This window comes from Kribbella sp. NPDC031520, assembly GCF_055580825.1.
In genome coordinates, this window is sequence record NZ_JBVIKS010000003.1 from 441,820 (window position 1) to 555,492 (window position 113,673).

General features: G+C 69.0%; 102 protein-coding genes (2 of these 102 cut by a window edge). 45 read left to right on the top strand and 57 right to left on the bottom strand.

Going from position 1 to position 113,673, the window contains the following annotated elements:
• The 3 genes in view from nirB to ACZ5BU_RS17535 are tightly spaced (each overlapping or abutting the next) and all read right to left on the bottom strand, a layout consistent with a single transcriptional unit that may run on beyond the window.
• Positions 1–2,142, bottom strand: partial view of a nitrite reductase large subunit NirB gene (gene nirB / locus ACZ5BU_RS17525; RefSeq protein ID WP_465700027.1) — the 5' portion only. The gene continues 1,692 nt to the left of window position 1, outside the view; 2,142 of the gene's 3,834 nt are visible here — the first part of the coding sequence; the start codon lies at positions 2,140–2,142; its stop codon lies off the left edge, out of view.
• A complete protein-coding gene (locus tag ACZ5BU_RS17530) occupies positions 2,139–4,259 on the bottom strand; it encodes a molybdopterin oxidoreductase family protein (RefSeq protein WP_465700029.1) in 2,121 nt (706 codons plus the stop codon). Before ACZ5BU_RS17530 ends, nirB begins: the two co-directional genes overlap by 4 nt.
• Positions 4,256–5,623, bottom strand: coding sequence for an MFS transporter (locus tag ACZ5BU_RS17535; protein WP_465700031.1), 1,368 nt, complete (start codon positions 5,621–5,623; stop codon positions 4,256–4,258). Before ACZ5BU_RS17535 ends, ACZ5BU_RS17530 begins: the two co-directional genes overlap by 4 nt.
• 148 nt (positions 5,624–5,771) lie before the next feature.
• Here ACZ5BU_RS17535 and ACZ5BU_RS17540 point away from each other — a divergent pair, with 148 nt between their 5' ends.
• Both ACZ5BU_RS17540 and ACZ5BU_RS17545 read left to right on the top strand, forming a co-directional pair.
• Positions 5,772–7,904, top strand: a complete 2,133-nt coding sequence (locus tag ACZ5BU_RS17540; RefSeq protein WP_465700033.1) for an MMPL family transporter — start codon at positions 5,772–5,774, stop codon at positions 7,902–7,904.
• Positions 7,905–8,552: 648 nt separating this feature from the next.
• A complete protein-coding gene (locus tag ACZ5BU_RS17545; protein WP_465700035.1) occupies positions 8,553–10,817 on the top strand; it encodes a 13E12 repeat family protein in 2,265 nt (754 codons plus the stop codon).
• Positions 10,818–10,903: 86 nt separating this feature from the next.
• Here ACZ5BU_RS17545 and ACZ5BU_RS17550 read toward each other — a convergent pair whose 3' ends face one another.
• Positions 10,904–13,966: a helix-turn-helix transcriptional regulator gene (locus tag ACZ5BU_RS17550; protein WP_465700037.1), complete on the bottom strand. Its 3,063-nt coding sequence runs from the start codon at positions 13,964–13,966 to the stop codon at positions 10,904–10,906.
• Between the two features lie 115 nt (positions 13,967–14,081).
• Between ACZ5BU_RS17550 and ACZ5BU_RS17555 the strand changes: the two genes are divergently transcribed.
• Positions 14,082–15,518, top strand: a complete 1,437-nt coding sequence (locus tag ACZ5BU_RS17555) for an Nramp family divalent metal transporter (RefSeq protein WP_465700039.1) — start codon at positions 14,082–14,084, stop codon at positions 15,516–15,518.
• Here the strand turns inward: ACZ5BU_RS17555 and ACZ5BU_RS17560 are convergent.
• Both ACZ5BU_RS17560 and ACZ5BU_RS17565 read right to left on the bottom strand, forming a co-directional pair.
• Positions 15,487–17,835 carry a helix-turn-helix domain-containing protein gene (locus ACZ5BU_RS17560; protein WP_465700041.1) on the bottom strand — a complete coding sequence of 783 codons (2,349 nt, stop codon included), beginning with the start codon at positions 17,833–17,835 and terminating at the stop codon, positions 15,487–15,489. The genes ACZ5BU_RS17555 and ACZ5BU_RS17560 overlap by 32 nt on opposite strands.
• A complete protein-coding gene (locus ACZ5BU_RS17565) occupies positions 17,828–18,757 on the bottom strand; it encodes an SMP-30/gluconolactonase/LRE family protein (protein WP_465700043.1) in 930 nt (309 codons plus the stop codon). Before ACZ5BU_RS17565 ends, ACZ5BU_RS17560 begins: the two co-directional genes overlap by 8 nt.
• Positions 18,758–18,864: 107 nt before the next feature.
• Here ACZ5BU_RS17565 and ACZ5BU_RS17570 point away from each other — a divergent pair, with 107 nt between their 5' ends.
• Positions 18,865–20,349 carry a three-helix bundle dimerization domain-containing protein gene (locus tag ACZ5BU_RS17570; protein ID WP_465700045.1) on the top strand — a complete coding sequence of 495 codons (1,485 nt, stop codon included), beginning with the start codon at positions 18,865–18,867 and terminating at the stop codon, positions 20,347–20,349.
• On the opposite strand, the gene ACZ5BU_RS17575 is transcribed toward ACZ5BU_RS17570, so the two are convergent.
• A complete protein-coding gene (locus tag ACZ5BU_RS17575) occupies positions 20,340–21,242 on the bottom strand; it encodes an SMP-30/gluconolactonase/LRE family protein (protein ID WP_465700047.1) in 903 nt (300 codons plus the stop codon). The genes ACZ5BU_RS17570 and ACZ5BU_RS17575 overlap by 10 nt on opposite strands.
• Before the next feature lie 61 nt (positions 21,243–21,303).
• Here ACZ5BU_RS17575 and ACZ5BU_RS17580 point away from each other — a divergent pair, with 61 nt between their 5' ends.
• Both ACZ5BU_RS17580 and ACZ5BU_RS17585 read left to right on the top strand, forming a co-directional pair.
• On the top strand, positions 21,304–21,753 hold the full coding sequence (locus ACZ5BU_RS17580; protein ID WP_465700049.1) for an Lrp/AsnC family transcriptional regulator: 450 nt from the start codon (positions 21,304–21,306) through the stop codon (positions 21,751–21,753).
• A 64-nt stretch (positions 21,754–21,817) separates the two neighbouring features.
• Positions 21,818–23,590 (top strand): acetyl/propionyl/methylcrotonyl-CoA carboxylase subunit alpha, encoded by a 1,773-nt coding sequence (locus ACZ5BU_RS17585; RefSeq protein ID WP_465700051.1) that lies wholly within the window; start codon positions 21,818–21,820, stop codon positions 23,588–23,590.
• On the opposite strand, the gene ACZ5BU_RS17590 is transcribed toward ACZ5BU_RS17585, so the two are convergent.
• Positions 23,580–24,254: a TetR/AcrR family transcriptional regulator gene (locus tag ACZ5BU_RS17590; RefSeq protein WP_465700053.1), complete on the bottom strand. Its 675-nt coding sequence runs from the start codon at positions 24,252–24,254 to the stop codon at positions 23,580–23,582. The two genes, ACZ5BU_RS17585 and ACZ5BU_RS17590, sit on opposite strands and share 11 nt — an antisense overlap.
• Before the next feature lie 72 nt (positions 24,255–24,326).
• Here ACZ5BU_RS17590 and ACZ5BU_RS17595 point away from each other — a divergent pair, with 72 nt between their 5' ends.
• The 3 genes from ACZ5BU_RS17595 (at position 24,327) to ACZ5BU_RS17605 (ending at position 28,684) form a co-directional block, all read left to right on the top strand.
• A complete protein-coding gene (locus ACZ5BU_RS17595) occupies positions 24,327–25,691 on the top strand; it encodes a serine hydrolase domain-containing protein (RefSeq protein WP_465700055.1) in 1,365 nt (454 codons plus the stop codon).
• A 214-nt stretch (positions 25,692–25,905) separates the two neighbouring features.
• On the top strand, positions 25,906–27,825 hold the full coding sequence (locus ACZ5BU_RS17600; protein WP_465700056.1) for a CASTOR/POLLUX-related putative ion channel: 1,920 nt from the start codon (positions 25,906–25,908) through the stop codon (positions 27,823–27,825).
• 13 nt (positions 27,826–27,838) lie between these two features.
• Positions 27,839–28,684, top strand: coding sequence for a peptidylprolyl isomerase (locus ACZ5BU_RS17605; protein WP_465700058.1), 846 nt, complete (start codon positions 27,839–27,841; stop codon positions 28,682–28,684).
• Here ACZ5BU_RS17605 and ACZ5BU_RS17610 read toward each other — a convergent pair.
• The 3 genes from ACZ5BU_RS17610 to ACZ5BU_RS17620 all read right to left on the bottom strand — a co-directional run bounded on the left by ACZ5BU_RS17610 (position 28,681) and on the right by ACZ5BU_RS17620 (position 32,476).
• The gene (locus tag ACZ5BU_RS17610) at positions 28,681–29,850 is read right to left on the bottom strand and encodes a glycoside hydrolase family 76 protein (RefSeq protein ID WP_465700060.1); all 1,170 of its coding nucleotides are present in this window, start codon (positions 29,848–29,850) and stop codon (positions 28,681–28,683) included. The genes ACZ5BU_RS17605 and ACZ5BU_RS17610 overlap by 4 nt on opposite strands.
• Positions 29,851–29,924: 74 nt before the next feature.
• Entirely contained in the window at positions 29,925–31,148 is a 1,224-nt protein-coding gene (locus tag ACZ5BU_RS17615; protein ID WP_465700062.1) for a SpoIID/LytB domain-containing protein, read from the bottom strand.
• A complete protein-coding gene (locus ACZ5BU_RS17620; protein WP_465700063.1) occupies positions 31,145–32,476 on the bottom strand; it encodes an N-acetylmuramoyl-L-alanine amidase in 1,332 nt (443 codons plus the stop codon). Before ACZ5BU_RS17620 ends, ACZ5BU_RS17615 begins: the two co-directional genes overlap by 4 nt.
• 233 nt (positions 32,477–32,709) lie before the next feature.
• Between ACZ5BU_RS17620 and ACZ5BU_RS17625 the strand changes: the two genes are divergently transcribed.
• Entirely contained in the window at positions 32,710–33,555 is an 846-nt protein-coding gene (locus ACZ5BU_RS17625; protein WP_465700065.1) for a hypothetical protein, read from the top strand.
• 60 nt (positions 33,556–33,615) lie between these two features.
• Here ACZ5BU_RS17625 and ACZ5BU_RS17630 read toward each other — a convergent pair whose 3' ends face one another.
• The 5 genes from ACZ5BU_RS17630 to ACZ5BU_RS17650 all read right to left on the bottom strand — a co-directional run bounded on the left by ACZ5BU_RS17630 (position 33,616) and on the right by ACZ5BU_RS17650 (position 37,578).
• Entirely contained in the window at positions 33,616–34,548 is a 933-nt protein-coding gene (locus ACZ5BU_RS17630) for a hypothetical protein (protein ID WP_465700067.1), read from the bottom strand.
• A gap of 86 nt (positions 34,549–34,634) precedes the next feature.
• Positions 34,635–35,300 carry a dihydrofolate reductase family protein gene (locus ACZ5BU_RS17635; RefSeq protein ID WP_465700068.1) on the bottom strand — a complete coding sequence of 222 codons (666 nt, stop codon included), beginning with the start codon at positions 35,298–35,300 and terminating at the stop codon, positions 34,635–34,637.
• Positions 35,300–35,788, bottom strand: a complete 489-nt coding sequence (locus tag ACZ5BU_RS17640) for an SRPBCC family protein (RefSeq protein WP_465700070.1) — start codon at positions 35,786–35,788, stop codon at positions 35,300–35,302. Before ACZ5BU_RS17640 ends, ACZ5BU_RS17635 begins: the two co-directional genes overlap by 1 nt.
• Complete coding sequence (locus tag ACZ5BU_RS17645; protein ID WP_465700072.1) at positions 35,789–36,130, bottom strand: ArsR/SmtB family transcription factor; 342 nt, start codon at positions 36,128–36,130, stop codon at positions 35,789–35,791.
• Positions 36,131–36,198: 68 nt separating this feature from the next.
• Positions 36,199–37,578: an NAD(P)H-quinone dehydrogenase gene (locus tag ACZ5BU_RS17650; protein WP_465700074.1), complete on the bottom strand. Its 1,380-nt coding sequence runs from the start codon at positions 37,576–37,578 to the stop codon at positions 36,199–36,201.
• A gap of 31 nt (positions 37,579–37,609) precedes the next feature.
• Between ACZ5BU_RS17650 and ACZ5BU_RS17655 the strand changes: the two genes are divergently transcribed.
• The gene (locus tag ACZ5BU_RS17655) at positions 37,610–38,071 is read left to right on the top strand and encodes a gamma-glutamylcyclotransferase (RefSeq protein WP_465700075.1); all 462 of its coding nucleotides are present in this window, start codon (positions 37,610–37,612) and stop codon (positions 38,069–38,071) included.
• A gap of 9 nt (positions 38,072–38,080) precedes the next feature.
• Complete coding sequence (locus tag ACZ5BU_RS17660) at positions 38,081–39,706, top strand: phospho-sugar mutase (RefSeq protein WP_465700077.1); 1,626 nt, start codon at positions 38,081–38,083, stop codon at positions 39,704–39,706.
• A gap of 30 nt (positions 39,707–39,736) precedes the next feature.
• Here ACZ5BU_RS17660 and ACZ5BU_RS17665 read toward each other — a convergent pair whose 3' ends face one another.
• From ACZ5BU_RS17665 to ACZ5BU_RS17680, 4 genes are all read right to left on the bottom strand, one after another.
• Positions 39,737–40,186 (bottom strand): hypothetical protein, encoded by a 450-nt coding sequence (locus tag ACZ5BU_RS17665; protein ID WP_465700079.1) that lies wholly within the window; start codon positions 40,184–40,186, stop codon positions 39,737–39,739.
• 158 nt (positions 40,187–40,344) lie between these two features.
• Positions 40,345–41,289: a neutral zinc metallopeptidase gene (locus ACZ5BU_RS17670; protein WP_465700081.1), complete on the bottom strand. Its 945-nt coding sequence runs from the start codon at positions 41,287–41,289 to the stop codon at positions 40,345–40,347.
• A 134-nt stretch (positions 41,290–41,423) separates the two neighbouring features.
• Entirely contained in the window at positions 41,424–42,320 is an 897-nt protein-coding gene (locus tag ACZ5BU_RS17675) for an alpha/beta hydrolase (protein WP_465700082.1), read from the bottom strand.
• A gap of 26 nt (positions 42,321–42,346) precedes the next feature.
• Positions 42,347–42,907, bottom strand: a complete 561-nt coding sequence (locus ACZ5BU_RS17680; protein WP_465700083.1) for a PH domain-containing protein — start codon at positions 42,905–42,907, stop codon at positions 42,347–42,349.
• 45 nt (positions 42,908–42,952) lie between these two features.
• Between ACZ5BU_RS17680 and deoC the strand changes: the two genes are divergently transcribed.
• From deoC to ACZ5BU_RS17700, 4 genes are read left to right on the top strand one after another with little or no spacing between them, the layout of a single operon-like run.
• Complete coding sequence (gene deoC, locus ACZ5BU_RS17685; RefSeq protein ID WP_465700085.1) at positions 42,953–43,921, top strand: deoxyribose-phosphate aldolase; 969 nt, start codon at positions 42,953–42,955, stop codon at positions 43,919–43,921.
• A 5-nt stretch (positions 43,922–43,926) separates the two neighbouring features.
• Complete coding sequence (locus ACZ5BU_RS17690) at positions 43,927–45,363, top strand: aldehyde dehydrogenase family protein (RefSeq protein ID WP_465700087.1); 1,437 nt, start codon at positions 43,927–43,929, stop codon at positions 45,361–45,363.
• A 19-nt stretch (positions 45,364–45,382) separates the two neighbouring features.
• Complete coding sequence (locus tag ACZ5BU_RS17695) at positions 45,383–46,228, top strand: aldehyde dehydrogenase family protein (protein WP_465700089.1); 846 nt, start codon at positions 45,383–45,385, stop codon at positions 46,226–46,228.
• Between the two features lie 3 nt (positions 46,229–46,231).
• Positions 46,232–47,245, top strand: a complete 1,014-nt coding sequence (locus tag ACZ5BU_RS17700; protein ID WP_465700091.1) for a S66 family peptidase — start codon at positions 46,232–46,234, stop codon at positions 47,243–47,245.
• On the opposite strand, the gene ACZ5BU_RS17705 is transcribed toward ACZ5BU_RS17700, so the two are convergent.
• Positions 47,239–47,835, bottom strand: coding sequence for a hypothetical protein (locus ACZ5BU_RS17705; RefSeq protein WP_465700093.1), 597 nt, complete (start codon positions 47,833–47,835; stop codon positions 47,239–47,241). The genes ACZ5BU_RS17700 and ACZ5BU_RS17705 overlap by 7 nt on opposite strands.
• A 17-nt stretch (positions 47,836–47,852) precedes the next feature.
• Entirely contained in the window at positions 47,853–48,863 is a 1,011-nt protein-coding gene (locus ACZ5BU_RS17710) for a serine/threonine-protein kinase (RefSeq protein WP_465700095.1), read from the bottom strand.
• A 41-nt stretch (positions 48,864–48,904) separates the two neighbouring features.
• Between ACZ5BU_RS17710 and ACZ5BU_RS17715 the strand changes: the two genes are divergently transcribed.
• Positions 48,905–49,444 (top strand): RNA polymerase sigma factor, encoded by a 540-nt coding sequence (locus ACZ5BU_RS17715; protein WP_465700096.1) that lies wholly within the window; start codon positions 48,905–48,907, stop codon positions 49,442–49,444.
• Positions 49,445–49,447: 3 nt separating this feature from the next.
• Here the strand turns inward: ACZ5BU_RS17715 and ACZ5BU_RS17720 are convergent, their stop codons facing one another.
• The gene (locus tag ACZ5BU_RS17720; protein ID WP_465700097.1) at positions 49,448–49,807 is read right to left on the bottom strand and encodes a hypothetical protein; all 360 of its coding nucleotides are present in this window, start codon (positions 49,805–49,807) and stop codon (positions 49,448–49,450) included.
• Positions 49,808–49,816: 9 nt separating this feature from the next.
• A complete protein-coding gene (locus ACZ5BU_RS17725) occupies positions 49,817–50,890 on the bottom strand; it encodes an FAD-dependent oxidoreductase (RefSeq protein ID WP_465700099.1) in 1,074 nt (357 codons plus the stop codon).
• Positions 50,891–50,919: 29 nt separating this feature from the next.
• On the opposite strand from ACZ5BU_RS17725, the gene ACZ5BU_RS17730 reads away from it, so the two are divergent.
• Positions 50,920–51,633, top strand: a complete 714-nt coding sequence (locus tag ACZ5BU_RS17730) for a TetR/AcrR family transcriptional regulator C-terminal domain-containing protein (protein ID WP_465700100.1) — start codon at positions 50,920–50,922, stop codon at positions 51,631–51,633.
• Here the strand turns inward: ACZ5BU_RS17730 and ACZ5BU_RS17735 are convergent.
• The gene (locus ACZ5BU_RS17735; RefSeq protein WP_465700101.1) at positions 51,630–52,505 is read right to left on the bottom strand and encodes a LysR family transcriptional regulator; all 876 of its coding nucleotides are present in this window, start codon (positions 52,503–52,505) and stop codon (positions 51,630–51,632) included. The genes ACZ5BU_RS17730 and ACZ5BU_RS17735 overlap by 4 nt on opposite strands.
• An 82-nt stretch (positions 52,506–52,587) precedes the next feature.
• Here ACZ5BU_RS17735 and ACZ5BU_RS17740 point away from each other — a divergent pair, with 82 nt between their 5' ends.
• The gene (locus ACZ5BU_RS17740; protein ID WP_465700102.1) at positions 52,588–52,845 is read left to right on the top strand and encodes a hypothetical protein; all 258 of its coding nucleotides are present in this window, start codon (positions 52,588–52,590) and stop codon (positions 52,843–52,845) included.
• Here the strand turns inward: ACZ5BU_RS17740 and ACZ5BU_RS17745 are convergent.
• Positions 52,829–53,326, bottom strand: coding sequence for a YkvA family protein (locus ACZ5BU_RS17745; RefSeq protein ID WP_465700104.1), 498 nt, complete (start codon positions 53,324–53,326; stop codon positions 52,829–52,831). The genes ACZ5BU_RS17740 and ACZ5BU_RS17745 overlap by 17 nt on opposite strands.
• A gap of 86 nt (positions 53,327–53,412) precedes the next feature.
• Here ACZ5BU_RS17745 and ACZ5BU_RS17750 point away from each other — a divergent pair, with 86 nt between their 5' ends.
• On the top strand, positions 53,413–53,835 hold the full coding sequence (locus ACZ5BU_RS17750; protein WP_465700105.1) for an SRPBCC family protein: 423 nt from the start codon (positions 53,413–53,415) through the stop codon (positions 53,833–53,835).
• The gene (locus ACZ5BU_RS17755) at positions 53,832–54,251 is read left to right on the top strand and encodes a MarR family winged helix-turn-helix transcriptional regulator (RefSeq protein ID WP_465700107.1); all 420 of its coding nucleotides are present in this window, start codon (positions 53,832–53,834) and stop codon (positions 54,249–54,251) included. The genes ACZ5BU_RS17750 and ACZ5BU_RS17755 overlap by 4 nt, the downstream gene beginning before the upstream one ends.
• Here ACZ5BU_RS17755 and ACZ5BU_RS17760 read toward each other — a convergent pair.
• From ACZ5BU_RS17760 to ACZ5BU_RS17780, 5 genes are read right to left on the bottom strand one after another with little or no spacing between them, the layout of a single operon-like run.
• Complete coding sequence (locus ACZ5BU_RS17760; RefSeq protein ID WP_465700108.1) at positions 54,248–55,765, bottom strand: FGGY family carbohydrate kinase; 1,518 nt, start codon at positions 55,763–55,765, stop codon at positions 54,248–54,250. The two genes, ACZ5BU_RS17755 and ACZ5BU_RS17760, sit on opposite strands and share 4 nt — an antisense overlap.
• Positions 55,766–55,775: 10 nt before the next feature.
• Positions 55,776–57,191: a mannitol dehydrogenase family protein gene (locus tag ACZ5BU_RS17765; RefSeq protein ID WP_465700109.1), complete on the bottom strand. Its 1,416-nt coding sequence runs from the start codon at positions 57,189–57,191 to the stop codon at positions 55,776–55,778.
• Between the two features lie 44 nt (positions 57,192–57,235).
• Positions 57,236–58,081 (bottom strand): carbohydrate ABC transporter permease, encoded by an 846-nt coding sequence (locus ACZ5BU_RS17770; RefSeq protein WP_465700111.1) that lies wholly within the window; start codon positions 58,079–58,081, stop codon positions 57,236–57,238.
• On the bottom strand, positions 58,078–59,040 hold the full coding sequence (locus ACZ5BU_RS17775) for a carbohydrate ABC transporter permease (protein ID WP_465700113.1): 963 nt from the start codon (positions 59,038–59,040) through the stop codon (positions 58,078–58,080). The genes ACZ5BU_RS17770 and ACZ5BU_RS17775 overlap by 4 nt, the downstream gene beginning before the upstream one ends.
• A gap of 5 nt (positions 59,041–59,045) precedes the next feature.
• Positions 59,046–60,413 (bottom strand): ABC transporter substrate-binding protein, encoded by a 1,368-nt coding sequence (locus ACZ5BU_RS17780; RefSeq protein WP_465700115.1) that lies wholly within the window; start codon positions 60,411–60,413, stop codon positions 59,046–59,048.
• 137 nt (positions 60,414–60,550) lie between these two features.
• On the opposite strand from ACZ5BU_RS17780, the gene ACZ5BU_RS17785 reads away from it, so the two are divergent.
• From ACZ5BU_RS17785 to ACZ5BU_RS17800, 4 genes are read left to right on the top strand one after another with little or no spacing between them, the layout of a single operon-like run.
• Positions 60,551–61,498 carry a sugar-binding transcriptional regulator gene (locus ACZ5BU_RS17785; protein ID WP_465700117.1) on the top strand — a complete coding sequence of 316 codons (948 nt, stop codon included), beginning with the start codon at positions 60,551–60,553 and terminating at the stop codon, positions 61,496–61,498.
• Between the two features lie 6 nt (positions 61,499–61,504).
• Positions 61,505–62,299: a phosphotransferase gene (locus ACZ5BU_RS17790; RefSeq protein ID WP_465700119.1), complete on the top strand. Its 795-nt coding sequence runs from the start codon at positions 61,505–61,507 to the stop codon at positions 62,297–62,299.
• A 55-nt stretch (positions 62,300–62,354) separates the two neighbouring features.
• Positions 62,355–62,939 (top strand): uridine kinase family protein, encoded by a 585-nt coding sequence (locus ACZ5BU_RS17795; RefSeq protein WP_465700120.1) that lies wholly within the window; start codon positions 62,355–62,357, stop codon positions 62,937–62,939.
• Positions 62,940–62,969: 30 nt separating this feature from the next.
• Positions 62,970–63,626, top strand: a complete 657-nt coding sequence (locus ACZ5BU_RS17800) for a hypothetical protein (protein WP_465700122.1) — start codon at positions 62,970–62,972, stop codon at positions 63,624–63,626.
• A gap of 5 nt (positions 63,627–63,631) precedes the next feature.
• Here the strand turns inward: ACZ5BU_RS17800 and ACZ5BU_RS17805 are convergent, their stop codons facing one another.
• The 6 genes from ACZ5BU_RS17805 to ACZ5BU_RS17830 all read right to left on the bottom strand — a co-directional run bounded on the left by ACZ5BU_RS17805 (position 63,632) and on the right by ACZ5BU_RS17830 (position 70,496).
• Positions 63,632–64,909, bottom strand: a complete 1,278-nt coding sequence (locus ACZ5BU_RS17805) for a thymidine phosphorylase (protein ID WP_465700124.1) — start codon at positions 64,907–64,909, stop codon at positions 63,632–63,634.
• Entirely contained in the window at positions 64,909–65,316 is a 408-nt protein-coding gene (locus tag ACZ5BU_RS17810; protein WP_465700126.1) for a cytidine deaminase, read from the bottom strand. Before ACZ5BU_RS17810 ends, ACZ5BU_RS17805 begins: the two co-directional genes overlap by 1 nt.
• Complete coding sequence (locus ACZ5BU_RS17815; protein ID WP_465700127.1) at positions 65,294–66,583, bottom strand: ABC transporter permease; 1,290 nt, start codon at positions 66,581–66,583, stop codon at positions 65,294–65,296. The genes ACZ5BU_RS17810 and ACZ5BU_RS17815 overlap by 23 nt, the downstream gene beginning before the upstream one ends.
• Entirely contained in the window at positions 66,580–67,776 is a 1,197-nt protein-coding gene (locus ACZ5BU_RS17820; protein WP_465700129.1) for an ABC transporter permease, read from the bottom strand. The genes ACZ5BU_RS17815 and ACZ5BU_RS17820 overlap by 4 nt, the downstream gene beginning before the upstream one ends.
• Positions 67,776–69,326 carry an ABC transporter ATP-binding protein gene (locus ACZ5BU_RS17825; RefSeq protein ID WP_465700131.1) on the bottom strand — a complete coding sequence of 517 codons (1,551 nt, stop codon included), beginning with the start codon at positions 69,324–69,326 and terminating at the stop codon, positions 67,776–67,778. Before ACZ5BU_RS17825 ends, ACZ5BU_RS17820 begins: the two co-directional genes overlap by 1 nt.
• A gap of 90 nt (positions 69,327–69,416) precedes the next feature.
• Complete coding sequence (locus ACZ5BU_RS17830) at positions 69,417–70,496, bottom strand: BMP family lipoprotein (protein WP_465700133.1); 1,080 nt, start codon at positions 70,494–70,496, stop codon at positions 69,417–69,419.
• Between the two features lie 280 nt (positions 70,497–70,776).
• Here ACZ5BU_RS17830 and ACZ5BU_RS17835 point away from each other — a divergent pair, with 280 nt between their 5' ends.
• Positions 70,777–71,958: an amidohydrolase gene (locus ACZ5BU_RS17835; RefSeq protein ID WP_465700135.1), complete on the top strand. Its 1,182-nt coding sequence runs from the start codon at positions 70,777–70,779 to the stop codon at positions 71,956–71,958.
• 15 nt (positions 71,959–71,973) lie between these two features.
• On the opposite strand, the gene ACZ5BU_RS17840 is transcribed toward ACZ5BU_RS17835, so the two are convergent.
• Positions 71,974–73,548: an acyl-CoA mutase large subunit family protein gene (locus ACZ5BU_RS17840; protein ID WP_465700137.1), complete on the bottom strand. Its 1,575-nt coding sequence runs from the start codon at positions 73,546–73,548 to the stop codon at positions 71,974–71,976.
• A 230-nt stretch (positions 73,549–73,778) separates the two neighbouring features.
• On the opposite strand from ACZ5BU_RS17840, the gene ACZ5BU_RS17845 reads away from it, so the two are divergent.
• The 3 genes from ACZ5BU_RS17845 (at position 73,779) to ACZ5BU_RS17855 (ending at position 79,266) form a co-directional block, all read left to right on the top strand.
• Complete coding sequence (locus ACZ5BU_RS17845) at positions 73,779–74,903, top strand: glycosyltransferase family 4 protein (protein WP_465700139.1); 1,125 nt, start codon at positions 73,779–73,781, stop codon at positions 74,901–74,903.
• Positions 74,900–76,108, top strand: coding sequence for a glycosyltransferase (locus tag ACZ5BU_RS17850; RefSeq protein ID WP_465700141.1), 1,209 nt, complete (start codon positions 74,900–74,902; stop codon positions 76,106–76,108). The genes ACZ5BU_RS17845 and ACZ5BU_RS17850 overlap by 4 nt, the downstream gene beginning before the upstream one ends.
• Before the next feature lie 137 nt (positions 76,109–76,245).
• Positions 76,246–79,266, top strand: coding sequence for a choice-of-anchor D domain-containing protein (locus ACZ5BU_RS17855; protein WP_465700143.1), 3,021 nt, complete (start codon positions 76,246–76,248; stop codon positions 79,264–79,266).
• 43 nt (positions 79,267–79,309) lie between these two features.
• Here ACZ5BU_RS17855 and ACZ5BU_RS17860 read toward each other — a convergent pair whose 3' ends face one another.
• Entirely contained in the window at positions 79,310–80,143 is an 834-nt protein-coding gene (locus ACZ5BU_RS17860; RefSeq protein ID WP_465700145.1) for an MBL fold metallo-hydrolase, read from the bottom strand.
• 187 nt (positions 80,144–80,330) lie between these two features.
• On the opposite strand from ACZ5BU_RS17860, the gene sdhC reads away from it, so the two are divergent.
• The 5 genes from sdhC (at position 80,331) to ACZ5BU_RS17885 (ending at position 84,834) form a co-directional block, all read left to right on the top strand.
• Positions 80,331–80,708 (top strand): succinate dehydrogenase, cytochrome b556 subunit, encoded by a 378-nt coding sequence (sdhC, locus tag ACZ5BU_RS17865; protein ID WP_465700147.1) that lies wholly within the window; start codon positions 80,331–80,333, stop codon positions 80,706–80,708.
• Position 80,709: 1 nt separating this feature from the next.
• On the top strand, positions 80,710–81,132 hold the full coding sequence (locus tag ACZ5BU_RS17870; protein ID WP_465700148.1) for a succinate dehydrogenase hydrophobic membrane anchor subunit: 423 nt from the start codon (positions 80,710–80,712) through the stop codon (positions 81,130–81,132).
• Positions 81,133–81,144: 12 nt separating this feature from the next.
• Positions 81,145–82,887, top strand: coding sequence for a succinate dehydrogenase flavoprotein subunit (gene sdhA, locus ACZ5BU_RS17875; protein WP_465700150.1), 1,743 nt, complete (start codon positions 81,145–81,147; stop codon positions 82,885–82,887).
• A complete protein-coding gene (locus tag ACZ5BU_RS17880) occupies positions 82,887–83,591 on the top strand; it encodes a succinate dehydrogenase iron-sulfur subunit (RefSeq protein WP_465700152.1) in 705 nt (234 codons plus the stop codon). The genes sdhA and ACZ5BU_RS17880 overlap by 1 nt, the downstream gene beginning before the upstream one ends.
• A 130-nt stretch (positions 83,592–83,721) precedes the next feature.
• Positions 83,722–84,834 (top strand): hypothetical protein, encoded by a 1,113-nt coding sequence (locus ACZ5BU_RS17885; protein WP_465700154.1) that lies wholly within the window; start codon positions 83,722–83,724, stop codon positions 84,832–84,834.
• On the opposite strand, the gene ACZ5BU_RS17890 is transcribed toward ACZ5BU_RS17885, so the two are convergent.
• The gene (locus ACZ5BU_RS17890) at positions 84,831–85,982 is read right to left on the bottom strand and encodes a CdaR family transcriptional regulator (protein ID WP_465700156.1); all 1,152 of its coding nucleotides are present in this window, start codon (positions 85,980–85,982) and stop codon (positions 84,831–84,833) included. The two genes, ACZ5BU_RS17885 and ACZ5BU_RS17890, sit on opposite strands and share 4 nt — an antisense overlap.
• Positions 85,983–86,106: 124 nt before the next feature.
• On the opposite strand from ACZ5BU_RS17890, the gene ACZ5BU_RS17895 reads away from it, so the two are divergent.
• The 4 genes from ACZ5BU_RS17895 to ACZ5BU_RS17910 are packed head-to-tail and all read left to right on the top strand — an operon-like array spanning position 86,107 to position 89,763.
• Positions 86,107–87,021, top strand: coding sequence for a substrate-binding periplasmic protein (locus tag ACZ5BU_RS17895; protein ID WP_465700158.1), 915 nt, complete (start codon positions 86,107–86,109; stop codon positions 87,019–87,021).
• A gap of 10 nt (positions 87,022–87,031) precedes the next feature.
• Positions 87,032–87,748 carry an amino acid ABC transporter permease gene (locus ACZ5BU_RS17900; protein ID WP_465700160.1) on the top strand — a complete coding sequence of 239 codons (717 nt, stop codon included), beginning with the start codon at positions 87,032–87,034 and terminating at the stop codon, positions 87,746–87,748.
• Positions 87,745–88,512 (top strand): amino acid ABC transporter ATP-binding protein, encoded by a 768-nt coding sequence (locus tag ACZ5BU_RS17905; protein WP_465700162.1) that lies wholly within the window; start codon positions 87,745–87,747, stop codon positions 88,510–88,512. Before ACZ5BU_RS17900 ends, ACZ5BU_RS17905 begins: the two co-directional genes overlap by 4 nt.
• A 3-nt stretch (positions 88,513–88,515) precedes the next feature.
• Positions 88,516–89,763 (top strand): NAD(P)/FAD-dependent oxidoreductase, encoded by a 1,248-nt coding sequence (locus ACZ5BU_RS17910; protein ID WP_465700164.1) that lies wholly within the window; start codon positions 88,516–88,518, stop codon positions 89,761–89,763.
• Here the strand turns inward: ACZ5BU_RS17910 and ACZ5BU_RS17915 are convergent.
• Positions 89,738–90,160: a DUF2000 family protein gene (locus tag ACZ5BU_RS17915; protein WP_465700166.1), complete on the bottom strand. Its 423-nt coding sequence runs from the start codon at positions 90,158–90,160 to the stop codon at positions 89,738–89,740. The two genes, ACZ5BU_RS17910 and ACZ5BU_RS17915, sit on opposite strands and share 26 nt — an antisense overlap.
• A gap of 127 nt (positions 90,161–90,287) precedes the next feature.
• Here ACZ5BU_RS17915 and ACZ5BU_RS17920 point away from each other — a divergent pair, with 127 nt between their 5' ends.
• On the top strand, positions 90,288–91,469 hold the full coding sequence (locus ACZ5BU_RS17920; RefSeq protein ID WP_465700168.1) for a hypothetical protein: 1,182 nt from the start codon (positions 90,288–90,290) through the stop codon (positions 91,467–91,469).
• Positions 91,470–91,478: 9 nt separating this feature from the next.
• On the opposite strand, the gene ACZ5BU_RS17925 is transcribed toward ACZ5BU_RS17920, so the two are convergent.
• Positions 91,479–92,306, bottom strand: a complete 828-nt coding sequence (locus ACZ5BU_RS17925; protein WP_465700170.1) for a M55 family metallopeptidase — start codon at positions 92,304–92,306, stop codon at positions 91,479–91,481.
• A gap of 23 nt (positions 92,307–92,329) precedes the next feature.
• Between ACZ5BU_RS17925 and ACZ5BU_RS17930 the strand changes: the two genes are divergently transcribed.
• Positions 92,330–93,133, top strand: a complete 804-nt coding sequence (locus ACZ5BU_RS17930) for a helix-turn-helix domain-containing protein (RefSeq protein WP_465700172.1) — start codon at positions 92,330–92,332, stop codon at positions 93,131–93,133.
• Here ACZ5BU_RS17930 and ACZ5BU_RS17935 read toward each other — a convergent pair.
• The 8 genes from ACZ5BU_RS17935 to ACZ5BU_RS17970 all read right to left on the bottom strand — a co-directional run bounded on the left by ACZ5BU_RS17935 (position 93,105) and on the right by ACZ5BU_RS17970 (position 102,804).
• Positions 93,105–93,335 carry an SCO4848 family membrane protein gene (locus ACZ5BU_RS17935; RefSeq protein ID WP_465700174.1) on the bottom strand — a complete coding sequence of 77 codons (231 nt, stop codon included), beginning with the start codon at positions 93,333–93,335 and terminating at the stop codon, positions 93,105–93,107. The genes ACZ5BU_RS17930 and ACZ5BU_RS17935 overlap by 29 nt on opposite strands.
• Entirely contained in the window at positions 93,336–96,098 is a 2,763-nt protein-coding gene (locus ACZ5BU_RS17940; RefSeq protein ID WP_465700176.1) for an AAA family ATPase, read from the bottom strand.
• A gap of 185 nt (positions 96,099–96,283) precedes the next feature.
• The gene (locus ACZ5BU_RS17945; protein ID WP_465700178.1) at positions 96,284–97,819 is read right to left on the bottom strand and encodes an amino acid permease; all 1,536 of its coding nucleotides are present in this window, start codon (positions 97,817–97,819) and stop codon (positions 96,284–96,286) included.
• 93 nt (positions 97,820–97,912) lie between these two features.
• Positions 97,913–98,632: a FadR/GntR family transcriptional regulator gene (locus ACZ5BU_RS17950; RefSeq protein WP_465700180.1), complete on the bottom strand. Its 720-nt coding sequence runs from the start codon at positions 98,630–98,632 to the stop codon at positions 97,913–97,915.
• A 9-nt stretch (positions 98,633–98,641) separates the two neighbouring features.
• A complete protein-coding gene (locus ACZ5BU_RS17955) occupies positions 98,642–99,418 on the bottom strand; it encodes a 3-oxoacyl-ACP reductase (RefSeq protein ID WP_465700182.1) in 777 nt (258 codons plus the stop codon).
• 2 nt (positions 99,419–99,420) lie between these two features.
• On the bottom strand, positions 99,421–100,767 hold the full coding sequence (locus tag ACZ5BU_RS17960; protein WP_465700184.1) for an aldehyde dehydrogenase family protein: 1,347 nt from the start codon (positions 100,765–100,767) through the stop codon (positions 99,421–99,423).
• Positions 100,764–101,471: a gamma-glutamyl-gamma-aminobutyrate hydrolase family protein gene (locus tag ACZ5BU_RS17965; RefSeq protein ID WP_465700186.1), complete on the bottom strand. Its 708-nt coding sequence runs from the start codon at positions 101,469–101,471 to the stop codon at positions 100,764–100,766. The genes ACZ5BU_RS17960 and ACZ5BU_RS17965 overlap by 4 nt, the downstream gene beginning before the upstream one ends.
• A complete protein-coding gene (locus ACZ5BU_RS17970; RefSeq protein ID WP_465700188.1) occupies positions 101,452–102,804 on the bottom strand; it encodes a glutamine synthetase family protein in 1,353 nt (450 codons plus the stop codon). The genes ACZ5BU_RS17965 and ACZ5BU_RS17970 overlap by 20 nt, the downstream gene beginning before the upstream one ends.
• A gap of 188 nt (positions 102,805–102,992) precedes the next feature.
• On the opposite strand from ACZ5BU_RS17970, the gene ACZ5BU_RS17975 reads away from it, so the two are divergent.
• From ACZ5BU_RS17975 to ACZ5BU_RS17985, 3 genes are all read left to right on the top strand, one after another.
• Positions 102,993–103,937, top strand: a complete 945-nt coding sequence (locus ACZ5BU_RS17975) for a zinc metalloprotease (RefSeq protein WP_465700189.1) — start codon at positions 102,993–102,995, stop codon at positions 103,935–103,937.
• 114 nt (positions 103,938–104,051) lie between these two features.
• Positions 104,052–105,206 carry an FG-GAP repeat domain-containing protein gene (locus tag ACZ5BU_RS17980; RefSeq protein ID WP_465700190.1) on the top strand — a complete coding sequence of 385 codons (1,155 nt, stop codon included), beginning with the start codon at positions 104,052–104,054 and terminating at the stop codon, positions 105,204–105,206.
• A 90-nt stretch (positions 105,207–105,296) separates the two neighbouring features.
• Positions 105,297–106,430, top strand: a complete 1,134-nt coding sequence (locus ACZ5BU_RS17985) for a D-alanyl-D-alanine carboxypeptidase family protein (RefSeq protein WP_465700192.1) — start codon at positions 105,297–105,299, stop codon at positions 106,428–106,430.
• A gap of 19 nt (positions 106,431–106,449) precedes the next feature.
• On the opposite strand, the gene ACZ5BU_RS17990 is transcribed toward ACZ5BU_RS17985, so the two are convergent.
• The 6 genes from ACZ5BU_RS17990 to ACZ5BU_RS18015 form a co-directional block, all read right to left on the bottom strand.
• Positions 106,450–107,502: a YihY/virulence factor BrkB family protein gene (locus ACZ5BU_RS17990; RefSeq protein ID WP_465700194.1), complete on the bottom strand. Its 1,053-nt coding sequence runs from the start codon at positions 107,500–107,502 to the stop codon at positions 106,450–106,452.
• Positions 107,503–107,530: 28 nt separating this feature from the next.
• Positions 107,531–108,043, bottom strand: coding sequence for a 2'-5' RNA ligase family protein (locus tag ACZ5BU_RS17995; RefSeq protein WP_465700196.1), 513 nt, complete (start codon positions 108,041–108,043; stop codon positions 107,531–107,533).
• Entirely contained in the window at positions 108,040–109,092 is a 1,053-nt protein-coding gene (gene trpS, locus ACZ5BU_RS18000) for a tryptophan--tRNA ligase (protein WP_465700198.1), read from the bottom strand. The genes ACZ5BU_RS17995 and trpS overlap by 4 nt, the downstream gene beginning before the upstream one ends.
• An 88-nt stretch (positions 109,093–109,180) precedes the next feature.
• Positions 109,181–109,585: a hypothetical protein gene (locus ACZ5BU_RS18005; protein ID WP_465700200.1), complete on the bottom strand. Its 405-nt coding sequence runs from the start codon at positions 109,583–109,585 to the stop codon at positions 109,181–109,183.
• A 55-nt stretch (positions 109,586–109,640) separates the two neighbouring features.
• Complete coding sequence (gene ngcE / locus ACZ5BU_RS18010) at positions 109,641–110,984, bottom strand: N-acetylglucosamine/diacetylchitobiose ABC transporter substrate-binding protein (RefSeq protein ID WP_465700201.1); 1,344 nt, start codon at positions 110,982–110,984, stop codon at positions 109,641–109,643.
• A gap of 21 nt (positions 110,985–111,005) precedes the next feature.
• Positions 111,006–111,788 (bottom strand): sugar isomerase domain-containing protein, encoded by a 783-nt coding sequence (locus ACZ5BU_RS18015; RefSeq protein ID WP_465700203.1) that lies wholly within the window; start codon positions 111,786–111,788, stop codon positions 111,006–111,008.
• A 172-nt stretch (positions 111,789–111,960) separates the two neighbouring features.
• Here ACZ5BU_RS18015 and ACZ5BU_RS18020 point away from each other — a divergent pair, with 172 nt between their 5' ends.
• A complete protein-coding gene (locus ACZ5BU_RS18020; RefSeq protein ID WP_465700204.1) occupies positions 111,961–112,938 on the top strand; it encodes an N-acetylglucosamine kinase in 978 nt (325 codons plus the stop codon).
• Here the strand turns inward: ACZ5BU_RS18020 and ACZ5BU_RS18025 are convergent.
• Positions 112,924–113,307 carry a YciI family protein gene (locus ACZ5BU_RS18025; protein WP_465700206.1) on the bottom strand — a complete coding sequence of 128 codons (384 nt, stop codon included), beginning with the start codon at positions 113,305–113,307 and terminating at the stop codon, positions 112,924–112,926. The two genes, ACZ5BU_RS18020 and ACZ5BU_RS18025, sit on opposite strands and share 15 nt — an antisense overlap.
• Before the next feature lie 96 nt (positions 113,308–113,403).
• Between ACZ5BU_RS18025 and ACZ5BU_RS18030 the strand changes: the two genes are divergently transcribed.
• Positions 113,404–113,673: the beginning of an alpha/beta fold hydrolase gene (locus tag ACZ5BU_RS18030; protein WP_465700208.1), read on the top strand. Its footprint extends 552 nt past the window's final position; 270 of the gene's 822 nt are visible here — the first part of the coding sequence; it begins with the start codon at positions 113,404–113,406; its stop codon lies off the right edge, out of view.

Below are 113,673 nucleotides of genomic sequence, written 5' to 3' on the forward strand. Positions count from 1 at the left end.
GATACAGGCAACTTCACCGATCGCCCACACGCCGGGCACCGAGGTCCGGCAGGCGTCGTCCACGACGACGCCGCCGCGCTCCCCGATCTCCAGCCCGGCCGCGCGGCCGAGCTCGTCGCGGGGACGGACGCCGGTCGCGAACACCACCACGTCGGCCGGCAGATCGGGGCCGTCGGCAACCGCCATCGCCCGCGCCGCGCCCTGGGTGGTCAGCTTCACCCGCTGGCAGGCGGTCTCCGTCAGGACCTCGACGTCGAGGCCCTCGATCAGCCGGGACAACGCGGCGCCGCCGCCCTCGTCCACCTGCAGCGGCATCAGCCGCGGCGCGAACTCGACCACCTTCGTCGCCGCACCCAACGCCTGGAGCGCACCGGCTGCTTCCAGACCGAGCAGGCCACCGCCGACGACCACACCGCTGACCTGGCGGCCCTCGCTCTTCAGCCGCTCCACGTACACGCGCAGCGCGGCCACGTCGTCCACCGTCCGGTAGACGAAACAGCCCTGGGCGTCGTTGTTCTTGACCGGCGGGACGAACGCCGACGAACCGGTCGCCAGGACGAGTTCGTCGTACGTCACCTGCTCGCCGCGGGACGTCGTGACGGTCTTCGCGGTGGTGTCGATCGCGGTGATCCGCACGCCCTTGCGGAGGTTCACCGCCGGGTCGTCCCACAGGTCCGGGTCGCCGAGCGCCAGGTCCTGCGGGTCGCGGCCGGAGAAGTAGCTCGTGAGCGCCACCCGGTCGTACGGGAGCCGCGGCTCCTCGGCGTACACGGTGATCCGGTAGTCGATGTTCGTGTCACGCTGCCGGAGCGCTTCGACCAGCCGGTGGGCGACCATTCCCCCGCCGACCACCACCACATGCTTGGCCTTGTTCAGCTCTGCCATCGTCGCCCTCCTGCTCGGGACTGGTTCGGTCTCGCCGCGCCGGAAGCGGTCGAGCAGTTCGCCGACGGCGCCGGTGCAACTCCCGCACCCGGTCGTCGCCCGCGTCGTGGCGGCGATGCCGTCGACACTGTCGGCACCACCACGCCAGGCCGCCTCGATCGCGACCCGCGTCACTCCGTTGCACCGACACACCGTCGGTACTTTCTTCTGCTGCCGGCCGTCTTCGGTTGCCTCCAGCAACCCGTCCGCCAGCACCGGCGTCCCGCGGTCCGCCAGCAGCACCAGCTCGGCCGCGACCTCCGGCGCTCCCACCGCCACCGCCGCACGCACCACGCCGTCCCGGAGAACAGCACGCACGTACCGCTGGTCGTCCTCCAGCCGGACAACTTCGCCGGCTTCGTCCTTGTCCCCCAGTACGAGTACGTCGAGGCCGCCCGCGGTCACCCGTACGACCTCGTAGTCGGGCACCTGGACCGGCTGTCCGGTGAGATGCTGGGCGAGCGCCTCCGCCTGCAACCACGCCGACTCGACGGTGCCGCCGACCCGCCCGTCGAGCTCCGCACAATCCCCGATCGCATGTACCCGCTGGTCGTCCACACTCGTGAACGTCCGATCGACGACGATGCCGGTCCGCACGGTCAGCCCGGTCGCGAGCTCGGTCCGCGGCCGTACTCCACAGGCGAGGACGACGAGATCGCCGTCCACGCGTTCGTAGGTGCTGTTGAGCAGTACGTCGACGCCGAGCCGTCGTACCGCGCGGGTCACTCGGCGCCCGGCCGACGCGCGAACGGTCTTGTCCAGCAGCGTCGCACCGTCATGTACGAGCGTGACGGCGACACCTCGTTCGCGCAGTGCGCAAGCCGTCTCGACGCCCAGCACGCCGCCGCCGAGTACGACGGCCCGCCGGGCAGCTCCCGCCGCCGCGACCACCGCATGCGCGTCATCCACGGACCGGAGCAGCAACCCACCCTCGGCCCCGACCGGCACCACCGGAGCGGCACCGGTCGCGAACACGAGATGGTCGTACGGGTACTCCCGGCCCTCAGCGTCCACAACGACCCGTCGCGCACGGTCCACCCGGGTCACGCGCGCCACCGGCTCGTTGCCGACAGCAACCTCTGCGCGGCCGGCGACGTACTCCGTCAACCGGCTCCGGTTGTACGACGGTTCGTCGCCGAGCACCGTCACGTCGTACGACGGCAACAGGTCGGCCAACCGCCGCCCGGCCATGCCGCCGCCGATGATCACGACTCTCATGCCGGCACCCCCGTCGCACCCAGTTCGGCCGCCGTGAGCTGCACCGCGCACGCCTTGAACTCGGGCATCCGCGACACCGGGTCGAGCGCGTCGTTCGTCAGCTCGTTGACTGCCTCCGCCCCACCGAAGTGGAACGGTACGAAGACGGTGTCCGGGCGTACGTCCGGCGTGATCCGGGCCGGCAGCACCATCGACCCGCGCGCGGTCCGCAACCGCACCGGGCGCCCGTCGCCGATCCCCAGCTGCGCCGCCACCCGCGGATGCACCTCCGCGTACACCTCCGGCTCGGCCGCCGCCAGCTCCGGCACCCGCCGCGTCTGCGCCCCGCTCTGGTAGTGCTGCATCAACCGGCCGGTCACCAGGTACAGCGGCGCCGCCCCGTTGAGGTCGTCCGCCACCGGCCGATGATCGACCGGTACGACGTGCGCGCGCCCGTCCGCGGTCGGAAACCCGTCCGCGAACAACCGCGGCGTCCCCGGATGCCCCTCGTGCGGAACCGGCCAGAACAGCTCCTCGCCGGCGTCCAGCCGCGCCCACGTGATCCCGGAGTAGTCGGCCTTCCCGCCCGCGCTCGCCCGGCGCAGCTCCTCGAACACCTCGGCCGGATCGGTCGGGAACCCCGGGACGCCGAGCCGCTCGGCGATCCCCGCGAACACCGCAAGATCGCTCCGCACCTCGCCCGGAGGCGCCACCGCGGCCCGCCGTCGCAGTACTCGGCCCTCGAGGGACGTCATCGTCCCGTCCTCCTCGGCCCACTGCGTCACGGGAAACACCACGTCCGCGAGCAGCGCGGTCTCGGACGGCACCACATCCGCAACCACCAGCAGGTCGAGCGCCGCCAACCGCTCCCGTACCGACGCAAGGTTCGGCGCCGACACCAGCAGGTTGCTCCCGTGCACGAACAGCGCCTTCGGACCGTCCGCCGTACCGAGCGAGTTGATCAGCTCGACCGCACTCTTCCCCGCCCGCGGCAACTCCTCCGCATCCACACCCCAGACGCCGGCCACAAAAGCTCGCGCCGCAGGGTCCTCGATGCTCCGATAGCCCGGCAGCTGATCCGCCTTCTGCCCGTGCTCGCGGCCGCCCTGCCCGTTGCCCTGCCCGGTGATACACCCGTACCCACTGCCCATCCGCCCGGGCAGCCCGAGCGCCAACGCGAGGTTGATACACGCCGTCACCGTGTCGGTGCCCTTGCTGTGCTGCTCCGCTCCGCGTCCGGTGAGGATGTACGCGCCGGCGCCACCATGTACGGGAGCAGCCGCCGCGAGTACCCGCGCCGCCCGCCGGATCGTCGCGGCGGGCACACCAGTTACCCGCTCCGCGCGCTCCGGCCACCAGGAGGCAGTCGAACGAATCAGCAAGTCAGGGTCATCGACCCGTTCACCCAGGAATGCCGTGTCGGCAAGGCCTTCCTGCAGTACGACGTGGGTCAGGGCCAGGAGCAGTGCCAGGTCCGTACCAGGAGTTGGCTGTAGGTGGATGCCGTTGTTGTCATCCGTGAGACCTGCGGTGGCGGAGTGACGCGGGTCGACGACCAGAAGTCCACCCGCGTCCCGTGCGCCCTGCAGATGCGCCACCGCCGGTGGCATCGTCTCCGCGAGGTTGCTTCCGACCAGCAGTACGGCGCCCGCACCGCCTAGATCGGCCAGCGGGAACGGCAGCCCGCGGTCGATCCCGAACGCGCGGTTCGTCGCGGCCGCCGCCGACGACATGCAGAACCGCCCGTTGTAGTCCACGTTCGCCGTCCGCAGCGCGACCCGCGCGAACTTCCCCAACGCATACGCTTTCTCGTTCGTCAGGCCACCGCCGCCGAACACCGCCACCGCGTCGTGACCGTACCCGTCCTGCAACGACTTGATCCGCGAAGCGACGAAGTCCAAAGCGGCGTCCCACGTCGTCTCCTCCAGTTCGCCCGCGGCGTTGCGGACGAGCGGCACGGTGAGCCGGTCCGGCACCGTGAGAACGTCGGGAGCCGTCCAGCCCTTGCGGCACAACCCACCCCTGTTGGTGGGGAAGTCCCGTGGCTGCACCTCCACTGCACCCGGTCGCGCGACCGGGTGCAGCGTGGTGGCGCACTGCAGAGCGCAGTACGGACAATGCGTCGGTGTAGCTGTCACACGTGCTCCCGGCTGAGCGGGCCACCCTTGCGCAGGTAGCAGAAGTACGTGACCGCGAGACACACCACGTAGAACCCGCAGAACACGTACAGCGCCGGGACCAGCGAGCCGAAGTGGCTCGTCGACATCGCGAAGCCCCGCGGTACCAGGAAGCCGCCGTACGCGCCGACCGCGGACGCGATGCCGATGCAGGCGGCCGCCTCACGCCGGGCGCGACCCGAGTCGTCCGGCGTGGTGAGCCGGAAGACCGCCGGAATCATCCGGTACGTCGATCCGTTCGCGATTCCGCTGGCCACGAACAGGACCAGGAAACTGCCCAGGAACGCCGGAAAGCTCTTCGCGTTGAGTGAGAAGATCGCGGAAATGATTCCGAGCCCCATCACCACGAACGAGCAGACGGTGACCCAGGCGCCGCCGACCCGGTCGGCCAGCTTGCCGCCGAACGGCCGGGAGACCGACCCGACGAGCGCACCGAGGAACGCGTAGTGCGCCGGGGTGACGCCCGCGAACGTGGTCTTGATCAGCAGCGGGAACGCCGCACCGAACCCGATGAACGACCCGAACGTACCGATGTAGAGGAACGAGATCACCCACGTGTGCGGACGCTTGGCGGCAGCGATCGAGGTCCGGAACGACGAGTTCGCGACCGAGAGGTTCGCCATCGCCTTCCAGGCCCAGAACGCGGCCAGCACGATCAGCGGCAGCCACATCAGGCCGGACCGGTTCAGCGTCAGCCCCGCACCGGCGACGATCACGATCGGCACCACGAGCTGGACGACCGCGACCCCGAGGTTCCCGCCGGCCGCGTTCACGCCGAGCGCGAACCCCTTTTCCTTCTCCGGGTAGAAGAAGGAGATGTTCGTCATGCTGCTGGCGAAGTTTCCGCCGCCGACGCCCGCGGTCGCCGCGACCAGGGCCATCAGCCAGAACGGGGTGTCCGGCTGCGTCATGAAGTACGACAGCCCGGCCGTCGGGATCAGCAGCAGCAGCGCGGAGAACGTGGTCCAGTTCCGCCCGCCGAACCGCGGTACGGCGAACGTGTACGGCAGCCGCAGCGTGGCGCCGACCAGGCTCGGCAGCGCGACCAGCCAGAACAGCTGGTCCGTGCTGTAGGTGAAGCCGGCCTTCGGCATCGACACCACGACGATGCTCCAGAGCTGCCACACCGAGAAGCCGAGGAACTCGGCGAAGATCGAGGGCCACAGGTTGCGCCGCGCGACCGCACGACCCTTCCCGGCCCAGAACGTGGCGTCCTCGGGATCCCAGACATCGATCCAGCGCCCGCGTCGGGGGGCCTCGACCGTGCCGACCGCGCCACTGCCTTCGCGGTTGGCGACAGTCGCTTGTCCTGCCTCGAGCGTCATCGCAAGTCTCCGATCATCCGACCTCATCGATTAGGCCTGGACGTTATGACCGGGGTGTTTCCGCGTAGTCATCTTGTTGTTACGCCGCCGAAACGGCTCCCGCACACCCTTCGCCGGGTACTGAGAGATCCCCGGTACTGTTCGCTGGGTGAACCGGTGGAAGTGGAGGGCGGGGATCGCCGCCGTACTGATCGTCTGGCTCGTGCTGGGCGCGATCGGCGGTCCGGCGGTCGGCAAGCTCAGTGAGGTCCAGCAGAACGACAACGCCAACTTCCTTCCGAAGAAGGCCGAATCCACGCTGGTCGCCAACGAGACCGCCAAGTTCGTCGACGCCAAGGCGCTCCCGTACTTCGTCCTGATCGAGCGTGACACCCCGATCACCGCTGCGGACCAGACCGCTCTGCAGGGATTCGTGGCCAAGATCCCGGCGCTGGACCTCGGCGACGGCAAGAAGCTCGGCGACTACCTGACCGCCCCGATCGGGACCGCGGTGCCGTCGGGCGACCACAAGGCGCTGCTGCTCACCGTGCAGACCGACAGCGACCGCGCGGACGAGGTCGTCGGCCAGGGCGAGACTGTTCTGTACGCCGTCGCGAAGGCGCTCCGGGCCGAGATCAAGCAGGACCTCACGCCGAGCGGCCTGCAGGTGTACGTCACCGGTCCGGGCGGCGTGTTCGCGGACTTCGTGGTCGCGTTCAGCGGGATCGACGGCATCCTGCTCGGCGTCGCGCTCGGGGTCGTGTTCGTGATCCTGCTGATCGTGTACCGCAGCCCGATCCTGCCCATCGCCGTACTGCTGACCGCGGTGTTCGGCCTCGCGCTCGCGGCGCTGGTCGTCTACCCGCTGGCGAAGCATGGTGTGCTGCAGCTCAACGGGCAGAGTCAGGGCATCCTGTTCATCCTCGTCGTCGGCGCCTCGACGGACTACGCGCTGCTGCTCGTCTCCCGTTACAAAGAGGAGCTGCACGACTACGACAGCAAGTTCCAGGCCATGCGGGTCGCGTGGCGGGCGGCGATCGAGCCGATCGCGGCCAGTGCGGCCACCGTCATCCTCGGCCTGCTCTGCCTGCTGCTGTCGAAGCTCGGTAGTACGAAGGGCCTCGGACCGGTCGGTGCGTTCGGCATCGCCGGTGCGTTCGTCGCGGCGATGACGTTCCTGCCCGCGATCCTGCTCGCGTTCGGGCGGCGGATCTTCTGGCCGTCGATCCCGCGCGTCGACCACGTGCACTCCCGCGACCAGGTCGGCGGGCGCCGGCTCTGGGGCCGCGTGTCCGGACTGGTCGGCCGGCGGGCGCGGCGGGTGTGGGCGATCACCGCGCTGGCGCTGCTCGCCTGCGCGGCGTTCCTGCCGACGTTCAAGGCCACCGGTACGTCGCAGGAGGACCTGTTCCTGAACAAGGTCGAGTCGGTCACCGGCCAGGAGCAGCTCGGCAAGCACTTCGACGCCGGCGCCGGTACGCCGGTGGAGATCCTCACCCCGGTGGCGCAGGCGGACCAGGTCGTACAGACCGCACTGAAGGTCGACGGTGTCGGCGCCGCCTCCGCCTCGGTCGCTCCCGGCGTACCGCCGAAGGTCGTCGACGGCAAGGTGCTGGTGCAGGCGACCCTGAAGATCCGGGCCGACTCGCCGGACGCGACGAAGGTGGTCAAGCACCTGCGGACCGAGCTGGACAAGGTCAGCCCGGACATCCTGGTCGGCGGCAACACCGCCATCAACCTCGACGTCCTGGACGCCGCGCAACGGGACCTTCGCGTCATCATCCCGACGATCCTCGCGGTGATCTTCGTCGTGCTGATGCTGCTGCTGCGTTCGGTGGTCGCCGCGGTCCTGCTGGTGATCGCCAACGTGCTCTCGTTCGGCGCGACCGTCGGTGTCAGCGCGCTGATGTTCAACCACGTCTTCAAGTTCCCGGGCGCGGATCCTGGCATCCCGTTGTACGCGTTCGTGTTCTTGGTTGCCCTGGGCATCGACTACTCGATCTTCCTGATGACGCGGGTCCGCGAGGAGTCGCGCGAACACGGGACCAGACCCGGCATCCTGGTCGGCCTCGCGGTCACCGGCGGTGTGATCACGTCCGCCGGCGTCGTCCTCGCCGCGACGTTCTCGGCGCTGGCGGTGCTGCCGATCCTGTTCCTGGTACAGATCGCGTTCATGGTCGCGTTCGGGGTACTGCTCGACACCACAGTCGTCCGCTCACTCCTGGTCCCGTCGCTGGCCCACGACCTCGGCAAGAAGGTCTGGTGGCCCAGCAAACTGGCCAAACAACAGCAAGCCCGCTGAGCCCGAACCCCTCCACAAACCCCAACCCCTACGACATACCCACCAGGCCCCGCGCGACGAACGTGCGGGGGCCGCACATGGGGTACGACGGCCCCCCGCCACCTACCTCCCGCACAGCCGCGCGCCGGACCCGGCCGCCACCGCCCACCCGTCCTCACCTGCCGCCTGACAATCCCCCACGGCGCAACTCACCCCCCACTCCGTACCACCCGCCTTCGGCCTCCCCAGCAACATGGCGACCGCGCCCCAACCCCGCCCGAACCCGCCATCGCCCAGCCCGCCCCCTGGCTCGCCCGCTCCAGCCCACCGGCCTCCATCAGTCCCCGACCGCCGACGCTGCAGCATTCCCGCGTCCCCGGCATCCCCACCGCCGCTTCCCGCTTCCCGCTTCCCGCTTCCCGCGCCAGCCTGCCATCCGCTCTGCGACAACCCGCCGAATCGTGGCGTCCGACCAACCCTGGACGCCGAGTCGTGGATAAAGGTTGTTCCAGGCAACCATTCCTCACGACTCACCGAGCCCCACCCGCCACGACGGGCGTATACCCGCTTTCCACCACACCGGTATGTGATGTTTCCCCTTGTGGACAAGACGATCCGCGCACGCACCCGAGTTGGCCACCCGCTACTCGATGACATAGAATCGAACACATGTTCGAGGAAGATCTGGATGTACTCTCCACCCGCGACCTGCTGGAGCGCGCCGCCGGCTGCCGCGAGCGAGCGAACCGGGCCGACGCCGACCTCCTCGAATGCGCCCACCTCTACGCCGACCGCCACCACCCCTCAACCCGCCAGACCCGCCCCGCCGGTCGTGGCAGCGACGGCCGCGAACGAGCCGTGATCCTGGGCGGCGACGGCTGCCCACCGATCACCGAATTCGCCGTCGCCGAATTCGCGGCCGTGATCGGAGTGTCTCCCGGCATCGGCCGCGACCTGCTCGCCGACGCCCTCTCCCTGCGCCACCGATTCCCCCTCACCTGGTCCCACGTCCGCTCCGGCCAAGCCACCCCCTGGAAAGCCCGCCAAATCGTCCGCGCCTGCCTCAAACTCGACCACGCAGGCGCCGACTACGTCGACCGCCGCGTCGCCGACTTGGTGGACACCGTCTCGCCCTACCGGCTAGACAAAATCATCCAAGCCGCCAAGATCCACACCGACCCCGAACAAGCCCGCAAAGACACCGCCGAGGCAGCCGACGACCGCGGCGTCTACGTCGGCCGAGGCGACAAACACGGCAACAAAACCATCTACGTGAAAGCTGCCGCCGCCGCCGTCAACCGACACGACGCAGCCATCGCCGAAATCGCCGAAGCCCTCAAACTCCTCGGCGACACCCGCCCACTACAACACCGCCGAGCCGAAGCCATCGACATCCTCCCCGACCCCGCCTTCACCCAAGAACTCCTCACCCAGGCCGCCCGAGCCGCCCGGACCACTCAGGCAGACCAAGCCGCAGAGACCACAGAAGGCGCACAGGGCGCACAGGGCGCACAGACCCGCCCGGCCGACCAGGCCGCCCCCGCCTACCAGCCCGATGACCTCGACCCGAGCCCCAACCACCCCAGCACGGGCCCTACCTCCAGCTCTGGCTCCAGCTCTGGCTCCAGCTCCGGCTCCAGCTCCGCCTCCAGCTCCGCCTCCCGCTCTGGCACCGCCTCTAGCACGGGCTCCGGCGTCACCGAACCCGCTCCCGACTCCCGCTCCGGCACTGGCTCCGACTCCGGCGCCAGCAAGGGCTCTGGCTCCGGGTGTGGGATCGGGAGTGTTGCTGGTTCCAGCTCGACCGGCGGCACCGGCGCCGGCGCCACGCCTGCGCTCCAATCCACGGAGGGCGGCGGTACCAGTCAGCGCGCCCAGGACGCCGGCAAGCCCGACAACTCCGGCAGCCCCGGCAGCCCCGGCAGCCCCGTCATCCCCGTCATCCCCGTCACCGCGGACACCGCGGACACCGCGGACAGCGCGGACAGCGCCGACCTGGCGTGCGCGTTCGACAGAGCTGATGAGTTGGAGCCGGCCGGCCCGCTCGAGGATCCCTGGTTAGAGGCGACCGGACCCGACGACCCCGACCCGCTAACGGATCCGTTCGACCGGCACACACGAACACAAGACCCGCACCCGCCCAGCGAACCCGACAACGGTTCGCCGATGGACGCTGCCGCGCTCCTGGCCCTCAACGCCCGCCTCGCCCAGATCAAGCAAGACGCCTACACCAACCCCAGCTACCCCACGCACCCGAACAACCTGAGTAATCCGAGTGGCCCCGAAGGCTTGAGCAACTCAGCTGGCTCGCGTCCGGGTAACGCCGAGATGCCGGCGCGCCGGACCAGCGGACAGGTCCGTCCAGGCAAGACCGAAGTCGTCGTCCACCTCACCGACCACACCCTGGCCACCGGCACCGGCGTCGTACGCGCCGAAAACATCGGCCCACTCCTGGCCACCCAACTCGCCGAACTCCTCGGCCACGGCCCCTACATCGTCAAACCCGTCATCGACCTCAACGACGCCATCAGCGTCAACGCCTACGAAATCCCCACCCGCATCCGCGAACGCGTCAAACTCATCCACCCCGTCGAACTCTTCCCCTACGGCACCCGCGAAACCACCAACACCATCGACCTGGATCACATCCAGCCCTACGACCCGCTCGGCCCACCCGGACAAACCAGCACCACCAACCTCGCCCCACTCGGCCGCTTCGGCCACCGAGTCAAAACCCACGCCCCCGGCTGGAAAGTCCACCGCATCGACCACAAGACCCTCGAATGGACCACACCCCACGGCTTCACCTTCCACGTCGACCCCGAAGGCACACACCGGATAGACCCCTCCACCGCACCGAACTCCGAGCAAGGATCGCCCAATGCCCGAGCACCGAAGTCCGTCCTTCCCGCCGAACGACCAGCGACCCCGTAGATGACAACATCACGACACCGAACGCCCGGACCCTGCAGCAGGCCCTCTTGAACAGCTGCTCGCGGTCGCCACACCAGTCGAGACGATCAGAGCTTCTTGAGCGAAGCCAGTTCCGTGCGGTTGGCGACACCCAGCTTCGTGTAGACGTGGGCGAGGTGGGTCTTCACCGTGCCTCGGCTCATGAAGAGGCGTTCGCCGATCTCCGGGTTGCTGAGGCCCTCCACGGCCAGCGCGATCACCTGCTCCTCGGTCGGGGTAAGGCTGGCCCAGCCGGAGGACGGGCGGCCGCGGGTTCCTCTGGTACGGCGGGCGTACGCGACGGCCTCGTCCAACGGGAGCGGCGGCTCGTCCGAGGCCGAGGCCGGCAGGTCGGGGTGGTCGGCCGGTGCCGCCAGGCCGAGTTCGGTGCGCGCGCGGGCGGCGGAGGCTGCCAGGCGGGCGGCGTCGGCGGGGCGGTTGGTGTGGATCGCCAGCAGGGCAAGGGATTCCAGGCTGTCGATAAGGTAGGTACGCAGACCGTGCTCGACGCGGATCGTCAGTGCCTCGTGCAGGAGCTCGGCGGCCTTGTCCGGTTGTACGGCGATCGCCGTACGGCCGAGCTGGTCGAGCGCGTCCGCGAGGATCCGCGGGAGGTTGTAGCGGCGCGCCAGGCCGGCGGCGCGTTCCAGCAGTTCGGTCGCGTCCTCGCCCAGTGCACGTTTGGCGGCGGCGACGGTCGGCAGCAGCATCGCGGGTACGAACGTCTCCGCGAGCTGGCTGTCCGGCGCGACGGCCGGGGCGAGCCACTCCACGACGGCGTCATACTCGCCCGTCCAGTAGGAGATCACGCTCATCACCTGGCCGAGATTCGGTACGACGGAACCGGTGGTCTCGGCGAGCTCCAGCAGCGGGCGCATCAACGCGAGGGCATCCTCGGTGCGGCCCACTCGTACGAGCACCGAGGCGAGCTGGGCGCGGGCGGAGCCGACGCGGTGGAAGTCGGCGAGCGGCTCGGCCGCTGCGAGGGCGCGTTCGGCGATCTCGACGGCCCTCCGCGGCTCACCGGTGGAGAGGAGGCTTTCGGACCACGTGGTCAGTACGGTCGACGCGATCCCGCGTTCACCGCTGGAGATCAGGCCGTCGGCGGCGCGGTCGATCAGCGGGCGGAGGTCGTCGTGGCGGTCCCAGAGTGACAGGAGTACGCATTGCAGGGCGACGTTGGCGTTCCGGGCCTGCTCGTTGCCGATGCCGTCGGCGAGACGGACGCCCTCCGCGGTCAGGTCCCACGCCTTCTGGAAGTCGGTGAAGAACTCGCCGACCGCTTTGAGCGCGAGGAACAGCGACTTCAGCCGATCGTCCCCTAGTTCGGTCGCGAGTTCGAGACCGCGGCCGGCCGCGTCGTACCCGAACGGGTCGACGGTGTCGGCGACGGTCGCGTACCCGTACAGCAAACGGGCCTGGAGCAACGTCCTGTCGTCGGGGGCGCGGTCGATCGCACGGCGGAGGTAGCCGATGCCCTCGTGGCCGGTCGCCTGCAGGTTCCACAGCCAGCGAAGCGCCGCGGCAAGGCGCCGGCCGCGGTTCGGATCGGGCGCGGACAGGCCGTGTTCGAGGGCGGCGCGGAAGTTCTCGCGATCGGGTTCGATCAGCGCACGCCAGGCGTCGCGATCCTTGTCCAGCAGGGGTTCGGCCGCCTCGGCTACCTCGAGGTAGTGGTCGAGGTGACGGTCCTGTACGGCGTCGTCCTCGGTCGCGCGGGTTGCGGCGTACTCGCGGACCGTCTCGAGCAGCCGGTACCGCCCGCCCTCCGCAACAACAAGCGATTTGTCGACAAGCCGCGCCAGGACTTCCAGTACGCCCGGTTGCTCCGTCACCGCCTGCACCGCGTCGAGCGCGAAGCCGCCGGCGAACACCGCCAGCCGCCGGAACACCTGCCGCTCGTCCTCGTCCAGCAGGTCGTAACTCCAGTCGATCGACGCGGCCAACGTCCGCTGCCGGGCGGCAACCCCCCGAACGTTCTTCGTCAACAGCCCGAACCGATCGCTCAACCCCGCTTCGATCTGCGCCGGCGTCAGCACCCGAGCCCAGGCAGCCGCCAGCTCCAACGCCAACGGAATCCCGTCCAACCGAGAACAGATCGACCGAACCGCATCCTCAGCATCTGTCGCCGCGCCCGAGCGTTCGAGGAAGAGGGCACGGGCTTCGTCGGGGGACAGTCCGGGAACTCGCCAGATCGACTCACCCGGAAGGTCCAACGGCTCGCGGCTGGTAGCCAGGACGGTGATCTCCGGGCAACCGGTGTGCAGGGCGACGACGAACTCGGCGACGCCGTCGATGATCTGCTCGCAGTTGTCGAGGCAGATCAGCGCTTGCTTGGTGCGGAGCTGACCGATGAGCAGGCGGTCGCCTGGTTCGACGAGCAGACCAATCGCGGCGGCGACGGCCTCGGGAAGCTGCGAGCTGTCGATGACGGCGAACAGGTCGACCCACCACACGCCGTCCGTCCACCGCTCGGTCAGCTGGGCGGCGGTCTGCGCCGCCAGCCGGGTCTTGCCACTACCACCCGGCCCGGTGAGTGTGACGAGCCGGCTGCCGGACAGTTGCGTACGCAATGCAGCGACCTGCGTCGCCCGCCCCACAAAACTGGTGAACATCACCGGCAGGTTGTTGGGCACCAGATCCAGCGACCGCAAGGGCGCACCGGTGGACGTGAGCTCGAAGATCCGCTCCGGCGAACCGAGATCCCGCAGACGATGGACCCCGAGATCAGCCAACCGCACGGGACCGTCGACCGGCTCGTCGCCAGGGCCTACCCGGCCGCGCCCGGCAACCTCCGCCTCCCCCGCGGTTGTTGCTGTTAGCAACGTTTGGCCGGGATTGGTGACGTCCAGCAGGTGATCTGCGTGGCGGGCAGCAGCGTCAGCTGTTGGTGCTGTGTGGAGGGCGATGCGGAGGAGATCGCCCGCCGGGACCCCGGCAGCCGTCGTGCGCAGAGTTTCGGCGGTGGTGATGGCCCCAGTGGCGGACGCGTACGCGATGGCCAGCGCCCCGCCGTCCCGGCGTACCAGCTCCTCGCCGGGGAGGTCGGCAACCAATCCGGCCAGGCGCGCGTACGCGGGTGCGCTCGCGGCGCCGGCGTACGACGCGGTCAGTACCGTCACCCCACCCATGCGCGACAGTCTGCCACTCGCCTGTTCGGGTCGCCGCTGTCGACCGTATCCACTACCCTCCGGAACCAGGGGGTCGACACGTCGTTCAATTCAATATGGTGAGGAGCCTATTAGAATGACGGACACCGCACCGACAGACCACGGACGATTCGCACTACCGACCAAGAACCTGCCTGCACCGCAGGTTCGCGACCTGCCCGATCCGCCCGCGAATACCTGGAAGATCATCGGTCCCGGCATGGTCGGCGCCGGGGTCGGGCTGGCGTCCGGCGAGTTCATCCTCTGGCCGTACATCTCCAGCCAGGTCGGCCTGGTGTTCCTCTGGGGCGCCGTCGTCGGCGTGGTCGTGCAGTGGTTCCTGAACATGGAGATCGAGCGGTACACGCTGGCCACTGGTGAGACAGCGTTGACCGGCTTCAACCGGTACGGGAAACACTGGGGCCTGTTCTTCGCGATCATGACGTACTTCGCCAACCTCTGGCCCGGCTGGGCGACCAGCTCCGCCAGCATGCTCACGTACTTGTTCGGCGCCGGTGATCCGCGCTGGATCGCGATCGTCATGCTGCTGGTGATCGGCGCGATCCTGACCTTCGCGCCGGTCGTCTACGTGATGCTGGAGCGGCTGATCGCGGTGAAGATCGCAGCGGTCGCGCTGCTCGTCGTCCTCGCGCTGGCGTTCGCGATCCGCGGGAAGACGTACAGCGCACTCGGCGACGCGGTCACGCGGCCGCAGTTCCCGGCCGAGCAGCTCGGGTTCGCGCTGGTGATGGGCGCGATCGCGTACGCCGGAGCGGGCGGCGGGCAGAACCTGGTGCAGAGCAACTGGATCCGCGACAAGGGCTTCGGGATGGGTGTGCACGTACCGCGGCTGACGTCCCCGGTCACCGGCGAGACCGAGGCTGACCCGACCGCCAACGGGTACACGTTCCCGCCCGACGAGAAGAACCTGGCCCGCTGGCGGCGCTGGTGGAAGTTCGCGAACATCGAGCAGGCCGCGACCTTCGTGGCGATCACCGTGGTGACGATCGCGTTCACGTCGATGCTCGCCCACGCCACGCTCTTCGGCAACGACGACGTGAAGAACAACATCGGCTTCCTGAAGATCGAGGGTACGACGCTGCAGACGCTGGTCGGCGGCTGGTTCGGCTACCTGTTCTGGGCGATCGGCGCGTTCTCGCTGTTCGCGGCGGCCGCGGGGATCGTCGACTACACGTCCCGGCTGGCGTCGGACATGATCAAGGCCCGCTACCTGCGGACGTCGAAGATCACCGAGTCCAAGCTGTACTTCTGGCTGGTCTGGGGACTGGTTGCCTTCGGCATCGTCGTCCTACTGGCCGGCCTCACCCAGCCGCTGGTACTGCTGATCATCTCCGCCTGCACCGCCGGCACGATGATGTTCGTCTACTCCGGCCTCCTGTGGTGGATGAACTCCCGGGCCCTCCCGGAGGCCATCCGCATCACCACCTGGCGTACCGCAGTCCTGGGCTTCTCGTTCCTGGCCTTCGGCTTCCTCGCCGTCTTCACCCTGATCGACCAACTGAAGAAGCTGTGAGCAACCCGCGAACCTCCTCGGCCTGCGGCAGGCCGTACCGGCGGTAAAGCTCCAACGCGAGCCGCCACTGCTCCTGAGCGGGCTCGGCCTCCCCGAGCCCGCTCAGCGCGTCACCCAGCAAATGCCTGATCCGCGCCTCGAATTCGCCGCTGTTGTTGCCGATCAACGTCAGCGCCTCTTCGAGATGCGCCCTCGCCGATCCGTACTCGGTCAGCTCGACCTCGACCCCGCCGAGGTCCCGGAGCAGTTCGGCCACCGAGAACTGGCTGCCGAAGCTCCTGCCGTCGGCTACGCCCGCCCGTAACCAGTCGCGCGCCTTCTCGAGCCGGTCGTCATTGCGATAGGCCTCACCGATGGATCCGCGCAGCCAGGGCAGGAACCGAGGCTTACCCGCGCGGACGAGCTGCGCAGCCTGGTCGAATTCGCGGTCCTGTTCGGCCGGCCGGCCGAGTCGGCCGGCGATGACCCCGAGGGTGAAGCGCGCCTCCCCTTCGGCATGTACGTCGGCCCTGCTGCGTGCGAGCTCCAGTCCGGCCTGCGCGTGTGCCGCGCTCTCGTCCAGCCGTTCCATGCGCGCCAGGAACTCGGCGAGGCCGACGTGGCTGTACATGTGCAGCCACGTGTATCCGGCGGCCGCAGACACCTCGATTGCGACCTCCATGTGCACGGCAGCCGTCTCGAAGTCCGACAGGACTGCGTAGTGCCGGGCCACGTTGTGTCTGATTCCGCCTTCCGCCTGAGCCGGTGCGCAGCCCGGATCGCGCCGCACCGCTGCCAGCGCCAGCTCCCACAGCTGCAGTCCCTCGGCGTGCCGAACGCGGTCGGTCCAGAACGGCCCCATGCCGACCGCCAGCCTGACAATCGTCGCCAGGTCGGCGTACGGTCCGGCCGTCAGCCGGCGGGCAGCAGCGAGAAGCCCGGCTGCCTCGGTGTCCAGCCAACTCATGACGTCCTCGTAGCCGAGGTCCTCGGTTCCGGTGAGCCAGCGTTCGTCGAACCATTCCTGTGACATCGGGTCGCCGAGCCCACGCAGGGTCCGGGCTCTCCAGGCCATCGCCACGTACAGGGCCATCACCCGGTCTCTGGCCGCGTCGCGTTCTGCTTCGGTGGCCGGGAGTTCCTGGACGTACGCGCGGACCAGGTCGTGGAACTGGTACCGCCGCGGTGCGGGTGACTCCAGCAGATGCAGGTCGACGAGCTGTTCCAGCCGGTCCTCGGTGTCGGCGACCGGGAGCTCGAGCAGCCGGGCGGCGACCCGGACGTCCAGCTCCTCCCCCTCGTACAGGCCGAGGCGCCGGAACGCCGCGACCGCGTCCAACTCGGTTGCCGAGGACAACGACATCTCGATGCTCGTCCGGACGTCGAGGGCCAGCTCGTCCAGGCGCCGGCGGCTGGTCGCCAGCCGCTCGGCGAAGGACGCCACGCTCCACGAGGGCCGGGCGGCGAGCCGGGCGCCTGCGATCCGGAGCGCCAGCGGGAGGCCGCCGCACAGCCGGACGATCATCCGCGCGCTGTCAGGGTCCGCCTCGATCCGCCCGTCGGCGGCGATCCGCGCCAGCAACGCGCGGGCGTCCGGATCGGGCAGCGTGTCCAGGGCGAGCCGCGTCGCGCCCGGCAGATTGGTCAGCATCCGGCGGCTGGTGATCAGAACCGCACAGGTCGATGCCCCAGGCAACAACGGGAGGACCTGCGACTCGTGCGCCGCGTTGTCGAGGAAGACGAACACCCGGCGGCCGGCCAGCGCCGAGCGGTACCGGGCTGCGAGTTCGTCGGCGTTCGAGGAGCCGGCCTGCACGCCCAGGCTGCTCAGCAGGCGGCCGAGCGCCTCCGCGGCGGTCATCGGTTCGCCGGGGCCGAAACCACGCAGGTTCAGGTACAACTGGCCGTCCGGGAACAGGCCGGCCACCCGATGCGCGACATGGACGCCGAGCGTGGTCTTGCCGACACCGCCCATTCCGGCGACGGCGGAAACCACCACGACGCCCTGCCTCGACTCACCGGCCGAGAACAACTTCTCGAGGTCCGCGATCTGCTCGTCCCGGCCGGAGAAGTCAGGTGGATCGTCCGGCAGCTGCTCAGGTACGGACTGGTTGGTTTGCGTTCGGCTGCCGGCAGCGACGAGCTCCGCGCGCTCGGTCTCCGTCAGCCCGAGGCCGTCCCCCAACAACTCGAGGGTCCGCGGCCGCGGGTGCCGGCGGCGGCCGGTCTCCAGGGTCTTGATCGCTTCGACGCTGACCCCGGACACCTCCGCCAGCCGTTCCTGCGACAGGCCGGCAGTACGCCGGAACTTCCGGAGTACGGATCCGAACTCAGACACGCGGGCCGTACGCCTCCGGGGTGCCGTTGGCGGTGGTGAAGAGGGAGTAGACGGAGGTGGTCGCGGTGAGGAACAGGCGGTTGCGTTTGGGGCCGCCCCAGGTGAGGTTGCTGACGGTTTCGGGGACGAGGAGTTTGCCCAGGAGGGTGCCGTCGGGGTGGTAGATGTGCACGCCGTCGGCGGCCGAGGCCCAGATCCGGCCCTGGGTGTCGAGGCGGATGCCGTCGAAGATGCCGTTGCCGCATTCGGCGAACAGGTCGCCGCCGGAGAGCTTGTCGCCGTCGACGGTGAACACCCGGATCGTGCCCTCTTCGGAGTCGGTGATGTAGAGCAACGACTCGTCGGGTGAGAACGCCAGGCCGTTCGGGCGGTTGAAGTCGTCGGCGACGCGGGTCAGCACGCCGTCCGGCGAGACGCGGTACACATGGCAGCCGCCGGTCTCGATCTCGCCCCGGTAGCCCTCGTAGTCGGAGTCGATGCCGTACGCCGGATCGGTGAACCACACCGATCCGTCGCGCTTGACGACGACGTCGTTCGGGCTGTTCAGCCGCTTGCCGTCGTACTCGTGGGCGAGCACGGTGATACCGCCGTGGTGCTCGGTCCGCGTGACCCGGCGGTTGCCGTGTTGGCAGCTGACGAGCCGGCCCTGGGTGTCACGCGTGTGCCCGTTGGTGTTGCCGGCCGGGTGCCGGAAGACGGAGACCTGGTACGACGTCTCGTCCCAGCGCAGGATGCGGTCGTTCGGGATGTCGCTCCAGAGCAGGTACCGGCCGGCCGGCGAGTACACCGGTCCCTCGAGCCAGCGGCCACCGGTCCACAACCGCTCGAGCCGGCTGTCCCCGCGGACGCCGGCGAACCGCTCGTCCAGCTTCTCCCAGACCGCCGGAGCGGACCCTGCCAACGGCTCGAGAATTCCGGTCATCACGTCTCCTCTGGTTGGACCTCTGGGACGGAAGGATATGCGTGGCGCCGCACACGGGGGCTTCAGGTCCGGCGCCGCTCGAGTGACCGTCGTGTGGAGACATCCCCTTGAAGGTTGACACCGTTCGTGAAGAGAAGGCGATCGAGGGCCTGATCAGCAGGCTCACCGACACCTTCGACGGCATCCATACTCCCGAAGACATCGAAACCGCGATCCGTACCGCCCGCGAGTCCTTCGCCGGCGACCCGGTCCGCGACTATGTACCGATCCTCGTCGAGCGCATCGCTCGCGAGCAGCTCACCCCGAAGCCGGACCCGGCCGAGCAGGCTGTGCCGGACGAACGCAAGGCCAGGTGGACCGGGCCGGCCGTCACGCTGGAGGCCGGCGACGACGCGCCCGACGTGGCAGCACCAGCCGCGGACGCTGAAGCTGATGGCGGCGGGAGCAGCGGTCCGCCCGCGCCGGGCAGCGGGTTCGGCGGGTTCCGGCGGCGGTTTCCGATCGCGCTCCCGGCCGCTGTCGCCGGTGTGCTCGTACTGGCGACGGTGGCGACCGTGCTCGTCGTACGGAACGGCGACGACGCGCAGGCGAAGTCCGGCCTGATCACCGTCGGCGGTGTGATCGGGTCGGAGAAGCGGGCGTTCTTCGAGGACCCGGACGTCAAGGCCGCGCTGGCCAAGCACGGGTTCGCGGTGAACGTCGACACCGCCGGATCGCGGGAGATCGCGACCAGCGTCGACCTGAGCAAGTACGACTTCGCGTTCCCGTCCAGCAGCACCGCCGCCGAGCGGATCCTGCAGCCGACGCCCGGCCGCCCGGCGGTGACCGGCAAGAAGTTCGCGGTGTTCTCGTCGCCGATGGCGATCGCGACGTACCAGCCGATCGTCGACCTGCTGTCGGCCACCGGGATCGCCCGGCAGGTGAACGGCATCTGGTACTTCGACGTCCGCAAGTACGTCGACCTCGTGAAGGCGAACTGGCGCTGGACGAACATCCACGGCAACACGACGTACCCGGTGAACAAGCGGATCCTGGTCACCACCACCGATCCGCGTACCTCGAACTCGGCGGCGATGTTCCTGTCGATCGTCAGTTATGTTGCCAACCACAACAGTGTGGTGCAGAGCGCGGCGGACGAGAAGAAGGTGCTGCCGCTGGTCGCGCCGCTGTTCGTGAACCAGGGGTACACCGACAACTCGAGCGAGGGCCCGTTCGACGACTATCTGTCGCTGGGCATGGGCAAGTCGCCGATGGTCAACATCTACGAGGCGCAGTTCGTCGAGGCCGCGGTGGAGCGCAAGCTCAAGCCCGGCATGGTGCTGATGTACCCGTCGCCGACCGTGCAGTCCAAGCACACGCTGGTCTCGTTCGATGCGAACGGCGAGAAGCTCGGCCAACTGCTCTCCACCGACCCGGAGCTGCAGCGGCTCGCGGCCCGGCACGGATTCCGGACCGGCGACGAGACGCAGTTCGCGAGCGTCGTGAAGCAGCACGACATCCCGGTCGCGCAGGACGTCATCGATGTCGCGGACACTCCGACGTACGACGCCCTCGAACGGCTGCTGGACGCCGTCTCGAAGTCCTACCGCTGAACGTTCGTCAGCCAGGACCACACCGACGTGGTCGCGGTGACGAAGAGCCGGTTGCCCTTCGGGCCGCCGAACGTCAGGTTGGACACAACGTCCGGAAGCAACAGCTTGCCGATCAGAGCGCCGTCCGGGTCGAAGCAGTGCACGCCCTCGTGCGTCGCCGCCCAGACCCGGCCGGCGCTGTCCAGCCGGATGCCGTCGAACATGCCTGCCGTACAGGGCGCGAACACCTCGCCTCCGGTCAGCTTGTCGCCGTCGACGTCGAAGCGCCGGATGTGCTTCCGCGGCGTGTCGACGACGTACAGCTGGGTCTCGTCGTTGGAGAACGCGAGCCCGTTCGGCCGCTGGAAGTCGTCCGCGACCACGGTCAGCGTGCCGTCCGGGTCGATCCGGTAGACGTGGCAACCGTCCAGCTCCTGCTCGGCGGCGTACCCCTCGTAGTTCGAGCTGATGCCGTACGGCGGATCGGTGAACCAGATCGACCCGTCGCTGCGTTCGACCACGTCGTTCGGGCTGTTCAGCCGCCGACCATCCAGGTGTGAGACGAGGTCGGTGAGGCTGCCGTCGTACTCGGTCCGGACGACGCGGCGATCGCCCTGGGAGCAGCTGATCAGCCGGCCGGCCCGGTCGATGGTGTTGCCGTTGACGTACCCCGACGGTTGCCGGAACACGCTGACCTGGCCGGACAGCTCGTCCCAGCGGAGCATCCGGTCGTTCGGGATGTCGCTGAAGACCAGGCAGCGCCAGGCGGGCGAGTACGCCGGTCCCTCGAGCCAGCGGCCGCCGTCGTACAGGCATTCGAGGTAGTCGTCGCCCGCGACGCTCCTGAAACGCTCGTCGAGAACCACCAGCTCGGCTCGGAGCCGCGGCGGCGCGGCGTTGATCGTGACAGTCATATTCTGAATGTAGTCTTGCCACTGACCACTTGAACAGAATGAGATTTGGTTTGTGACGCAAATGACCATAGATGATGTGGATCGCGGGCTGCTCACCGCGTTGCAGGAGGATGCCGGGCAGTCGTACGCCGCACTCGGGGAGGCGGTTGGGCTGTCGGCGGGGTCGGCGCATGAGCGCGTACGGAAACTGAAGGCCGCCGGGGTGATCCGCCGGACGACGGTCGACGTGGATCCGGGTGCGGTCGGGCTCGGCGTGCTGGCGTTCGTACTGTTGGACTCCGCCGCGTGGATGGGCGACGAACCGACGCTGACGGCGCTGCGGGCGATCCCGGCGGTCGAGGAGGCGCACATCATCGCCGGACCGGCGTCGGTGCTGGTGAAGGTCCGGACGGCGACCACCGAGGACCTGCAGGCGACGCTGCGCGCGCTCCACCAGGTGGACGGCGTGACCAGTACGCAGACAGTCGTCGTACTGGAGACGTTTTTCGAGAAACGGTCCAGCGTGGTGTGAGCAACACCCTGCACCCGGAACGGCCGCTTGACCCTAGACTCGGGCCAGCCGAAGGGAGCCAGCTGTGTCCGACAGCAAGCAGATCACCAAGGTGCTGGTCGCCAACCGGGGCGAGATCGCCGTCCGGGTCGTCCGGGCCGCCGCCGACGCGGGAATCGGCAGTGTCGCCGTGTACGCCGACCAGGACCGGGACGCGTTGTTCGTCCGGCTCGCCGACGAGGCCTACGCACTGGACGGCGCGACACCGGCCGACTCCTACCTGAACATCGCGAAGATCCTGGACGCTGCGGCCCGCTCCGGCGCGGACGCCGTCCATCCCGGCTACGGGTTCCTGGCCGAGAACGCTTCCTTCGCACAGGCGGTGATCGACGCGGGGCTGATCTGGATCGGCCCGCCGCCGTCGGCGATCGACTCGCTCGGCGACAAGGTCAAGGCCCGGCACATCGCCGAGAAGGTCGGCGCGCCGCAGGTCCCTGGCACCCCGGACCCGGTCGGTGGCGCTGACGAGGTCGTCGCGTTCGCGGAGCAGTACGGTCTGCCGATCGCGATCAAGGCGGCGTACGGCGGTGGCGGTCGCGGGATGAAGGTCGCGCGGACCATGGAGGAGATCCCGGAGCTGTTCGAGTCCGCGACCCGCGAGGCGGTGAGTGCCTTCGGGCGCGGCGAGTGCTTCGTCGAGCGGTACCTGGACCAGCCGCGGCACGTCGAGACCCAGTGCCTGGCCGATGCCCACGGCAACGTTGTGGTCGTGTCGACCCGGGACTGCTCACTGCAGCGCCGGTACCAGAAGCTGGTCGAGGAGGCGCCGGCGCCGTTCCTGTCGGACGAGCAGCTGGAGATCCTTTACAGCTCGTCAAAGAAGATCCTGCGCGAGGCGGGGTACGTCGGCGCCGGCACCTGCGAGTTCCTGGTCGGGCAGGACGGGCTGATCTCGTTCCTCGAGGTGAACACCCGGCTCCAGGTCGAGCACCCGGTGTCGGAGGAGGTCACCGGCCTGGACCTGGTCCGGGAGATGTTCCGGATCGCCAACGGCGAGGCCTTGGGGTACGACGATCCGCCGGTCTCGGGGCATTCGATCGAGTTCCGGATCAACGCCGAGGACGGCGGCCGCGGGTTCCTCCCGGCACCGGGTACCTTGCTGCGCTGGCACGTCCCGTCGGGTCCCGGTGTACGGCTGGACAGCGGCTACGACCAGGGCGAGACCGTGCCGGGCGCGTACGACTCGCTGGTCGCGAAGCTGATCGTCAGCGGGCGCGACCGGACCCAGGCGCTGGAGCGGTCGCGGCGGGCGCTGCGCGAGTTCGTCGTCGAGGGCATGCCGACGGTGATCCCGTTCCACGCCTCGGTGGTGTCCGACCCGGCCTTCGTCGGCACGGACGGGTTCAAGGTGCACACCCGGTGGATCGAGACCGAGTACGACAACCAGCTCACGCCGTACGCCGGCCCGACGGCCGAGACCCCGGAGGACGCCGAGCGGGAGAAGGTGACGGTCGAGGTCGGCGGCAAGCGGCTCGAGGTCGTCCTGCCCGCGGGTCTGGGCGGGATCGCGCCGGCCGCCTCCGCCGGTACTAAGAAGAAGCCGTCGCGGCGGGCCGGTGGGGCGAAGAGCTCCGCGGCGTCGGGTGACTCGCTGACGTCGCCGATGCAGGGCACGATCGTGAAGATCGCCGTCGAGGAAGGCGCGACCGTTGCCGAGGGCGACCTGATCGTCGTACTCGAGGCGATGAAGATGGAGCAGCCGCTGAACGCGCACAAGTCCGGTACGGTCACCGGCCTGAGCGCCGAGGTCGGCGCGACCGTCTCGGCCGGCGCCACCATCTGCGAGATCAAGGACTGAGCCGGGCCTCGAAGCCGTCCAGGATTGCTCGCAGTCCGAACTCGAACGTGTCGTCCGGCGCCGCGGCGTACTCCGTCGCGGCTGTCGTGTCCAGCCGTGCCCGCAGCCGCGGGAACTCCGCCGCCACTGACGCCGCCTGGCCGACGAATTCCTTGATCGTCCGCTCGGCGTCCTGCCCGCCGCGGCTCAGCCGACGGTTCAGCGACACCTCCGCGGCCGCGCTCAGGCAGCTGCCGAGTACGTAGACGAGGACCGTACCGGCCGCACGATCGGCGTCCGCCGGGGCGAAGCCGGCGCGTTCGTACAGCTCGAGCGTGTGGTCGTCGTACCGGAACTTGCCGCGGCCCGACATCAGGTGGCTGCCGAACGCCTGCCCGTACCAGGGATGCCGCAGCAGCATCCCGCGGAGACCGGTGGCGAGGCCGGTGGCCGCCGTACGCCAGTCCGTCGCGTCGAGGTCCGGGAGCGTGATCTCCGCCCAGATCGCGTCGCCGGCCCGCTGAACGAGCTCGTCCTTGGTCTTGATGTGCCAGTAGATCGCGGTCGGCGCGGTGCCGAGCCGCTGGCCGAGGGCGCGCATGTTCAGGCCGTCGAGCCCTTCCTCGTCGAGCAGCGCGATCGCCGCGGTGAGGATCTGGTCGACCGTGAGGACGTCTCTGGGCATGACTTGAACTTAGTTCAGGAGTCGGGTTAGAGTCTACTTGTACTTAGTTCAAGTCCAGGAGGAGTGAGGCAGATGCTGACCGAGTTCGTCGCGAAGACCGCGGAGCAGTTCGGGATTCCGGGAGTGGCCGTCGGGGTGCTGATGGACGGCGAGGAGACCGTTGTCACCCACGGCGTGACCAACGTGCTGAACCCGCAGCCCGTCGACCGGGACACCCTGTTCCACATCGCGTCGGTGTCGAAGACCTTCACCGCGACCGCATTGCTGCGGCTCGTCGAGCAGGGCAAGGTCGAGCTCGACGCCCCGGTACGGCGCTACGTTCCGGAGCTGAAGTTGCTCGACGAGGACGTGGCCGAGCGAATCACCGTACTGAACCTGCTGAACCACACCGCTGGCCTGGAGTGGAACGTCATCGACACCGAGGACGGGGACCTGTCATTGGCCGCGTTCGTCCGGAAGATGGCGACCTTGCCGATCATCGCGGCACCCGGCAGCAGGGCGTCGTACAGCCAGGCCGGCTACAACCTGGCCGGACGGATCATCGAGAACGTCACCGGACAGCCGTACGAAAAGGCGATCGCCTCGTTGCTGCTGGAGCCGCTGGAGCTTCGGAACACCCTGTTCGACGTGGACGAGGTGATGGTCCGGAAGTTCGTTGCCGGACACAACCGTGCGGACGACGGGTCGCTGCAGCCCGCCGTACCGTGGAAGGCGAACCGGGCCGGCGAACGCGGCAACAATCCCGGTGGCGGAGTGGTCACCAGCGTCGGTGATTTGTTGCGGTGGGCAAGGTTCCACCTGGGTGGTGGTGACGGGTTGCTGCCGGCCGGCGTACTGCACGGGATGCGCGAGCAGACCGTCGAGCTGCGGGCGAGCTCGTTCGGCGACGGGATCGGCATCTGCTGGTTCCTGCGCCCCGTCGACGGCGTCCGGACCATCGGCGCCGGCGGCTCCGGCAACGGCCAGTTCGCCGACCTCCTCGTCGTACCGGAGCGCAACTTCGCGATCGTCTCCCTGACCAACGCCGGCCCCGACGGCTACACCTTCAACCAGACCGTGCTCCGCTGGGCCCTCGAGCACTACCTCGGCCTGGTCGAACGCGACCCCGAACCCCTGCCGTACGACGCGATTCGCGCACAGGAGGCCGCCGGCCGCTACGAGATCGACGCCATGAACCTCGACATCGCCACCGACGGCACCCGCATCACCCTCGCCGTAGGCATCAAACCCGAACTCCGCGCCGCCTCCGACGTAGAGATGCCCCCGGACTACCCCGCCGCCGAAATCGGCCTCCTCCCCCACGACGAATACATAGTCACCGAAGGCGGCCTCACCGGCCAACGCGGCTACTTCACCCGAACCCCAAAAGGCACCATCACCGGCCTAGACCTAGCCGGCCGCCTCTTCCCCCGCGCCGCCGCCCAACCAAGGGCCTAACACCCACCGCTTGTGCCTCGCAACGACACCCGCGAGGCACAAGCGGAGGGCGAGAGGCAGCGCCAGCAGCTCCGCTCCCCACCACCTCACGCGCACCCGCCGAAGGCGGCAACGAACAGCCGGCGCGGAGCGGTGACATTTCTCAGGTGGCTGGGGCGGTTTCGGCTTGGGCGTGGCATAGTGCGCTGGTTGAGTTGGGAGTGAGGAGCGGGGTATGTGGCGGGAGCGGGCTCGGTACTGGTTCGACAGCACGATGTCGCGGGGTACGCCGGCGTTGATCGGGTGGTTGGGGTTTGCCTCGACGGTGCTGGTGCTGCTGGTTTCACTGCTGGTGATCTGGCTGGTGCCGAAGGACGTCGTACAGCACGGTGGCTGGCCGGAAGTGTTCTGGATGACGTTGATGCGGGCCATCGACGCGGGCACGATCGGCGGGGACACCGGGAGCCCGTTGTTCCTGTTCCTGATGCTGCTGATCACGATCGGCGGGATCTTCGTCGTCAGCGCGTTCATCGGCGTGATGACGACAGGCCTGAACGCGAAGATCGAGGACCTACGCAAGGGTCGCTCGAGGGTGGTCGAGCGCGGGCACACCGTCGTACTCGGCTGGTCGGAGCAGGTCTTCACCGTCGTCTCCGAACTCGTACAGGCGAACCAGAGCCAACGCCGTACCTGCGTCGCGATCCTCGCCGACAAGGACAAGGTGGAGATGGAGGACGAGCTCCGCGCCCGCGTCGGCGACCTGGGCAGCACCGTGGTCGTCTGCCGTACCGGCAACCCGCTCCGCCCGGCTGATCTCGATCTCGTGAACCTGTCGGCGGCCCGCTCGGTGATGGTCCTTCCGCCGGCCACCGACGACGCGGACATCCAGGTGATCAAGGTCCTGCTCGCGCTCGGCGACCGTGCCCGCCGGTCGGACGGCCCGCATGTGGTCGCCGCACTCCGCGATTCCGACAACCTCGCGGCGGCGCAGCTCGCGGGTGGTCCGCGGGCGCAGCTGATCGGCGCGGACGATCTCGCCGTACGGCTGATCGTGCAGGCGCACCGGCAGTCCGGACTGTCCGCGGTCTGCACCGAACTGCTCGCGTTCAGCGGCAACGAGTTCTACATCCGTACGGACCCACAAGCCGCCGGGCAGACGTTCGGCGACGTCAGCCGCACGTTCGATCGCGGCGTCGCGGTCGGCATCCGGTACGGCGACGGCCGCGTCTCGCTCAATCCCGCCGCCGACGCGGTCCTCGGCGACTCCGACCAGCTGATCGTGCTCGCGGAGGACGACGCGCTCGTACGGCGCTCGACGGTCCCGGTGCAGATCGTCGAGAACGCGATCGCGGACGCGGAGCAGCCGGCCGCGACCATCGCGCGGACCCTGATGATCGGCTGGAACAAGCGTGCCCCGAAGATCCTCGACCTGCTCGACGACTTCGCCACCCCCGGCTCGCACGTGCAGATCGCCGGCCCGGACGAGCCCACTCCCGGCCAGTACCCGAACCTGACGATCGGTACGACGTACTGCGACCCGACGAACCGTGCCGCCCTGGAAGCTCTCGACGTCGGCAGCTACCAGAACGTGATCATCCTGGCCGCGGACGACCTCGACGAACAGCAGGCCGACGCCCGTACGCTGCTGACCCTGCTGCACATCCGCGACCTCGAGCAGCGGCTGAACGCGCCGTACTCGATCGTCAGCGAGATCAACGACGACGCGAACCGGGAGATCGCGCAGGTCACCGAGGCCGACGACTTCGTGGTCAGCGAGAAGCTGATCAGCCTGCTGCTCACCCAGCTGAGCGAGAACCGGCACCTGGCCGACGTGTTCGCGGAGCTGCTCGGACCCGACGGCGCCGAGATCTACCTGAAGCCGGCCGCCGACTACCTGGTCCCCGGCACCCCGGCGAACTTCGCCACCCTCGCCGAGGCCGCGCGCCGCCGGGGCGAGACCGCGATCGGCTACCGGGTCGCGAGCGGGTTCCACCGGCCGCCGGGGTACGGCGTCGTACTGAACCCGGTGCGCGACGCGGCCCTGACGCTCCTCGCGGACGATCGGGTGATCGTGCTCGCGGACTTGGGCGCGGCCGGAGGATTGACAGACAGTTCTCAGGTTGAAGCTGTAAGTTCCGTCCAGGCATCCGGTTGAGGAGGGTTACTGCATGTCCAAGAAGACCCACGAGCAGCAGCTGGCCGCACGCAAGGCGAAGCGCCAGGCTGAGCGCGAGGCCGAGCGGCTCCGGCAGCGGCGGAACCTGGCGATCACCGTGGCGTCGGTGGTGACCGTTGTCGTGGTCGTCGTCGGGGCGTTCGTGGTCTTCGGAGGCGGCGACGGCAAGCCGGCGGCCACTCCGTCGGTGGCGGCCGAGAACAAGCCGGCCAGCATCCCGACCGCGATGTTCCCGGCGCCGAAGCGCCCGAAGCCGCTGGCGGCCGAGGTGAACTGCACGTACAAGAAGAGCGCCGAGCCGGCCGCCCGGAAGGTGAACCTGCCGGCGGATGGCAAGACGAAGGCGTCAGGTACGTCGAAGGTCAGCCTGGACACGTCGATCGGCGACCTGCAGCTCACCCTCGACAGCTCGCTCGCGCCCTGTGCGGTGAAGAACTTCCTCAGCCTGGTCGGCCAGAAGTACTACGACAACACCAAGTGCCACCGGCTGACCGTCGGCGAGGGCCTGCAGGTGCTGCAGTGCGGCGACCCGACCGGTAGCGGCTCCGGCGGGCCGGGGTACAGCTTCGCGGACGAGGTGTACCCGACGTTGAAGTACGGCCGCGGCATGCTCGCGATGGCGAACTCCGGCGCGAACACGAACGGCAGCCAGTTCTTCATCGTGTACGGCGATGCGTCCGGGCTGACCGCGCAGTACACGGCGTTCGGGACCATCGACGAGCCGAGCCTGAAGCTGATCGACAAGGTCGCGGAGGCCGGCGTCACGCCCCAGCAGAGCCCGCAGGACGGGACGCCGATCACTCCGGTCGACATCAAGACAGCAACTGCCGCAGCCTAGGCAAGTAGGCCGTAGCGGGAGTGGGGCCAGGCTAGGAGGGCGTGGATCTGGGTGATGCCGGACTGCTGGAGGAGCTCTACCGAGCCGTCGCGGAACTTGTACAGGTTCGTTGCCGGGTCGCGGGTGGTGTTCCAGTTGTAGTCGGCGTATGCCTGCATCGCGTTCCGGTACCGCGGGTCCGGGCTCACCGAGTCCAGGATCAGCAGGTTCTTGAACCAGATCGAGTTGAACGCGGCGCCTTGTTTCGCGAGCATCTCCGGCGTGTTGTAGAACGCCAGCGACGCGTTCGCGACCGACTTCGCGTCGCGCAGGTAACGGGCGTCACCGGTTGCCTTGAACAACAACACGCCGGCGCCGAGCATCACGCCCTGGTTGTAGCTCCACTGCGTCTTCTCTACGTTGCCGGCCAGGTCGATGTGGTCCCAGTACAGGCCGTTCGGCGCCAGCATGCAGGTCTGCGCCCATTGGTACATCTTCTGCGCCCAGGTCAGGTACGACTTGTCCCGGGTGAGCAGGTACAGGTGCGCGCCGAGCTCGGCGCCCGGGCCGTTCGACACCGTGTTCCGGTCCTGGCTCCACGGCGCCTGCGTCCAGTACACGCCGCCGGCGCACGGGTGCGACGGATCGGTGTCCCAACCGTGGACGACGAGCGCGAAGATGTCCTTGGCCCGGGCCAGCGCAGCGCGGTCACCAGTCCGCTTGTACCGCTGGATCAGGTTCAGGCCGATCCACTCGTTGTCGTCGTAGAACTTGTCGCCGCCCTGGCCGTTCGGCGGCCGGACGTACGAGTCGTACCCGGTCGGCGTCGTCGTCGAGTTCCAGTAGAACTCGTACGCCGCGATCCGCCGGTCCGCCTCTGCGGAGCCCGCACTGCCCGCGCCGGGGACACCGGCCAGGTCCTCGGCCGCGATCGCCGCCTGTGAGTACGGCCAGACGTACGAGTACGCGTTGGACTGCGTGTTCGGGTACTCCTCCAGCAGCAGCCCGCGGCCGGCGTCGAAGTACGTGTTGATGGCCTCGTACGACGCCCGCGCCCGGGCGGCCGCGACGGGATCGGTCCCGAGGGCGTCGTCGGCACTGGCCGTTGACATGTTCAGCGCACCGAGGACCGCGACCGCGAGCACTCCAGCGGCCAGACGTGTTGATATACCAAGCTTTCTGCGCATCGACCTGCTCCTCCTGGGCGGTGGTTGACAGCGATGTCACGTTCTAACCGCCGCAGGGCAGGCACGTCAATGGCTCAGCGGCCGGGCTCCTCGGCCGGCGAAGTTGACATATCAAGTGGGCGGGCCGCGAAACTGATCCAGGACGAGCGCAGGTGCAGCCGGATCCGGACCTGGTCGGCGGTCAGCACCCGCGACCCGCGGGACCCGACGGCCTGGACGGTGAGCGCGCGCCCGCCGCCCGGGCCGACCCCGGTCCGCTTCAGCACCCGGACGTACCGAATCGTGCCGACCTGGAACACCGCCTGCATGTCGGCGGCCGTCCGGGTCACCGTCCAGGTGACGTTCGGGTTCCCGTTCCGCGGGTACGCGTCCCAGCCGTCGAGCTTGGTGAGTTGGTACGGCGCGTCGCCGGCCGCGGTCGCCCCGCCGTTCGACGACGAGAACTCCGCGATGATCGGTTGTCCGTTGTAGAGCCGGATCTGTCCTGCGGTCGCCGCGATCGCGTTGTTCGTCGACGTCTCCTCGTCGTCGTACCCGCCGTACACCTGACAGGACGTCGTGTCGCACAGGTCGTACGCCCGGTCCGTCGCCCGGTTCCGGTGGAACACGGAATAGGTGCGCGCGGCAACGGCCTGTGCCTGCAGGGCGGCCGGACGCCAACTCGTCACCGCCTCCCGCGGTACGACGCCACGCAGGTAGTACTCGAGCGGGAGAACGTTGACCGTGTCGAGGTGCGCGCCGGTGACGTCGACTGCCCGCAGCGCGCCGCGGTACCGCCGTACGTCGCCGCTCGGCAGGATCAGCCCGATCACCGCGGCACCCTCGAACTGCGCCATCCCCGTGAACGTCTTGTAGAGCGTCCACTTCTTCGTCGTCGCGTTGTACCAGTTGAGCCTGGTGCCGTGCTCGCCGTCCGGGTCGATCGACCACTGGTTGATGGTCGATGCCTTCGGCAACGTGTACACCTTGCCGGCGGCCAGCGAGCGGACCGCGAGCCCGTTCACCGTGGCGACCCGGACGCCGTCGGTGGTGTCGGCGCTGATCCGCACCCGGATACTGCCGGTCGCCTTCCCTGCGGTCGTTCCCGGGTAGTAGAAGTCCAGGATCTGCTTGACCGACTTCCCAGCGAGCGCGGCCCCTTGGGCACCATACTGCGAGAGTCCGCGGCCGTGACCGAACCCGCGGCCCGCGATCGTGGTGTCCGGCGCCGTGGCGGCCGGCGTGAGCTCGCGGGCCTGCGCGGTCGCGCTGATCACCGTCGACGACAGCACCACCGCCGCGATCACACGTTTTCTCATAATGCCCTCCCGTAGACGACCTGGACCTGCCGAGCGCGGCGGTCCCAGACCAGCCAGCCACGCTGGAACTTCTGCCGCGCCCCGCCGTGCACCTGGTACGCGTCGGTGATCGGCAACCCGAGCCGCGCACTACCGGCGCCGAGTCGCCGGTACCGGGTCCGGAACGCGCCAGCGGTGGAATGCGGGCCGGTGGCAACGGAGTAGAAGACGTCAACGGTCGCGAAGTACGTCGCCCGGCCCGTCCGGGTCGGGTGCTCGCCCCAGAACGGCTGTCCGATGTTCCGGAAACCGAGTGTCCGTGCGTAGCGATAGATCGGGGTGGCGAAACTCCCGCCCATCAAGGCGTTCACCCGTTGGCGCAGCCAACCGAGTTTGTTGTACAGCTGGGTGCCCGGACAGTCGGTCGCCTTCGTGTCGCGATGTCCGGAAACCGTGTGCAGGCTCTTTCCGTCCAGCCGGATCGTTGCCGAGGGCGACCGATAGTTGGCGTCCAGCTTCCACGCCAGCACCCGCGCCGTCGACTCCAGCATCGCCGGCGGCGGCGCGACCTGGTCGAAGTTGCCGATCACCGCGACGCCGAACGAGTTCGCGTTGTACGACGCGGTGTGCGCGCCGAGTACGGGCAACTGCGCACCACCGGCACGGCCCTCGAAGATCCGGCCGAACCGGTCGACGAGGAAGTTGTAGCCGAGGTCGCACCAACCCCGGCTCTTCACGTGGTACGCGTACATCGCCCGTACCATCGCCGGCACCTGCGTCCGCGTGTAGTCGTTCCGATCGGCGGTGCGGTGGACGAACGCCGCGAGTACCGTCGTCGTGTACCGCGGCCGCACACAGCCGGCGCCGTTGTACGCCCGGAGCCGCTCGTCGGCACCCCAGCGCCGCCGGCTCACCATCAACGGCATCGGGTACGGCGAGGCGCTCGACGCCGGTCCGAGCCCGTCCGGCTCGTCCGCGTCGGAGCTGAGTACGCCGGGCTGGATCAGCACCACCTTCGCGCCGGAAACCGCCGTACCGGCATTCGTGACGGCGCTGGCCTGAATGCCCGTCGCATTACCGACCCAGAACGGTTCGGTACCGCCACGCTGAATTCCCTCAGGTACCAATGGATCTGGGCCGTGGTCGTCCTCGACCGGCAACAATTGCCAATCGGTCCACTTCCCGTTCTGTTCGACCCGGACCTTGGCGGTGACGTTCCGCACACTTTCCGGCCAGGTGATCCCGACCATTCCATACGGTTTGGTATGGGACTGCACGGACGGGCCGTCGAGCGGAATCTCCTGATAGGACGGGTCGTTCGAGGGCTGCTGAGGTACCAAGACGGTCACATTGAGAACAGTGAGCGCAGGGAGCGCGAGCGAGAGCAGTCGCGCGGTCTTGCCCATGACGGTGTTGCCCACGGATGGCCTTCCGGCGGGGGTCGGACAGGCGCTGGGCGGCGCGCGTCTCCATTGTGCGACGCCGGTGACCGCTTTCCCGGCATTGCGTCACCCTGCGTGGCGGCGACGCTTTTGCGGGATTGGATAGGCTCTCCCCAAAGGACCCCCGAGAGAGGCCCGTCATGGAATACATCCTGATCATCGCCGTCGTGGTGATCGCGGTGCTGGCGTACAACTCCTACCGTCGCACCCAGCTGCAGAACAAGAAGCAGCACGAGATCACCGCGGCCGAGCTCGAGGCGGTCAAGCGGACCGCCGACGAGGACATCACCCGGTTCGGCGAGGAACTGCAGGACCTCGACCTGGAGATGGTCGGCAAGGACCTCGGCGAGGGAGCACGGCAGGACTACCAGCGGGCGCTGGACTCCTACGAGTCCGCCAAGCAGGCGGTCGGTCAGGTCACCCAGGCCGATCAGATCAAGCATGTCGTCGAGATCCTCGAGGACGGCCGGTACGCCGCGGCCTGCGTGAAGGCCCGGGTCAACGGCCAGCCGCTGCCGCAGCGCCGCCCGGCCTGCTTCTTCAACCCGCAGCACGGCCCGTCGGTGGTCGACGTGATGTGGTCCCCGCCGAACGGCGCCCCGCGTGAGGTGCCGGCCTGCGCGGCCGACGCCGAGCGGGTCCGCGCCGGCGCCGAGCCGGATGTCCGCAAGGTCATGGTCGGCCCGCAGCGCGTTCCGTACTGGGAGGCCGGCCCGGCCTACTCGCCGTACGCGCAGGGTCTGTTCGGCGGTGTCGGCGGTGTGCTGACCGGCATGTTCATCGGCACGGCCCTCGGCGGCATGTTCTCGGGTGGCGGGTACGGCGACTACGCCGACGGCTACCAGGACGGGATGGCCGACGGTGGCGGCGACAACGGGGACGGTGGCGACAACGGGGACTACGGAGACGGTGGCGGTGACGGCGGGGGCGACTTCAACCCGTTCGACGGCGGCGACTTCGGTGGAGACTTCGGCGGCGACTTCTAGGAACTGACACCAGAAACTGACAAGGCCCCGGTGACGAGTCACCGGGGCCTTGTCAGGTAATCACTCGCCGAACAGCGGCGGCTGTCCCTCGGGGGTACCCAGGGAGTAGACCGGGTCCTTGAACGTGCCGGGCACCTTGCCCAGTCCCTTGATCACGGTCGCCGTACCGTTGGCGTGCCCAACGGCGTACAGGAACGCCGAGCCGGTGTCCTTGTCGATCGCGGTCAGCAGCGTGCCCTGCGCACCGCACTTCTCCGCGACCAGCGACTCGAACGAGCCCCAGGTCGAGGTCCGTACCTTCTTCACGATCGGCTTCATCGGCGAGGTCCGCGGGATCCGGATCGTGTACAGCGCGCCGCCCTTGGTGTTGGCCAGGAACGTGTCGTAGGCCTGCGTCTCACTGATCAGCGCCATCGTCTTCACCGCGGAGAAGCCGGTCGCGACCGACGCGTGCCTGACGCCCTTCGCGTCCTGCACCCAGCGGTGCAGGTACCCGGGAGCACCGTCGAGGCCGTACAGCGCGCTCGCCGTCACCAGCGAACCGGCGTACTTCTCCCAGAAGGACGACTCGACCACGGTGAAGCTCTTCCAGCCGGACCCGATCTTCTTCAGGCCGGTCGGCGGAACACCGCCCGTGTCGGAGTAGTACGCCGAGTACAGCGTGTCGTTCAGTACGACGACACCGGACGTGGTCGAGCCGGCCGGGACGTCGAGCGACGTCGTCCAGGTCGAGGCCGCCCTCGCGATCCCCGGAGTGAACAGGTGCGGGCCCTTGCCGTACTTCGCGGTGACCGGGGACGTGGCCGTGATCTCCGTACCGGCGATGTCACCGGCGCTGGTGATCGAAGCGGCGGTCATACTGCAGGCCGCCGTCGTTGCCGTGGCAGCCGTCGTCGCCGTGGCAGCCGTCGGGGCCGCGCTCGCCGCCGTGGTCGCGACACCGCCGAGCAGCAGGGCCGAGGCCGCCACCGCGGACGTGCGTCTGAGCATCATCAGGAAATCCTCTCGGAAGGCTCTTTTCAGGTGTTCAACCTCCACGATGCGGTACAGACCACCAAAGTTGCGGGAGATTTGGGCCGCTAGCGCTCTCGGACGGCGTAGGTGAGGTGCGTCGCCCGCGGGGACGGCTCCGCGCGGACGAGGTCCAGCGCCACCCGGCTCTCGTCGACGCCCTCGAAGAGGCGGATGCCGGTGCCGAACAGCACCGGCGAGAGCGCGATCGAGAACTCGTCGACCAGGCCGGCGTTCACGTACTCGAGAATCGTGGTGCCGCCGCCGGCGAGGCGAACGTCGCGGTCGCCGGCGGCGTCGCGGGCCAGGTCGAGCGCGGCCTCGATGCCGTCGTTGACGAAGTGGAAGACGGTCCCGCCCGGCCGCTCCCAGGGATCGCGTTTCTCGTGCGTCACGACGAAGACCGGCGTGTGGAACGGCGCCTCCTCCGGCCAGGCCAGGGCGCCGCCGTCGAACATGCGCTTGCCCATCACGCTCGCGCCGGTGCGCTCGTACGTCGCGCGGGCGATGTCGTTGTCGAGACCTTCCTCGCCGCCTTCGCCGAGCTTCAGGTTCTCCCGGAAGAAGCGCAGCGGGAACACCCAGGCCTGGAGCTCCGACCACTTCGCCATCCAGCGCTGGACCCTCGGGTCCTTCTGGCCCTCGGGCGAGAAGACGACATCGAGCGGCACGTCGTCCGGCGCCACGAACCCGTCGAGCGACATCGACACACTGAAGAACACTTTCCCTGCCATCAGCTTTCCTTCCCGGTGACGTACGCGGCCAGGCTGGCGAGGGTCTGCCGGCCACCCTCGATCGCGTGGTACTTCTCGACCGCCTCGTCGCGCAGTTCCTTGGTCGGAAACACCGTGCGCATCTCGATCCGGGTCGCCGCGCCCTCCGGCTCGAACGTCAGCACCGACTCGAAGGCGTCCGGGTCGTCGCGGAACGCACCGTGGCGCAGCGCGATCCGCTCCGCCGCGGCGATCTCGGTCCAGGTGATCCATTCGGAGTAGGCCGTCCCGTCCGGTCCGCGCATCAGGAAGTCCCACTCGCCGCCGACGCGGAACTCGAACGCCCGCGTGGTCGTCGTGAACCCCTCCGGCCCCCACCACCGCGACAGGTGCCGGACCTCGGTGAACGCCTCGAACACCAACTCCGGCGCGGCGTCGATGACCCGGGAGACGACGATCTCCCGGTCGGTGGTCGCGGACCGTGCCGGCCGCCCCGTCGTACCCATCATTCAGTCCTCCTGCTTTCCCTGCTTGAGGTCCTGGACGTAGGCGTCCAGGCGATCGAAGCTCTCGTTCCAGAACCGCTCGAACCCGCCGGTCCACTCGTGCACCGGTCGCAGCCCGCGGGCATCGAGCCCGTACAACCGCTGCTTCCCCACCTGCCGATCCCGTACGAGCCCCACCTCCCGCAACACCCGCAGATGCTTGGAAGCACCCGGCTGGCTGATCGCCAGCTCCCGGGCCACCTCGCCGACCGGCCGCTCCCCCGCCCGCAACAGCACCAGGATCTCCCGCCGCTGCGGTTCCGCGATCGCGTTGAAAACATCCGACGTAGTAGCAGCCCGAGCCATACGCTCATCATATTCCCATATAGGCATACGTCAAGGCGAGCGCGACCACCACCGGTCCGCGGGTCTTTCTAGTTGCGGAGGTGGAGGCGGCGGGCGGCTTCGGCCACCGAGCCGGAGATCGACGGGTAGACGGTGAAGGACTGCGCTACCTGGTCGACGGTCAGGCGGGCGCCTACTGCCAGGGAGATGGGGTGGATCAGTTCGCTGGCCCGAGGAGCGACGACCACGCCCCCGACCACGATGCCGGTGTTGGGGAGGCAGAAGAGTTTCACGAAGCCGTCGCGGACGCCCTGCATCTTGGCGCGGGCGTTGTCGGCCAGCGGGACCTTCACCACCAACGCGGTGCTACCGCCGGCGTCCACCACCGCTTGGGTAAGTCCTACGGTCGCGATTTCCGGAGCGGTGAAGACGTTGGCGGAGACTGTTGACTGGTCCAACGGTGTGACCGCATCACCCAGCGCGTGGGCCATCGCGATCCGGCCCTGCATCGCGGCGACCGAGGCCAGCATCAGTACGCCGGTGCAGTCGCCGGCCGCGTACACCCCACGGGCCGTCGTCCGCGACACCCGGTCCACCTTCACGAACCCGCCGTCGGTCAGCGACACGCCCGACTCGACGAGATTCATGTCGTCGGTGTTCGGCAGCGACCCGACCGCCAGCAGCGCGTGCGAACCCTCGACCTTGCGCCCGTCGGTCAGCGTCACCACGACCCCGTCGCCCGACCGCTTCACCGACTCGGCCCTGGACTTGCTCAGCACGGTCAGCCCACGCCGCTTGAACACGTCCTCGAGCACGGCCGCCGCGTCGGCGTCCTCGCCCGGCAGCACCCGGTCCCGGGACGACACGAGTACGACGTCACTCCCGAGCGCGTCGTAGGCGCTGGCGAACTCCGCACCGGTCACACCCGACCCGACCACGATCAGCCGCTCGGGCAGTTCCTCGAGTTCGTAGACCTGCTCCCAGGTGAGGATCCGTTCGCCGTCCGGCTCGGACCCCTTCAGGATGCGGGGCCTTGCCCCGGTGGCGATCAGGACCACGTCGGCGTCCAGCCGCTCGTCCCCGACCACCACGGTCTCGGGTCCGTCCATCCAGCCGCGGCCCTTGATCACCCGCACCTTGTCCCGGTCCAGCCGGCGGCTGATACCCGAGGACTGGGCGGCGGCCAGCGCCTTGACCCGTTTGTTGACGACGGAGAGATCGACACGCACGGAATTGGCCGGATCGTCGTCGCCGTCGTCCAGCCGGACGCCGAGCTCGCCCGCCTCCTCGACCTCGGTCATCACCTCGGCGGTGGCGATCAGGGTCTTGCTCGGAACGCAGTCGGTGAGCACCGCGGAACCGCCGATCCCGTCGGAATCGACAACCGTCACCTCCCCACCGAGTTGGGCAGCCGCACTGGCCGCTTCGTACCCGCCGGGACCGCCTCCGATGATCACAACTCGCGCCACGAGAGGCCATTGTTCCGTATCCTCTGATTCCGTGACCCTGTACGCCGCGTTTGCGTCGAATCTGGACCCGAACCTGATGGCCGAGCGGTGCCCGTACTCACCCCTGCGCGGCACCGGCTGGATCGTCGGCTGGCGGCTGACGTTCGGTGGCGAGGAGCTCGGCTGGGAGGGCGCGATGGCGACCGTCGTCGAGGACCCGTCCAACCCGGCCAACCAGGTCTTCGTCGCGCTGTACGACGTACATCCCAAGGACGTCGAGCGGCTCGACGAGTGGGAGTGGATCGACCAGGACGTCTACAGCAAGATCCAGGTCCGGGTGCAGACCCTCGACGGCGAGCAACTGGCCTGGATGTACGTGCTGAACGCCTACGAGGGTGGCCTGCCCTCCGCCCGCTACCTGGGCATCCTCGCCGAGGCCGCGGAGGCGGCCGGCGCCCCCGACGACTACGTGGCGGACATCCGGTCCAGGCCTTGCCAGTCGTCGGGTCACTAGAGTGCCCATGTGACCGATGACCTGAAGGCCGCAGCCGAAGCCTGGCTGCGCGAGGACCCCGACCCCGACACCCGTGCGGAGCTGACCAGGCTCCTGGAGGCCGGGGACACCGAAGAGCTGGCCGACCGCTTCGCCGGCACCCTGGAGTTCGGTACGGCGGGTCTGCGCGGCGCCGTCGGCGCCGGGCCGAACCGGATGAACCGCGTGGTGGTGATCCGCGCCGCGGCCGGTCTCGCGGCGTACCTGAAGGAGAAGGGCCTGACCGACGGCCCGGTCCTGATCGGGTACGACGCCCGGCACAAGTCGGACGTGTTCGCGCAGGACACGGCGGCGGTGATCCGCGGCGCCGGGCTGGACGCCGTACTGCTCGACCGCCCGGCACCGACGCCGGTGGTCGCGTTCGGGATCCGGCACCTGCACGCGGTCGCGGGCGTGGTCGTGACCGCCTCGCACAACCCGCCGCAGGACAACGGCTACAAGGTCTACCTGGGTGACGGCTCGCAGATCGTGCCGCCGGCCGACGCCGAGATCGCGGCCGCGATCGCCGCAGTCGGGTCGCTCAAAGACGTACCGCGCGGCGACGACTGGCAGACCGCCGGGGACGACCTCCTGAACGCGTACCTGGACCGCATCGCCCAGCTGGTACCGGCCGACGCGCCCCGGGACCTCAACGTCGCGTACACCCCGCTGCACGGCGTCGGGCGGACCCTGGTCGAGGCGGCGGTGGCCCGCGCCGGGTTCGCCATACCGCAGGTGGTCGCGTCCCAGGCCGACCCGGACCCGGACTTCCCGACCGTCTCGTTCCCGAACCCCGAGGAGCCGGGGGCGATCGACGCGGCGCTGGACCTGGCGCGTGCGATGAACGCCGACATCGCGGTGGCGAACGACCCGGACGCGGACCGGTGCGCGGTCGCCGTACCGGACGTGAACGGCTGGCGGATGCTCCGCGGCGACGAGCTGGGCAGTCTGCTCGGCGAGTTCCTGCTGTCCTCGGCGGCGGACGGGGTGGCGGCCTGCTCGATCGTGTCGTCGTCGCTGCTCGGCAAGATCGCGGCGTCGTACGGCGTCCGGTACGTCGAGACGCTGACCGGCTTCAAGTGGATCGGGCGGGTACCGGATCTGGTCTTCGGCTACGAGGAGGCGCTCGGGTACTGCGTGGACCCGGCGGCCGTGAAGGACAAGGACGGCGTGTCGACGCTGGTCCGGGTACTGCAGCTGGCGGCGCAGGCGAAGGCCGCGGGCCGGACGCTGGTGGACCTGCTGGACGATCTCGCGGTCAAGCACGGCCTGCACGCGACCGACCAGCTGTCGGCGCGGGTCGAGGATCTGTCGCTGATCGGGAAGGCGATGGAGCGGCTGCGGGCGACCCCGCCGAAGACGCTGGGCGCCTATACGGTCGAGCGGATCGACGACCTGGGTGAGGGCTCCGAGTCGCTGCCCCCGACGGACGGGCTGCGCTACACGCTGTCCGACGGCGCACGCGTGGTCGTGCGCCCGTCGGGGACCGAGCCGAAGCTGAAGTGCTACCTCGAGGTGGTGGTACCGGTGACGACCGAGGTCGCCGCCGCCCGCACGCAGGCGGCGGATGCGTTGGCAGCCATCAAAACCGATCTGGCTGCCGCGGCAGGTATCTAGCTCGGAACACCTGGCGGGTGGTTCCGGGCTTCAGCGAGAAGCTGCTGCCGCTTCGGCCTGTTCGGCGTGCAGCGAGCTCTGCAGCGACGAGTGCAGGATGCGGAGCGTGCTGGTGGACTGCATCAGCGCGTCCCGCTCGTCCGGGTTCCGGTTCGCCAGGGCGGAGATGTCGTTGATGGCGGCCTCGATCCGGGCGATCCGGTCGGCGACCGTACCCTCCTGACTGCTGGCCTTGCGGATCGCGTCGGACGTGACCGTCCAGACGTCCTCCTTGTCGTTGGTGCGGCGGGACATGTCCACCATCTGGCTGAGCGCCGCGAGGTCGTGGTCGACCTGGGTGCGCTCCACCGGCGTGGTGATGCCCGCGGTCGCCTGGCGCAGCCGGGTGACGTGCCCGGACAACTCCGACCAGGTGGACCGGCCACTCTTGATCTTGTCCAGCACCTTCGCGTACTCGGCGTTGAACTCGTCGTAGTTCACTGTCGTTGACTCCTGCCGTTCGACGATCGACCTCAGAACTGTAGGGCGTCCGCACCCGGAACTCGTAACTGCACGATCGCAGATCGTGCAGGTGTCGCCAAAACGCAACAGCCGCCCGGTACGCCAACGCGTACCGGGCGGCCGGGTTACGAACTGCGTCAGGCGACGTACGTCGAGGACGCGTTGAAGGTGTTGCAGTTGCCGGCGATCGTGTAGCTGTGCTTCGCGTTGAAGCCGGACGTCACCCAGAACGCGTGGTTCTTGAGCGAGCCGTGGTCACGCGGGCCACCCGGCTGGTCGCCCATGTGGGTGACCACGTTGTTGAGCTGCGTCATCAGGCCGCCGCTCCACGGGTAGTACCTCTTGTTCGCACCGAGGACAGCCCCACCGAAGCAGGACGCCTGCAGCTCACGACGGCGGCTCTCCTCCATCTTCGCGGCGTAGGTGCTGAACGCGTACTGGCGCTCCCAGGAGGCGTTCAGGATGCCGGTCAGCCACTGGATGTGGTGGCCGTACTCGTGCGAGATGACGAAGCTCGCGTACGCACGGGCGTAGGTCGGGCTCTGCTTCCAGTAGTTGATGACCGGGTTGACCGGGAAGTAGATGTACGACTTGCCGCCCGCGGCACACATGAACGCGAGGCCCGTGGTGTCGAGACCACACGGCGAGTTGACCTTGTACGAGGTCGGGAAGACCAGCTTCGGCGCCACCTTGTACGCAGCACCGGCCTGCTTCAGCGGCAGCGCCCACGAGGCGTAGGTGCAGCGGTCCAGCTGGGAGATGTAGGCCTCGACACCCGCAGCGGTGCGCAGGGAGACGTTCACCTCCTTGCACTTCGACGGGGTGATCGGACCCGTCTTGTAGATCCGGTTGTAGCGCACGATGTTCGTCAGCGACGACTTGGTGGTCAGCAAGTCGCCGGCCGGCGGCGGGCTCATCACCTTCGCGCCGCCGTCGACCGGCGGCGCAGTTTCGGCCACGGCCGTCGTGCTCGTGCTGGAGGTCTGTGCGGCCTGCGCGTTCGGCAGCGCCAGGGCCGCGAAACCGGCCAGGGCACCGACCGCTGCGATGCCACGCAGGGTGGTACGGGAGAGGTTGACCATGAGCTCCACTCTCGATGTGTCTGGGGACCTGTCGGACCAATCCTGGGGTGCACAGGGGTTCACCTGGGCTTGGACAGCGGGTCTGACGCAGCGATTCACGCCACAGTTCCCGTGGAGTCAGCTGGAGATCGCTCTCAGTTCGCGAGCTTCGTACCGAGGAACCGCAACTGGTCGGGGAGCATACGCCGCCAGTACCCGCCGGTGTGCAGCCCCGGCTGTTGCCCGCCGGCCGCGTGCAGCTCGGTCCGCAGATCCTGGGCCGCACCGGCGAACGGGTCGTCGCGCCCGCAGTCGATCCGGACCGCAAGGTCCTGGAAACCGACCCGCCGGCCGAACACCTGGCTGCGCTCGAAATCCGCCGCATCGTCGAACGCCCCCGGCTGCGCGTCGGCGTAGTGGTGCCACAACGCCGGGCTGAGCGCGCCGACGGCGACCGCCCGGACCGACGGCGCGACCTGCCGCTGCCGGTCGAGCAGGGCGACCTGGAGCAGTGCGCCGTACCCGCCCATCGACCAGCCGAAGACGCCGTACCGGCTGGTGTCCAGGCCGCGGCCGGCGAGCAGCGGGAGGAACTCCTGGGCGAGCATGAACGCGGGATCGTTGCCGTCGGCCCGCCGATGCCAGTAGCTGTCCCGGCCGCCGTCGACGGTGGCGACGGCGAACGGCGGCGTACCGTTGCGGACCGCCGAGGTCAGGAACCGGTCGATGCCGAGGTCGTTCACCGCCGAGCGATGGTCGCCCCCACGACCGTGCAGCGCGAGGACCACCGGCAGCCGTGCGGTCGCGGCGTACCCGTCCGGGTAGACGACGCTGTAGCCGACGTCGGTACCGCGGCCGCGTGACGCGAACGAACCGGAGACGACCGGCCCGGCCGGTACGCCGGGCACGACGCCGTCGGGGCCGGTGAGCCCGAGCAGTTCGTGGACCCGGCCGCGGCCGGGGATCGCACCGCTCTCGAGCGCGGCCACCGCGACGACACCGGTGACCGCCGCCGCGGCACCGGTGCGGACGAACGTACGCCGGGTCAGCACGGCCTCAGCATGACGCCGGCACCGGGTCAGCGGGCGAAGGCGGCGACCACGGCGATCAGGGCGAGTACGCCGATCGCGATCAGCTCGGGCCGCGCCCATTCGCTGACCACCTCGCCCTCGGACCTGCCGGCGAACTGCGTCATGTGGCTCTCGATCCGGTCGACCACGAGGTCGGCCTTCGAGATCGAGTTGTCCGCGGCGAGCTTGCGGCCGCCGACCCGCTGCTTGCGGAGATCGCGAATCACCAGCTGGACGCCGGAGGCCCGGAACCGCTTCGCGTCGGTGTGCACCCGGAGCAGGTCGGTGACGTCCACGCCGGTAACCTTCGACCACGGGATCTGGTGGTCGCGCAGGTGGTTGCGGATCAGCACGTTCTCGGGACTGAGCGTGACCGACGGCCGGATCAGGGCGGCGTACGCCAGCACCATGAAGATCGCGATGATGCTGCCGACCAGCAACCCGGTGGCGGTCCGCCATTCCAGCACGATGTCGAGCAGGCCGAGCGCCCCGATCACTTCGACGATCGCGCCGGTGATCCGGTTCGACGCGGACAGGTAGTGCTCGCTCTCCGGCGATTTCGACTTCACCCGCACAACGTAACCGGCGCTCAGATTCGGCACTAGACTGCCGTGGTGACCACACTCGACAGCGGCCTCGACAGTGGCGTCGACTCCCTGGCGGACGTGACGTCGTCCGAGGACCGGCTGCGCCGGTTCCTGCTCGGGCTGCCGGGCGTCGACCAAGTCGGCGCCGAGGCGCGGGCCGCCACCCTGAGCACCCGGTCGATCAAGACCACCGCGAAGCAGTACGCGCTGGACCTGGCGATCTCGATGATCGACCTGACCACGCTGGAGGGCCAGGACACTCCGGGCAAGGTACGGGCCCTGTGTGCCAAGGCGAAACGGCCCGACCCGGCCGACCCGACCGCACCGCAGGTCGCCGCCGTCTGTGTGTACCCGGACCTGGTCGCCACCGCGAAGCGCGAGCTGGAGGGCTCCGGGATCAACGTGGCGAGTGTCGCAACCGCCTTCCCCAGCGGGCGTTCCAGCCTGGCGATCAAGATCCAGGACACCAAGGACGCGGTCGCGTCCGGTGCCGACGAGGTCGACATGGTGATCGACCGCGGCGCCTTCCTGTCCGGGCGGTACGCGATGGTCTTCGACGAGATCGCGGCGATCCGCGAGGCCGCGGGTGACGCACATCTCAAGGTGATCCTGGAGACCGGCGAGCTGGTCACCTACGACAACGTCCGGCGGGCGTCCTGGCTGGCGATGCTGGCCGGCGCGGACTTCATCAAGACCTCCACCGGCAAGGTGTCCCCGGCGGCCACGCTGCCGGTCACGCTGGTGATGCTGGAGGCTGTCCGCGACTACCACGAGGCCACCGGGCTGCACATCGGCGTCAAGCCGGCCGGCGGGATCCGGACCGCGAAGGACGCGATCAAGTACCTGGTCACCGTCAACGAGACGGCCGGACCGGACTGGCTGGACCCGGAACTGTTCCGCTTCGGCGCCTCCAGCCTGCTGAACGACCTGCTGATGCAACGCACCAAGCTGGCCACCGGGTACTACCCGGGCCCCGACTACTTCACCTTGGACTGACAGGCATGAGCAGATTCGAGTACGCACCGGCCCCGGAGTCGCGGGCCATCGTCGACATCAAGTCGTCGTACGGGCTGTTCATCAACGGGCAGTTCGTCGACGCGACCGATGGGAAGCCGTTCAAGACCGTGTCTCCCGCGTCCGAGGAGGTGCTGGCCGAGGTGAGCGAGGCCGGTCCTGCCGACGTGGACAAAGCGGTGAAGGCGGCCCGGAAGGCGTTCGAGAAGGTCTGGGGCCCGATGAGCGGCAAGGACCGGGCGAAGTACCTGTTCCGGATCGCGCGGCTGATCCAGGAGCGCTCGCGGGAGCTCGCGGTGCTGGAGTCGCTGGACAACGGCAAGCCGATCCGCGAGTCCCGCGACGTCGACATCCCGTTGGTGGCCGCGCACTTCTTCTACTACGCGGGCTGGGCCGACAAGCTCGAGTACGCCGGGGTCGGCGACGACCCGCAGCCGTGGGGTGTCGCGGGCCAGGTGATCCCGTGGAACTTCCCGATGCTGATGCTGGCCTGGAAGATCGCCCCGGCGCTTGCCGCGGGCAACACTGTCGTACTCAAGCCGGCCGAGACGACGCCGCTGACTGCGCTGGCGTTCGCGGAGATCTGCCAGCAGGCGGATCTGCCGCCCGGTGTGGTGAACATCGTCACCGGCGCCGGCCGTACCGGTCAGGCGCTGGTCGAGCACCCCGACGTCGACAAGGTCGCGTTCACCGGGTCGACCGCGGTCGGGCGGGCGATCGCGAAGTCGGTCGCCGGTACGCACAAGGCGGTCACGCTCGAGCTCGGCGGCAAGGCGGCGAACATCGTCTTCGAGGACGCGGCGATCGACCAGACCATCGAGGGCATCGTCAACGGCATCTTCTTCAACCAGGGCCACGTCTGCTGCGCCGGTTCGCGCTTGCTGGTCCAGGAGAGCGTGTACGACGAGGTCCTCGGCCGGCTGAAGCGCCGGATGGAGACGCTGCGCGTCGGCGACCCGCTGGACAAGAACACCGACATCGGCGCGATCAACTCGTCCGCCCAGCTGGCGAAGATCCGCGAACTCTCGCAGATCGGCGAGGACGAAGGCGCCGAGCGCTGGTCGCCGGAGTGCGAGCTGCCCGCGCAGGGGTACTGGTTCCCGCCGACCGTCTTCACCGGGGTCTCGCAGGCACACCGGATCGCCCGCGAGGAGATCTTCGGCCCGGTGCTGTCGGTGCTGACGTTCCGCACTCCGGCCGAGGCGGTCGAGAAGGCGAACAACACCCCGTTCGGGCTGTCCGCGGGAATCTGGACCGAGAAGGGTTCCCGGATCCTCTGGATGGCGAACCAGCTGCGCGCCGGCGTGGTCTGGGCGAACACGTTCAACCGCTTCGACCCGACGTCGCCGTTCGGCGGCTACAAGGAGTCGGGCTACGGCCGCGAGGGCGGTCGCCATGGCTTGGAGGCCTACCTTGCCCACTAAAGAAACTCCGAGGCTAGAGGTGCGCAAGACCTACAAGCTCTACATCGGCGGCGCCTTCCCCCGCAGCGAGTCCGGTCGGACGTACGTCGTGAACAATGCCAAGGGCAAGTTCCTGGCGAACGCGTCGCAGGCCTCCCGCAAGGACGCCCGGGACGCGGTGGTCGCGGCCCGTAAGGCGTTCAACGGGTGGCACGCGCGGACGGCGTACAACCGCGGCCAGGTGCTGTACCGGATCGCCGAGGTGATGGAGGGCCGGCACCAGCAGTTCAGCGCCGAGGTCTCCGCCGGTGAGGGGCTGTCGATCTCGAAGGCCCGCGCGGTCGTGGACGAGGCGATCGACCGCTGGGTCTGGTACGCCGGCTGGGCCGACAAGCTCGCCCAGGTGGTCGGCTCGTCGAACCCGGTCGCCGGCCCGTACTTCGACTTCTCGTTGCCCGAGGCAACCGGCGTGGTCGCCGTCCTCGCCCCGCAGGACTCCAGCCTGCTCGGGCTGACCAGCGTGATCGCTCCCGCGATCGTCTCCGGCAACACGGTCGTGGCGGTCTCGTCGTACGAGCGTCCGCTGCCGGCCGTCACGCTGGGCGAGGTGATGGCGACCTCCGACGTACCGGGTGGCGTCGTCAACATCCTGACCGGCTCCGCGTCCGAGATCGGGCCGTGGCTGGCGTCGCACCAGGACGTGAACGCGATCGACCTGTGCGGGATCTCCTCGGACGAGGAGGCCCGCGACCTGGAGATCGCGGCGGCGGAGAACTTGAAGCGGGTACGGCGTCCCGGCCCGGAGGACTGGTCCGCGGACCAGGGCCTGTCGCGGCTCCTGCAGTACCTCGAACTGAAGACCGTGTGGCACCCGATCGGAGTCTGATCCGTGCTGAAGCCAGGTGACCGAGTCGCGATCGTCTCGCCGTCCCGCGGGTTGCCCGCGATCTTCCCCGGTCCGTACGAACTGGGTCTTCACCGGCTCCGGGAAGACTTCGAGCTGGAACCGGTCGAGTACCCGACGACCCGGAAGTTCGGGACCACGCCGAAGGAGCGAGCCGCGGACCTGCACGCGGCCTGGTCGGATCCCACGATCCGCGCGGTGTTCGCGACCATCGGCGGCGACGACCAGATCACCGTACTGAAGCATCTCGATCCGGCGGTGTTCCGCGCGGACCCGAAGCCCTTCTTCGGGTACAGCGACAACACGAACCTGCTGAACTTCCTTTATTCCTTGGGTTTGCCGGGCTACTACGGCGGCAGTGTGATGGTCCAGTTCGGCCGCGGCGGCGCGATGCACCCGGACACCGAACGATCGTTGCGTGCGGCAATGTTCACCGGCGGCGACTTCGAGCTGACACCGGCCACCGGGTGGACCGACATCGACCACGACTGGAACGTACCGGCCAACCTGGAGACCGAGCCGGAGCTGTTCGCCGGCACCGGCTGGATGTGGCGCGGGTCGCGCGAGGTGAGCGGGAGGCTTTGGGGCGGCTGCCTCGAGATCCTCGACTTCCAGCTGTCCGCGAACCGCTGGATGCAGCCGACCGAGTCGTACGGCGGCGTGCTGTTCTGCGAGACCAGCGAGGAGATGCCGTCGGCCGAGACCGTGTACCGGATCCTCCGGAACATGGGCGAACGCGGCCTGCTCGAACGCTTCGACGCCGTGTTGTGGGGCCGTCCGAAGTCGCGGTCGCTGTTCCAGGAGCTGACGCCGGAGCAGTCGGTCGCGTACGTCGCCGACCAGTACATCGCGGTCGACCGCGCGCTCACGGAGTACAACCCGGACGCGGTCCTCGTGAAGGGCCTCGACATCGGCCACACCGATCCGATGCTCACCCTCCCGTACGGTGGCCAGGTCCACATCGAGCCCACCGCGGAACGGATCACCGTCACCTACTGAACGCGGGTCGTGGTCAGGGCCGGGTTCGGGTTCGGGTAGCAGGCGACCGGTGCGGTGGTGGTGATGAACTTCCACTTGATCTTCGCGGTCAGGGTGAGGCCGGGGTCGTCGTAGCTGGTGCCCTTCAGCCTCGTTTCGATGGTTGAGCCGCGGCGGCCCGACTTCAGTCTGACGCTGAGGGTCGGGAGCTGGAAGCCGGCGCCGCCGGGGATCGGACCGGCCACCTTGACGACTGCGGTGTTGCCGTCCAACTGCGCAGTTGGGGTGGAGTTCAAGCCGGAGCCGCCGGTGAGACTCGCACTGACGTAGGCGGCGTTGGCGGGGACGGGGATGCGGAGCGTGAGGTCTCGGACCTCTTGGAGCTTGAAGCCCTTGATCTCGGTGGGCAACGACCCGGGCTGCGAGTGGACGGCGATGGTGAAGCGGGTGTTGGCGCGGACGGTCGCGGGAGCCTGCGCGTCGATGCCCTGGCGCAGGGAGACCGTGTGCTTGCCGAACTTGGTGTCGGCGCGGCAGGCGTAGGTGGCGACGGGCTGATCGGTCGGGGCGAGTAAGGCGAGAACCACCACAAGACTGCGGTAAGTAGCCATGTGACTACTCTATGCAGTCAGCGCCCGAAGAGGAACCATCCGCCGACGCCGGCGGCCACGAACACCACCGGCAGCGCGAGCAGGAACCACGCCCGCCGCCGGCGTCGTCGCCGTACCGGCGGGTCCGTCGCGACGGTGGTGTCCAGGTCGTCGTCGGTGATCGTCGTCCGCTCGGCCGCGCGCAGCGGCGCCTCGCGTTCCAGCCGGAACGCCTCGGCCTCGAACCGGTCGGCGAGCGAGTCGGCGCGTTCCCAGCGATCCGACACCCGGTACGCGAGTGCCCGCGTGAACACCTCGTCGAGCTGCCCGACCGAGTCGTGCAGCACCGAACGCAGGCTCGGCGGCGGCAGGTCCGGGTCGCGGTTCAGTACGTCCCCGATCGATCCGGCGGAGTACGGCGGATGCCCGGTGATGAGGGCGTACGTGACCGCGCCGACCGCGTAGATGTCCGCACGCTCGTCGAAACCGCCGTCGCCACGACTCTGCTCGGGCGCCATGTACGACGGCGTGCCGACCGCCTGGGTCAGACCGGACGCCTCGGCCGCACGCTTCGCCAGGCCGAGGTCCGCGAGCACGATCCGGTGCGTACCGCCGCCGGCTTCGTCACCTGGTCGGAGCAGCAGGTTCGCCGGGGTGACGTCGCGGTGTACGACGCCCTCGTTGTGCAGCGCCGCCACCGCTCGCGCCAGGTCGGCGCCCCACCACAGCGCGTCCACCGCGTCGAGCGGGCCTTGCCGCAGTACGTCGCCGAGGGTGCCGCCGCCGACGTAGTCCATCACGAAGTACGGCCGGCCGTCGTCGAGCTTGCCCAGGTCGAACACGCGCACCACGCGGTCGCTGGAGATCCGGCGCATCAGCCGCGCCTCGGACAGGAAACGTTCGCGGACGTCGGCCCGCGACGCCCAGTTGTCCGCCAGCACCTTGACGGCGACGTCGACGTCCAGGTCGTCGTCGTACCCCCGCCAGACGGTTGCGAACGCACCCGCGCCGATCTTGTCCCGTAACCGATACCGCCCGATGACATCCATCCCGGCTATTGTCGGTCACAAACCAGTCCAGAAGGGGGAGCATGACCGAAGAGGTGGAAGAACTCGGAGCCCGTGCGGCCGCCGGGGACCAGTCGGTGCTTCCACAACTTCTGCAGGCGATCCGGCCGCAGGTGCAGCGGCGGGTGGCCAAGTTCCTTCCGTACCGGGAGGACGCGGAGGAGGCGGTCCAGGACACACTGCTCCAGGTGGCGAACAAGGTGCACACGTTCAAGGGCACCGGCAGCTTCGCCGGCTGGGTCACGATCGTGGCCACCAACCAGGCGCGGCAGACCTACCGGTCGCTGAAACGCCGCTCGGTCGAACAGTCCGCCGAAGTACTCCCCGAAGCCGTGGACCCGCGTACCACCTCGGTCATCGCCGGCTCCCGCCTCGACCTGCTGGAGGCCCTGGAGGCCCTAGAATCCAGCCACCCCCAACTGGTCCAGCCCCTCGTCCTCCGCGACCTGGGCGCCCTCTCGTACGCCGAAATCGCCGACGAACTGGACGTCCCACTAGGCACCGTCAAAGCCCGCATCCACCAAGCCCGCCGAGCAGTAGCCGAACGCCTCACCGTCCGCTGACCGCTACCCCCGCCGCGCCGTCTTCGCCGCCAGGGCGGCGACGGCGCGTACTTCGTCGTGGGGTGTGCGTTCGAGCACCGTGGTGATCAGCTCGAGGTCGGCGGGCTCCGCGAGGGTGGTGAGGACGTTGAGGGCGCTGATGTGGTCGAAGGCGGTGGTGATGTCTTCGCTTGCTTCGACGGGTGGGCGGGACAGGATCTCCAGCGCGACCTGGCGTACGTCGGCCGCGAGAGGTTCGAGTGGGTTGCCGCCGCTCAGCTGCGTGTAGGCCGCGGCGACCTGGTACATGTTCAGCGCCCGGCAGACGGTCGGCACGTTCGGGCTGTGCAGAAGGGCTTCGAACGCCTGCAGCGGGATGTCCACACCCCCAACCTATTCGACCGCCCCGAAGAACCGCAGAACCTTCTGCGCCGCATCCGGCGGCGACATCATCTCCGCCACCTCGGCCGAACGCTTCGCCACCGCCGCGGTCCGCGCGAACATCGCCGGCTCGTACTCCTCCAGCGCCGCATCCAGGTCGTCCGGATGCGCAGCGATCGCCGCCGCGAGCTCGGCCGCGTCACGCATCGCCTGGTTGGCCCCCTCGCCGTGCGACGGCATCAGATGCGCCGCGTCCCCGAGCAACGTGACCCCCGACCGCCGCGCCCACCGCAGCCCGATCGGCAACAGGTACGTCGGACGTACGGCGAACGGCTCGTCGCACGCAGCGAGCAACCGCCGGAACTGCGGCGCCCACTCACCCGGCAGCTCCGTCACGGCCGCCGGATCCGCGTCGGCCGCCGTACGCATCGAGATGCTGACCTGGATCACACCGTTCCCGTTCCGTTGCGCGCCGAGCATCCGGTCCGGGCCGAACACCCAGTAGTTGCCGCGGCCAACCATCTCGGCCAGCTCGGGCTGCCGGCGATCGGCGTCCCGGATCAAGCTGTGGACGATGACCTTGCCCTCGTACGACGGCTCGGTGTCGGTGAGCAGCGCCCGCACCCGGGAGTTCGCCCCGTCGGCGCCGACGAGCAGGTCGTACGTCGCCGTACTGCCGTCGGCGAAATGCACCAGCTTCCCGTCCGCGTGCGTGAAGGTACTCCCCCAGCGGACAGTCCCCTCGGGCAACGATCGCAGCAGCAGGTCGCGGAGCTCGGCGCGGTCGATCTCCGGGCGCAGCATCGGCGCGTCGTCCGGGGTGTCTTCCTGCAGCAGCATCGTGCCGGTGTGGTCCAGCATCCGCAGATCCTGCCCTTCGCGGCGCGCGGCCGCGAGGAACTCCTGCTCGAGGCCGGCCGCGCGCAGGGCAGCCTGACCGGTGTCGGTGTGCAGGTCGAGCATGCTCCCCTGAGTGCGAGCGTCCGGCCCGGCGTCGCGTTCGTACACAACCGAGTCGATGCCGTGGACGTGCAGGATCCGCGCGAGCGTGAGGCCTCCGGGGCCGCCGCCGATGATCGCGATCATCAAGTCAACTCCGACGATACACTGTATCGATGCGGATCGGTGTATCGTCCGAACTCGTGAGCGTGATCTGGGAGCGACCCGAGCCGTCCGAGCGCCGGCGCCCGAGCCCGCTGAGCCGCGAGCGCATCGTCCGGGCCGCGATCGAGCTGGCCGACGCCGCGGACCTGGAGGCGGTCTCGCTGCGGAAGGTCGCCGCCGCCCTGGACGCCGGCCCGATGCGCCTCTACCGGTACGTCGACACCAAGGACGAGTTGCTCGAACTCATGGTCGATGCCGTGTACGCCGAACTCCCGGCGCCGGCCGGCCCGACCTGGGACGCCGTACTGCGGTCGATCGCGACCGGGATCCGCGACGTCGCGCTGCGGCACGAGTGGTTCGCCGACCTGCTCGGCAGCCGCCCGCGCTTCGGCCCGTCCACCCTCGCGCACACCGAGGCATGCCTGTCCGCGCTGCGATCCACCGGCCTCGACGACCTCGACGCGCTGACCGGCGCGCTCGAGACGGTGAACGTGTATCTGGTCGGTGCCGTCCGGAAGGAGATCACCGAACGCCGGGCCGAACGCGCGAGCGGTCTCGACCGGCGCGAGTTCCAGCGGGCGACCGGCCCGTACCTGGCCCGAATGTTTGCTACCGGCAACTATCCCGCGCTGTCCGAATGGGTCCACGACGCCCGGCACCGGACCGCCGCGGAGATCTTCGACCTGGGCCTGGACTACCTGATCGCCGGCATCCGAAACGGTTAGCCTTCCGCTGCCGCGTGCAGGTGGGCTGCGAGGAGGTGAGCGCTTTCAGGGGCGTCGGTGGCGTAGCAGAGCAGGTGCCGTCGGCTCGACCAGGCGTCCTCGAGTGGGCAGATGTGCACGTCGGCGTTCGGGTCGACGGCCCGCCGGGGTACGACGGCCAGGCCGGCGCCCGCGGTGGCGAGTGTGATCAGCGCGTGCAGGGTCGGGACGAGGGTGCGGTACCGCGGGGCGGGGGCGTGCGGGCCGAGGCGGTCGTCCATCCACTGGCTGAGCGGGGAGTTCCGGTCGAGCCCGACCAGCGGGTGTTCGGCGACCTCGGCGTACGCGATCGACTCCCGGCCTGACAGCGTGCCGCCCGCCTGGCCGATCACGACCAGCGAGTCGTCGGCCAGCGGTTCGGTCCGGAGCCGGGTCGGCTCGTCGTCGAGGATGACGCCGAGGTCCGCCTCCCCGGCCGCGAGCAGGCGAACCATCCGGACGGTACGGCGTTCACTCACGTTGACGTCGTACTCCGGGTGGTCGCGAAGGAACGTGGCCAGCGCCTGCGGGACGAGCTGGTGCATCGCGGAGCCGCCTGCGACCAGGCGGATCGGCGACGAGCTCGGGACGGCGTACGACGCGACCGCACTGTCCAGGCGGGTCGTCTCGGCCAGTACCTCGCGGGCGTGCCGGGCCAGGGTCGCACCGGCCGGGGTCAGCCGGACGCCGCGGCGCTCGCGGATCAGGAGCGGTACGCCGGCCTGCGCTTCGAGGGCTCTGACCCGCGCGCTGGCCGAAGGCAGACTCAGATGCATCACCCGCGCGCCCGCCGTGATCGAGCCTTCTGCCGCGACATGAGTGAAGAGCCGGAGATCGTCGAGGTCGTACCTCATAAGCTCAGCCTACGTCTCTGGCTGAGGCTGACTACGGGGATCGCGCATTGTGGAGTGTCCGCAGAGCCCGGATCCTCGAAGGGTGCATATCTCCCGGCTGGCGATGGCGTACCAGGCCTGCGAGGTCGCGGACCTGGCGGCGGCGGTCGTTTCGTTGGACGACCCAACGGAGGCCGAAGAGCAGGCGGCGCGCGTACTGGCGGCCGCCCAGCAGTTGGTTGCTGCAGCCAACCGACTTGAGTCGGACGAGCCACCCGCCGATCCGTTGCAGCGATTCGCTTACGAGCATCCCGAGGAGGCGGCCGAGGACGTCGCGGAGTGGGTCAGCCGCCGTCGGTAGATCTGCGGCCGGTCGGCGGCCGGTGCGGGAGCTGCTCGCGTTCCTTGCGGAGGTACAGGCCGGTGGCGGTCGAGACGCTGGTCAGCAGCCACATGAAGACGCCCGCGTCGTCGGTGACGCCAATGATCGGGAGGAGGTCGGGCAGGATGTCGATCGGCGAGACCAGGTAGACCAGCGCGAGCAGCCACAGGAACGTCCGGTTCCGCGGCAGGTCGGTGTACGCGCCACGACGGACGTCGCGGAGCAACCGGGGCAGCGCCCGCGCGCGCTCGAACACGTTCCCGACCGGCACCGGTTCACCGCGGGCGATCTTCCGCCGCCGGATCGCCCGCCGCCGCAGTACACCGAGCGCACCGAGACCGACACCGAGCACGAGCAGCCCGACGCCGACACCGACAGCGGGCAGCCCGACCACGTCGCCGTCCCGGAACAGCAACGTCAACAGCCCGATCAGGCCGAGCACCCCACCGATGTACACCATTCCTCCACTGTAGAGCCAGCTCGGCGCAAGCGGTTGACTGTTGTCGTGACGACAATTACTGTTGTCACGACAACAGGAGGCTGGGGATGTACGAGCTCAAAGAAGCAGTGGTGATCAGCGCGGACGCCGCGGCGGTGTGGCGGGTGGTCACGGATGTTGCGCGGTGGCCGGAGTGGGATCCGCATGAGGACGTGGCGCGGCTGGACGGGGAGTTCGTCGCCGGGACGACGGGGTGGGTGAAGCAGAAGGGCAACCCGGGTGCGTCGTTCACGCTGACCGAGGTGGTGCCGGAGCGCCGGTGGGCGAGCGAGTGTGCGCTGCCGGGCGGCAAGCTGTGGGGTTCGAACGAGTACGAGCAACTCCCCGGCGGGAAGCTCCGCTGCACGCGGACGGTCCGCGTCACCGGTCCGCTCGTACCGCTGTTCCGCTTCCACTTCGGGCGGCGGATGCGGCGCGACTTCTTCCGGACCTGGACCGCTCTCGAAGCCCGCGCCGCGGCAGTCGTATGACCGAGGGCCCGCTGGCGTCACCCGGTTTCTGGCTGCACCACGCCGCGCTGAGATGGCGCGCCGAACTGGACCGCCGGCTCCGCGAGATCGGGCTGACCCCCACCCAGTTCCTGCTGCTGGCGTCCACCGGCTGGGTCGAGCACACCCAAGGTGCACCGACCCAGCAGCAGGTCGCCCAGACCGCCGGCGCCGACCGGATGATGACCTCGAAGGTCGTCAAGAACCTGGAGGACGCGGGCCTCCTCCGCCGTACGCCGGACCCGTCGGACGCCCGCGCCTACCGCCTCCAACTCACCCCGGCGGGCCGCCGTACCGCCCGCAAGGCCATCACCATCGCGGCTGACCTGGACAAGGAACTGTTCGGCGACAGTCCAGCCTCGCTGCGAGACGCGCTGCAGCAGATCGCCGAGCGCTAGTGGTTGTACGGCTGGGACAGGAGGGGGCGAGTGTTGGTGAGGACCTGCTCGTAGTTGGCGCGGATGGTGGTGGCGTCGACGGTGATGGCGGGTTCCGGCTTGCCGAGGGGGACGTTCCACGTGGGCGGGGTGGTCGAGCCGGACAGCGCCCAGGCTGCCTGACGGGCGGCGCCCAGGGCGACGTACTCGGCTGGTTCGGGGAGGACCACCTCGGCACCGAGGAGAGACGGGGCCAGGGCTTGTACGGAGCGGGACTGGGCGCCGCCGCCCAGGAGGAGGACTCGCTGGACGGGGACGTTCTGGTTGCGGAGGGCGTCCACGGCGTCGGCCAGGCCGCACAGGAGGCCTTCGACGGCGGCGCGGGCCATCGTCGCGGGCTGCATCGTGGCGCGGGTGAGACCGTAGATGAGGCCGGTCGAGTGCGGGAGGTCCGGCGTACGTTCGCCGTCCAGGAACGGGAGCAGTACCAGGCCGTCGCTGCCGGCTGAGGTGATCGCCGCCTCGTCGAAGGCGGACAGTTCCAGGCCGAGCATCTGCGCGGTGGCGGACATGACGCGGGCGGCGTTCAGCGTGCAGACGAGGGGGAGGTACTCGCCGGTGGCGTCGGCGAACGCGGCGACGAGGCCGGTCGCGTCCTTCGTCGGGTGGGCGGAGCGGGCGAACGCCGTACCACTCGTGCCGAGCGAGACCGCGACGTCACCTGGCTGGAGGTCGAGGCCGAGCGCGGCGGCCGCGTTGTCGCCCGTGCCTGCCGCGATCGCCGCTCCGAACGAAGTCTCGCCAACGATCTCAGCCGGCCCAGCAACCCGCGGCAGCTGCAGTTGCCGCCCGAACGCAAGCTCCACCAGATCAGTCCGGTAGCTGTTCGTCGCCGGCGACCACCAGCCGGTCCCGGAAGCATCTCCCCGGTCAGTGGTGATCCCCTCGATCCCGTGCCGATCGGCCGCGAGCCGATGCGTCATCCAGTCATGTGGCAGCACCACCGCAGCCGCACGCCGCGCCGCCTCGCGACGCATCGCGGCGGTCGCCGCCGGGTCGCCACCGCCAAGGCCGGAGGCCTGGGAGACGCCCCCGCCGGCACCCGACTCGGCCGCGGCGCGGGCGGCTTCGTCCCTCAGCCAGCGCAGTTTGGTCACGGTGAAAGACGGGACCGGGACTGAGCCGACTGCTTCCGCCCAGGCTTCGGCGCCGCCCAGTTCGGCGATCAGTTCCGTGGTGGCGTCGGCTGAGCTGGTGTCGTTCCACAGCACGGCCGGGTGGACGACCTCACCAGTGTCGTCCAGCAGCACCATGCCGTGTTGCTGGCCGCCGATCGCGATCGCCTGGACGCCGTCGAGGATGCCGTCGGAGGCCAGCTCCCACGCCTTCCACCACTCGGCCGGATCCACCTGGGTGGCGTCGGGATGCGGGGCCCGCCCCTCGCGGACGACCTCTCCGGTCTCTGCGTCGCACACCAGAACCTTGGTCGCCTGGGTGGAGCAGTCCACCCCGGCAACCAGCCTCAGCTCAGTCATGGCTCCAACACTAGAGTGCTTCGAGCGTTGCGCGGGCGCCGATCTCGTGCAGCGACCGCAACGCGGCCCGGTACGGCGTCACGAACCGCTCGTCCGACGCGAGATCCCCGAACAGGTCCGGATCCGAGATGAACACCAGCGGATCCTCCCGGTTGTGCTGCGCGCGTTCGACCAGCTTGTCCCGCAGCCGGTCGACGACCTCGATCGGCTGCCCCTGCTCGTCGACGCCCTCGGCGTACCGTGCCCAGGACGCGACCACGAGCACCGACCGCCCGATCTCCCGCCCGGCGGCGAGCTGCTCGCGTACCACCGGCAGCAACCACTTCGGGATCCGGTCCGAGCTCTCCGCACACAACCGCGCCAGCGTGTCCCGTACTTCCGGATTCGCGAACCGTTCGATCAGCTGATGCTTGTACCGGTCCAGATCGACCCCGGGCACCGGCGGCAGCGTCGGCGTACCTTCGTTGTCCATGTAGCCGAGCAGGAAGTCGACGAACAGCTTGTCCTGGCACACCTCGTGCGCGTAGCGGTACCCGGACAGGAACCCGAGGTACGCCAGCGCCTGGTGCGAGGCGTTCAGCAGCCGCAGCTTCATCAGCTCGTACGGCTCGACGTCCTCGACGATCTGCACCCCGACGTCCTCGTACGGCGGCCGCACGCCGCCGAAGTCGTCCTCGAGGACCCACTGCGTGAACGGCTCGCACACCACCGGCCAGCCGTCCTCGATCCCGAACCGCTCGGCCAGCGCGGCGCGGTCGGCGTCGGTGGTGACCGGCGTGATCCGGTCCACCATGCAGTTCGGGAACCGCACCTCGTTCTCGAGGAACTCGGCCGTCGCCGGGTCCTTCAACCGCGCGAAGGACGAGATCATCTTCCGCGCCACGTGCCCGTTGCCCGGGATGTTGTCGCAGGACATCACGGTGAACGGCGGTACGCCGGCCTCCCGCCGCCGGCGCAGCGCCTCGACGACGAACCCGAACGCACTCCCCGGCGTCGCCCCCGGCTCGAGGTCCGCCGCCAGCGCCGGATCCGACGCGTCCAGCTCCCCCGTCACCTGGTTGACGTGGTACCCACCCTCGGTGATCGTCAGCGAAACTATCCGGGTCGCCGGGTCGACCATCCGCGCAAGTACCGCCTCCGGATCATCGGGCGCAAACAGGTACCCGACGATCGACCCGACGACCCGAGGCTCCAGCCGCCCGTCCGGGTGCTTGATCACCAACGTGTACAGACAGTCCTGGGCCGCCAACACCTCCGCCATCCGTTGATCGTTCGGCAGCACACCCACACCGACGATCCCCCAGTCCAGGCCTTTCCCGTCGTTCATCAACCGATCGAGGTACATCGCCTGATGCGCCCGGTGGAACCCGCCTACCCCGAAGTGCACGATCCCCGGTGTCACCGCCGTACGGTCGTACGACGGCACCGCAACATCGTTGCCAAGAGCATCAAGTGCAGCGGCCGACAACTTCACTTGACCGCCCCCAGCGACAGACCCTGGACGAGCTTGTCCTGCGCGGCGAACCCGGCGATCAGCACCGGCAGCGACACCACGATGGACGCGGCACAGACCTTGGCGAGGAACAAACCTTGACTGGTCACGAACCCGGTCAAGAACACCGGAGCTGTCTGCGCCACCGTGCCGGTCAGGACGCGGGCGAACAGCAGCTCGTTCCAGCTGAAGATGAAGCAGATGAGCGCAGCGGACGCGATCCCCGGCGTGACCACCGGCGCCACCACGGACCGCAACGTCCGCGTCAAGGAGGCACCGTCGACGGAGGCCGCCTCGAGGATCTCCGTCGGCACCTCGGACAGGAAGCTGCGCAGCATCCAGACCGCGATCGGCAGGTTCATCGAGGTGTACAGGATGATCAGCAGCCCGATGTTGTCCAGGAATCCGACCGACTGCGCGAACAGGTAGATCGGCAGCAGCCCGGCCACCACCGGCAGCATCTTCGTGGACAGGAAGAAGAACAGTACGTCCGTCCATTTGCGAACCGGCCGGATCGACAGCGCGTACGCCGCCGGGAACGCGAGCAGGATGACCAGCGCGGTGGACAGGATGCTCGAGGTCAGCGAGTTCGCGATCGACGGCCACGGTCCGGTACCGAAGAACGACCGGTACCCGTCGAGCGTCAGCGGCGCGGCGAGGTTCGGTGGATTCTTGGCCGCGTTCGGCTCGGAGTGGAACGAGGTCAGCAGCATCCACAGCACCGGGAATACGAAGAGGATCCCTACGACCCACGCGACCCCGCTGAGGACGAACCCACCGCCACGGTTCTTCTTACCCGTCACGATCGTGACCTGGCCGCTCATCGACCCGTCTCCTCTCGGAACAGCGTGGACACCGAGCGCAGGGCGAACGTCGCGATCGCGATCGTGCCGATCACCACGATCACGCCGGCCGCGGACGCCCGTCCGTAGTCGTGCGCGGTGTAGAAGGTCTGGTAGATCGTGTACGGGAGGTTCGCCGTACCGAGGCCGCCGGACGTGATCGTGAAGACCGCGTCGAAGTTCTGTACGACGTAGATCGACCCGAGCAGCGCGGACAGCTCCAGGTACTGCCGCAGGTGCGGGAGCGTCATGTACCGGAAGATCTCCCACTGGTTCGCGCCGTCGATGCCGGCCGCCTCGATCACGTCGAGCGGGCGGCTCTGCAGGCCGGCCAGCAGGATCAGCATCATGAACGGCGTCCACTGCCAGACCAGCGCGAAGATGATCGACCACAACGGCTGGTTGCTGATCCAGTCCGGCTGTGGAGCGTTCGCGCCGAAGATCCACTTCAGCACGCCGTTGAACAGACCGTACGTCGGGTTGTACAGCGCGTGCTTCCACAGCAGCGCCGCGGCCACCGGTACCACCAGGAACGGCGTGATCATCATCGTCCGGACAGCCCCGCGGCCGCGGAACTTCCGGTCCAGCAGCAGCGCGATCAGCAGCCCGAGGACCAGGCTGATCAGGACCACGCCCGCGGTCAGCAGGATCGTCACCCAGATCGCGTGCCGGGTGTTCGCGTCGGTCAGCACCCGGCGGAAGTTCGCGAACCCGGCGAACCCGCGCTCGTCGGGGTAGTACGCGTTCCAGTCCATGAACGACACGATGATCGTCACCACGAACGGCAGCTGGGTCACCACGATCATGAAGATCAGGGCCGGCAGCAACGGTCCGCGCCGGGCCCAGTCACCGGCCCTGCGCATCATCGCGCCCTCGGAACCGGGCCGCGCGGCATGCCGCTTCGGCCGGGCCTGGGTGTCAGCTTTCGCGTCGACAGACATGACCGTTACCCCTTCCCCAGCCGCGAGCGGTACCGCTCGGCGACGTCGTCGGCGAGCTCCTGCCCGCGTTTCAATGCCTTGTCGACGCTCGTCTTCCCGGCGATCGCCGAGCTCACGTCCTGACTCACCTGGGTACCGAGGTCCGGGAACTCCGGGATGTCGACGAACTGGATCCCCGGCGCCGGCCGCGGCTGGGTGCCCGGGTTGTTCGGGTCCGCGTTCTGGATCGCGTTCTTGGTCGGCTCCGCGAACGCCTCGGCGTCCTTCAGATACTGCGGGTTCTCGTACGTCGACGCCCGCTTGCCGGCCGGAACGTTGGACCAGCCAACCTTCTGGCCGACCAGGTTCTCGTAGTCCTTGCCGGAGGCCCAGGAGATGAACTTCCAGGCGTTGTCCTTCTTCTTCGAGGCTTCCTGGATGCCCCAGGCCCAGGCGTACAGCCAGCCGGAGCTGTCGGTCTTCACGACCGGCGCCGGCGCGTAGCCCATCTTGCCCTTCACCGGCGAGTTCGGCGCCTCGAGCGAACCGGCCGCGGAGGTGGCGTCGTACCACATCGCGACGTTGCTCTGGATGGTGTTGTTCAGGCACTCGGTGAACCCGGCCTGCGGTGCGCCCGCCTCACCGTGCGCGCGGACCAGGTCGACGTAGAACTTGGTCGCCTCGGTGAACGCCGGTGCGTTCACCTGCGACTGCCAGTCCTTGGTGAACCAGGTGCCGCCGAACGTGTTCACGACCGTGGTGAGTGGGGCGAACAGCTGGCCCCAGCCAGGCTGGCCGCGCAGGCAGATGCCACGCATCCCCGGCTGCGCATGGTCGACCTTGGCCGCAATGTCCGCAACGTCCTGCCAGGTCGGCTTGGCCGGCATCGTGAGGCCCTTGGAGGCCAGGATGTCCTTGCGGTACATCAGGAACGACGACTCGCCGTAGAACGGTTCGCCGTAGATCTTGCCGTCGTCCGCGGTCATCGACTGGGTCATCGGCTTCAGGATGTCGTCCTGGTCGAACGACGGGTCCTTCGCGATGTAGTCCGACAGCGGGGCGATCCACTTGGACCGCGCGTAGATCGGGATCTCGAAGTTGCTCACCGACGCGACGTCGTACTGACCGGCCTGGCTGGAGAACTCCTGGCTGATCTTGTCCCGGACGTCGTTCTCCGGCAGCACGGTGAAGTTCACCTTGATGCCGGTCTGCTTGGTGAAGTTGTCGGCGGTCAGCTTCTGCAGGTCGACCATCTGCGGGTTGTTCACCATCAGCACGTTGATGCTGTCGGCACCTCCGCCGCCGGCTCCGCCTCCCCAGCCTGCACAGCCGCTGACCGCACTCACCAGGAATGCGACCCCGACCGCTCCGATGCGTTTGCGCCTACTCAGCACATCTGCCTCCGCTCATTTGAGCACGCCTCCGCTCACACCATGAGTAGACCGGTAGGGCACTTGACCTGTCAAGGGTCTGTGCAACACTTGGGTCCGGTGGTGCTCATATGAGCGGGCCAGGGATTGGGGAGCTTGTGATGGAATCCTTCGGGCCGGCACAGCTGGTGCTGACGGCGTCGATCGCGCGGCGGTACTACGTCGACGGACGGTCGAAGGTGGAGATCGCCGACGAGTTCCGGCTGAGCCGGTTCAAGGTCGCGCGACTGCTCGACCAGGCGCGCAGCAGCGGGCTCGTACGGATCGAGATCAGCCACCCCGGCGCGATCGACCTAGACCTGTCGGCCCGGCTGCAGGAGGTGCTTGGCCTGCGCCGGGCGATCGTGGTGGACACGCCCGAGGTGGACGAAGCGGCGCTGCGTACCCAGCTCGGGAAGGCGGCCGCGGACCTGCTGGCCGAGATCGTGACACCTGAGGACGTGCTCGGACTGGCGTGGGCGCGGGCCGTGACCGCGATGACCGAGCAGCTCACGTCGCTCGCTCCGGTTCCCGTCGTACAGCTCACGGGTGCACTGACCCGGCCGGACGTCGAGGCGAACTCGGTCGAGCTCGTACGGCATACCGCGCGGCTGTCGGGCGGTCCGGCGTACCTGTTCTACGCCCCGCTTGTCGTACCGGACGCCGCGACCGCGCGGGCGTTGCGGCAGCAGCCCGAGGTGGCCGAGGCGATCAGCCACTTCGACTCGGTGTCGAAGGCGGTCGTCGGGCTCGGGTCGTGGGCGAGTGGACAGTCGACGCTGTACGACGCGATGGACGCGAACGCCTGTGAGCAGTTGCGCCGGCACGGCGTGGTGGCCGACATCTCCGGTGTGTTCGTGGACGCCGACGGCGCGCCGGTGCAGAGCCGGGTCGCCGATCGGGTGATCGCGATCAACGCCGAGCAGATGAACAAGATCGACGAGGTGATCGCGATCCCGTACGGCCTCGCCAAGGTCGACGCCGTTCGCGCCGCCGTCCGCAGCGGCCTGGTGAACGCGATCGTTACCCACGCACCTCTGGCGAAAGCGCTGCTGGACGAGACAAACTGACCGGCGATGCCCTCACCTGAGGTGGAAACCCAGTTGCTCGGCGGTACTGCGAACCGCGGGCTGGTCGTGCGGGTCGGAGACACCGTCCGTCGGCCGTTGCGCGCCAGCAGCCAGGCGACACACGCCTTGCTCGAACACTTGGAGCGGGTCGGGTTCGACGGTGCGCCGCGGCTGCTGGGCGTCGACTCGCAGGGGCGGGAGGTGTTGTCGTACCTGCCCGGCCAGACGGTGACGGCGCCGTACCCGGCGTGGTCGATGACGGACGCGGCATTGGACAGCGTGGCCTTGCTGCTGCGGGAGTACCACCAGGCGGTGGCAGACTTCCGGCCGGTCGGGCTGGAGTGGGCCGAGCCGGTGCCTTCGGAGTATGTGACCGGGTTGATCAGCCACAACGACCCGAACCTCGACAACGTGGTGTTCCGGGACGGAGTCGCGGTCGCCCTCATCGACTTCGACCTCGCGGGCCCGGGGTCGGCCCTGTGGGACGTCGCGACCGCGGTGCGTTTGTGGGCGCCGCTACGGCCCGAGGAAGACATTCACGACGTACGCCGGGGACGCTCGCTGGCCCGGCTGCGCCGCTTTGCCGACACGTACGGCCTCACAGACGCGGACCGCCTACGCCTGGTCGACGCGGCAGCCGACAACCACGTGTGGTGCATGGACTACGTACGCCGAGGCGCCGAAACCGGCCACCCCTGGTTCCACCAACGCTGGACCACCGGCGAAGCCGAACTAACCGACCGAACCAACACCTGGTTCAAGCAGTCGGACGCCGCACTCCGCCACGCTCTCCTGAACTGAACTCCCGCTCAACCAGGATTGGCTGTTACTGCGGGAGGTGGACGAGAATGTGCCGGTGCGTTCACGGGTGGTGCTGTTGGCGGGGCCTTCGGGGGCGGGGAAGTCGCGGCTGGCGGAGCAGGTCGGGTTGCCGGTCGTACGGCTGGACGACTTCTACCGCGACGGCGACGACGAGGCGATGCCGCGGTCGCCGCTCGGCATCGTCGATTGGGACGACCCCCGATCGTGGGACGGCGACCGCGCGGTCGCGGCCCTGGAGCAGTTGTGTACGACGGGATCCGCGGACCTGCCGATCTACGACATCGCCGCCGACGGCACCGTCGGGCACCGCCCGGTCAGCACCGGCGGGTCCCCGCTGATCGTTGCTGAGGGCATCTTCGCGGACCAGATCACCGGCGCGTTGCGGGATCGCGGCCTGCTGGCGGTCGCGATCTGCGTGTACCACCACCGGGTCGTCACGTTCGCGCGGCGCTTCCAGCGGGACCTGCGCGAGCACCGCAAACCCCCGCTGACCTTGCTCCGTCGCGGTCTGCTGTTGCTCCGTGACGATCCGCAGGTGGTCCAACGATGTGTCGCCGCCGGCTGCGAACCCTTGCACCCAAAGGAAGCCCGCGCCCGGATCGAGAGATTGTTAGCCTGACGTTAACCAACTTCTGTTGGTATCGACCCTGTGAAGCGGAATGCTGCGGGCGTTGCCGTTCTGGTAACCGGGCTGCTGCTGGGTGTTACCGCCTGCGGGAGCGAGGGCGGTAGCTCGGCGAGTGCTGTCCAGACCCCGGCCGCGAAACAACTCAGCGGTACGGCCGACAAGTCGCCGAAGAGCACCCTCGCCGCTCTCGTGGCGCTCCCCCGCGGATACGTCGCCGACACCCGCAACGGCACCGGCCCGTTCACCGCGACGTCGTACCTGAACACCTGGTCCGCCGATCCCGCGCTGGACCGCGCCCTGCTCCTGAACGCGAGCTTCGTCGAGGGCTACCGGGCGACCCGCCTCAGCCCCGACAAGAAGAAGCGCTTCACCGTCCAGCTCTTCAAGACGGGATCACCCGCCAAGGCGCAAACGCTCCAGAACGGCCTCTGGACCCAGGACGACCACAGCCACCCGTTCAACCTCCCCGGCGCCCTCTCCGACGCCCGGGTCGAGTACGACGGCGGCACCGACCAATCAATAGCCATCGCCGAAGCAACCCTCGCGATCGGCCCGGTCGTCGTAGAACTCTCCGTCCGCGAGACCGCCGCCGTAGGCGCCAACCTCACCCCCGACACCAAACTCATCACCGCCCTGGCCAAAGAACAACGCACCCGCCTGACCGCGACGGCCAACTGACCCGGTCAGGCGGTGATGCGGTCGATCACCAACGGGCCCGGGCGGTAGGAGTCGGCGACGGCGATCGCGTCGGTCAAGGACTCGAGTGCGCGCTCGATCCGGGCCGGGTCGTCGGTGTGCAGGGTCAGCAGCGGTTGGCCTTCTCGGATCTGATCGCCTGGTTTGGCGTGCATTTCCACGCCTGCGACCGCCGAAACCGGGTCCTCCTTGCGGGCGCGGCCGGCGCCGAGGCGCCACGCGGCTACGCCAACTGCCAGCGCGTCGAGCTTGGAGAGGACGCCCGAGGCGGGGGCCGGTACGACGTGTTGCTCGGGGGCCACCGGCAGCTCGGCGGAGGGGTCGCCGCCCTGGGCCGAGATCATCGCGCGCCACGCGTCCATCGCCGTACCGTCGCGGAGTTTCTCGGCCGGGTCGACGCCGGTGACGCCGGCCGCGGCGAGCATCTCGTTGGCGAGGGCAACGGTCAGTTCGACCACGTCGGCGGGGCCGCCGCCGGCGAGGACCTCGACGGATTCGCGTACTTCCAGGGCGTTTCCGGCGGTCAGGCCGAGTGGTACGGACATGTCGGTGAGCAGGGCAACGGTTTTCACGCCGGCATCCGTGCCGAGCGCAACCATGGTCTCGGCCAGTTCGCGGGCGTCGGCCAGGTCCTTCATGAACGCGCCGGAGCCCACCTTCACGTCCAGCACCAGCGCACCGGTGCCTTCGGCAATCTTCTTGCTCATGATCGAGCTGGCGATCAGCGGGATCGCCTCGACCGTACCGGTCACGTCACGCAGCGCGTACAGCTTCTTGTCCGCAGGCGCCAGGCCGTCACCGGCCGCGCAGATCACCGCGCCGACGTCCTCCAGTTGCTGCATCAGTTCGTCGTTCGAGAGCGCGGCGCGCCAGCCGGGGATCGACTCCAGCTTGTCCAGCGTGCCGCCGGTGTGACCGAGGCCGCGGCCGGACAGCTGCGGTACGGCGACCCCGCAGGCCGCCACCAACGGTGCCAACGGCAACGTGATCTTGTCGCCGACACCACCGGTCGAGTGCTTGTCCGCGGTCGGCCGGGACAGCTTGCCGAAGTCCATCCGTTCACCGGACGCGATCATCGCGGCGGTCCAGCGGGCGATCTCGCGCCGGTTCATGCCGTTCAGCAGGATCGCCATCGCGAGCGCGGACATCTGCTCGTCGGCGACGTCGCCCTTCGTGTACGCGTCGATCACCCAGTCGATCGCGCCGTCGCTCAGCTCGCCCCGGTCCCGCTTGGTCCGGATCACATCCACCGCGTCGAAACTCATTACTCCTCCAGAAACTCCGGGCCGAACGCGTCCGGCAGCAGCTCACGCAGCGGCCGGATCCCGGTCGCCGTCTCCACCAGCAGCTCCGACCCACCGTTCTCGTGCAACAGCTGCCGGCACCGCCCACACGGCGTCAGCAGATGCTCGTGCCGATCCACACACGTGAACGCAACCAGCCGCCCACCCCCGGTCCGGTGCAACTCCGAAACCAGCCCACACTCCGCACACAAGGTCAACCCGTACGAAGCATTCTCCACGTTGCACCCAGCAACAACCCGCCCGTCGTCGACGTACGCCGCCGCACCCACGGGAAACCCGGAGTACGGCGCGTACGCCCGATGCATCACGTCCACCGCAACCGCCCGGAGAGCGGCCCAGTCGACGTTACTCGGTGACGTAGGGCTCACCGTCGGCCTTGGGGGCTCTTACTCGGCCTACCAGGCCTGCTACCGCGATGATCGTGGCGAGGTAGGGGGCCATCAGCAGCAGCTGGCCGGGGATGGGGGTCTGGATGATCTGGAGCTGGGACTGCAGCTGGGTCGCGAAGCCGAAGAAGAGGGCGGCGACCGTGGCGCCGATCGGGTGCCAGCGGCCCATGATCAGGGCGGCCAGCGCGATGAACCCGTTGCCCGCGGTCATCTCCTTGCTGAACGAACCGGCGTACCCGACCGTGAAGAACGCACCGCCCAGACCGGCGAGAATGCCGGCCGAGAGCACCGCGGAGTACCGGATGCGCTTGACCTTGATGCCGACCGTGTCGGCCGCCTTCGGGTGTTCGCCGACCGCGCGGATCCGCAGCCCCCAGCGGGTCTGGAACAGCACGAACGTGACCACCGCGACCGCGATGTACATCAGGTACACCAGGATCGTCTGGTGGAACAGGATCGGCCCGATGAACGGGATGTCCCCCAGCCCCGGAATCTTGATCGCCGACAGCACCGCGGGCGTGTTCAGCGAGTCTGCCTTCGGCTGCATGAACTGGTCGAACAGGAACCCGGTGATACCGGTCGCGAACACGACGAGTACGACACCGAGCACGACCTGGTTGACCAGGTACTTGATCGAGAACACCGCCAGCAGCGCGGCCATCACCACTCCGCTCGCGGCCGCGGCGATCAGCGCCGCGGCGCCGCTGCCTGTCGTACTCGACACGATCGCCGCGGTGAACGCGCCGACCAGGAACTGGCCCTCGATCGCGATGTTGATGACGCCGGCCCGCTCGCACATCACCCCGGCGAGCGCGCCGAGGATCAGCGGGGTCGCGAAGTTCAGCGTGCCCTGGAACTGGTTCGCCAGCGGGAACGTCTTGCCCGCCGACGCCCAGCACAGGAACGCGCCGATGAAGGCGATCCCGAGTACGGCCGCCAGCCAGCCGGAGTACCTCTGGGGAACCCGGCGCAGAACGTACGCGGCCGCGGCCGCGACACCGAGGATGCCGAGGATCAGCCCGACCGCCTGCGCGGGCAGCCCGAGCAGGTTGTGCTGCAGGTCGCCGCTGACCAGCTGGAACGTCGCCTTGCCGCCCTTGGTGAAGATCGCCAGGCCGAGCCCGATCAGCGCGAACACGATCATCACGCCACCGACGCGCAACCGCCGGGTCCGCTCCGCCGGTCCCTCGATTACCTGAGGCTTCGGCGCTGCCGCGGGGACGGCGTCCGGAGTAGTCTCGCTCATCCGTTCCAGCCTTTCGCGAGGACGGCGCCGGCGCCACGTTCCTTCGGCAGGAAGCGGAAGACCGAGCGCACCAGCGCCGGGGCCGCGACGAACAGCACGATCACGGCCTGCAGGACGGTGGTCAGGGTCAACGGCGTCTGGGTGATCAGCTGCATCTGCAGACCGCCCGCGTTCAGCGCGCCGAAGAGCAGCCCGGCCAGTACGGTGCCGATCGGCGTACCGCGACCGAGCAGCGCGACCGTGATCGCGTCGAAGCCGACCGAGGCCGCGACCCCGTCGGTCAGCGGTAGATCGGTACCGAGCACCTGTTGGGTCCCGGCCAGACCGGCGAGCGCACCCGCGACCAGCATCGCGATCACGTACGCCTTGCCGACCGACATGCCGGCGGTCCGGGAGGCGTCCGCGTTCGCACCGACGGCGCGCAGCTCGAACCCGATCGTCGACCGGTTCAGCAGCCACCAGACGAACACCGCGGCGGCCAGCGCGAGCAGGAACCCGATGTGCAGCCGGGTGTCGCCGAACCTCGGGAACTGCGCGTTCTTGTCCACGATCGGCGAGATCGGGTCGGTCCGCCCGGGCCGGCGGAACGCCGACGTGGTGAGCAGCCAGGACAGCAGGTAGAGCGCGACGTAGTTCAGCATGATCGTCACGATCACCTCGTGCGCCCCGGTCCGCGCCTTCAGCAGGCCGACCACGCCGCCCCAGATCGCGCCGCCGAGCAGACCGGCGACCAGCGCGACGATCAGGTGCAGTACCGGCGGCAGGTGCCAGGCGAACCCGACGTACCCGGCGAGGATCGCACCCGCGATCAGCTGGCCCTGGGCGCCGATGTTGAACAACCCGGTCCGGAACGCCAGCGACACCGCGAGCCCGCCGCAGATCAGCGGTGTTGCCTGGGTCAACGACTCGCTGATCGGCGTGACGCCGCCGAACGCGCCGACCGCGAGCGCCTTGTACGCCTCGCCGACCGCGCTCGCGGCCGCCGAGAAGGTGTCGCCCGGGGCGGCGCCGAAGTACCCGACCGCGGTCTGCACCTGCTTGTCGCCGACGATGATCAGGATCGCCCCGACCACCAGCGCCAGCACGATCGCGCTCAGCGAGACCAGGCCCTGCACCGCCCAGGACGGGAGGCCGGAGCGCTGGGGTTCCTTCGCGGGCGCGGGAGCCGGCGCCACTTCTGTCTCAGTGCTCATCAGATGGTTCCCAACGTGGTCGGGTGTTCGATCGCCTCGTCGTGCGCCTCGGCCTTGGAAGCGCCGGCCATCATCAGGCCCAGTTCGTCCCGCGGCGTGCCGGCCGGTACGACGCCGACCACCTTGCCCCGGTACATCACCGCGATCCGGTCCGCCAGCGCGGCGATCTCGTCGAGTTCGGTGGACACGATCAGCACCGCCGTACCCTGGTCGCGCTCCTGCACGATCCGGCCGTGCAGGAACTCGATCGAGCCGACGTCCACGCCACGGGTCGGCTGGGACGCGACCAGCAGCTTCAGCGGGCGGGACAGTTCGCGGGCCAGGACGACCTTCTGCTGGTTGCCGCCGGACAGCGACGACACGTTCAGGCCGATGCTCTGGGTGCGGATGTCGAACTCTTCCACCCGGGCGGTCGCGTTCTTCTCGATCTCGTCGGTGCGCAGCGCCAGCCCGTTCCCGAACGGCGCCTTCCGGAACAGGTCGAGGACGAGGTTCTCCGCGACCGTGAACGAGCCGACGAAGCCGTCGTGGGCGCGGTCCTCGGGGATGTACCCGATGCCCGCCTCGAGCCGGTGCCGGGTCGGCTTCCCCGTCAGGTCCTGGCCGTCGAGCGAGATCCGGCCGGCTGCGATCGGGGTCAGCCCGAGCAGCGCCTCGGCGAGCTCGGTCTGACCGTTGCCCTGGACACCGGCCACCGCGAGGATCTCGCCGGCCCGGACCTCGAGGTCCACGTCGTCGACGGCGGTGAACCCACGCTCGTCGATCACGGTCAGCCCTTCGACCCGCAGCACGGCGTCCTTCGGCTGGGCCGGCTCCTTGTCCACGACCAGGTCGACCGCGCGGCCGACCATCAGCTCGGCGAGCTCCTCCTCGGACGCCGACGGCTCGGCCTGGCCGACCACCTTGCCGCGGCGGATCACGGTGATCTTGTCCGCGATCGCCTTGACCTCTTTGAGCTTGTGGGTGATGAAGACGATCGACGTACCGTTCTCCTTGAGCTGGCGCATGACGCCGATCAGCTCGTCGATCTCGGCCGGGGTGAGGACCGCGGTCGGCTCGTCCAGGATCAGTACGCTGGCGTCGTTGGCCAGCGCCTTGATGATCTCCACCCGCTGCTGGACGCCGACCGGGATGTCCTCGACCAGGGCCTCCGGGTCGACCTCGAACCCGTACCGGTCGGACAGCTCGGTGACCAGGCGGTGCGCCGTCTTCCGGTCCAGTACGCCGCCGGCGCGGGTGTTCTCCCGGCCGAGCATGATGTTCTCGGCGACGGTGAACACCGGGACCAGCATGAAATGCTGGTGCACCATGCCGATACCGTGCCGGATCGCGTCGCTCGGCGAGGTGATCCGGACCTTCTGACCGTCGATCACGATCTCGCCCGAGTCGGGCTGCAGCAGCCCGTAGAGCATGTTCATCAGGGTGCTCTTGCCGGCGCCGTTCTCACCGAGCAGGCAATGGATCTCGCCCGGCTCGATCACCAGGTCGATGTGGTCGTTGGCGACCAGCGAGCCGAAACTCTTGGTCAGCCCCGAAAGCTCGAGGTGCATACGGGCAGCCTCCCCTTCAGACGGCGAGCCAGGAAGGCAGGACCTTGTGGGTCCGCCCTCCTGGCTCGCACCGTACTACGCAACGGTGGTTCAGGATGCCTTCGGCTGAACCTTCGACTCGATGGTGATCTTGCCGCTGATGATGTCGGCCTTGATCGTGTCCAGTTCGGACTTCACGTCCGCCGGGATCTTGCTGTCGAAGTCGTGGAACGGCGCGATCGCCGTACCGCCGTTCTGCAGCGTGCCGGTGAACTGGGTGTTGTCGAACTTGCTGTCGACGACGGACTCGACCGCGTCCTTCACGGCCACGTCCATGCCCTTCTCGACGCTGCTCAGCAGGGAGGAGCAGTACTCCTCAGCGCTCACGCAGCCGTCGGTGTCGACCCAGATCGCGTTCACCTTGCCGTTGCTGGCCTTGGCCGCCTGCAGAGCACCCAGACCCGACGGACCGGCCACCGGGAACAGGATGTCCGCGCCCTGGGTGACCAGGTTCTGCGCGTTGTTCTGGCCCTTGGCCTTGTCCTCGAAGTCGCCGGTGAACAGACCCTTCTGCTTCTGGTCGTCCCAGCCGAGCACCTGGACGTTCTTGCTCTTCTGCGTGTTGTAGTAGCGCACGCCCTGGGCGAAGCCGTCCATGAAGATCGTCACGGTCGGGATCTGCAGACCGCCGAACGTACCGACCTTGCCGGACTTGGTCATCGAGGCGGCCAGGTAGCCGGCCTGGAAGCTGGACTGCGCGGTGTTGAACAGCAGCGGCTTCAGGTTCGCGATCGGGGCCTTCGGCGCCGAGTCGACGATCGCGAACTTGATGTCCGGGTTCGCCTTGGCGGCCGCCTCGGTGGCGTCCTCGAGCTTGAAGCCGACGGCCACGATGACGTTGCACTTGGCACTGACCATCGCGGTCATGTTGGTCGTGTAGTCGTTGTCGGACTTCGACTCGGCCTTGACCTCGGTGAGGCCCTTCTCCTTGACCGCGTCCTGCAGACCCTTGTACGAGGTCTGGTTGAACGACTTGTCGTCGAAGCCCCCCGAGTCGGAGACCATGCAGGCCTTGAAGTTCTTGTTGGCGCTGCTGCCGCTCGAGTTGCTGTCGGTCGGCTTGCTGCCACAAGCGGCGACGGCGAGCGTCAGTACGCCCACGATCGCCGTTCCCCGCACGTACTTCTTCACCGGACGTCTCCTTCGTCGACCAGAATCCTTAACCGGCACGCCTTCCCCCACGTGCCATCCGCAGACTATAGGGCGCGGCCCGTCTTTCTTTGAACGTCGAGCAGACCTCGATACCGGAAAGTGACCGGCGTTTCCGTCACATTTCGACAACTTCTCCGGCCCGGTCACGGGCTGCTCCACCCAGGTCACGGTGCGCACGCCCCGTGTCGACCCTCACACACGGTGCCGGTCACCGTAGGTGACGACCCACTTTTCCGGGGGCTGATGCAACAATCTGCGGATGAGTCATCAGTTGCTGGTTGCGGACGTCCTGGCGCGGGTCGAGGCGGTGCGCGAGGACATGGTCGCCGTACGCCGTGAACTGCACGCCCACCCCGAACTCGGATGGCACGAGGTACGGACAACCGAACTGATCGAGAAGCAACTGGTCGGCGCCGGGCTGTCGCCGCGGGTACTGCCGACCGGGACCGGGCTGATCTGCGACATCGGCTCCGGCGACACCTGCGTCGCGCTGCGGGCCGACATCGACGCGCTGCCGGTCCCGGACGCCGTGGATTCGCCGTGGCGGTCATCCGTCGACGGGGTGGCGCACGCCTGCGGTCACGACGTACACACGGCTGCTCTGCTCGGTGCCGCGCTGGTACTCGCCGGCATGGCCCGCGACGGACAGCTGGACCGTCGGGTCCGGGTGATCTTCCAGCCGGCCGAGGAGGTCATGCCCGGCGGTGCCCTCGGGGTGATCGCGGCCGGTGGGCTGGACGGCGTACGACGGATCTACGGGCTGCACTGCGACCCGCGGATGCAGGTGGGGCAGATCGGGCTGCGGGTCGGCGCGTTGACCGCCGCCGCCGACAAGCTCCTGGTGCGGCTGACCGGGCCGGGTGGTCATACGTCCCGTCCGCATCTGACGGCCGACCTCGTCTATGCGCTCGCGACCCTCGTCACCGAGCTGCCCGCCGCCCTGTCGCGCCGGGTCGACCCGCGCGCCGGGATGTCGCTCGTCTGGGGCCGCATCACCTCCGGGTCGGCCGCGAACGCGATCCCGTCCCGCGGCGAGGCCGAAGGTACGCTGCGCTGCCTCGACGCGAACGCCTGGCGCCTCGCGGAGGAGCTCATCCCGTCGTTGGCGGCTCAGCTCGTCAGGCCGTACGGCGTCGAGGTCGACACCGAGGTCACGCACGGCGTACCCCCGGTCGTGAACGACCCGGCCGCGATCGGTGTCCTGCAGAACGCCGTCCACCAGACCCTCGGCTCCAGCGCCGCCACCCCCACCGACCAGAGCCTCGGCGGCGAAGACTTCGCCTGGTACCTCGAACACGTACCCGGCGCGATGGCCCGCCTCGGCGTCCGGCCCCCCACCTCGGAAACCACCGCCGACCTGCACACCCCCGGCTTCAACCCCTCCGAAGAAGCCATCACCCTGGGCACCACAATCCTCACCTCCACCGCCCTCCTCGACTGAGGTGCCGCGGAGCGGTCAGAAGGTGTCGGCGGGGACGTAGACTCCCCAGACTTCGCGGAGCGTGTTGCAGACTTCGCCTACGGTGGCTTGGGCTTTCAGGGCTGCCTTCATGGGGTACAGGCAGTTTTCGTTGCCTTGGGCAGCCTTTTTGAGGGCGGCCAGGGTTTCGTCGACGACCGCCTGGTTGCGGGTGGCGCGCAGGGTGGTCAGGCGGGCTACCTGCTGGGCCTCGATGGCGGGGTCCACGCGGAGGGGTTCGTACGGTTCCTCTTCGGCGATCTTGAACTTGTTCATGCCGACTACGACCCGTTCGACGGAGTCGATCTGCTGGGCGATCCGGTACGCCGAGCGTTCGATCTCCTGTTTCTGGAAGCCTTGCTCGATCGCGGCGACGGCACCGCCGTACTCCTCCACCTGGTCCATCAGTTCGACGGCGGCGGCCTCGACCTCGTCGGTCAGGGACTCGACCACGTACGAGCCGGCGAAGGGGTCGACCGTTGCGGTGATGTCGGTTTCGTAGGCGAGGACCTGTTGCGTGCGGAGCGCGAGGCGGGCGGCCTTCTCGGTGGGCAGGGCGATCGCTTCGTCGTACGAGTTCGTGTGCAGCGACTGGGTGCCGCCGAGGACCGCGGCGAGGCCCTGGACCGCGACCCGGACGAGGTTGATCTCGGGCTGCTGGGCGGTCAGCTGTACGCCGGCCGTCTGGGTGTGGAAGCGCAGCATCAACGACTTGGGGTTGCGAGCGCCGAACACGTCACGCATCACCCGCGCCCAGATCCGCCGCGCGGCCCGGAACTTCGCGACCTCCTCGAGCAGCGTCGTACGAGCGACGAAGAAGAACGACAACCGGGGCGCGAACTCGTCCACGTCCAGGCCGGACGCGATGGCCGCACGGACGTACGCGATCCCGTCCGCCAGCGTGAAGGCGATCTCCTGCGCGGGCGTCGCACCGGCCTCGGCCATGTGGTAGCCCGAGATCGAGATGGTGTTCCAGCGCGGCAGTTCGGCCTTGCAGTACGCGAAGATGTCGCTGATCAGCCGCAGCGACTCCTTCGGCGGGTAGATGTAGGTGCCGCGGGCGATGTACTCCTTGAGTACGTCGTTCTGGATCGTGCCGGTGAGCTTGTCACCGGAGACGCCCTGCTCCTCCGCGACGAGTTGGTAGAGCAGGAGCAGTACGGATCCCGGCGCGTTGATCGTCATCGAGGTCGACACCTGGTCCAGCGGGATCTTGTCGAACAGCACCCGCATGTCGTCGATCGAGTCGATCGCCACGCCGACCTTGCCGACCTCGCCGTGCGCGATCGGGGCGTCGGAGTCGTACCCCATCTGGGTCGGCAGGTCGAACGCCACCGACAGGCCCATCGTGCCGTGATCGATCAGCTGGTGGTACCGCTGGTTCGACTCGGCCGCGGTCCCGAACCCGGCGTACTGCCGCATCGTCCACGGGCGCTGGGTGTACATCGTCGGGTACACGCCCCGGGTGTACGGGTACTGCCCCGGTTCCCCGAGCTGCGCCGCGGGGTCGAAACCCTCCAACGGCCCGTACACCGGCGCGAACTCGAACCCCGACTCGCTGCGATGACTCATCTCCCCACCGTATTCCGAACCACCACTCCACTGGTATGCACCAGCGCACGTCACCGATGTGTGCTCCGGCACACGCCTGCTTGTCGTCGGGAGTTCGCGCAGGACTAACCAAGCGAAGCTCGGCGGCCACCTGAAGGACACTGGAAGGCCCTGCAGCCGTCGACAGGGCATCGACGCCGTGTCACGAGAGTGTCGCCCAGGGTTCATGAGCGGTGAGGAACCTTCGAAGTGTGCGAATCGTGATGGTGGCCGAGACCTTCCTGCCGCAGATCAATGGCGTGGCGAACACGGCTCGCCACGTCGCCGACCGGCTGCGCGCCCGCGGGCACGACCTGCTGATCATCGCCCCGGGACCGGGCCCCGACGCGTACGGCGACGTACCGGTACTGCGCGCCCGCAGCTTCCGGACGCCGGGGTACAAGGAGTACCCGGTCGGCCTGCCGGATCCGTCGATCGAGCGCGCGATCGCCGACTTCAAGCCGGACCTCGTACACCTCGCCTCGCCCTTCATCATCGGCGCGTACGGGCTGCGCGCCGCCCGCAAGCTCGGCGTACCGACGGTCGCGATCTTCCAGACCGACATCGCCGGCTTCGCCCGCCAGTACCCCTGGTACGCCGCCGCGGACCGCGGCATCTGGCGCTGGGTGAGCCGTACGCACTCCCGCGCCGACCGCACCCTGGCGCCCTCGACGTCGGCAGTCGACGCGCTGGTGCAGCGCGGTGTACCGCGGGTCCACCGGTGGGGCCGCGGCGTGAACCTCGACCTCTTCGACCCGTCGAACCGGGACGAGCAGTGGCGCCGGGAGATGTCCCCCGACGGCAAGCCGATCGTCGGGTACGTCGGCCGGCTGGCCGCGGAGAAGAAGGTCCGGCGGCTGGCCGAGCTGACCGACCTGGACTGCCGGCTCGTGATCGTCGGCGACGGCCCGGACCGCGCGTCGCTGGAGAACGCGTTGCCGACGGCAACCTTCCTTGGGATGCGCCGGGGCGCCGACCTGGCCGCGATCTTCGCCGGCCTGGACCTGTTCGTACACACCGGTGAACACGAGACGTTCTGCCAGACCATCCAGGAGGCGCAGGCGTCCGGCGTCGCCACCGTCGGCCCGGCCGCGGGCGGCCCGCTCGACCTGATCCAGCCGGGCGAGAACGGCCTGCTGTTCGAACCCGGTAAGCCCGGTTCGCTGCGGGACGCCGTACGGACCCTGCTCGACCACCCGACCGCCCGCGGGCGGATGGCGGCGGGCGGACTGCAGCGGGTGCAGTCCCGCACCTGGACGGCGGTCGTCGACGACCTGGTCGACCGCCACTACGCCGAAGTACTCCGGGACGCCGCGGCCGTACGGCGCGTCGCATGACGGGCCTGAGGATCGCGCAGCTGGCGAACTTCGTCGGGCCGACGTCCGGTGGGATGCGGACCGCGATCGAGCATGTCGGGCAGGGGTACGTCGAGGCCGGTGCCGAGCGGATCGTGATCACGCCCGGCGAGAAGGACGTGGTGATCGAGACCGAGCTCGGCACCGTGGTCCGGGTGAAGGCGCCGAAGGTGAGCGGCGGGTACCGCCTGATCACCAACCCGTGGACCGTGATCGAGATCCTGAAGAAGTTCCAGCCGACCACGGTCGAGATCTCCGACAAGTCGACGCTGCTCCCGGTCGCACGATGGGCCCGGCGCAACGACATCGGCACAGTCCTGTTCAGCCACGAACGCCTGGACGCGATGCTCGCCCTCGGCGCGGCCCGACCGGGTCAGCTCGGCGGCAACGACGTACTGCGGCCCGGCCGGATGCTCGGCGGGGCGAACCTGCGGCAGGCGTGGTGGGGCGCGGACGGGGTGAAGTACAGCCAGCTCCACATGGTCGCCACGGTCGCCGCGCTGTACAAGATCCTCGGCCGGACGTACGACGCTGTTGTGGTTACATCGCGCTACGCCGCCGCCGAGTTCGACGAGGTCACCACTCCGCTGGTACGGATCCCGCTCGGGGTCGACCTGGACACGTTCCACCCGTCGCTGGGCGAGCCTTTGGATGACGGCGTACTGAAGCTCGTCCACGCCGGGCGCCTGTCCCGGGAGAAGAGCCCGCACCTCGCGGTCGCCACGGCAGCCGAACTGCACCGCCGCGGCGTGAACCTGCGCATGGACGTGTACGGCACCGGCCCACACCTCGACGAACTCCTCGAGATCGCCGGTGACGCACCGGTCACGTTCCACGGCTACGTCGACGGCCGCCGTACCCTCGCCAAACACCTCGCCGAAGCAGACATCGCGCTGTCCGTCTGCCCCGGCGAAACCTTCGGCCTGGCCGTCCTCGAAGCCCTCGCCGCCGGCACTCCGGTCGTCACCGCAAACACCGGCGGCGCCCGCGAACTCGTCGACGAAACCTGCGGCCGCTGGGCGCCCGCCAACCCGTCGGACCTGGCGGACGCCGTCCTGTCCCTCTCCCAACTCCCCGGCCGCCGCGCAGCAGCCCGCCGCCGGGCAGAGCTCTACAACTGGCAAACCTGCGTCAACCGCATGCTCACCCTGCACAGCCGCCTCGCCCACTCCCGCCTCGCTGCGTGACGACGCGGCAACGGTCGGCTGCCGACGATTGCAGGAAGCAGCAGAAAGGTTGCGGCCAAGACCGGTAAGGCTGTAGTCCTTTCCCTTTCACCGGTGCCACTCGGGGTGCGCCGGAGGTCCCCTGCCCTGGAGATTCGATGCGCCGCGCCCGAAAACCCGCCCTGCTCCGTGCTGCCCTGGCGACTGCCGTCGCAGCCGTCACCATCCCTTTCATCGCCCACGCCGCGTTCGGTGCCGCCGACGTCGCGGCGCCGACCGCCCAGGCCTTCCCGACCCGCCAAGCCGTCGGCATCACCTGGAATGCTGTCGACGCGACCAGCTACCAGATCGAGCGCAAGCTGTCCGACGCCGACTGGTCCCAGGTCAGCGGCCCCTTGAGCGCCTCGTCCGTCAGCTGGGTCGACGACGACCTCGGGATCGGCGATACGGCCTCCTACCGCGTGGTCGCCACGAACGGCAGCGAATCCGCCACCAGCGCCGCGATCACAGCCACCCGCGCCACGCAGGCACCAGCCGTGGGCGACACCAACGTACTGGCGCTGGACGCCGACCCCGGCACGACCTGGCTGGACGACGAGACGTCCGCAGCAGTCACCGCCTCGACCCCGGCGGACGGGTCTCGCACCCTGTCGGCGGGCACTGTGAAGGTCCGGCTGCCGGCCTTCATCACCGGTCCGGGCAACTACTCGTTGACGCCGTCGGAGCTCGAGCTCACTCAGGGCGACCGCAGCTGCAGCGCCAGCGGATACCTGTCCGTCCAGTCGGTGGCCTACACCGCCGCCCTCGAGCTGGACACCCTCGCAGCGAGCCTGCGTGTCACCGACTGCGCGGGCGCGGCCGCCGTCAACGCCGTCGAGCTGCGCTACCACAGCGCCGCCGGTTACCAAGCGCTCTCCGTGGCGCCAGAGACGTACGACTACGGCAAGGTCCGGTACAACGTGGCCGCCTCCGCCGCGTTCGCCGTCAAGAACACCGGCACAGATCCGGTCGAGATCCGCGGTGTGACGGTGGCAAACGAACAGATCGAATGGCGGCAGGACCCGAACGCTCCGCACGACTGCCCGCAGACCCTGGCGCCGGCCGCCTCGTGCACGGTGAACGTACGGTTCATGCCCCAGACGCCCGGCCCGAAGTCGACGACCCTGACGATCACGGACTCGACGGCCTTGGGGCGACACATCGTCTCGCTGACCGGTTACGGCGTCGACGTCGCCACGGCGCAGAACGTGGCCGTACGTGCGACGTACAACGGACACACCGTGAGCTGGCGGTCGCTGCAGACCGCAGGTGGCGTCGCGGTCCTCGGCTACAACCTGCATCGCTACCTGAACGGCACGGAGACAACCGAGTGGTTCCCGGAGAAGACGACGGGCGACTTCGTCGTTCCCGTGTCCACCACCAAGCCCGGGACCGAGTACGCCGTCTCGGTCGTCAACGAGGTCGGCGAGGGACCAGCCAGTACGCGTCTGGCTGTCCCGCGGGCCGACGCGCAGATCGTGGTGACGGAGGGCGACCCGGACAGCCGGGATCTGGCGGCCGCAGAAGAGTTCGGGTACGTCGTCCCGTTCCCGGCGGATCCGAACTCGGTCAAGCCGAAGGACGCCGTCGCCAGCTCGCCGGACGGCCAGGCGCTCGTCTACGTCACGAACACGACCGAGCGAACGCTGTGGACGCAGAAGGTCGCCCCGGGCGAGATCGGCGTACCGGTCAAACTCTGGAGTTCCGCGGCGCCGATCACCCGCCCGTCCTGGTCACCTGACGGCACCCGGATCGCGTTTCAGGCACCCGAGAACGACAGCCCGTGCGTGTACGTGATCGCGGCCACCGGCGGGACGCCGACGAAGGTCGGCTGCCAGCTGTCGAGCCCGAGCTGGATGCCGGACGCCCGCACTTTGGTCGTGTCCGACCACCGGCTCAGTCCGAGCCGGCTCGCCACGATCGAGGCTGCGCCCGGCGGCGCCCGAGTCAGCACCTGGCCGGGGCAAGCCGACGTGCCTGCCGACCGGCCGGTTCAAGTCTCCGCTGACGGCCAGTGGGTCGCCTACGGCGACGGGTCGACCGTGCGAATCGCCGGCGACACGCAGCGAGCGACCCCGACGCTCGACTCGGACGTACATGCGATCAGCTTGTCGGGCGACCGGATCCTGGCGCTGACGGCCGCCGGCCGCGTCTACCAGCTCGGCATCGCCCTCGACGGCGGCCTGTACGTGTACAGCGAGCTGGCCAGTGTGGCGACTCGGGCCGACGTGACCTGGCAACGGCTCGGCCTGACGATCAAGCCGACACCGGCGGTGCTGGGGCCGGACATCTCCATCCCGTTCGACGGTTCAGCCTTCCCGGCCGGGACCACGTTCCGCTGCGAGGTGAAGGGATCGTTCCGCCCGTCCGAGGCGTGCACCTCGCCCTTCACGGCGAAGGAACTGCGGTCCGGGGACTACCAGGTCGTCGTCACCGCGAGCGGAGCGAATGGGACCGCCGCTTCGGCCTATCGGAACATCAAGGTCGACGCGACGGGGCCGGTGGCGCGCATGGTGACGCCGGCGTACCAGTCCTCGGTGGCCGCGACCGCGACCCTGACGGTGTCGGCCACGGATGCCAACGGTGTCGCTTCGTACGACGTGCAGTACCGCCGAGCCACATCCGCCGGGCCGTACGGCGCCTTCGTGCAGCCGTGGACGAACACGGCCGCGACCTCGATGAATCTCGCCGTCGCCGCCGGGTACGAGTACTGCGTCTCGGTGCGGGCGAAGGACAAGCTCGGGAACACCGGCCAGTGGAGTACGGAGCGGTGCTTCTCCCGGCCGTTGGACGATCGGTCGTTGTCGCTGGCCTCCGCCGGGTGGACGCGGGCGACCGGGTCGACGTTCTACTACGGGACGACGACGCAGACCACGGCGTACGGCAAGTCGTTGACGAAGGTTGTGCAGGGCAAGCGGTTCTTCCTGATCGCGACCCGCTGCCCGACCTGCGGCTCCGTCGCGGTGTACGCGGGGAACAGGTACCTGACGACGGTGAACCTTGCCTACCCGACGACCCACAAGCAGGTCGTGCTCGGCCTTCCGGTCCAGAGCACGCTCTTCAGCGGCACGCTCAAGCTCGTCAGTGCGACCAGCGGCAGGCTCGTCCAGATCGACGGTCTGGCAGTCGGCCACAGCTGACCCCGCGCCGGACCGCCTCGCAGTGAGGCGGTCCGGGCAGGCGTCAGGTCAGGTGGTCGTAGTCGCCGCGGACCCAGGCGGCGTGGCGGTCGGCGGAGCGGCGTACTACGGCCTTGGCGTCGACCGGGATCGAGGAGCCGAAGTTGTTGTAGAGGCGGTCGTACTCGAACGGGTCGAGGGAGCGGGCCACCCGGTCGACGACGGCGCCGGAGAGTGGGATGCGGTTCGGGTAGCTGCGCATGAAGCTCACCGACGTGCGGTCCGGGTTGGCGAAGATGGTGTCGCCGGAGAGGATCACACCCTTGCCGTCGGCACCGTTCGCCCAGTGCACCACCGCGCTGCCGGGGAAGTGACCGCCGGGTTGCAGGACGGTCACGCCGGGTAGCGGAGTGAGTTGGCCGGACCAGGTGCGGATCACCGGGTCCTGCCGGGCAACCCACTCCTTGTCGGCCTCAGCGACGTACACAGGAACATTGCCCAGCCGGTGGCTCCACTCGACCTGGACGCCGTACATGTGCGGGTGGCTGGCGATGATCGCGACCAGCTCCCCGAGTTCGCGGACCCGCCGGACCGCGTCGTCGTCCAGGTAGCCGATCGGGTCCCAGAGCAGGTTGCCCTCGGTCGTTGTCAACAGCATCGACTGCTGCCCGATCCCGATCGGCGGCTTCGAGCGGATGCCGTACAGCCCGGGCTCCACCTCGTCGATGGTGACCTCGGTACCGGCCAGCTCTTCGAGCGTGGTCCACTGCTGCCCGTCGGCCGGCACCCACTGCCGCTCGTCCTGGCAGATCGCGCACACCTCGACCTGCTCCGAGTGCTCGACGGCACAGGTCGCACAGATCCAGAAACTCACCGTGGTGTTCCCCTCATCAGTCATGTCCGAAGTCAACGAACTCAAGTCAAGTTGAAGTCAAGCCGTCCGTCGAGGGCCACTCGGCGGCCGGCGAGCTGGGCCACCGACGCGACGGATCTCACACCGGGCAGGACATTTCGGCCGCTGAGCCGGGACTAGCATCGAACCGTCCTGGATTTCGCCAGGTTCTCGGGTCCGATCGGAGGACGGTTTGCCCAGCAAACCAGCCGGCACGCTCTACCGCGGCCGGGAGGGTATGTGGTCATGGGTCGCGCACCGGATCACCGGTGTCGGGATCTTCTTCTTCCTGCTGGTGCACGTACTGGACACCGCGCTGGTCCGGGTCTCGCCGCACGCCTACAACGAGGTCATCGGCACCTACAAGAACCCGGTCGTCGGTCTGATGGAAGTCGGCCTGGTGGCCGCGATCCTGTTCCACGCGTTCAACGGCATCCGGCTGATCCTGGTGGACTTCTGGGCCAAGGGACCGCGCTACCAGCGGCAGCTGATGATCGGCGTGCTGGTGCTCTGGGTGGTGCTGTTCGTACCGTTCGTGATCCGTCACCTCTCGCACGTCTTCGGAGGCTGAGATGACCGATATCGCAGCACCGCGGAGCAGTAACCGTCTCGGCCGGACCAACTTCGAGCTCTACAGCTGGCTGTTCATGCGGCTGTCCGGGCTCGCCCTGGTGATCCTCGTCCTCGGGCACCTGTTCGTGAACCTGATGCTCGGCGGCGGGATCACCGCGCTGGACTTCGGCTTCGTGGCCGGCAAGTGGGCCAACCCGCTCTGGCAGGTCTGGGACCTGCTGATGCTGTGGCTGGCGATGCTGCACGGTACGAACGGCCTGCGCACGATCGTCAACGACTACGCCGAGAAGGACCAGACCCGGTTCTGGCTCAAGGCCCTGCTGATCACCGCCGCGATCGTGGTCGTGGTGCTCGGCACCCTGGTGATCTTCACCTTCGACCCCTGCCTCGACCCCAACTCCACGTTGACGGTCTGCAAATAAGTAAAGGACGTCATGCAGGTCCATCAGTACGACGTAATCATCGTCGGCGCGGGCGGCGCGGGAATGCGCGCGGCTCTCGAGTCCAGCAAGCGCACCCGGACCGCCGTACTCACGAAGCTCTATCCGACTCGATCGCACACCGGTGCGGCGCAGGGCGGCATGTGCGCCGCGCTGGCGAACGTCGAGGAGGACAACTGGGAGTGGCACACCTTCGACACCGTCAAGGGTGGTGACTTCCTGGTCGACCAGGACGCGGCCGAGGTGATGTGCAAGGAGGCCGTCGACGCGGTCCTCGACCTGGAGAAGATGGGCCTGCCGTTCAACCGGACCGCCGAGGGCAAGATCGACCAGCGGTTCTTCGGTGGGCACACCCGCAACCACGGTGAGGCCGTCGTACGCCGGTCCTGCTTCGCGGCCGACCGTACCGGTCACATGATCCTGCAGACGCTGTACCAGCAGTGCATCAAGCAGAACGTCGAGTTCTTCAACGAGTACTACGTTCTCGACCTGCTGATGACCGACGGCAAGGCGAGCGGCGTCGTCGCGTACGAACTGGCCACCGGCGAGCTGCACGTGTTCTCCGCGAAGTCCGTGATCTTCGCGTCCGGCGGGTTCGGCAAGGTCTTCCGTACGACGTCCAACGCGCACACGCTCACCGGCGACGGCATGGGCATCGTCTGGCGCAAGGGCCTGCCGCTGGAGGACATGGAGTTCTTCCAGTTCCACCCGACCGGCCTGGCGGGGCTCGGCGTACTGCTGTCGGAGGCGGCCCGTGGTGAGGGCGGCATCCTGCGGAACAAGGACAACGAGCGCTTCATGGAGCGGTACGCGCCGACCGTCAAGGACCTGGCGCCGCGGGACATGGTCGCCCGCGCGATGGCGAACGAGGTCCGCGAGGGCCGCGGCTGTGGTCCGGACGGCGCGTACGTGATGCTCGACCTGACCCACCTGGAGCCCGCGCACATCGACGCGAAGCTGCCGGACATCACCGAGTTCGCGCGGACGTACCTGGGCGTGGAGCCGTACACCGAGCAGATCCCGGTGTTCCCGACCGCGCACTACGCGATGGGCGGCATCCCGACCAACATTCGCGGTGAGGCGCTGGCCAACAACGAGGACGTGATCCCAGGCCTGTACGCCGCCGGCGAGGTCGCCTGCGTGTCCGTGCACGGTGCGAACCGGCTCGGTACGAACTCGCTGCTCGACATCAACGTGTTCGGCCGCCGGGCGGGGATCGCGGCGGCGGAGTACGCCGAGACCGCGTCCTTCGAGGAGCTGCCGTCCGAGCCGGAGAAGTACGTCGTCGACCTGGTCGAGGGGCTGCGGAACTCGACCGGTGAGGAGCGGATCGCCGCGATCCGGTCCGACCTGCAGGCCACGATGGACCTGAACGCGCAGGTGTACCGCACCGAGGGCTCGCTCAAGCAAGCGCTGGTCGACATCGAGGCGCTCAAGGCCCGGTACGCGAACGTCGCCGTCCAGGACAAGGGCAAGCGGTTCAACACCGATCTGCTCGAGGCCGTCGAGCTCGGCTTCCTGATCGACCTGGCCGAGGTGCTGGTCGTCGGCGCGCTGGCTCGCAAGGAGTCCCGCGGCGGGCACTTCCGCGAGGACTACGACAAGCGCGACGACGTGAACTTCATGCGGCACACGATGGCGTACCGCGAGGTCGATGCCGAGGGCAACGAGACGATCCGGCTCGACTACAAACCGGTCGTCCAGACCCGCTACAAGCCGATGGAGCGCAAGTACTGATGGACGTCAAGGTCAAGATCCTCCGGTACAACCCCGAGGTCGTCGACGAGGCCGAGTGGAAGACGTACACCGTCACCCTGCAGCCGACCGACCGGGTGCTGGACGCGCTGCACAAGATCAAGTGGGAGCAGGACGGCACGCTGACGTTCCGGCGGTCCTGCGCGCACGGCGTCTGCGGCTCGGACGCGATGCGGATCAACGGCCGGAACCGGCTCGCCTGCAAGACGCTGATCAAGGACCTGAACCCGGACAAGGAGATCACCGTCGAGCCGATCAAGGGGCTCACGGTGCTCAAGGACCTGGTCGTCGACATGGACCCGTTCTTCGAGGCGTACCGCTCGGTGATGCCGTTCCTGGTCACCAGCGGTCACGAGCCGACCCGGGAGCGGATCCAGTCGCAGGCCGACCGGGACCGCTTCGACGACACCACCAAGTGCATCCTGTGCGCGGCGTGTACGACGTCCTGCCCGGTGTTCTGGTCCGACGGGCAGTACTTCGGACCGCAAGCGATCGTCGGCGCGCACCGGTTCATCTTCGACAGCCGTGACGAGGGCACCGAGCAGCGGCTCGAGATCCTGAACGACAAGGAAGGCGTCTGGCGCTGCCGGACCACCTTCAACTGCACCGACGCCTGCCCGCGCGGCATCGAGGTCACCAAGGCGATCCAGGAAGTCAAACGAGCGCTCATTTTCCGCCGGGTGTGAGCCTGCTCCTGCGTCACTGTAAGATTCTCCCGCCGACCTGACCCTGCCTTGCGGGGGAGATCTCTGCCCTTGGGGGGTGACAGTGGAGCCACGCCTGCGCGAATTGCCCGACCGCTTCTACCGTCGCCTGGTGGAGCTGCTGGAGCGCTGCGGGCTCCCCCGGAGCATGCCGCCGTTCCTGGTCGTCGGGGTGGTCGCGGCGCTGACGTCGATCGTGCTCGCCGTACTGCACCTGTCCGCGCCGGAGGCTGCCGCCGACAAACCGCTGGTGATCGCCCCGGCCGCGGCCGGCGCACCCGGCACGACCGTGGTGACGTCGAAGCGCGCGCAGGTGCTGTCGATCACGATGGTCACCCGGAACCGCTGGGCGGCCGGCTGGTCGGACTGCACCAGCGGGCCGACCTGCAAGTACGCCGCCGTGGTCGACCGTGACGGCGCCCGCGCGACCTCACCGGAGTGGCCGGTCCCGTACGCGACGCTGCAGTCCGGCTCGGAGGCGATCGCGATCGCCCCGCCGCCGGAGGGCACGCTCGAGGGCGGCGCGACGATGATGTACCGGCTGACGTACGACGGGCCGCTGCTGACGAAGCTCCGGTACCGGCTGCCGACCACGACGTTCGGCAAGGGCGAGGTGCTCACCGACCAGATCGTGCCGGGGCGGATCGTGGTGGTGGACCCGGAGGAGTCGACGGTCCGGATGCTCCAGGGGCGCGGTACCAGGTCGCCTGTGTGCGACGGGACCGGGCGGTGCTGGATGCTGAGCGGGATCGGCCGTACCGACATCGTCTGGACCGACGACGGCGGGAGGACGTGGGGCGCGCGGTCGCTCGACGCCCGCAACCAGCTCGGCCGGCTCGCGGTCAGCTCCGACGGCAAGACGCTGGTGACCACGCAGGTCACCGTCACCGACACCGGGCAGGCCGTGGCGAAGATGGAGATCTCCACCGACCGCGGCGCCAACTGGAAGACCGTGCAGCACCCGCCGGCGAGCCTGAACACGGCCCCGCTGGCGCTCGACGACGGTACGGCACTGATGCTCGGCGGGCCGGCCGGCACCCGGCCGCGGCTCTACCGGATCCAGGACGGCGACGCGAAGCTGTACGGCGGCTACCCCGGCGACCTCGGCGAGCTCCAGGGCGACGAACACCTGATGTACGGCTTCGAGATCCCCCGCCGACGCACCACCGAGGTGGTCCTGAGCACCGACCAGGGCAACACCTGGTCGAAGTTCGCCCCGCGTTAGTTGAGTTGGGACGCCAGGCACGCGAGGTAGAGGGTGAGCGTGGCGCGGTGGTCGCGCCATGGCCGGCCGGTCAGGCGCTCGACCTTCTCCAGGCGGTAGATGAGCGTGTTCCGGTGGATGTGCAGCGCGTCGGCCGTACGTACGAGATTGAAGCCTGACTCGCACCAGGCGATCAGGGTGTCGCGCAGCTCTGGCCAGTCCGAGTGCTGCGTCAGCTCTCCCGCCACCAGGTTCACCAACCGACCGCGAGCCCGAGGCCCCACCACCGCCAGCACCTGGTGACTCCGCAACTCGTCGATCAGGTACGCCGCTCCGCCGGGCACACACTCCTTCCCGAGCCGTAGTGCGTCGACCGCATCCGCATAAGCCTCCCCCAACCCAACAATCCCCGAAGCAATCCCACCAACCCCGACCCGCGCTTCAAACCCATGCCCATCACCAACAGCCCGCACCGCCAGCTCCCCGAGCTCCCGGCGACTCCTGCCCTGTCCCCGGCTCGTGCGCCGCAGCGCGGGGAGCACCGCGAAGCGTCCCGCGGTCATCGCCGCCACGAGGTCTTGCGGGCCGAACGTTTGCCTCAAGGTGCGGATGAGCTCTGGGCGTACGGCTACGACGTTCGTCGGTTCCAGCGGCTCGTCGACCTCGACGATCAGCACCGTCCGCGGGACCGTCAGGTCGAAGCCGAGCTCCTTCGCCCGGGCCGCCAGAAAGGCCGGATCCACCACGTCGGCGTCGAACGAGCCGATGTCCCGGACCAGCTCCTCGAGAGCACGTTCCCGCAGCAACCGTGAGCGGAGCTCGACCGACTCCTGCAGCAGGATCTCCGTCTGGCGCCGTACGACGAGACCGAACCTCCGCACCTGCCGCGGCGACCCCGTGATCCCCACCGTCCCGACCGCCTCGCCGTCGATCACGATCGGCAACGTCATCCCCGGCTTCACCCCGCGCAGTCGCGCCGCCTCCGCGGCCGTGTGCCAAGCGGCCTCCTGCGACGCCAGCACCTCGACCGAGGCCTCGTGGAACGACCCGACCCGCGCCGGATCCCCGCTCCCGATCACGATCCCGCGGTCGTCGGTGATCAGCACGTTGTACCCGATCACCTCGGAGGTGTCCCGGGCGATCTGCTGCGCCAACGGACCGGAAAGCATCTTGGACGAAGCGTACGACGAGACGCACCAAACGTGAACGAATCATGGACAACTCGTCCAATGACTGCACCGTTCCCCGTCCCTAGCCTGGGAAAACGGGGTGAGGCCACCGGAAAGGCACATCATGTCGAGAAGATTCATCGCCGCGTTGTTCGCCACTGTCGCGCTCGCCGGCGGTTCGTTGACCGCCTGCGGCGGTACCAAAGCACCTGTGTCCGACGCGGCGGGCGCGCTCGGCACGATCGAGCCGGGCGTCCTCAAGGTCGCGATCGAGCCGTACGCCCCGTACACCTCGATGGTCGGCAACAAGCTGCAGGGCCTGGACGCCGACATCCTGAACGAGGTCGCCGGCAAGCTCGGGCTGAAGGTGAAGCCGGAGGTGACCGACTTCGCCGGGATGCTCGCGAGCGTCCAGTCGCGCCGCGTCGACATCACCATCGGCGGCGTCGCCTGGACCGCGGAACGCCAGAAAGCCGGCCTGTTCACGGATCCGCCGTACTACTCCCCGCCGGCGATGGCGGTTCGCCAGGGCGAGCACTACCAGACCGTGCAGGACCTGCAGGGCAAGGACCTCGGCACCGTCGAGGGCTACGTCTGGGTGAAGTCGATCCAGGCCGTCCCGGGCGCGAAGCTGCACGCGTACCCGGACGGCAACGGCGTCTTCGACGACCTCGGCGCGGGCCGGATCAACGTCGGCTTCCTCGACCCGCTGCTGGTCCTCGCCGCGCAGAAGGAGCGCCCGGAGCTCAAGGTCGAGACGCAGTACCTGACCCCGCCGTCGGCCGCCGACCTGAAGGTGCATCCGGCCTACCAGTACTTCCAGTCGTACATGACCGCGTTCTACCTGCCGAAGCAGGCCACCGCGTTGGAGAAGGCGATCTCGGAGCAGATCCGCGCGATGTACCAGAATGGCGACCTGACCAAGCTGATCCAGAAGTACGGCGGCGACCCGAACCAGTTCCTGAAGCCCGCCCCACAGATCGCCAAGACCCGGCAAGGCGTCGACCGTCCGGCCGACTGGCAACCGCCGAGCATCTGAGGAGGACGTGATGTTCCAAGTCCCCTGGGGTGACTACGCCCCCGCACTGCTGGACGGTCTGGAACGCACCGTCCTGTACACGATCGCGAGCTTCGCCGGCGCCGCCGTACTCGGTCTCGCGCTGGCCCTGCTCCGGGTCAGCCGGCACCGCGCGCTGCGAGTCCCGGCCGCGATCTACACCGAGGTGTTCAAGAACATCCCGTTGCTCGCGATCATCTTCGTGACGTACTTCGGACTCGCCTCCGTCGGCGTGCGACTCGACGTGTTCAGTGCCGGCTGCGTGAGCCTGATCGTGTTCTACGCGGCCTACCTGTCGGAGATCTTCCGGGCCGCGATTTCGGGAGTACACGGCGGGCAGCAGGAGGCGTCCGAGGCGCTCGGGCTCGGGAAGGTCAGCACGTTCGCGTACGTCGTCTTCCCGCAGGCGTTGCGGTCCGCGTTGCCGGGGACGAACACGATGCTCGTCGACCTGCTCAAGTCGACGTCGCTGCTGGTCACGATCTCGGCGGCGGAGCTGATGTCCGAGGGCCGGTTGATCACGTCCGCGACGTTCCGCGCGCTGGAGGTGTACCTGGTGATCGCGGCGATCTACTTCGTACTCTGCTACCCGCTGTCCCAGGGTCTGCTCTGGCTGGAGCGGAAGATCCGCGCGGGTGTCCCGCTGACCCCGAAGCGCCGCCGCCGGTTGAAGGCCGCGCGTGCCCTGCTGGACGGAGCGCCGGCATGAGCGTCACCGCGCTGAACGATGTCGTGGTCAGGATCGAGAACCTGAGCAAGTCGTTCGACGGCCGGCTGGTGCTCGACGGCGTGAGCCTGACCGTGCGGCACCGGAAGATCGTCGCGATCATCGGCCAGAGCGGCGGCGGCAAGACCACGTTGCTGCGCTGTCTCAATCTGCTGGAGCAGCCGGACCAGGGTCTGCTGGAGGTGGCCGGCGAGGCGATCTTCAGCGGTACGTCGGTGCAGTGCCGGGACCTCGCTCGGTTGCGGCAGTCGGTGGGGATGGTGTTCCAGAAGTTCAACCTGTTTCCGCATCTGACCGCTGTCGAGAACGTCATGCTCGCGCAGTTGCTTGCCGGCGTATCGGAGAAGGACGCGCTGGAGAAGGCGGTTGCGCTGCTCCGGCGGGTCGGGCTCGGGCACCGGGCGCTCGCGTACCCGGAGCAGATGTCCGGCGGCGAGCAGCAACGGGTCGCGATCGCGCGGGCGCTGGCGTTGAAGCCGTCCGTACTGCTGTTCGACGAGCCGACGTCGTCGCTCGACCCCGAGTCGACGGCCGAGGTACTGCGGGTCATGCGTGAGCTGGCCGAGGACGGGATGACGATGGTGCTGGTCACCCACGAGCTGCCGTTCGCACGCGAGGTGGCGGACTGGGTGGTGTTCGTCGACGGCGGGCGGATCGTCGAGCAGGGCGCGCCTGCCGACGTACTGGGCAAGCCGCAGGAGCTGCGGACCCGGACGTTCCTTGCCTCCTACGCGGCGGGGCAGTAGCGGATGCGCGTCATCGTGATCGGCGGCGGCGTGATCGGTCTGTGGTCGGCGGTCGGGCTGGCGGAGGCGGGGGCCGACGTCACCGTGCTGGACGCCGGCCCCCAGGCCGGGTTCGCTTCGCCCGCGGCCGCCGGCTGGGTGGTTCCGGCGTTGTCGGCACCGTTGTCCGGTCCCGGCGTACTGCTGCACTCCGCCCGGCAGGCGCTGCACCGGGAGGCACCGTTCAGCGTCGCGCCACGGCTGACGTCGACGTTGCTGCGGTGGATCGTCGGATTCGTTCGCAGTGGTTCGGCCGAGCGGTACGCCGCCGGGCTCCGCGCCGTACTGGATCTGGGAGCCGGGTGCGTCGACGACTTCGCGCGGCTGCAGGACCCGGCCGATCTGGAACTGCGGCAGACCGGGCTGCTGATGACCGCGATCACGCAGGCCGGGCTGGACGAGGTCGCCCACCTGGCCGAGGCGACAACGGCGGCCGGTTACAAGGGCGGGTACGACATCCTCGACGGCGCGGCTGCCCGATCGCGCGAACCTGCGTTGGGTCCGGCGGTGTCCGGCGCCGTGCATGCGCTCGACGAGGTGCAGGTCCGGCCCGAGCAGGTACTGCGTGCATTGCGGGAGCAGCTCGCCGCGGCCGGAGGACGACTGGTCAACGCGACCGCCAGCCGGCTGCGGCCGGGCTGGGACGTCGAGACCAGCGCCGGACGATTCGGCGCGGACCGGCTGCTCGTCGCGGCAGGTGCGTGGACGACCGAGCTGCTGGCCGTCCTCGGTGTACGCATTCCGTTGCTGGCGGCAACCGGTTACAGCATCACCACACCGGGCACCGGGCGCGCGCCACGGGTGGCGGTGAAGCTGGTCGAACCGAGTATCGCGGTCACCCCGTTCGCGGACGGCGTCCGGGTCGCGGCCCGGCTCGACCTCGGCCGCCCGGGCGGGCCGATCACCGAACGCCGGCTCGCCACGATCCTCGACCGCACCACGCCGTACTTCGCGGACTGGCGGCCGGGACCGTCGACCGCGACGTTCGCCGGCATGCGGCCCGCGACCCCGGACAGCCTGCCGCTGATCGGCGCGATCCCCGGACACCCCGGCCTGTACGTCGCCACCGGCCACGGCATGCTCGGCCTGACGCTGGCACCTGGCACCGCGCGGCACGTCGTACCGCTGGTCCTGGACGACGTACGCTCACCCGAGCTGCGGCCGTTCGCGCCCGAGCGCTACCTGCTCAGTGGTGCTTGGTGGCGCCCTTGAGAGTCTTGTCGACCGCGTTCTTGGGGCCGTAGAAGGCGATACCGACCAGGTCGAGTTGGGCGGTCGGGACCGCCTTCACCGCGGCGCGGTTGTCGTGGTCGTTGCCGGTGGCAAACAACTCCTGGGTGAACACCGAGTGCTCGATGCCGCGGGCGAGGGCACGTTCGTGCGCGGTCGCCATGAACTCCTTGGACCCCTCGAACACCATCACCGGCTGCCGGAACATCGGCAGGTACCGCACGTCGTCCGCGTCCTCGTACGGCTCCCCCACAACCTCCGGGTGCGTCCCGGCGATCCCGCTGACCAGAAACGCGGTCACGTTCAACCGCTGCCACACCGCCAGATCGTCCCGCAGCAGTACGGCGATCTTCGTATCGAACTTGATCGGCTCATCCACACCCCGATCCTCACCCCCGGCACCGGCAGCAGTCTTGTACGTTCTGAACCTCCCCAGCGGTCGCGTGAGCCCGTGAAGAACCCGTCGGCAGTTATCTTCGAACCGGTCGGCGACAAGGAGGAGCGTGATGCCCGGACGCGACGGCTGGCTGTCCAAGTACTCGCCCGAGTACCGCGTGGCCCGTGGCCTCGTCGAGTCCGTCTACCGCCGGCTCGACGCCACCGGCACCAATCGCTGGAACGGCGAGATCCGGGAGCTCGGCTCGCGCGATCGGCGGCGCAGCTCGGCCGACCTCGACGGCAGCATCGGACTGAGTCGTGACGTCCTGGACGCCCTCGTGCGCGCATCCACAGCGACTCCGCGCACCGAGTTGTCCGGCCGGGCAGCGGAGGACGCGCGCGACGCGGCGTACAACGTGATCTACGAGGCCGTCCGCCAGGCGGGTCCGTTGCACTTCCATCCCGGTACGTCGTCCGAGCACGAGATGCGGATCCGGCCCACCAAGCCTCTGGCCGAGCACCTGGGCCCGGACGACGGCATGCTCGACTCGGCCCTGGCAAAGGTTCGCACGGTCGAGATCGCGCAACGGGTGCTCGCAGACAGCGAACTGGCTCCCGAGGTCGCCGCCACGGCCGGTACGACCGCCGATCAGCTGCGTGAGGTCCTGCGTGGGCCGCTGCGCGAGACGTCCGGCCGGCTCCGGGCACAGTCGATGCCGGCTGCCGCGGCTGCCAGGGCAGTCGTCGACCGCTTGAGCGAGCTCACCGAACAGGACCGCGAGGACGTGTTCAACGACCTGGTGACCACCGGAAAGGACGGCCGCTGGTGGCACTCCTTCCAGCAGCTGGCCACCAGCCGTCACGGCGAGGCCCTCGCGGATGTGCCCGTCCATCCGGTGTCTGACACCCGCATGCTTGTCTGGTCCAGCCTCGACCAGCAGCTGCGCGAGAGTGCCGGCGAGCACCTCGACCCGCTCAGGTCACTACGCCAGTTCACGCCGGGCTCCGCGCGGACCGCCGAGGAGCGCGGCACCACCGCCGGCCGAGGCGCGGTGGACAACGTCGCCGGCATCGTCGACGGCCTCGCCGAGTTCAGGGCAGAACTCGGCGGCACGCGCACCGAACGCGGCCCCGCACTGCCGCCGAAGGCGGAACCGGCCAAGGCCCAGGACGACCCACCGGGCGGTCTCTCACCGCAGGCTGTTCTCGCCGCGCAGGCGCCGCTGACCAAGGCGACGCGGCCCGACGCCGCGCCGACCGCGACCGGGCATCAGCCCGCCGCCAAACCGGATCGCAAGATCGAGAAGTAGCAGGCTGCCTCAGCAGTACGGCGGGTTCGAGGTGACTGCTGTGCAGACCTTGAGGAACAGGTTGAAGATTCGGTAGAGCTGGAGCATGTCGGCTTCGACGGTTACGGTGCGGTCGTCGGGGCGGGTGACGCCGGGGATGGCGGTTAGGTGGGAGGCTACTGAGGCGGATTGCCAGCGGACCGTGAGGGTTCGGGGGGCTAGGGGTGGTGTGGGTGGGGTGAGGTTGGCGAGGGCTTCGGTTGTTGTGGTTTCGATGGAGTCGCGGGCCTCGGCTACCGGGACCAGTTGGGCGGCGAAGCGGTCCTTGGCGAACTTGACGGGGACTGTGGCGACGGTGGGGTCCCAGGCCTTCATCTCGTCGCAGGCGGTGTCGTCTCCGGTGAGGAGTGCGAGTGGTACGCCGTACGCCGCGGCCGTCGCGTGGAACAGGCCGATCTCGCCGGTGACCTGGTCGTCGAGCCAGATGTCCTCGATCTCGTGGCCCATGAAGCTGTGACTCAGTACGCCGAGCACGCCGGCGCGGGCGTGGTACCCGACGCAGAGCACCGCGTCGTACTCCGGGGTCAAGCCCTCGATCATGCCCATCGGCTTCGGGCGGCCCTTGATCAGGCCGGCGCGCGGGTCGAGGAGGTCGGGCAGCAGGTTCCGCATCGGGCCGTGCGCGTCGTTCACCAGTACCTCGGTGGCGCCGGCGGCGAACGCACCGCGGACGGCGGCGTTCACGTCCTCCGTCATCAGCACCCGGGCGCGCTCGTAATCGCGGCCCGGCGGCTGCACGTCCTCCGCGTCGACGACCCCGGTAACACCTTCCATGTCCGCACTCACATAGACCTTCACACCCCAGAGCGTATGTTCTGACCATGAGCAGCGGCGCCGAGGTCCGGGCCTGGCGGCCCGGCGTGACCGGAGTCGTCGAGGTGCTGCACGCGCATTTCCCGACGCATGCGTATCCGAGTCACACGCACGATGCGTGGACCGTGCTGATCGTGGACGAGGGGGCCGTACGGTACGACCTGGATCGGCATGAGCACGGGCTGGCGCAGGCGCAGGTGTCGTTGTTGCCGCCGCATGTGCCGCACGACGGGCGGTCAGCCAGGCCTGGAGGTTTTCGCAAGCGGGTGTTGTACCTGGCGCCGGATCGGCTCTCGGAAAGCCTCATCGGCGCCGCGGTGGATCAGCCTGAGTACGTCGACCCGCTGCTGCGGCACCGGATCCACCAGCTACATCGCGTACTCCGTGACGGCCGGGAGGACCTGGAGGCCCAGAGCCGTCTGCTGTTCATCGAGGAGCGGCTCGGGCAGCACCTCACGCGACAGGTCGGGGCGCCGGGTGAGCAGTCAGGCGCCGTGCGGGATGCCGGCGTGGCCGGTCAGCTGCGGGACCTTCTCGATGCACACGTTGCCGACGGGATGAGCCTGGAAGATGCGGCGAAGGTCGTGCATGCGCATCCAGTTCACCTCGTCCGGGCGTTCAGCCGGGAGTTCGGGATGCCGCCGCACCGGTATCTGACCGGGCGGCGGGTCGATCTCGCGCGGCGGTACCTGCTGGACGGGCGGCCGGCGGCAGAGGTGGCGACGTTGGCCGGGTTCTACGACCAGTCCCACCTCAACCGGCACTTCAAGAAGGTGCTCGGGGTCACACCGAGGAGCTTTGTGGCGTCTTAGCCGCCTTGTACGCACGGACACCCCACGTACCGAGCAGCGCGGCGATGAGGAAGTTCACGATGATCAGGATCGTGTGCGCCACGTAGTACCCGGTCGGCCGGCCCTCGGTGTCCATCAGCGCCTTGATGAACCGGGCGTACGTGACCACGTTCCAGGCAGCGATGGCCAGCAGGACAATGGCATGTTTCCGTTCGAGCTTCACCTAGCCATTGTGACCAGGCCGGTCCACCATCCGGAGCAGCTGGGTCCGGTTCGCGACGCCGAAGCGGCGGTACAGGCGGGTCAGCTGCGACTCGACCGCCTTCACCGACAGGTACAGCGCGGCGGCGATCTCGCGGTTGGTGGAGCCGTCGCGGACCATCGAGACGATCTGCTGCTCGTTGTCGGTCAGCTCCGACGGCTGCCGGCTCCGGCTCGGTACGTCGAGACGCGCCAGCTCGGTCTCCGCGACCTCCCGCCAGGCGGGTGCGCCGTACGACTCGAACTGCTCGATCGCGTCCAGGAACGCGGTCCGGGCGACCGAACGGCGGCGGGCCTGGCGCGCGATCCGGCCGCGGGTCAGCTCGCCGCGCGCGAGGTCGAGCGGGTAGATCCGGTCCCCCGCCGTACCGATCGACTTGTCCAGCAGCTCCAGCGCCGCGGCCGGGTCACCCTGCTTGGCGATCAGCAGCGCCTCGGCGCGGTCCAGGCCGAGCTTGACCACCCCGCGGTCCAGGTTCTCGGCGCGGGTACGGATCTCGGCGATCAGCGCGGCCGCGTCGTCCAGCCGGCCGGCCGCGACCAGGGCTTCCGCGTAGTCCGCGTGCCACGGGATCACCGCCGGATCGAACGGCATCGCCGCCTCACCGGATTCCGCGATCGCGTCGAACGCCTCGACCGCCCGCTGCGGGTCGCCGCTCAGTACGCCGATCATGCCGACCGCGGCCAGCGCCGGGCCGGTCCACTCGTCGTTCCCGACCAGGCGGACGCCTTCCAGCGCGGCGTCCGCGAGCTGCCGCGCCGCCGCCGCCGAACCGCCGACCCACTCGGCCCGGCTGGCGACCACCAGGCCGACCTCGGACTCCTCGCCGATGTCCTGCATCAGCTGGTAGCACTCGCGCCCGGCAGCCAGCGCCTCGGCGCCGCGACCGCTGCGCTCGTGGATCGCCGTCGCGGAGATCAGTACGGACGCCAGCCAGCGCATCGCACCGTGCTCACGGACCTCGTCGGCGAGCGCGTTGATCGCCGTGATCGCCTCGGCGGTGCGGCCGCGGAACAGCTCCTGCATCGCGGCCATCTGCCGCGCGTTCACGGTCGTCCGGGTGAGCGGCAGGCCCTGCGCGAGCTCGGCGGCCTGTTGCAGTACGGCGTCCGCGGACTCGCCGGCGTCGCGGGAGATCAGTACCGAACTCGCCGCGCTCAACGCATCGACGACCGCCTCGGTGTCGCCGGCCTCGCGGGCCAGCTGCTCCGCGATCCGGGCGTCCTCCTGCGCGTCGTCGAGACTGCGGTCGAAATAGTGGCTGTTGCTGCGCTCGATCCGTACCCGCGCCTCGAGCGCCGGGTTGCCCACGGCGGCCGCGAACGCTTCAGCCAGCAGCTCCACCCGGCGGTCCCGCTCCGGCCAGACGGCGTCGGCGCACAGCAGCAGCGCCGGCACCTTGGTCTCGGGCTTCGTCGCGACCTGCGCGGCAAGCTGCGCCATGTCGGCGGACTCGGCCAGGTGACCGGCGGCCGCCGCGTCGTCGGCGGCCCGGGTCAGGCGGCGGGCCCGCTGGTCGGGCTCCGTGAGCGGGGTCCGCTCGGCGCTCAGCCGCCACAGCGTCGCGGCGGCACCGGGCGCACCGCGTCCGGCGGCCACCGTGGCGGCCTCCTCGATCGCGGCCGCCAGCTGTACGTCGGCCGCCTGGGTGGCCAGTGCGCGATGGGTCGCGTTCTCGACCGGCTCGTCGACGACGGCGGCGAGCTTCGCGTGGGCGCGTCGGCGGTCCGCCGACGTCGCCTCGGCGTACACGAACTCACGCACCAGCGGGTGGCTGAAGCGGAGACGCTCCGCCGAGATGTCGATCAGGCCGAGTTCCTCGGCCTCGGCCAGGTCGGCGTCGATGGGACGGTCCAACGACCGGGCCAACTGGGTCGTCGTCGGACGCGGCGACGAGGCGACGTGCAGGAGCAGCTCGTGCGTACTGGTCGAGGTGTCGGCGAGACGCTCGCAGAGCAAGGTCTTCAGGCGGCTGGAGACCGGGAGCGGGTCGTTGGGCGAGACGCTCTTCGGATGCCGCAGAACGGCGCGCCCGAGCTCCAGCGCCATGAACGGGTTGCCTGCGCTGGCCGCGAAGATGCGCCGCGCCGTCCGGACCGGCAACGGGCTGGACAGGCGCTGGCGGAGCAGGCCGAGGACGTCGGGCTCGGTCAGCGGCGGCACCTCGAGCTGCAGGACCGGCTCGGGGCAGGCGTCGGCCATCATCGGGAGGTCGCCGTCGGCCACCTGTTCGGTCGCGAGCAAGTGCACGCCCTCGGACAGCCGGCGAGCACAGAACGTGAGCACTTCGAGGCTGGACGGGTCGACCCACTGGATGTCGTCGACCACGATCAGCACCGGCCCCGTGGTGGCGAGGCGGCGGAGGACGTGCAGGACGGCGAGACGTACTGCGAGCTCGTCACGGACCGTGTCCGGGGCGCTGGCCTTCAGCAGCGCGACCTCGAGCGGCTGCCGGAGATGGTCGGGCAGCACCTGCCAGGCGAACTCGAGCTGGCTGGAGAGCAGGTCGAGGAGCGTGACGTACGGCAGACCGGCCTCGGAGTTGGACGGCGCCGCGCTGAGGATGCGGCAGCCCTTCCGGCCACGGTCCGCGACCAGGGCCCGGCCGAGCGCAGACTTCCCGATACCGGTCGGACCGTAGAGCAGCACACTTCCGCTGGTCTCGAGCTGCTTTGTTGCGCGCTCGACCAGTCCTGCCCGCCCGACCAGCTCGTCGTCTGTCATCCAACTCCTCGAAGGATTACCTTCGCCCATTGTCACAGTTCAGGGGATCCCGACACGGCGAGTGTCACATGAGGAAATGTGCTGGCCACCATCCTGACACTCATTACTGCACGGTTCCGAGCACTCAGGACGGCACAGCCGTGCCGGGGCACGCCTGCGCCCCGGCACGGTAAGTGAGCTTTCTTCTAGATGGCTTCCAGGTCGCGTTCGATCGCGGCCAGTTCCTCCTCGGTGCCCTGGACCTTCGGCCCGGTGAACCAGCGGCGCGCGGACAGGAACCAGTACGCCGCGGCGAAGCCGAGCACCACGAGGACGGCGATCGGCGTGTAGTTGAACGAACTGGCGGTGACCGGGCTGACCTGCGGCAGCATGAACAGGATCGTGATGAAGACGACCCACACGATCGCGATGATCCCGATCGGCTTGCTCCAACGGCCGAGGTGCCACGGGCCACGCTGGAAGTTGTCGCCCTGCAGCAGCCGGAGCAGCGTCGGCAGCACGTACGCGATGTAGAGGCCGATGACCGCGATCGACGTCACCGCGGCGTACGCGGTCGCGTTCCACAGGTACGGCAGGCCGAGTACGAACGCACCGGCGGCGGCAAGCCAGATGGCGTTGGTAGGTGTCCGGGTGCGGACGTTGATCTTGTGCCAGAGCGTCGACCCGGGCAGCGCGCCGTCGCGGGAGAACGCGTAGATCATCCGCGAGTTCGCGGTCACCGACGACATCCCGCAGAACAGCTGCGCGCCGATCACGACCAGCAGCAGGATCTTCCCGGTCACCGCGCCGGCCGCGTCGATGAAGATCTGCGCCGGCGGTACGCCGGTGGCGCTCTTCAGCGAACCGTCGTAGTTCTGGATCGCGAACGTCAGCCCGATCAGCAGCACCCACCCGGCCGCGAGCGACACCAGGATCGACATCACGATCCCGCGCGGCCCGGACCGCGCGGCGTCGTGCGTCTCCTCGGTCATGTGCGCGGAGGCGTCGTACCCGGTGAAGGTGTACTGCGCGAGCAGCAGGCCGAGCAGTGCGACGTAGAAGGTCGAACCCCAGCCGGTGTTGTTGACGAAGTGCCCGAACACGAACGACGCCGACTGGTGCTTGTCCGGTACGACGATCAGGACGACGACGATCGCCAGCACGCCGACGATGTGCCACCAGACGCTGATGTCGTTGAGCCTGGCAACCAGCTTCACGCCGAACGAGTTCAGCAGCCCGTGTGCCACCAGGATGATCCCGAACAGCAGGATCGTGTGGCCCGGTGTGGCGGTGAAGCCCCACTGCAGGTCGAGGAACGCGTTCAGGAAGAACGCGGCGCCGAAGTCGATACCGGCCGTCACCGCGACCTGGCCGAGGAAGTTGAACCATCCGGTGAACCAGGACCAGGCGGCGCCGTTGCTCGGCGCCAGCTTCGCGGACCAGTAGTACAGGCCGCCCGCGGTCGGGTAGCTGGAACACACCTCGGCCATCGCCAGGCCGACGAACAGGGTCATGATGCCGACGATCGGCCAGCCCCAGACGATCATCGTCGGGCCGCCGGTGTTCATCCCGAAGCCGTACAGGGTCAGGCAGCCGGACAGGATCGAGATGATCGTGAACGACACCGCGAAGTTCGAGAACCCGGACATCGTCCGGGACAGTTCCTGGGCGTAACCCAACTGGTGCAGGCGGTGCTCGTCATCGGTCATCGGGGCGGCGGACTCGGAACGGTCGTTGCTCACTGCGGGCCTCCTAAGACACAGCCGTGGCGGCTAATGGTCTCCCCCCAGACCTTTAGCTCATTGAGGCAGCCGGGCGGGCCGCGTGTCAAGGAGTCAGTCGAGAAAGCCGTGCAGCAGTACTGCCGTACCTTGCAGGTGCTCCTGCATCGCCTGCCGGGCGACCGGGGCGTCGCCGGCCAGGATGGCGTCGACGATCGCCTGGTGCTGTTCGTTGGAATGCTGGATGTTGCGCTCCAGCAGCGGGATCGCGTCCAGGAGTTCGTTCAGCCGCATCCGGACGTCGGCCATCGCGGACGTCAGCGATGGCGAGCCGGTGACCTCGGCGATGGCCAGGTGCAGGCGGGAGTCCAGGCGGCGGTAGTCGGCAAGGGATGCGGCCGCGTTCTCGGCCAGGCAGCGTTGCAGGTGTTCGCGTTCGGCGTCGGTGAGCGTACGGGACGCGGCGGCTTCGGCGGCGCCGGTTTCGAGGACGACCCGGAGCGTGAGGGCGTCGTCGAGACCGGCGGCCAGGTCGCGGGCGAGGCGTTTGGCCGGCGTCCGGCGGGGTTTCGGCAACTGCTCGTTGACGAACGTGCCGCCGTACCGGCCGCGGCGCGATTCGACGTACCCGGCCTCGGTGAGCGCGTGGATCGCCTCCCGGAGCGTCACCCGGCTGACGTTCAGCCGGGCCGCGAGCTCCCGCTCCGGCGGCAACCGGTCGCCAGGCACGACGACGCCGAGCTTGATTGCCTGTAGCAACCGCTCGACCGTCTCCTCGAACGGGTTCCCGGCCCGGACCGGCCGGAACACCGCGTCATCTGCCTGTACGACCATGGGCCAAGACTAGAGCGGGGTCACATAGGCACCGGAGATTCCGCCGTCGACGAGGAACGTGTTGGCGGTGATGAAGGACGAGTCGTCGCTGGCGAGGAAGGCGACCGCGGCGGCGATCTCCTCCGGTTCGCCGAAGCGGCCCATCGGGACGTGCACCAGCCGGCGCTGCGCACGCTCGGGGTCCTTCGCGAACAGCTCGGTCAGCAGCGGCGTGTTCACCGGGCCTGGGCAGAGCGCGTTCACCCGGATCCCCTGCCGCGCGAACTCGACGCCGAGCTCGCGGCTCATCGCCAGTACACCGCCCTTCGACGCGGAGTACGAGATCTGCGAGGTCGCCGCGCCCATGATCGCGACGAACGACGCGGTGTTGATGATCGAGCCCTTGCCCTGGCGCTGCATGTACGGAATCGCGGCCTTGCAGCACAGGTACACCGAGGTCAGGTTGACCTCCTGCACCTTCCGCCACGCCTCCAGGCCGGTGTCCAGGATCGACGCGTCGTCCGGCGGCGAGATGCCGGCGTTGTTGAACGCGATGTCGACCGAACCGTACGTCTCGAAGGCCTGCTGGAACAGGTTGTCCACCGCGGCCGGGTCGGTGACGTCGGTCGGTACGAACAGCCCGCCGACCTCGTCGGCGGCGTCCTTGCCGGCGGCCGGGTCGAGGTCGCCGATCACCACGTGGGCACCTTCCGCGGCCAACCGCCGTACCGTGGCGAGGCCGATCCCGCTCGCACCGCCGGTCACCACGGCGACGCGGCCTTCGAGCCGATGAGCGTTGACGTCCATTCTCAGTCCTCCGTGCTGATGAAGATGTTCTTGGTCTCGGTGAACGCGGCCAGCGCGTCCGGGCCGAGCTCCCGGCCGAGGCCGGACTGCTTGTAACCGCCGAACGGCGTCGAGTACCGCACCGACGAGTGCGAGTTGATCGACAGGTTCCCGGCCTCGACCCCACGCCCGACCCGGAGCGCGCGGCCGACGTCCCGCGTCCAGATCGACCCGGACAGCCCGTACTCATTGTCGTTCGCGATCCGCACCGCGTCCGCCTCGTCCTCGAACGGAATCACCGCGACGACCGGCCCGAAGATTTCCTCCCGTTGCGCCCGCTCACTGCCGGGCGCCAACACCGTCGGCGGAAACCAGAACCCGGCGCCGGTGGGCGCACTGCCTTGAAATGCAGGGTTCTCGGCGTACGAGGCCACCCGCTCCAGTTGCGCCTGCGAGATCAACGGACCCATCTCCGTCGCCGGATCGTTGGGATCACCAACCTTGAAGTTCTTCACCGCCGGTTCGAGCAGTTCCAGGAACCTGTCGTACGCCGTCCGCTCCACGAGGATCCGTGACCGCGCGCAGCAGTCCTGCCCCGCGTTGTCGAACACGCCGTACGGCGCCTGCGCTGCCGCCTTCTCCAGGTCGGCGTCGGCGAAGACGACGTTCGCGGACTTCCCGCCCAGCTCGAGCGTCACCCGTTTCACCTGATCGGCGCAGCCGGCCATGATCTGCTTGCCCACCGTGGTCGATCCGGTGAAGACGACCTTGTGAACGGCCGGATGCGTCACGAAACGCTGGCCGACCACCGTCCCGCGACCGGGGACGATTTCGAGCACACCTTCCGGCAGTCCGGCGTCGAGGGCGAGTTCGCCCAGGCGGATCGCCGTGAGCGGGGTGAGTTCCGCGGGTTTGAGGACGACCGTGTTGCCGGCGGCCAGGGCGGGGGCGAAACCCCAGCCGGCGATCGGCATCGGGAAGTTCCACGGGACGATCACGCCGACCACGCCGAGCGGTTCCTGGAACGTCACGTCGATGCCACCGGAAACCGGGATCTGCTTGCCAAAAAGGCGTTCCGGCGCGGCCGAGTAGTAGGTCAGGACGTCGCGGACGTTTCCGGCTTCCCAGCGGGCGTTTCCGATCGTGTGGCCGGCGTTCTCCACCTCCAGCGCAGCGAGGTTCTCCAGATCGGCATCGACCGCGTCGGCGAACCTCCGGAGCAGCCGGCCACGATCGGCAGGGGCCACGTTCCGCCAGGTTTCAAACGCTTTCCGGGCTCGGTCGATCGCCGCGTCCGCGGCCGCCTCGTCGGCCAGCTCGATCGTCCGGACCACCTTCTCGGTGGCCGGATTGAGTACGTCGTACCTCATCGCTTGCTCCTGATCAGTGCGGTGAACAGCCGCAGGTCCTCGGGGTTCTCCTCCGGATGCCACTGCACACCTAGTGCGAACTCCTTGTCCGCCACCTCGGCCGCCTCGACCGTTCCGTCGTCCGCGCGGGCGGTGACCGTCAGGCCCGGAGCGATCACGTCGAGGGCCTGGTGGTGGTAGCAACTGCCGGTCGTGCTCTCGCCGAGGATCCGCGCGGTCAGCGTGCCCGGCTCGGTCTTCACCTCGACAGCGCCGAACACCGCCGGCTGAGGCCGGTGCGCATCGTGCGCGACCAGCTCCGGCAGGTGCTGGTGCAGGGTGCCGCCCAGCGCCACGTTCAGCATCTGCAACCCGCGGCACACGGCGAGCAACGGGAGATCACGGTCCAGGGCAGCCCGGATCAGGACTGCTTCGTGGTGGTCCCGGTCGGGCCGGGTGTCAACGGTTTCGGGATGCGGCGTCGCGTCGTACGCCCCGGGATCGACGTCGCATCCACCCGCGATGACGAGACCGTCCAGTAGGCCCAGTACTGATGGATCCGTCCCAACAGGTGGCAGTAGAAGCGGCACCCCTCCGGCCGCAACTACCGCGTCGAGGTAGACCTTGGGCACCAGTGCCGCTTCACGGCGCCAGATGCCCCAGGCGGCGGGTTCCAGGTACGTCGTGATGCCGATCCGTGGGCGGTCAGAGGCGTTCGAAACCACGGACACGCTCCCAATCGGTGACGGCCGCGTCGTACGCGTCGAGCTCGACCCGCGCGGCGTTGCTGTAGTGGTCGACCATCTCGTCACCGAACGCCGTCCGCGCCAGCTTCGAGCCGGTGAAGAGCGCGGACGCCTCGCGCAGCGTGGACGGTACGTGCTCCTTGTCGGACTCGTACGCGTTGCCCTCCAGCAGCGGCTCGAGCTCCAGCTCCTGCTCGATGCCGTGCAGGCCGGAGGCGATGATCGCCGCGACCGCCAGGTACGGGTTCACGTCGCCGCCCGGCAGGCGGTTCTCGACTCGGAGCGAGTCGCCGTGGCCGACCACGCGGAGCGAGCAGGTCCGGTTGTCGAGGCCCCACGCGACGGCGGTCGGTGCGAAGCTCCCGCGGACGAATCGCTTGTACGAGTTGATGTTCGGCGCCAGCAGGTAGGTGAACTCGGACAGGCAGGCGAGCTGGCCGGCGATGAAGTGCTCCATCAACCGGGAGAAGCCGTGGTCGCGGTCACCCGCGAGTACCGGGTCGCCGTCGTCGGCCCGGAAGCTCAGGTGGATGTGGCACGAGTTGCCCTCACGTTCGTCGTACTTCGCCATGAACGTGAGGCTCTTGCCGTGCTTCGCCGCGATCTCCTTCGCGCCGGTCTTGTAGATCGAGTGGTTGTCGCAGGTCGCCAGTGCCTCGTCGTACCGGAACGCGATCTCGTGCTGGCCGAGGTTGCACTCGCCCTTCGCGGACTCGACGTACATGCCTGCGCCCTCCATCCCGTTGCGGATGTCGCGCAGCAGCGGCTCGATCCGGGAGGTGCCGACGAGCGAGTAGTCGACGTTGTACTGGTTCGCGGGCACCAGGTCGCGGTACCGCTTGTTCCACGCGGTCTCGAAGGTGTCGTCGAAGACGATGAACTCGAGCTCGGTCCCGACGTACGCCTTCAGCCCCTTCTCCGCGAGCCTGTCGAGTTGCTTACGCAGCACCTGCCGCGGCGAGGCGACCACCGGCGTCCCGTCCGGCCACTCCACGTCGCAGAGCACCAGCGCGGTCCCCTCCAGCCAGGGCACCAGCCGCAACGTCTCCAGATCCGGCGCCATCACCATGTCGCCGTACCCACGCTCCCAGGACGACATCGCGTACCCGTCCACGGTGTTCATGTCCACGTCCACCGCGAGCAGGTAGTTGCACCCCTCGGTCCCGTGCTTCAGCACCTCCTCCACGAAGTACCGAGCCCCACACCGCTTGCCCTGCAACCGCCCCTGCATGTCGGTGATCGCCACCAGCACCGTGTCGACCTCGCCCGCAGCAACCAGCCCGCGCAACTCCTCCACACTCAACGCGCCCACGACCACTCCCGGAGTCTATTGGTCTATTTCCAGCCCATTGACTCAAGACTAACGACGGCTGTCAATGCGGCGCGGTGGTGCCGTGGCACTGCGGAGACAGAGAACTGGTTGGCACGGTGCGGGGTTTGTCCGGAGAATCCTGGGTTCCGGCCGCACCGCCCAAGCGGCCCGATCACTGGAGGACCGCTATGCGATCTTTCATCACCCGCCCCCGCGCCCTGGCCGTTCTGCTGGCCGGTACGGCGCTCGCGTTCAGTCCGCTCAGCGGGCAGGCGACGGCGAAGCTGCCGCTCGACCAGCTCGGGAACCCGGCCTGTTTCACGCCCGAACAAGGAGCCGCCGCGCGCGGTGGCTTCGGCGCCGACCACCGTGAGCTGTCGGTGGCCGAGCAGAAGGCGATCGAAGCCCGTACCGCGCAGATCCTGAAGGCGAAGGCCGCGCGAGGCCTGGCTCCGGCGGCCGGCACGCTGGCCTCGGCGAGCGTGCCGGTCTACGTGCACGTGATGCGCAGCAGCACCGGAGCCGGCGACGTCACGGACACGCAGATCTCGCAACAGATCGCCGAGCTCAACCAGGACTACGCGGGTCAGGAGTCGTCGCAAGCCGCGAACACCGGCTTCACGTTCTACCTGGCCGGCACCGACCGGTACAACAACGACCAGTGGCACAAGGACAAGCAGAGCAGCACGTACCGTTCCCAAACTCGCAAGGGCGGTAAGAACGCTCTCAACATCTGGCTCGTCGACTTCTCCTACCTCGGGATCGCCACCTTCCCGTGGGACTACGCGAGCCAGCCGAACATCGACGGCATCCGGGTGCAGTACAGCTCGCTGCCCGGCGGTTCGGCGACCAACTACAACGAAGGCAAGACCGCGTCCCACGAGGCCGGTCACTGGTTCGGGCTGTACCACACGTTCCAGGGCGGCTGCACGAGTACGAACGACTCGGTGGCCGACACGCCCGCGCAGAGCAGCGCCTCCAGCGGCTGCCCGACCGGCCGGGACTCCTGCTCACTGCCCGGCCTGGACCCCATCCACAACTACATGGACTACTCCTACGACTCCTGCTACAACCAGTTCACGCCGGGTCAGTCAACCCGGATGAGCAACATGTGGACTGCTTACCGGGCCTGATTCTGATCGCCCTAAGCTTCCCGGCATTGGGATGGGGAGCTGGGCGTATCCGCGTCCCCCGGTAGGCGCCAGGTTCTTGGCACCGGGCCCCGTCCGGGACGATCAGGAGAATCAGTGTCACGCAGGTTCGTTGCAAGCATTCTCACTTCTCTGGCGCTGGTCGGGGCTCCGCTGACAGGCATCGCCCTGACCAGCGCCCCGGCCTCCGCGAGCCTGGTGGACAATCCAGGGCCCGCGGTTCCCGCGGTCGCCGACCTCAACGGCGACCACCTTCCCGATGTCGTGTTCAGCGACTTCGTGCTCGGATTCGGTGTGTCGGTCTTCCTGGGCAAGCCCGGCGGGGGCTTCCTGCCCGCCGTCCGGTACACCACCGGTGGTCAGGCCGACTACGTCGCCATCTCGGACTTCAACCACGACGGCAAGCTCGACCTCGCCGTCAGCAACTTCACCACGAGCAACGTCTCCGTACTGATCGGCAGCGGTGACGGCACCTTCGCCAAGGCCGTCAACTACGGCACCGATCTCGCTCCCGGCGCGGTGGTCGCCGGCGACTTCAACCATGACGGCGACATCGACCTGGCCACCTCCAACCAGGCTCCGTCGGTGTCCGTGCTCCTGGGTCACGGCGACGGCACATTCGCCGGCGCAGTCAACTACCCCAGCAACCTGGGCGTCGGCTCCGGGGCCCTCGATGCCGCGGACTTCGACGGGGACGGCAACCTCGACCTGCTCCGGGGCAACTACGTCAACAGCACCATCCAGATCTTCCACGGCCGCAGCGACGGTACGTTCGGCACCCCGACCACGTTCAGCGCCGGCGCTCTGACCGCGTGGTACGGCAAGGCACAGGACATCAACGGCGACCACAAACCCGACATCCTCTTCTCGAATCTCGCCGGCGGCACCGTGTCCACGCTCTTCAACCAGGGGGACGGCACCTTCGGCTCGGCCACGGCCTACCTGACCGGCGGCCTGCTCCCCATGTGCTTCGATCTCGGAGACCTGAACGGCGACGGCAAGCTCGACCTGGTGGTTGCCAACGGCAGCTCCACCCTCGGCGTCCTGCTCGGGACCGGGAACGGTGCCTTCGGCACGGCCCACACGTACTACTCCGGTGGCCTCGTACCGCTGTCCACCCCGATTCTCGCCGACTTCAACGGCGACGCGAAGCTGGACACCGTCATCGGCAACTCGGGTTCGGGGAACATCACCCTCCGCTACGGCAACGGTGACGGGACCTTCGGTCCGCCCACCAACTACGCAGCCTGATCGGCTAGACCCGGGCATGACTCTGGGCGTGATTCACGCTACGAGACCCGACTGTGACATCTGCCCCGTTCGCCAACTAGAGTGCGGCCGATGCGTTTGCTTCTGACGGCCTGCGCTACCACCGCACTGGTGGTGAGCGGACCTCTGACAGCGACCGCCGCCGGTACGGGTCCACAGGACTCGGTCGGCGGCGAGTTGCTGACGGCGAAGCCGACGGTGGTCGCCGACGGGGCGACACCGCCGGTCGTCCAGGCGTCGGCGTACGTCGTGGCCGACCTGGACACCGGCCAGGTGCTGGCGGCGAAGGCCCCGCACGCGCAGCTCCGCCCGGCCAGCACGCTCAAGACGCTGACCGCGCTGGTCCTGCTGCCGCGGCTGAAGAAGACCGATCCGGTCACTGGTACGTCAGCCGATGCCGGGATCATCGGCAGCAAGGTCGGCGTGTACCCGGGCCTGCAGTACACCGTCGACCTGCTCTTCCAGGGCATGTTCCTGGCGTCCGGCAACGACGCCGTACACGCCCTCTGCGCGCACGACCAGGGCGGCATCCCGGCCACCGTCGACCGGATGAACGCGAAGGCCAAGGACCTCGGCGCGCTCGACACGCACGTCACCGACCCGACCGGGCTCGACGCCGACGGGCAGTACTCCAGCGCCTACGACCTGGCGCTGTTCGCGCAGGCAGGACTCGCCCGGCAGGACTTCGCCACGTACGCGTCCACGAAGTACACGAACTTCCCGAACGCCGGCAACAAGGGCACGTACCAGGTCGCGAACCAGAACAAGCTGCTGTTCAACTACCCGGGCGCGCTCGGCGTGAAGACCGGCTACACGACGCTGGCGCGGAACACGTTCGTCGGCGCCGCCCGCCGCGACGGGCACACGCTGGTCGTGACGATGATGAACGCCCCGCACGGCATCACCGAGGACGCGAGCAACCTGCTGACCTGGACGTTCTCGAACTACGGCAAGCTCAAGCCGGTCGGCACCCTGGTCAAACCGGCCGGCGCGCCGCCGCCGAAGTCGCAGACCGAAGGCAAGAACGCAGACAAGCCGACCGCCCGCAAGGCCGGCGAGCCACCTGCCCGTACGGCGCTCGGCCCCGGCCAGGCCGTCACGTCCCTCGCGCTGCGCGTCCCCGCCTGGGTGTATGCCGGCCCGCCGGTCCTGCTGCTCGGCCTGTTCCTCCGCCGCCCCCGGGCGCTACGCCGCCGCCGTCACTAACACCCGTTACTTGCGACCGTTACCTGCGCCGCAGCGAACGCACGGCCCGCGCGGCTTGCACGGCCAGCGTGGTGACGGTGATACCCAGGACCGCGCCCGCCGCGACCGCTACCGTGTCCGCCTTGCGCTCCGGCACCGGAACCACCTTGTACCGCTTCCCGGGCGGACCGAGGAGCAGCGGCTCACGTTCGGCCGCAGGTTCGGCCTCGGGCTCGGCCCGCTCGTCGGTGATCCGACGGTCGAGCGTGGCCTCCTTGGTCCACGCCGCGATCAGCATGATCACCCGGGTCAGCAGGTAGATCCACACCAGCAGCGCGAGCGGCAGGGCGAGCGCGCCGTACGCCGCGTTCGAGCCGATCACGTGGCTCACGTACAGGTTGCCGAGCTTCTGCGCGAGGTAGAACACGATGCCGCCGGCCAGCGCCGCGATCAGCGCGACCTTGCGCGGCAGGATGATCCGCGGCAGCGCGGTCTGCATGTACAGGAACAGCACCGCGCCCGCGGCGACACCGACGACGAAGCTGATCACGCCGATCCCCCAGCTCGCCAGCCAGGTCCCGTCCAGATCGGTGGCATCGACGATCCGCCGGGACATGCCGGTCAGGATCGAGGAGGCGCCGGTCGCGATCACCCCGATCAGGCCGAGGCCGATCAGCGCACCCAGGTCGACGACCTTGAGCCTGATCGCGTTGCCCGGTTCGTCGTCCAGCTCGTGCATCGACCGGATCGACGCCCGCAGCGAGTCGATCCAGCCCAGGCCGGTGAGCAGCAGCGACACCCCGGAGATCAGCCCGATCGCGCCCGCGTGGGCGATCAGGCCGTCGATGTCGATCCGGTTGCCGATCCCGGGCAGGTTCTGCTGGAGCGCCTTCTTCAGCGCCTTGATCGCCTCGCTGCCGAGCAGCGGCCCGGTGATCGCCGCGGCCAGCACGATCAACGGGAACAGCGACAGGAACCCGAAGAAGCTCGTCGCTCCGGCGAGCCGGTTCCCGCGGCGGTCGCCGTACCGCTGCCAGGCACGCCACAGCTGGGTCCGGCTGAACCACCGCCAGACCGCCTTGAGCTTCTTCATGTGTCTCCTGTACCCCGGGTGCGGAGACTCAGCCTGCCAGCGGGAACGACCGTTGTGGCCGCCACACGCCGTCGGCGCCGTGTTCGTACCGGCTGAAGTACTCGACGTCGAAGTCGCAGTCGTACTCGGACAGGGCGTCGTACGCCCGGTCGAGCGCGTCCTTGTCCAGGTCGTGCGCGACCGTGACGTGCGGGTGGTACGGGAACTTCAGGTCGACCCGCAGCGGGCCGGACCGGACCTGCGACTGCAGCACCTCGCACGACGAGATGCCCTCCGCGAGCGGTACGAACACCACCGGCGAGACCGGCCGGAAGGTCGCCGTACCGCGCAGCCGGATCCGGAACCTCGGGAACCGGGCGGCGACCGCGAGCAGGTGCTCGTCGATCAGCTCCAGGTCGCCGGCCTCGATCTCGGTCGGCGGTAGCAGCGTGACGTGGGTCGGGATCGACGCGGCCATCGGGTCGCCGAAGTCGGCCCGGTACTTCTGCAGCTCCGTGCCGTACGGCTCCGCGATCGGGATCGCGACACCGATCGTGGTCATCCGAGCGCCGGCCCCGGAACGAAACCCAGCCGGTCGTAGACCCGGGCCAGGGTCGGCTCGGTGACCGCACGGGCCCGCTCGGAGCCCGCCGCCAGGATCGCGTCCAGCTGCGCCTTGTCGTCCAGGTAGGTCAGCGCCTGCTCCCGGAACGGGGTGACGAACTCGACCACCACGTCGGCCAGGTCCTTCTTGAAGTCGCCGTACCCACGACCGGCGTACTCGTCCTCGAGCTCGCTGATCTTCTTCCCGGTCAGCGCCGAGTAGATGGTCAGCAGGTTCGCGACGCCGGGCTTGTTCTCCTCGTCGAAGATCACGTCCCGGCCGGAGTCGGTGACCGCGGAGCGGATCTTCTTCGCGCTCGCCTTCGGGTCGTCGAGCAGGTCGATGATGCCGGCCGGCGACGAGCCGGACTTGCTCATCTTCGACGTCGGGTCCTGCAGGTCGAAGATCTTCGCGGTCTCCTTGACGATGTACGCCTCGGGCACCCGGAAGGTCTTGCCGAACCGGTGGTTGAAGCGCTGTGCCAGGTCGCGGGTCAGCTCGACGTGCTGCCGCTGGTCCTCGCCGACCGGGACCCGGTCGGCCTGGTACACCAGGATGTCCGCGGCCTGCAGGATCGGGTACGTGAACAGGCCGACGGTGGCACGGTCGGCGCCGCCCTTGGCGGTCTTGTCCTTGAACTGCGTCATCCGGCTCGCCTCGCCCATCCCGGTGATGCAGGACATCACCCAGGCCAGCTGGGCGTGCTCGGGGACCTGCGACTGGACGAACAGGGTGGACCGCTCCGGGTCGATACCGGCCGCGAGCAGCTGCGCCGCCGACCGGCGGGTGCGCTCGCGGAGCGCCTTCGGGTCGTACTCCACGGTGATCGCGTGCAGGTCGACGACGCAGTAGAACGCCTCGTGGTCGTCCTGCAGGGCCACCCACTGCCGCAACGCGCCGAGGTAGTTGCCGAAGTGGAAGGAGTCCGCCGTCGGCTGGATCCCGGAGAGCACGCGGGGGCGGCGCTGGGAACCGGCTGCGGAGGGGTCAGACGCAGCATGGGACATAGGGGTGATTCTGCCAGCGCCCTCGGCTCAGCACGCACCCGGGCGGTGTACCAGTCATATCTCAAGGACTATGTGTCACCGAGTCGTGTCACCAGGTCCAGCCTCGGGCGGCGAGTTCCTGTTCCTCCTGCCAGCGTTTTGCCTCGGAGCGTTCGCCGTCGGGTTCGCCCGGGCAGCCGGCCAGCCGGTACGCCTCGTCCAGCAGGTCGTCGTACGCGGCCTCCAGCGCCATCAGCCGATGCGCGCGGGCGTACACGTGCGGCGTCGACTCGACGCTGCGGATCTTGGTGGACAGGTACCCGAGCCGGGTCTGCAGCCGGAGCGTGTCGAACGGGTCCGGCTCCGCGACCGGCCGCCGGTGCAGCCGCGACATCACGCGCGTCGTACGGCTCTGCAGACGGCGCCGCCAACGCGACGGCCGCGGGCTCGGGAGCACCAGCCCGAGCAGGGCGCACAGGAACAGGAACACGCCCATCGACATCAGCCAAGCCATCGCTCTCACTCTCCACTTCAGAGCGTACGGCGGCTGTGAGGGCTGCAGCTACCCGTTAGTCGCGGTGGTATTTGGTGACCGCGTCGTCCTGCTTGAGCTTGTCCGCGGCGGCCTGGATGCGGGCGGTCCACTCGGACTGCTGCAGACCGCCGGCCATGAACTGCCCGGTCGCCTCGGCGGCCGCGGTCGCGAACGCCGGGTACCAGGTGTCGAAGTACCACTTGACGATCTGGTCGCCGGCCGCCGACACCAGGTCGCGCGCCGAGCTCAGCGCCGTACTCAGCTCCAGCCCGTCGGCCGAACCACGCACGATCGTCAGCTGCCTCGACTCCGAGCTGACCTGCGCGGCGACGTCCGCGGACAGCAGCGCCCGCAGGTACTCGAGCCCGCCGGCCTGGTTCTTCGCCTTCTCCGGAACGAAGAACGGCGCCGTCGCCGCGACGTGCAGCCCGCTCGCCATCGCCGGCGACGAGTCCAGCGGCGGTACCGCGAACACGGTGAGCGCGAAGTCGTCCTTCACCAGGCCCTTCATCTCGTTCTCGAGCCAGTTCCCGCACGGCAGCATGCCGGCCTTCGCGGCCAGGAACCGCCGCTGCGAGCCGATGTGGTCGTCCTGCGCGGTGCCGGGCGCGAGCAGTCCGCGCTTGGCCAGCTCGCCGACCGCGGTGATCGCCTTGGTGACGCTGTCGTCGGTCCAGGCGCCGTCCTCGAGGTTGTCGATCCGCTTCGTCACGTCCGGGCCGCCGGTCTTCGCGGCCAGGGTGAGGACCAGTTCGAGCAGGTAGTACGGATGGCTGCCGGCGTAGCCGAACGGGCCGAGACCGGCCGCCTTCATGTCGGTGCCCAGGGCAAGCAACTCGGACCAGGTACGCGGGACGTCCCAGCCGTTGCGCTGGAACAGGCTGGCCGAGTACCAGATCCCGTAGACCGTCGAGATGTAGTTGACGGTCCGCTGCGTGCCGTCGAACCGGCCGACCTCCAGCATGTCGGGCAGCAGCTGATCCTTCACCTTCGCCGACTGGTCGTCCCAGGACGGTGCGTCGAGCAACTGTTGCAGGTCGGCCAGCTGGTTGTCCTTGACCAGCTTGCCCAGTTCGAGCTTCTCGTCACCGGTGGACAGCACGACGTCGGGGGGCGTACCGGTCGCGAACCGCGGCAGCAGGTCGTCCGACAGCTGCGCCGTCACCTTCGGGCTGATCGTGGCACCGGCGTACTTCTTCCGGTACGCCGCCGCCGCGAACCCGCCGTACTCCTCGGTCACGACCACGTCGACCGGGGCGGTCCCGTCCACGCTGAACGGGTTGTCCGGCGACACGGTCGGGGCGACCGGGGCCTTGGAGCACCCGGTCAGCACCGCACCGGCCAGCGCCCCCTGCAGTAACGTCCTGCGTCTCAGCACTCCGGCAGGCTAGTACTTCTTTCAGGCCGTACGACGGATACGACCCGCGTACAGGGCCTCGAGGGCGTGGTTGTGGTCGTCGCCGCCCGGGATGTTCGCGGACAGGTACACCGGCGGGGTCTCGCCGGCCTCGGTCATCCGGCGCAGGACCTCGGCGACCAGCATCTGCGCGATCAGCGCCGCGGTGATCGACGACACCGCGCAGACCTTGCCGGTGTCGCCGGGCAGGTCCAGGACCGAGTCGCCGAACGGGGCGTGGTTGTCGAGGACCACGTCGGCGAAGTCGATCAGCTTCTTGCCGGACGGGTGCCGGGACTCCATCCCGCCGGTGTGCTGCATCGAGGTGATCGCGATCAGCGGGTGCCCCTTCTCCTTGACCACGCTCGCCAGCTCCACGATCGAGCCGTTCACCCCGGAGTTCGAGGCGATGATGAACAAGTCGCCCTCGCGGGCCGCGGACAGCTCGTAGAGCTTGCGGGAGTACTGCGGATCGCGCTCGAGCTCGGCGCTGCGCAGCAGTTCCTTCGGCTCCCCGCCCAGCAACACAAGGTCGCGGAGCGCGATCCGGTTGGTGGCGATCAGGCCGCCGGCCCGGCCGGCGATCTCCATCGCGAGCGCCTCGGAGTGCCCGGAGCCGAACGCCTGGATCACCCCGTTCGCACGCAGCGAGGTGGTCATCAGGTCGGCGGCGTCCTGGATCGGACCGTCGATCTGCGTGGTCACCGCGGCCAGGATCGGCATCAGCGTCTGCACATAGCCCTGCGCGCTCACGCCGCCGCTCGTCTCCCCCGTGCTACCGGCCATCAGTGGGCCCACCCCTCGACTAATCGGCTCTCAGCGACACTCTCAGTGCCGACAAATGCGCAAGTTTGCGGTCTACTGGACAGAACTTTTCTCAACTCGCAGCTAAAGTCAAGATTCATCCGTGTGATCTCCCCAATCGGGACCGTTGCGTAAGCAGTTTGGAGCATTGCGTATGTCGGACGAACTGGTCCTGGGCGGGGACCTGGGTGGCACCTCCACCCGGATCGTGATCGCGGACTCCGAGGGCAACGTCGTCGGTCGCGGCGCGGCCGCGGGCGGAAATCCGACCAGTCATCCCGCCAGCGCGGCGGCCAACTTCGGTCAGGCGCTGCACGCGGCGCTCACCGGCCTGGACCCGGCCACGGTCAGGTCGGCGGTCGTCGGCATGGCCGGGGGTGTGGCGCTCCAGCGGCCGGAGGTCGCGGCGCAGTTCGACGCCGTGTGGACCGGGGCCGGGCTCACGGTGCCGCCCGGGTACATCGGGGACCTCGAGGTCGCGTTCGCGTCCGGTACGCCGGAACCCGACGGGACCGTGCTGATCGCCGGGACCGGGAGCAACGTCGGGCTGGTTCGCAATCACCAGCTGCAGCGGACGGCCGGCGGGCACGGCTGGCTGCTGGGCGACGACGGCTCCGGCTTCTGGCTCGGCCGCGAGGCGGTCCGGAGCGTGCTGGAGTCGCTGGATCTCCGGGAGCCGCTGGGATTGCTCGGGCAGGCCGTCGTACAGGCGATCCTGCCCGGGCGGGACGAGAACGCCGTTGCGCAGCGTGAAGGGTACGACGCCTTGCGTGACCTGCTGGTGATGACGGTGAACAGCCGGCCGCCGGTCATGCTGGCCGAGTTGGCGCCGACGGTCATCGCGGCGTACGACCAGCACGACGAAACTGCGCATGCCCTGGTGAAACGCGCAGCCGAACTGCTCACCGAAACCGCTGCCCGCCTGAAGGTCACCTCGGACAGCGGCCCGATGGTCCTGGCGGGCAGCGTCGCCGGCGAGTCCTCCCCGGTAGGCCAACTGATCCGGGAACACTTCGCCGGCGACGTTCGCACCGCCAAGGACGGAGTAGGCGGGGCCACCTGGCTAGCCCTGGGCGCCCTCGACCCCGCGCTCGCGACGGAACAGAACCACTCCCGCCTAGTCGAAGACTGAGACGGGGCGGACCTCGACCGCGTACTGCTCCGCCTCGGGAATGGTTGCGGCTACTTCCTCGGCGCGTTCCTGGCCGGCTACGTCGATGAGGAAGACGCCGGCGAGTTGTTCCTTTGCCTCGGAGTACGGGCCGTCGGTGGTGGCGCGGACGCCTTCGCGGACCCGGACCACCCGGGTCTTCGCCGGTGGGTCCAGAGGTACGGCGGTGATCAGTTCGCCGCTGGCGCGCAGCTCGCTCAGCAGGTCGTTGAGCTGGGTGACCAGGGCGTCGCGCGCCTTCTTGGGCAGGGCTTTGCCTTCGTCGGTGTAGAGGAAGGAGGGGTGGCTCCAGGTGATCGGGTTGCTGTGGATCATCAGCAGGTACTTCATGATCGGTTGTCCTTTCGGGCAGTTGAGTTGATCTTCGCAGCAGAGGTCGGAGGCGGTTCGCCGTCCTCGACATTTCGGCGTTCTAGGCTGTCCGGCATGGACGAGACCGACTTCCGGCTGAGCGACGGCCGGGTGCTGCACGCCTACGACGGCGCGCCGGGCGAGGACGGCCGGCTCGCGGTGGTCTGGCACCACGGCACCCCGGGCCTCGGTACTCCGCCGGCGCCGCTCGACGCGGCGGCCGAGGAGCTCGGGATCAGGTGGATCTCGTTCGACCGGCCGGGGTACGGCGGCTCGACGCCCGCACCCGGCCGTACGGTCGGATCGGTGGCGGCCGATCTGACCACCGTCCTCGACACGCTCGGC

Excerpts from the sequence above, each read along its gene's own strand:
- ACZ5BU_RS17790 (WP_465700119.1), top strand. The coding sequence starts at position 61,505 with ATGCCCTCACCTGAGGTGGAAACCCAGTTGCTCGGCGGTACTGCGAAC.
- ACZ5BU_RS17615 (WP_465700062.1), bottom strand. The coding sequence starts at position 31,148 with ATGAGAAAACGTGTGATCGCGGCGGTGGTGCTGTCGTCGACGGTGATC.
- ACZ5BU_RS17635 (WP_465700068.1), bottom strand. The coding sequence starts at position 35,300 with ATGGCAGGGAAAGTGTTCTTCAGTGTGTCGATGTCGCTCGACGGGTTC.
- ACZ5BU_RS17860 (WP_465700145.1), bottom strand. The coding sequence starts at position 80,143 with ATGACTGATGAGGGGAACACCACGGTGAGTTTCTGGATCTGTGCGACC.
- ACZ5BU_RS17880 (WP_465700152.1), top strand. The coding sequence starts at position 82,887 with ATGGACGTCAAGGTCAAGATCCTCCGGTACAACCCCGAGGTCGTCGAC.
- ACZ5BU_RS17725 (WP_465700099.1), bottom strand. The coding sequence starts at position 50,890 with ATGATCGCGATCATCGGCGGCGGCCCCGGAGGCCTCACGCTCGCGCGG.
- ACZ5BU_RS17640 (WP_465700070.1), bottom strand. The coding sequence starts at position 35,788 with ATGATGGGTACGACGGGGCGGCCGGCACGGTCCGCGACCACCGACCGG.
- ACZ5BU_RS18005 (WP_465700200.1), bottom strand. The coding sequence starts at position 109,585 with ATGGCTTGGCTGATGTCGATGGGCGTGTTCCTGTTCCTGTGCGCCCTG.
- ACZ5BU_RS17850 (WP_465700141.1), top strand. The coding sequence starts at position 74,900 with ATGACGGGCCTGAGGATCGCGCAGCTGGCGAACTTCGTCGGGCCGACG.
- ACZ5BU_RS17555 (WP_465700039.1), top strand. The coding sequence starts at position 14,082 with ATGACGGACACCGCACCGACAGACCACGGACGATTCGCACTACCGACC.
- ACZ5BU_RS18020 (WP_465700204.1), top strand. The coding sequence starts at position 111,961 with ATGTCGGACGAACTGGTCCTGGGCGGGGACCTGGGTGGCACCTCCACC.
- sdhA (WP_465700150.1), top strand. The coding sequence starts at position 81,145 with ATGCAGGTCCATCAGTACGACGTAATCATCGTCGGCGCGGGCGGCGCG.
- ACZ5BU_RS17995 (WP_465700196.1), bottom strand. The coding sequence starts at position 108,043 with ATGACCACGATCGGTGTCGCGATCCCGATCGCGGAGCCGTACGGCACG.
- ACZ5BU_RS17870 (WP_465700148.1), top strand. The coding sequence starts at position 80,710 with ATGACCGATATCGCAGCACCGCGGAGCAGTAACCGTCTCGGCCGGACC.
- ACZ5BU_RS17840 (WP_465700137.1), bottom strand. The coding sequence starts at position 73,548 with ATGAGTCATCGCAGCGAGTCGGGGTTCGAGTTCGCGCCGGTGTACGGG.
- ACZ5BU_RS17670 (WP_465700081.1), bottom strand. The coding sequence starts at position 41,289 with ATGGTCAACCTCTCCCGTACCACCCTGCGTGGCATCGCAGCGGTCGGT.
- ACZ5BU_RS17825 (WP_465700131.1), bottom strand. The coding sequence starts at position 69,326 with ATGCACCTCGAGCTTTCGGGGCTGACCAAGAGTTTCGGCTCGCTGGTC.
- ACZ5BU_RS17705 (WP_465700093.1), bottom strand. The coding sequence starts at position 47,835 with ATGGCTACTTACCGCAGTCTTGTGGTGGTTCTCGCCTTACTCGCCCCG.
- ACZ5BU_RS17900 (WP_465700160.1), top strand. The coding sequence starts at position 87,032 with ATGTTCCAAGTCCCCTGGGGTGACTACGCCCCCGCACTGCTGGACGGT.
- ACZ5BU_RS17760 (WP_465700108.1), bottom strand. The coding sequence starts at position 55,765 with ATGACTGAGCTGAGGCTGGTTGCCGGGGTGGACTGCTCCACCCAGGCG.
- ACZ5BU_RS17855 (WP_465700143.1), top strand. The coding sequence starts at position 76,246 with ATGCGCCGCGCCCGAAAACCCGCCCTGCTCCGTGCTGCCCTGGCGACT.
- ACZ5BU_RS17645 (WP_465700072.1), bottom strand. The coding sequence starts at position 36,130 with ATGGCTCGGGCTGCTACTACGTCGGATGTTTTCAACGCGATCGCGGAA.
- ACZ5BU_RS17595 (WP_465700055.1), top strand. The coding sequence starts at position 24,327 with ATGCTGACCGAGTTCGTCGCGAAGACCGCGGAGCAGTTCGGGATTCCG.
- ACZ5BU_RS17975 (WP_465700189.1), top strand. The coding sequence starts at position 102,993 with ATGCGATCTTTCATCACCCGCCCCCGCGCCCTGGCCGTTCTGCTGGCC.
- ACZ5BU_RS17580 (WP_465700049.1), top strand. The coding sequence starts at position 21,304 with ATGACCATAGATGATGTGGATCGCGGGCTGCTCACCGCGTTGCAGGAG.
- ACZ5BU_RS17910 (WP_465700164.1), top strand. The coding sequence starts at position 88,516 with ATGCGCGTCATCGTGATCGGCGGCGGCGTGATCGGTCTGTGGTCGGCG.
- ACZ5BU_RS17750 (WP_465700105.1), top strand. The coding sequence starts at position 53,413 with ATGTACGAGCTCAAAGAAGCAGTGGTGATCAGCGCGGACGCCGCGGCG.
- ACZ5BU_RS17950 (WP_465700180.1), bottom strand. The coding sequence starts at position 98,632 with ATGGTCGTACAGGCAGATGACGCGGTGTTCCGGCCGGTCCGGGCCGGG.
- ACZ5BU_RS17630 (WP_465700067.1), bottom strand. The coding sequence starts at position 34,548 with ATGATGCTCAGACGCACGTCCGCGGTGGCGGCCTCGGCCCTGCTGCTC.
- ACZ5BU_RS17905 (WP_465700162.1), top strand. The coding sequence starts at position 87,745 with ATGAGCGTCACCGCGCTGAACGATGTCGTGGTCAGGATCGAGAACCTG.
- ACZ5BU_RS17745 (WP_465700104.1), bottom strand. The coding sequence starts at position 53,326 with ATGGTGTACATCGGTGGGGTGCTCGGCCTGATCGGGCTGTTGACGTTG.
- ACZ5BU_RS17820 (WP_465700129.1), bottom strand. The coding sequence starts at position 67,776 with ATGAGCACTGAGACAGAAGTGGCGCCGGCTCCCGCGCCCGCGAAGGAA.
- ACZ5BU_RS17625 (WP_465700065.1), top strand. The coding sequence starts at position 32,710 with ATGGAATACATCCTGATCATCGCCGTCGTGGTGATCGCGGTGCTGGCG.
- ACZ5BU_RS17550 (WP_465700037.1), bottom strand. The coding sequence starts at position 13,966 with ATGGGTGGGGTGACGGTACTGACCGCGTCGTACGCCGGCGCCGCGAGC.
- ACZ5BU_RS17755 (WP_465700107.1), top strand. The coding sequence starts at position 53,832 with ATGACCGAGGGCCCGCTGGCGTCACCCGGTTTCTGGCTGCACCACGCC.
- ACZ5BU_RS17895 (WP_465700158.1), top strand. The coding sequence starts at position 86,107 with ATGTCGAGAAGATTCATCGCCGCGTTGTTCGCCACTGTCGCGCTCGCC.
- ACZ5BU_RS17955 (WP_465700182.1), bottom strand. The coding sequence starts at position 99,418 with ATGGACGTCAACGCTCATCGGCTCGAAGGCCGCGTCGCCGTGGTGACC.
- ACZ5BU_RS17930 (WP_465700172.1), top strand. The coding sequence starts at position 92,330 with ATGAGCAGCGGCGCCGAGGTCCGGGCCTGGCGGCCCGGCGTGACCGGA.
- ACZ5BU_RS17960 (WP_465700184.1), bottom strand. The coding sequence starts at position 100,767 with ATGAGGTACGACGTACTCAATCCGGCCACCGAGAAGGTGGTCCGGACG.
- ACZ5BU_RS17940 (WP_465700176.1), bottom strand. The coding sequence starts at position 96,098 with ATGACAGACGACGAGCTGGTCGGGCGGGCAGGACTGGTCGAGCGCGCA.
- ACZ5BU_RS17805 (WP_465700124.1), bottom strand. The coding sequence starts at position 64,909 with ATGAGTTTCGACGCGGTGGATGTGATCCGGACCAAGCGGGACCGGGGC.
- ACZ5BU_RS17815 (WP_465700127.1), bottom strand. The coding sequence starts at position 66,583 with ATGAGCGAGACTACTCCGGACGCCGTCCCCGCGGCAGCGCCGAAGCCT.
- ACZ5BU_RS17785 (WP_465700117.1), top strand. The coding sequence starts at position 60,551 with ATGGAATCCTTCGGGCCGGCACAGCTGGTGCTGACGGCGTCGATCGCG.
- ACZ5BU_RS17770 (WP_465700111.1), bottom strand. The coding sequence starts at position 58,081 with ATGAGCGGCCAGGTCACGATCGTGACGGGTAAGAAGAACCGTGGCGGT.
- ACZ5BU_RS17890 (WP_465700156.1), bottom strand. The coding sequence starts at position 85,982 with ATGCTTTCCGGTCCGTTGGCGCAGCAGATCGCCCGGGACACCTCCGAG.
- ACZ5BU_RS17600 (WP_465700056.1), top strand. The coding sequence starts at position 25,906 with ATGTGGCGGGAGCGGGCTCGGTACTGGTTCGACAGCACGATGTCGCGG.
- ACZ5BU_RS17605 (WP_465700058.1), top strand. The coding sequence starts at position 27,839 with ATGTCCAAGAAGACCCACGAGCAGCAGCTGGCCGCACGCAAGGCGAAG.
- ACZ5BU_RS17730 (WP_465700100.1), top strand. The coding sequence starts at position 50,920 with ATGCGGATCGGTGTATCGTCCGAACTCGTGAGCGTGATCTGGGAGCGA.
- ACZ5BU_RS17590 (WP_465700053.1), bottom strand. The coding sequence starts at position 24,254 with ATGCCCAGAGACGTCCTCACGGTCGACCAGATCCTCACCGCGGCGATC.
- ACZ5BU_RS17535 (WP_465700031.1), bottom strand. The coding sequence starts at position 5,623 with ATGACGCTCGAGGCAGGACAAGCGACTGTCGCCAACCGCGAAGGCAGT.
- ACZ5BU_RS17775 (WP_465700113.1), bottom strand. The coding sequence starts at position 59,040 with ATGTCTGTCGACGCGAAAGCTGACACCCAGGCCCGGCCGAAGCGGCAT.
- ACZ5BU_RS17990 (WP_465700194.1), bottom strand. The coding sequence starts at position 107,502 with ATGAAGAAGCTCAAGGCGGTCTGGCGGTGGTTCAGCCGGACCCAGCTG.
- ACZ5BU_RS17575 (WP_465700047.1), bottom strand. The coding sequence starts at position 21,242 with ATGACTGTCACGATCAACGCCGCGCCGCCGCGGCTCCGAGCCGAGCTG.
- trpS (WP_465700198.1), bottom strand. The coding sequence starts at position 109,092 with ATGTCCCATGCTGCGTCTGACCCCTCCGCAGCCGGTTCCCAGCGCCGC.
- ACZ5BU_RS17985 (WP_465700192.1), top strand. The coding sequence starts at position 105,297 with ATGCGTTTGCTTCTGACGGCCTGCGCTACCACCGCACTGGTGGTGAGC.
- ACZ5BU_RS17710 (WP_465700095.1), bottom strand. The coding sequence starts at position 48,863 with ATGGATGTCATCGGGCGGTATCGGTTACGGGACAAGATCGGCGCGGGT.
- ACZ5BU_RS17920 (WP_465700168.1), top strand. The coding sequence starts at position 90,288 with ATGCCCGGACGCGACGGCTGGCTGTCCAAGTACTCGCCCGAGTACCGC.
- ACZ5BU_RS17545 (WP_465700035.1), top strand. The coding sequence starts at position 8,553 with ATGTTCGAGGAAGATCTGGATGTACTCTCCACCCGCGACCTGCTGGAG.
- ACZ5BU_RS17835 (WP_465700135.1), top strand. The coding sequence starts at position 70,777 with ATGAGTCATCAGTTGCTGGTTGCGGACGTCCTGGCGCGGGTCGAGGCG.
- ACZ5BU_RS17690 (WP_465700087.1), top strand. The coding sequence starts at position 43,927 with ATGAGCAGATTCGAGTACGCACCGGCCCCGGAGTCGCGGGCCATCGTC.
- ACZ5BU_RS17715 (WP_465700096.1), top strand. The coding sequence starts at position 48,905 with ATGACCGAAGAGGTGGAAGAACTCGGAGCCCGTGCGGCCGCCGGGGAC.
- ACZ5BU_RS18025 (WP_465700206.1), bottom strand. The coding sequence starts at position 113,307 with ATGAAGTACCTGCTGATGATCCACAGCAACCCGATCACCTGGAGCCAC.
- ACZ5BU_RS17565 (WP_465700043.1), bottom strand. The coding sequence starts at position 18,757 with ATGACCGGAATTCTCGAGCCGTTGGCAGGGTCCGCTCCGGCGGTCTGG.
- ACZ5BU_RS17735 (WP_465700101.1), bottom strand. The coding sequence starts at position 52,505 with ATGAGGTACGACCTCGACGATCTCCGGCTCTTCACTCATGTCGCGGCA.
- ACZ5BU_RS17610 (WP_465700060.1), bottom strand. The coding sequence starts at position 29,850 with ATGCGCAGAAAGCTTGGTATATCAACACGTCTGGCCGCTGGAGTGCTC.
- ACZ5BU_RS18015 (WP_465700203.1), bottom strand. The coding sequence starts at position 111,788 with ATGGCCGGTAGCACGGGGGAGACGAGCGGCGGCGTGAGCGCGCAGGGC.